88 protein-coding genes and 8 pseudogenes are annotated in these 94640 nt (G+C 63.0%); 42 read left to right on the top strand and 54 right to left on the bottom strand.

The window, feature by feature from the left end:
* Positions 1–202, bottom strand: a 202-nt coding sequence (locus GRZ55_RS21000) for a carboxyl transferase domain-containing protein (RefSeq protein ID WP_306785621.1), incomplete at its 3' end; no start/stop codon positions are given.
* Entirely contained in the window at positions 202–783 is a 582-nt protein-coding gene (locus GRZ55_RS20995; protein ID WP_169288902.1) for a biotin transporter BioY, read from the bottom strand. The genes GRZ55_RS21000 and GRZ55_RS20995, both read right to left, overlap by 1 nt.
* A 115-nt stretch (positions 784–898) precedes the next feature.
* On the opposite strand from GRZ55_RS20995, the gene GRZ55_RS20990 reads away from it, so the two are divergent.
* Both GRZ55_RS20990 and GRZ55_RS20985 read left to right on the top strand, forming a co-directional pair.
* Positions 899–2308 carry a short-chain fatty acyl-CoA regulator family protein gene (locus tag GRZ55_RS20990; protein WP_169288901.1) on the top strand — a complete coding sequence of 470 codons (1410 nt, stop codon included), beginning with the start codon at positions 899–901 and terminating at the stop codon, positions 2306–2308.
* A gap of 130 nt (positions 2309–2438) precedes the next feature.
* A pseudogene (locus GRZ55_RS20985) lies at positions 2439–2761 on the top strand (IS630 family transposase); the annotation flags it as partial.
* Positions 2762–3226: 465 nt separating this feature from the next.
* On the opposite strand, the pseudogene GRZ55_RS20980 reads toward GRZ55_RS20985, so the two are convergent.
* Positions 3227–3829 (bottom strand): annotated as a pseudogene (locus GRZ55_RS20980) (IS630 family transposase); the annotation flags it as partial.
* 69 nt (positions 3830–3898) lie between these two features.
* On the opposite strand from GRZ55_RS20980, the pseudogene GRZ55_RS20975 reads away from it, so the two are divergent.
* Positions 3899–4495 (top strand): annotated as a pseudogene (locus GRZ55_RS20975) (IS110 family transposase); the annotation flags it as partial.
* Positions 4496–4664: 169 nt separating this feature from the next.
* Here the strand turns inward: GRZ55_RS20975 and GRZ55_RS23520 are convergent.
* From GRZ55_RS23520 to GRZ55_RS20965, 3 genes and pseudogenes are all read right to left on the bottom strand, one after another.
* Complete coding sequence (locus tag GRZ55_RS23520) at positions 4665–5120, bottom strand: IS110 family transposase (protein WP_246734913.1); 456 nt, start codon at positions 5118–5120, stop codon at positions 4665–4667.
* A 15-nt stretch (positions 5121–5135) separates the two neighbouring features.
* A complete protein-coding gene (locus GRZ55_RS23515) occupies positions 5136–5828 on the bottom strand; it encodes an IS110 family transposase (protein ID WP_246734918.1) in 693 nt (230 codons plus the stop codon).
* Positions 5829–6054: 226 nt separating this feature from the next.
* Positions 6055–6492: pseudogene (locus GRZ55_RS20965) on the bottom strand (hypothetical protein); the annotation flags it as partial.
* Between the two features lie 140 nt (positions 6493–6632).
* Between GRZ55_RS20965 and GRZ55_RS20960 the strand changes: the two are divergent.
* Complete coding sequence (locus GRZ55_RS20960; RefSeq protein ID WP_246734912.1) at positions 6633–7265, top strand: NADPH-dependent FMN reductase; 633 nt, start codon at positions 6633–6635, stop codon at positions 7263–7265.
* Between the two features lie 9 nt (positions 7266–7274).
* Here GRZ55_RS20960 and GRZ55_RS20955 read toward each other — a convergent pair whose 3' ends face one another.
* The 6 genes from GRZ55_RS20955 to GRZ55_RS20930 form a co-directional block, all read right to left on the bottom strand.
* Positions 7275–8264 carry a fumarylacetoacetate hydrolase family protein gene (locus tag GRZ55_RS20955; protein WP_169288899.1) on the bottom strand — a complete coding sequence of 330 codons (990 nt, stop codon included), beginning with the start codon at positions 8262–8264 and terminating at the stop codon, positions 7275–7277.
* 28 nt (positions 8265–8292) lie between these two features.
* Positions 8293–9114 carry a cupin domain-containing protein gene (locus tag GRZ55_RS20950; RefSeq protein WP_169288898.1) on the bottom strand — a complete coding sequence of 274 codons (822 nt, stop codon included), beginning with the start codon at positions 9112–9114 and terminating at the stop codon, positions 8293–8295.
* 44 nt (positions 9115–9158) lie between these two features.
* Positions 9159–10316 (bottom strand): acyl-CoA dehydrogenase family protein, encoded by a 1158-nt coding sequence (locus GRZ55_RS20945; protein ID WP_169288897.1) that lies wholly within the window; start codon positions 10314–10316, stop codon positions 9159–9161.
* Between the two features lie 34 nt (positions 10317–10350).
* Positions 10351–12492 carry a 3-hydroxyacyl-CoA dehydrogenase NAD-binding domain-containing protein gene (locus tag GRZ55_RS20940; protein ID WP_210257457.1) on the bottom strand — a complete coding sequence of 714 codons (2142 nt, stop codon included), beginning with the start codon at positions 12490–12492 and terminating at the stop codon, positions 10351–10353.
* A 24-nt stretch (positions 12493–12516) separates the two neighbouring features.
* A complete protein-coding gene (locus GRZ55_RS20935; RefSeq protein ID WP_169288909.1) occupies positions 12517–13725 on the bottom strand; it encodes an acetyl-CoA C-acetyltransferase in 1209 nt (402 codons plus the stop codon).
* A gap of 135 nt (positions 13726–13860) precedes the next feature.
* Positions 13861–15534 (bottom strand): class I adenylate-forming enzyme family protein, encoded by a 1674-nt coding sequence (locus tag GRZ55_RS20930; RefSeq protein WP_169288896.1) that lies wholly within the window; start codon positions 15532–15534, stop codon positions 13861–13863.
* Positions 15535–15737: 203 nt separating this feature from the next.
* Between GRZ55_RS20930 and GRZ55_RS20925 the strand changes: the two genes are divergently transcribed.
* The 13 genes from GRZ55_RS20925 (at position 15738) to GRZ55_RS20865 (ending at position 29266) form a co-directional block, all read left to right on the top strand.
* Complete coding sequence (locus tag GRZ55_RS20925) at positions 15738–16529, top strand: SDR family NAD(P)-dependent oxidoreductase (RefSeq protein ID WP_169288895.1); 792 nt, start codon at positions 15738–15740, stop codon at positions 16527–16529.
* A gap of 34 nt (positions 16530–16563) precedes the next feature.
* Complete coding sequence (locus GRZ55_RS20920; RefSeq protein WP_368856658.1) at positions 16564–17631, top strand: CaiB/BaiF CoA transferase family protein; 1068 nt, start codon at positions 16564–16566, stop codon at positions 17629–17631.
* A gap of 45 nt (positions 17632–17676) precedes the next feature.
* Positions 17677–18924, top strand: coding sequence for a cytochrome P450 (locus tag GRZ55_RS20915; RefSeq protein ID WP_169288893.1), 1248 nt, complete (start codon positions 17677–17679; stop codon positions 18922–18924).
* A 9-nt stretch (positions 18925–18933) separates the two neighbouring features.
* Positions 18934–19305, top strand: coding sequence for a 2Fe-2S iron-sulfur cluster-binding protein (locus GRZ55_RS20910; RefSeq protein ID WP_368856657.1), 372 nt, complete (start codon positions 18934–18936; stop codon positions 19303–19305).
* A gap of 50 nt (positions 19306–19355) precedes the next feature.
* Positions 19356–20210 (top strand): IclR family transcriptional regulator, encoded by an 855-nt coding sequence (locus GRZ55_RS20905; RefSeq protein ID WP_169288892.1) that lies wholly within the window; start codon positions 19356–19358, stop codon positions 20208–20210.
* Positions 20211–20426: 216 nt separating this feature from the next.
* A complete protein-coding gene (locus GRZ55_RS20900) occupies positions 20427–21362 on the top strand; it encodes a dihydrodipicolinate synthase family protein (protein WP_169288891.1) in 936 nt (311 codons plus the stop codon).
* A 96-nt stretch (positions 21363–21458) separates the two neighbouring features.
* On the top strand, positions 21459–22649 hold the full coding sequence (locus GRZ55_RS20895) for an LLM class flavin-dependent oxidoreductase (protein ID WP_210257456.1): 1191 nt from the start codon (positions 21459–21461) through the stop codon (positions 22647–22649).
* A gap of 228 nt (positions 22650–22877) precedes the next feature.
* Positions 22878–24107, top strand: coding sequence for an ABC transporter substrate-binding protein (locus GRZ55_RS20890; RefSeq protein ID WP_169288890.1), 1230 nt, complete (start codon positions 22878–22880; stop codon positions 24105–24107).
* A 130-nt stretch (positions 24108–24237) separates the two neighbouring features.
* On the top strand, positions 24238–25137 hold the full coding sequence (locus tag GRZ55_RS20885) for a branched-chain amino acid ABC transporter permease (RefSeq protein WP_169288889.1): 900 nt from the start codon (positions 24238–24240) through the stop codon (positions 25135–25137).
* A 3-nt stretch (positions 25138–25140) separates the two neighbouring features.
* Entirely contained in the window at positions 25141–26103 is a 963-nt protein-coding gene (locus GRZ55_RS20880; RefSeq protein WP_169288888.1) for a branched-chain amino acid ABC transporter permease, read from the top strand.
* Positions 26100–26867 carry an ABC transporter ATP-binding protein gene (locus GRZ55_RS20875; RefSeq protein ID WP_169288887.1) on the top strand — a complete coding sequence of 256 codons (768 nt, stop codon included), beginning with the start codon at positions 26100–26102 and terminating at the stop codon, positions 26865–26867. Before GRZ55_RS20880 ends, GRZ55_RS20875 begins: the two co-directional genes overlap by 4 nt.
* On the top strand, positions 26854–27561 hold the full coding sequence (locus GRZ55_RS20870; RefSeq protein ID WP_169288886.1) for an ABC transporter ATP-binding protein: 708 nt from the start codon (positions 26854–26856) through the stop codon (positions 27559–27561). Before GRZ55_RS20875 ends, GRZ55_RS20870 begins: the two co-directional genes overlap by 14 nt.
* A 13-nt stretch (positions 27562–27574) precedes the next feature.
* Complete coding sequence (locus GRZ55_RS20865) at positions 27575–29266, top strand: AMP-binding protein (RefSeq protein ID WP_169288885.1); 1692 nt, start codon at positions 27575–27577, stop codon at positions 29264–29266.
* Between the two features lie 15 nt (positions 29267–29281).
* Here GRZ55_RS20865 and GRZ55_RS20860 read toward each other — a convergent pair whose 3' ends face one another.
* The 16 genes from GRZ55_RS20860 to GRZ55_RS20790 all read right to left on the bottom strand — a co-directional run bounded on the left by GRZ55_RS20860 (position 29282) and on the right by GRZ55_RS20790 (position 43787).
* Positions 29282–29626, bottom strand: coding sequence for a DUF4286 family protein (locus GRZ55_RS20860; RefSeq protein ID WP_169288884.1), 345 nt, complete (start codon positions 29624–29626; stop codon positions 29282–29284).
* 97 nt (positions 29627–29723) lie between these two features.
* The gene (locus GRZ55_RS20855) at positions 29724–30479 is read right to left on the bottom strand and encodes an SDR family NAD(P)-dependent oxidoreductase (RefSeq protein ID WP_169288883.1); all 756 of its coding nucleotides are present in this window, start codon (positions 30477–30479) and stop codon (positions 29724–29726) included.
* A 48-nt stretch (positions 30480–30527) separates the two neighbouring features.
* Positions 30528–32162 carry a class I adenylate-forming enzyme family protein gene (locus GRZ55_RS20850; protein WP_169288882.1) on the bottom strand — a complete coding sequence of 545 codons (1635 nt, stop codon included), beginning with the start codon at positions 32160–32162 and terminating at the stop codon, positions 30528–30530.
* An 89-nt stretch (positions 32163–32251) separates the two neighbouring features.
* Positions 32252–32425: an SDR family oxidoreductase gene (locus GRZ55_RS23645; RefSeq protein ID WP_256379826.1), complete on the bottom strand. Its 174-nt coding sequence runs from the start codon at positions 32423–32425 to the stop codon at positions 32252–32254.
* Positions 32426–32457: 32 nt separating this feature from the next.
* On the bottom strand, positions 32458–32625 hold the full coding sequence (locus GRZ55_RS23800; protein ID WP_210257455.1) for an SDR family oxidoreductase: 168 nt from the start codon (positions 32623–32625) through the stop codon (positions 32458–32460).
* A 199-nt stretch (positions 32626–32824) separates the two neighbouring features.
* Positions 32825–33922 (bottom strand): Gfo/Idh/MocA family protein, encoded by a 1098-nt coding sequence (locus GRZ55_RS20840; protein WP_169288881.1) that lies wholly within the window; start codon positions 33920–33922, stop codon positions 32825–32827.
* A 267-nt stretch (positions 33923–34189) separates the two neighbouring features.
* Entirely contained in the window at positions 34190–35758 is a 1569-nt protein-coding gene (locus GRZ55_RS20835; protein ID WP_169288880.1) for a GMC family oxidoreductase N-terminal domain-containing protein, read from the bottom strand.
* Positions 35755–37386: a GMC family oxidoreductase gene (locus GRZ55_RS20830; RefSeq protein WP_169288879.1), complete on the bottom strand. Its 1632-nt coding sequence runs from the start codon at positions 37384–37386 to the stop codon at positions 35755–35757. Before GRZ55_RS20830 ends, GRZ55_RS20835 begins: the two co-directional genes overlap by 4 nt.
* A gap of 23 nt (positions 37387–37409) precedes the next feature.
* Entirely contained in the window at positions 37410–37733 is a 324-nt protein-coding gene (locus GRZ55_RS20825) for a putative quinol monooxygenase (RefSeq protein ID WP_169288878.1), read from the bottom strand.
* A 30-nt stretch (positions 37734–37763) separates the two neighbouring features.
* Positions 37764–38192: a MaoC family dehydratase gene (locus GRZ55_RS20820; RefSeq protein WP_169288877.1), complete on the bottom strand. Its 429-nt coding sequence runs from the start codon at positions 38190–38192 to the stop codon at positions 37764–37766.
* Positions 38182–38628, bottom strand: a complete 447-nt coding sequence (locus GRZ55_RS20815; RefSeq protein ID WP_169288876.1) for a hotdog fold domain-containing protein — start codon at positions 38626–38628, stop codon at positions 38182–38184. The genes GRZ55_RS20820 and GRZ55_RS20815 overlap by 11 nt, the downstream gene beginning before the upstream one ends.
* A 20-nt stretch (positions 38629–38648) precedes the next feature.
* Positions 38649–39812, bottom strand: coding sequence for an acyl-CoA dehydrogenase family protein (locus GRZ55_RS20810; RefSeq protein WP_169288875.1), 1164 nt, complete (start codon positions 39810–39812; stop codon positions 38649–38651).
* 87 nt (positions 39813–39899) lie between these two features.
* On the bottom strand, positions 39900–40808 hold the full coding sequence (locus GRZ55_RS20805; protein WP_246734909.1) for an alpha/beta fold hydrolase: 909 nt from the start codon (positions 40806–40808) through the stop codon (positions 39900–39902).
* Positions 40783–41565, bottom strand: coding sequence for an SDR family oxidoreductase (locus GRZ55_RS20800; protein ID WP_169288873.1), 783 nt, complete (start codon positions 41563–41565; stop codon positions 40783–40785). The genes GRZ55_RS20805 and GRZ55_RS20800 overlap by 26 nt, the downstream gene beginning before the upstream one ends.
* Positions 41566–41592: 27 nt before the next feature.
* The gene (locus tag GRZ55_RS20795; RefSeq protein WP_169288872.1) at positions 41593–42591 is read right to left on the bottom strand and encodes a zinc-binding dehydrogenase; all 999 of its coding nucleotides are present in this window, start codon (positions 42589–42591) and stop codon (positions 41593–41595) included.
* 32 nt (positions 42592–42623) lie between these two features.
* Positions 42624–43787, bottom strand: a complete 1164-nt coding sequence (locus GRZ55_RS20790; protein WP_169288871.1) for an acyl-CoA dehydrogenase family protein — start codon at positions 43785–43787, stop codon at positions 42624–42626.
* Between the two features lie 229 nt (positions 43788–44016).
* Between GRZ55_RS20790 and GRZ55_RS20785 the strand changes: the two genes are divergently transcribed.
* Positions 44017–46734, top strand: a complete 2718-nt coding sequence (locus tag GRZ55_RS20785; RefSeq protein WP_169288870.1) for a LuxR C-terminal-related transcriptional regulator — start codon at positions 44017–44019, stop codon at positions 46732–46734.
* Between the two features lie 3 nt (positions 46735–46737).
* On the opposite strand, the gene GRZ55_RS20780 is transcribed toward GRZ55_RS20785, so the two are convergent.
* On the bottom strand, positions 46738–48723 hold the full coding sequence (locus tag GRZ55_RS20780; protein WP_169288869.1) for an FAD-dependent oxidoreductase: 1986 nt from the start codon (positions 48721–48723) through the stop codon (positions 46738–46740).
* Between the two features lie 140 nt (positions 48724–48863).
* Here GRZ55_RS20780 and GRZ55_RS20775 point away from each other — a divergent pair, with 140 nt between their 5' ends.
* Together GRZ55_RS20775 and GRZ55_RS20770 are read left to right on the top strand one after the other, a co-directional pair.
* Positions 48864–49631 (top strand): SDR family NAD(P)-dependent oxidoreductase, encoded by a 768-nt coding sequence (locus tag GRZ55_RS20775; protein ID WP_169288868.1) that lies wholly within the window; start codon positions 48864–48866, stop codon positions 49629–49631.
* Positions 49628–50704, top strand: coding sequence for an MBL fold metallo-hydrolase (locus tag GRZ55_RS20770; RefSeq protein WP_169288867.1), 1077 nt, complete (start codon positions 49628–49630; stop codon positions 50702–50704). Before GRZ55_RS20775 ends, GRZ55_RS20770 begins: the two co-directional genes overlap by 4 nt.
* A gap of 36 nt (positions 50705–50740) precedes the next feature.
* Here GRZ55_RS20770 and GRZ55_RS20765 read toward each other — a convergent pair whose 3' ends face one another.
* Positions 50741–51220: a VOC family protein gene (locus GRZ55_RS20765; RefSeq protein ID WP_169288866.1), complete on the bottom strand. Its 480-nt coding sequence runs from the start codon at positions 51218–51220 to the stop codon at positions 50741–50743.
* Positions 51221–51296: 76 nt separating this feature from the next.
* Positions 51297–52049 (bottom strand): SDR family NAD(P)-dependent oxidoreductase, encoded by a 753-nt coding sequence (locus GRZ55_RS20760; RefSeq protein ID WP_169288865.1) that lies wholly within the window; start codon positions 52047–52049, stop codon positions 51297–51299.
* A gap of 143 nt (positions 52050–52192) precedes the next feature.
* Between GRZ55_RS20760 and GRZ55_RS20755 the strand changes: the two genes are divergently transcribed.
* From GRZ55_RS20755 to GRZ55_RS20735, 5 genes and pseudogenes are all read left to right on the top strand, one after another.
* On the top strand, positions 52193–52969 hold the full coding sequence (locus tag GRZ55_RS20755) for an enoyl-CoA hydratase/isomerase family protein (protein ID WP_169288864.1): 777 nt from the start codon (positions 52193–52195) through the stop codon (positions 52967–52969).
* Positions 52970–53013: 44 nt separating this feature from the next.
* Positions 53014–53829: an aspartate/glutamate racemase family protein gene (locus GRZ55_RS20750; protein WP_169288863.1), complete on the top strand. Its 816-nt coding sequence runs from the start codon at positions 53014–53016 to the stop codon at positions 53827–53829.
* A 2-nt stretch (positions 53830–53831) separates the two neighbouring features.
* Positions 53832–54995: an acyl-CoA dehydrogenase family protein gene (locus GRZ55_RS20745; protein ID WP_169288862.1), complete on the top strand. Its 1164-nt coding sequence runs from the start codon at positions 53832–53834 to the stop codon at positions 54993–54995.
* A gap of 25 nt (positions 54996–55020) precedes the next feature.
* Positions 55021–56544 (top strand): long-chain-fatty-acid--CoA ligase, encoded by a 1524-nt coding sequence (locus GRZ55_RS20740; RefSeq protein ID WP_169288861.1) that lies wholly within the window; start codon positions 55021–55023, stop codon positions 56542–56544.
* 82 nt (positions 56545–56626) lie between these two features.
* Positions 56627–56776: pseudogene (locus GRZ55_RS20735) on the top strand (IS110 family transposase); the annotation flags it as partial.
* Between the two features lie 52 nt (positions 56777–56828).
* On the opposite strand, the gene GRZ55_RS20730 reads toward GRZ55_RS20735, so the two are convergent.
* The 4 genes from GRZ55_RS20730 to GRZ55_RS20715 are packed head-to-tail and all read right to left on the bottom strand — an operon-like array spanning position 56829 to position 61445.
* Positions 56829–57833 (bottom strand): phosphotransferase family protein, encoded by a 1005-nt coding sequence (locus GRZ55_RS20730; RefSeq protein ID WP_169288860.1) that lies wholly within the window; start codon positions 57831–57833, stop codon positions 56829–56831.
* On the bottom strand, positions 57830–59458 hold the full coding sequence (locus GRZ55_RS20725) for an AMP-binding protein (protein WP_169288859.1): 1629 nt from the start codon (positions 59456–59458) through the stop codon (positions 57830–57832). Before GRZ55_RS20725 ends, GRZ55_RS20730 begins: the two co-directional genes overlap by 4 nt.
* Positions 59459–59466: 8 nt before the next feature.
* Complete coding sequence (locus GRZ55_RS20720) at positions 59467–60672, bottom strand: acyl-CoA dehydrogenase family protein (protein WP_169288858.1); 1206 nt, start codon at positions 60670–60672, stop codon at positions 59467–59469.
* Positions 60673–60680: 8 nt separating this feature from the next.
* Positions 60681–61445, bottom strand: coding sequence for an SDR family NAD(P)-dependent oxidoreductase (locus tag GRZ55_RS20715; protein ID WP_169288857.1), 765 nt, complete (start codon positions 61443–61445; stop codon positions 60681–60683).
* A 168-nt stretch (positions 61446–61613) separates the two neighbouring features.
* Between GRZ55_RS20715 and GRZ55_RS20710 the strand changes: the two genes are divergently transcribed.
* Positions 61614–62321, top strand: coding sequence for a TetR/AcrR family transcriptional regulator (locus GRZ55_RS20710; protein ID WP_169288905.1), 708 nt, complete (start codon positions 61614–61616; stop codon positions 62319–62321).
* Positions 62322–62631: 310 nt separating this feature from the next.
* Here GRZ55_RS20710 and GRZ55_RS20705 read toward each other — a convergent pair whose 3' ends face one another.
* From GRZ55_RS20705 to GRZ55_RS20685, 5 genes and pseudogenes are all read right to left on the bottom strand, one after another.
* A complete protein-coding gene (locus GRZ55_RS20705) occupies positions 62632–62772 on the bottom strand; it encodes a hypothetical protein (protein WP_169288856.1) in 141 nt (46 codons plus the stop codon).
* A protein-coding gene (locus GRZ55_RS20700) for an IS5 family transposase (RefSeq protein ID WP_169288855.1) occupies positions 62773–63527 on the bottom strand; the annotation gives its coding sequence in 2 pieces (ribosomal slippage) (positions 62773–63197 and positions 63197–63527; 756 coding nt in all).
* Positions 63528–63577: 50 nt separating this feature from the next.
* Positions 63578–65437, bottom strand: a complete 1860-nt coding sequence (locus tag GRZ55_RS20695; RefSeq protein WP_169288854.1) for an acetoacetate--CoA ligase — start codon at positions 65435–65437, stop codon at positions 63578–63580.
* Between the two features lie 326 nt (positions 65438–65763).
* A pseudogene (locus tag GRZ55_RS23505) lies at positions 65764–66111 on the bottom strand (acetyl-CoA C-acyltransferase); the annotation flags it as partial.
* A 91-nt stretch (positions 66112–66202) separates the two neighbouring features.
* The gene (locus GRZ55_RS20685) at positions 66203–66949 is read right to left on the bottom strand and encodes an ABC transporter permease (RefSeq protein WP_169288852.1); all 747 of its coding nucleotides are present in this window, start codon (positions 66947–66949) and stop codon (positions 66203–66205) included.
* 195 nt (positions 66950–67144) lie between these two features.
* Between GRZ55_RS20685 and GRZ55_RS20680 the strand changes: the two genes are divergently transcribed.
* From GRZ55_RS20680 to GRZ55_RS20665, 4 genes are all read left to right on the top strand, one after another.
* Positions 67145–68758, top strand: coding sequence for a Mu transposase C-terminal domain-containing protein (locus tag GRZ55_RS20680; RefSeq protein WP_169288851.1), 1614 nt, complete (start codon positions 67145–67147; stop codon positions 68756–68758).
* A 12-nt stretch (positions 68759–68770) separates the two neighbouring features.
* The gene (locus tag GRZ55_RS20675) at positions 68771–69652 is read left to right on the top strand and encodes a TniB family NTP-binding protein (protein ID WP_169288850.1); all 882 of its coding nucleotides are present in this window, start codon (positions 68771–68773) and stop codon (positions 69650–69652) included.
* A complete protein-coding gene (locus tag GRZ55_RS20670; RefSeq protein ID WP_246734908.1) occupies positions 69649–70515 on the top strand; it encodes a TniQ family protein in 867 nt (288 codons plus the stop codon). Before GRZ55_RS20675 ends, GRZ55_RS20670 begins: the two co-directional genes overlap by 4 nt.
* A gap of 69 nt (positions 70516–70584) precedes the next feature.
* The gene (locus GRZ55_RS20665) at positions 70585–71247 is read left to right on the top strand and encodes a class I SAM-dependent methyltransferase (protein WP_169288849.1); all 663 of its coding nucleotides are present in this window, start codon (positions 70585–70587) and stop codon (positions 71245–71247) included.
* A gap of 81 nt (positions 71248–71328) precedes the next feature.
* On the opposite strand, the gene GRZ55_RS23260 is transcribed toward GRZ55_RS20665, so the two are convergent.
* From GRZ55_RS23260 to GRZ55_RS20655, 3 genes are all read right to left on the bottom strand, one after another.
* Entirely contained in the window at positions 71329–72153 is an 825-nt protein-coding gene (locus tag GRZ55_RS23260) for an MFS transporter (RefSeq protein ID WP_210257453.1), read from the bottom strand.
* An 83-nt stretch (positions 72154–72236) separates the two neighbouring features.
* Positions 72237–72704, bottom strand: coding sequence for an MFS transporter (locus tag GRZ55_RS23255; RefSeq protein WP_210257452.1), 468 nt, complete (start codon positions 72702–72704; stop codon positions 72237–72239).
* Complete coding sequence (locus tag GRZ55_RS20655; RefSeq protein ID WP_246734907.1) at positions 72701–73444, bottom strand: MBL fold metallo-hydrolase; 744 nt, start codon at positions 73442–73444, stop codon at positions 72701–72703. The genes GRZ55_RS23255 and GRZ55_RS20655 overlap by 4 nt, the downstream gene beginning before the upstream one ends.
* 96 nt (positions 73445–73540) lie before the next feature.
* Here GRZ55_RS20655 and GRZ55_RS20650 point away from each other — a divergent pair, with 96 nt between their 5' ends.
* Both GRZ55_RS20650 and GRZ55_RS20645 read left to right on the top strand, forming a co-directional pair.
* Entirely contained in the window at positions 73541–74212 is a 672-nt protein-coding gene (locus GRZ55_RS20650) for a metalloregulator ArsR/SmtB family transcription factor (protein WP_169288848.1), read from the top strand.
* Positions 74213–74383: 171 nt separating this feature from the next.
* Positions 74384–74611 carry a hypothetical protein gene (locus GRZ55_RS20645; protein WP_169288847.1) on the top strand — a complete coding sequence of 76 codons (228 nt, stop codon included), beginning with the start codon at positions 74384–74386 and terminating at the stop codon, positions 74609–74611.
* Positions 74612–74639: 28 nt separating this feature from the next.
* On the opposite strand, the gene GRZ55_RS20640 is transcribed toward GRZ55_RS20645, so the two are convergent.
* On the bottom strand, positions 74640–75053 hold the full coding sequence (locus tag GRZ55_RS20640) for a helix-turn-helix domain-containing protein (protein WP_169288846.1): 414 nt from the start codon (positions 75051–75053) through the stop codon (positions 74640–74642).
* A 75-nt stretch (positions 75054–75128) separates the two neighbouring features.
* Here GRZ55_RS20640 and GRZ55_RS20635 point away from each other — a divergent pair, with 75 nt between their 5' ends.
* The 5 genes and pseudogenes from GRZ55_RS20635 to GRZ55_RS20615 all read left to right on the top strand — a co-directional run bounded on the left by GRZ55_RS20635 (position 75129) and on the right by GRZ55_RS20615 (position 79562).
* Complete coding sequence (locus GRZ55_RS20635) at positions 75129–75509, top strand: mercuric transporter MerT family protein (protein ID WP_169288845.1); 381 nt, start codon at positions 75129–75131, stop codon at positions 75507–75509.
* A 29-nt stretch (positions 75510–75538) separates the two neighbouring features.
* Complete coding sequence (locus GRZ55_RS20630) at positions 75539–76114, top strand: FAD-dependent oxidoreductase (RefSeq protein WP_169288844.1); 576 nt, start codon at positions 75539–75541, stop codon at positions 76112–76114.
* 196 nt (positions 76115–76310) lie between these two features.
* Positions 76311–77789: pseudogene (gene istA, locus GRZ55_RS20625) on the top strand (IS21 family transposase).
* On the top strand, positions 77786–78595 hold the full coding sequence (istB, locus tag GRZ55_RS20620; RefSeq protein ID WP_169288843.1) for an IS21-like element helper ATPase IstB: 810 nt from the start codon (positions 77786–77788) through the stop codon (positions 78593–78595). Before istA ends, istB begins: the two are co-directional and overlap by 4 nt.
* A gap of 223 nt (positions 78596–78818) precedes the next feature.
* Positions 78819–79562: a Bax inhibitor-1/YccA family protein gene (locus GRZ55_RS20615; protein ID WP_169288842.1), complete on the top strand. Its 744-nt coding sequence runs from the start codon at positions 78819–78821 to the stop codon at positions 79560–79562.
* A 146-nt stretch (positions 79563–79708) separates the two neighbouring features.
* Here the strand turns inward: GRZ55_RS20615 and GRZ55_RS20610 are convergent, their stop codons facing one another.
* From GRZ55_RS20610 to GRZ55_RS20575, 8 genes are read right to left on the bottom strand one after another with little or no spacing between them, the layout of a single operon-like run.
* A complete protein-coding gene (locus GRZ55_RS20610; RefSeq protein ID WP_169288841.1) occupies positions 79709–81397 on the bottom strand; it encodes a complex I subunit 5 family protein in 1689 nt (562 codons plus the stop codon).
* Complete coding sequence (locus GRZ55_RS20605) at positions 81394–82872, bottom strand: complex I subunit 5 family protein (RefSeq protein ID WP_088411796.1); 1479 nt, start codon at positions 82870–82872, stop codon at positions 81394–81396. The genes GRZ55_RS20610 and GRZ55_RS20605 overlap by 4 nt, the downstream gene beginning before the upstream one ends.
* Positions 82869–84326 carry a complex I subunit 5 family protein gene (locus GRZ55_RS20600; RefSeq protein WP_089389411.1) on the bottom strand — a complete coding sequence of 486 codons (1458 nt, stop codon included), beginning with the start codon at positions 84324–84326 and terminating at the stop codon, positions 82869–82871. Before GRZ55_RS20600 ends, GRZ55_RS20605 begins: the two co-directional genes overlap by 4 nt.
* Complete coding sequence (locus GRZ55_RS20595; RefSeq protein ID WP_088411792.1) at positions 84323–84643, bottom strand: NADH-quinone oxidoreductase subunit K; 321 nt, start codon at positions 84641–84643, stop codon at positions 84323–84325. The genes GRZ55_RS20600 and GRZ55_RS20595 overlap by 4 nt, the downstream gene beginning before the upstream one ends.
* Before the next feature lie 7 nt (positions 84644–84650).
* Positions 84651–85595 (bottom strand): MnhB domain-containing protein, encoded by a 945-nt coding sequence (locus GRZ55_RS20590; RefSeq protein WP_088411790.1) that lies wholly within the window; start codon positions 85593–85595, stop codon positions 84651–84653.
* Positions 85592–85891 (bottom strand): monovalent cation/H(+) antiporter subunit G, encoded by a 300-nt coding sequence (locus tag GRZ55_RS20585; protein WP_088411788.1) that lies wholly within the window; start codon positions 85889–85891, stop codon positions 85592–85594. The genes GRZ55_RS20590 and GRZ55_RS20585 overlap by 4 nt, the downstream gene beginning before the upstream one ends.
* Entirely contained in the window at positions 85888–86175 is a 288-nt protein-coding gene (locus GRZ55_RS20580; RefSeq protein ID WP_198398661.1) for a monovalent cation/H+ antiporter complex subunit F, read from the bottom strand. The genes GRZ55_RS20585 and GRZ55_RS20580 overlap by 4 nt, the downstream gene beginning before the upstream one ends.
* Positions 86162–86674, bottom strand: coding sequence for a Na+/H+ antiporter subunit E (locus tag GRZ55_RS20575; RefSeq protein WP_088411786.1), 513 nt, complete (start codon positions 86672–86674; stop codon positions 86162–86164). The genes GRZ55_RS20580 and GRZ55_RS20575 overlap by 14 nt, the downstream gene beginning before the upstream one ends.
* 514 nt (positions 86675–87188) lie before the next feature.
* Here GRZ55_RS20575 and GRZ55_RS20570 point away from each other — a divergent pair.
* Genes GRZ55_RS20570 through GRZ55_RS20560 form a run of 3 tightly spaced genes read left to right on the top strand, consistent with a single transcriptional unit; the run spans position 87189 to position 91019 of the window.
* The gene (locus GRZ55_RS20570; protein ID WP_169288840.1) at positions 87189–88439 is read left to right on the top strand and encodes a DUF4010 domain-containing protein; all 1251 of its coding nucleotides are present in this window, start codon (positions 87189–87191) and stop codon (positions 88437–88439) included.
* Positions 88440–88487: 48 nt separating this feature from the next.
* Entirely contained in the window at positions 88488–89570 is a 1083-nt protein-coding gene (locus GRZ55_RS20565) for a patatin-like phospholipase family protein (RefSeq protein WP_169288839.1), read from the top strand.
* A 6-nt stretch (positions 89571–89576) separates the two neighbouring features.
* Positions 89577–91019 (top strand): GntP family permease, encoded by a 1443-nt coding sequence (locus tag GRZ55_RS20560; protein ID WP_130990764.1) that lies wholly within the window; start codon positions 89577–89579, stop codon positions 91017–91019.
* 844 nt (positions 91020–91863) lie between these two features.
* On the opposite strand, the gene GRZ55_RS20555 is transcribed toward GRZ55_RS20560, so the two are convergent.
* Entirely contained in the window at positions 91864–92013 is a 150-nt protein-coding gene (locus tag GRZ55_RS20555; RefSeq protein ID WP_169288838.1) for a hypothetical protein, read from the bottom strand.
* Positions 92014–92682 carry a hypothetical protein gene (locus GRZ55_RS23250; RefSeq protein WP_246734914.1) on the bottom strand — a complete coding sequence of 223 codons (669 nt, stop codon included), beginning with the start codon at positions 92680–92682 and terminating at the stop codon, positions 92014–92016. It abuts the gene before it with no gap.
* Between the two features lie 286 nt (positions 92683–92968).
* Here GRZ55_RS23250 and GRZ55_RS20545 point away from each other — a divergent pair, with 286 nt between their 5' ends.
* A complete protein-coding gene (locus tag GRZ55_RS20545) occupies positions 92969–93166 on the top strand; it encodes a hypothetical protein (protein WP_169288837.1) in 198 nt (65 codons plus the stop codon).
* A 116-nt stretch (positions 93167–93282) separates the two neighbouring features.
* Positions 93283–94494: pseudogene (locus tag GRZ55_RS20540) on the top strand (ISL3 family transposase); the annotation flags it as partial.
* Between the last annotated feature and the right edge of the window lie 146 nt (positions 94495–94640).

Below are 94640 nucleotides of genomic sequence, written 5' to 3'. Positions count from 1 at the left end.
TCTGTTCGGCCATTCCGAAATCCGTCGCCCGGTGGGCGACGAACATGTCGAATTCCTCGAAGGAGCCCTCGTCGAGGAGCACTTCGATGCGCTCGCGCGCGGTCAGCTTGCCCTTGGCGTGCTGGGCGGCGATCCGTTTTTCGCCGCCGCCCTGTCGGGCATGGTCCCGACGTTCGTCGAGTTGGACAAGTACCTCGAGCATCAGCGCGCCTCTCCGCCTTTGACCCACTTCCATACCGCAGGGAAGATTAGCGCGGCCAGCAAGGCCTTGACGACGTCGCCGAGCAGGAAGGGATAGAGGCCGGCGGCAAGCAGCGTCTCGCCATAGCCTGTGAAGAGGCCGAGCCAGGCAAGGCCCGGCAGGTAAACCACGCCGCCAGCGACCAGTGCGGCACCCATGGCAGTGACCGGGTTGCGGTCGAAACCGAAGCGGGCAAACAGGCCGGCGACGAAAGCGGCGAGCGCAAAGCCCAGAAGATAACCACCCGTCGGGCCCATCATGTAGGCAAAGCCGATGCCCTGCTGCGGGGTGCCGGCGAAGACAGGCAAGCCGCCCGCGCCCTGTGCGAGGTACAGGAGCACTGCCGCGGTGCCGCGCACGGGGCCGAGTGCCAGGCCAAGACCGATTGCGACCAGCGTCTGCATCGACATCGGCACGGGATAGAAGGGCACCTGCACCTTGGTCGCGATGATCATCAACAGGGAGCCTGCGAGAACCAGCAGCAGGTTCATCGCGAGTGTGCTGGAACGGCGCTTCGTGGAAATGGTGTCGAAAAGGGTCATTTTTGAACTCCATTGTCGCAGTTCTAAACCATGATCCGACGCTTGCGGTAAGATCTGTTTATGTGCAAAAGCAAAGATATAAACAATGTGAAATGCGAAGTGCGGAGTTGCAAATATGCCAGCCAAACTGTTCATTGGGCGCAAAGTCCGCGAGATTCGCGAGGGGGTCAAACTCACCCAAGCTGCCTTTGCCGAGCGATTGGGCGTATCCACCAGCTACCTGAACCAGATCGAAAACAACCAGCGCTCCACGTCAGCTGCAGTCCTGTTGGCTCTGGCCGAAAGATTTGCGGTTGATATCGCATCTATCGCCCAGAGCGATCATGATCGCGTACTTTCCGCACTCGTGGAGACGCTAGCAGACCCGGTTTTTGATGGGTACGCGCCAAATCTTCAGGAACTCAAGCTGGTGGCACAAAACGCGCCCGGCTTTGCAAAAGCGCTTCTCGATGTGCATCAGGCCTATAGTCGCAATGGTGAACAACTGGCCAGCCTGGACGACCGGCTGGGCGACTCTACCTCAAGGGGCGATCCCACCCCTTATGAGGAGGTAAGGGATTTCTTCCATTTCAGCGACAACTATGTCGATCTCCTCGACCGAAAAGCCGAAGAACTGGCAAGCCATCTGCGAATTCCCGATGCGGAAACAGGCACGGCTCTAACGACGCATCTAGCCAATCGAGGTGTTCGGACTATCCTGTTACACGAAAGCAGTCGTCTCCTGCGCCGCTATGACCCCGCATCCAGAACGCTCACCTTGAACGGATATGCCGCCCAAGCCACGCGCACTTTCCAAACTGCTTATCAATTGGCGGTGATCGAAGTCGAGCGTGAGGTAGAGTCGATCGTTGGGGCGGCTGGCTTCCGGACGAGGGAGGCAGCCGACATATGCCGGATCGGCCTGCGAAACTATTACGCAGGGGCACTGACACTGCCCTATGAGCGTTTTCGACAGGCGGCAAGGGAGCTTAGGCACGATCTCCACCTCCTATCGCTGCAGTTCGGCGCCAGTGTCGAACAGGTTGCCCACCGTCTCTCTACCCTCCAACAGCCCGGCAACAAGGGTACGCCGATTTTTTTTGCCCGCATGGATCATGCCGGCAACATTACCAAGCGGCACAGCGCCTCGAAGCTCCAGTTTGCTCGTTTTGGGGCCGCCTGCCCACTTTGGAATGTTCATCAGGCATTTGAACACCCCGGGCGAATATTAAGGCAGTTAGCTGAAACACCCGACGGTGCGCGATACCTGTGTATCGCGACCGAGGTGGTGAAAGTCGATGGCGGTTTTGCTGCCCCGCAGCGACGCTACGCCATCGCCTTAGGATGCGAGATCTCTTATGCTGGCGAATTTACATACTCCACAGGACTTGATGTCCGAAACAGGGGTTCTTTCCAGCCCATTGGAATATCTTGCCGCATCTGTGATCGATCCGATTGCGTTCAGCGCGCCGTACCACCGTTGCGTTATCGCCTAGAGGTCAATCATGAGGATCGAGACTTGATCCCATACCGTTTGGCGCACTGAATAGAGTGGATTAATCGGATCAAAAGAGTCCGAACTGGGATTCCCCTTGGCGAGCTGACGTGCGAGTCTGAGGTATGCGCAGCAACGTCTCCTCACTGTATCTCCCAACGATCGGCAGCGGTTGCGCGCGCGCCACGGCACGACGACGCTGTCTGCCGCCCTCAACGTGCTGGACGGCACGGTCATCGCGCAGAACATGCAGCGCCACCGCCATCAGGAGTTCATCCGCTTCCTCAACCGCATCGAGCGCGAGGTTCCGAGCGACAAGGCCATCCATGTCATCCTCGACAACTACGCCGCACACAAGAAGGACAAGGTCCGCGCCTGGCTCGCGCGCCATCCGCGCTGGACCTTCCACTTCACGCCAACCTCGTGCTCGTGGCTCAATGCCGTCGAGGGATTCTTCGCCAACTCACCCGGCGCATGCTCAAGCACGGCGTCTTCCACTCCGTTACCACATGTTTGCCTGAGATAGGGCGACCCGTCTCACAGGCGAATATGTGGTCTCGATGGGATAACGGCCCTCTGCCCCCGAGACCGACGTCTGTCGGTTGAGGCTGTCGTCCCTCACAATGAAGGTGTGAACGTCGTCATGGCCGACACCAGCGACGACGACCGGCACAGCCAAGGAATGCTTCCCAGCTAGTCCGCCAGCATGCGTATATGCCTGCGGATAGGGCCACCTTGTAGTCGGTGGTGCATCGACGAGGGATGATTCCGATGTCGACCTGATCACGGGACAGGCAGCGATAGCCTACCGGGACCCGTTGACCGTTGATGCAGCGGTCTCAGAGGAGACGCTACGCCTGTTGAGCCCGCTGGGAATCGAGGCCGCTCTGATGGCGCCCGCCTCACGCGACGCCGAGATCGCCGACACACGCCCGCGCGATAAGCGATCGGTACTAGAGCATTTTTCATTCAATCCGGCTCGTATCCTGCTGCAATGAAGAAGTTGCGGCACTCGTCGTCGGTGAACTGATTGATCGCCTGTTTTATGGCCTCCGACAGGTCCGGGATCGTTCTGGCTGCGGCTTTTCTGAGCAGCGCCTTGAGCTTTGAGAAGGCCATCTCAGGGATTGAAATCGGGCGAGTAGGGCGGCAAATAGTGCAACCGCGCGCCAGCCGCCTCGATCGCCTCACGCAAACCGGCGACCTTGTGGGCGGGCAGATTGTCCATCACGACGATGTCGCCAGGCGTCAGTTCGGGCACGAGTGCCTGATCGACATAGGCCAGGAATGCGTCGCCGTTCATTGGTCCGTCCAGCACCATGGGCGCGGTCAACCCCCGAGACGAAGTCCGGCTGTGAAGGTCGTGGTTTTCCAATGGCCATGGGGAACTGCCGCCCGGCATCGTTCTCCGCGGCGGCTTCGTCCGCGCAGCCTCGCCATTGTGGTCGTCGCCCCGGTTTCATCGATGAAGACAAGCTTCTCCGGATCAAGATCAGGCTGGCCCTCAAACCACGCCTCGCGCGCATCGGCTACGTCGTCGCGCTCCTGCTCGGCGGCATGCGCCGTCTTTTTGGAATGGCCCGCCCCCCCCGTCGGCTCCGAGTTATGGTGCCGGTGTGTTTGAGAGGAAGGAGCGAACCGATGACCATCGTGACCCTTGGAATTGATCTGGGCAAGAACCTGAACAGCGTCGTGGGCCTGAACTCGGAGGGGCAGGTCGTTCTGCGCCGCCGCGGCAGGGGAGCGACACTCGCGGACCTCGCGGGTAGTCTTCCACCCTGCACCGTTGCCATGGAGGCGTGCTGGGGTGCTCATCATGTCGGTCGTCTCTTTGCCGCGAAAGGGCATGATGTCTGGCTGATGTCGCCCGAATATGTCCGCCCTTACGTCCGAGCACAAAAGAACGACGACAACGATGCGGCGGGGATTGCAGAAGCAGCGACACGGCCGACCATGCGCTTCGTCGAGTTGAAGAGCCAGGATCGGCTCGACCTGCAGACCCTGCATCGAGCCCGCTCTCGTCTGGTGGCAGCGCGGAGGACGCTCTTGAACCAGCTTCGGGCAATACTGCTCGAGCGTGGACAAACCTTCCGGCAAGGGCGGAAGGTTTTCGAACGGGAAATCGATCCGTTCCTTGCCGAACCGCCTTCGGACCTTTCGCCCCGCGTCCTGATGCTCATCGACGAGATGCGAAGCGAGTGGCGATCACTTGACGAGCGGATCGATGCCTTCGATCGAGCGGCCTCGTCCAGCAGCGTGTCGAGCTGGTCGCGGATTGCCGTGAGTTTCAGCCGATTGAGCGTGGCGATTAGCACGTCGTGATCCACAGTCGTCATCACCAGCCTACTCCGACAACCGCCTCGTAATCCGCAAGCGGCCGCAGCAGGGCGGGGGGACTCCCCACCGTTTAACAAGAGGTTTTCTGGGTAGCCAGGGAAGGGTTGAAGGTGGTTCCGGCTTTCAGCAGGGCACAAGCGACGTTGAGGAGGCGGTCGGCGACGGATCGCAGTGCACGACCGTGGCTGTGACCTCGACTTCGAAGGGCGGCGTACTTCAAACGGCTGCTAAGGTCGTGCTGAATGGAGACGCGCGCCCAATGGTACATGGCGTTGGCGAGCCGGTCGTGGCAGGCCTGTTTTCTGACGACGATGCAACTCCTGCCCGACCGCTTGGTGACCGGCGCGACTCCTGTCAAACTGCGTAAGGTGGCGTAGTCACGTCGCTGCAGGGCAGCGAAAGCTTCTGCAAGCAGCGTGGCGAGGACGATCCTTCCCACTCCCGGCAAGGATGCGAAGATCTCCACGTCATGCTGCTTTGTCTGTCCCGGCTCAGCCTCCTCGGTGGGGATGAGGCGGGCGGTCAAGGCATCGAGCTGATGCTAGGCTTGCTTGAGCTGCCGGTTCACCAGGCGGATGCGCGCAATGAGCATGTCGACGTGGGCGCTGGCGGCCTCGGTCGTCCCAGCGGCGACCTCAACGGGTGGTTTGCGCAGCACGGCGAGCACATGGGCGGCATCGAAGCGGCGGATGGGATGGCGCTTGAGCAGCGCCGGAAAGTAGCGCCAGAGCTGCTCGCGCATGCGGTTTGTCAACCGGTTGCGCTCGGCCCCGAGACCCTCGGCAAGGCGTGACCACTCGGGCAATTCGATGACGACGGGAACGGCGGCCGCGAGCGGCCGGAAGCACCGCGGATCGGTGCGCATGGCCGAGGCCATCACTTCGGCGTCGCGGCTGTCGTCCTTGGCGCCGGCAAGGGTGAAGCGGTCGCGGAAGCGATCCATTTGTTTCGGATTGATGGCGTGCACCGTGAAGCCGCGCTCGATCAGCGTTTCGACCACGGGGCCATGCGGCACCTCGATCGCGACCTGGATCTGGCCCGCCTCGAGCGCACCGCTGTTCGCCGTCAACCAGGCCGCCACCTCGGCGAGGCCCACGCCGCCGTGCCTGAAGACCCTTTCGCCGATTTTTCGGCCATCACCGTCCGTGAGGAACACATGATGGCTCTGCGACGCCCAGTCGACGCCGGCATACCATTGTTTCTGATCGGTCATTCCCTCTCTCCGTTCGAGCATGCGCGCCACCGCGATCCTCGCCGATCCCTGTATTGGCGCTCGGATAAAGCTCTACAGATCCGGCGCGGACTCCCCACGGGGCATCGATCACGGCCAATCCGACGGGGCACGCGTCCCCCCCAGGTGGTCGGGCCACAGGGGGCGATTGGTCGCTCCCGACGTATCGGCTCGGTTCGGGAAAGCTACGCCGATTCGGGCCGTCGCCCGTGGGTCACGCTACGTTCCGCTACGCTTCACTTCGCGCGACCCACGTCGTGCATCCAGAAGCCGCCGGGAAAAGGTATAGGGGCGGAAGCTCGAGGGGCGCCGCGGCCCGCACCGGCCCCTCGGCTCCGGCCACGCCGACAAAATGCGCCCGGTCCACGATCCGTTGCCGCCGACCCCGGCACACGGGATGATCGCCCACGACCCCGCCAGTACCACGACCTGAACGCTCTCGCCGATCAGGCGCCAGGGCACCGAGTTGCTGTTCGTGTCGAGGTCGATCGCGCAGTTGGCCTGGACCTTGCGCACCAGATCCCGCAGCTGCCCGAACGGCGCCCGGCCCGCGGCGTGAAGCCCCAGTGCCGGCCGAAGGCAGCAGGCGCGAATTGAACCTGATCTCGCGCATCACCGCGTCATGATGCTCGACCAACGCCTTCGCATTATCCAAAAGCATGGTCAGTCTGGTGGAACTGATCCGATCACCAAATGTCCCCGGCATTGCATAGGCAATAGTGTTCGAGCCAATTGGGGCACGATTTACCCCGAAGCATTTCTCCGTACTGTAGCGTGAGATCGATCAATATTCTGGGAGAAAACAGGATGCTCATGGAGAACCCCAACCGATCCGTAGGCTTTTTCGGACCCGCGAACGAGAATCGCTTGCCCCTGATAGTCGGGGTTGGTGGAACCACGAGGGAAGAATCCTCATCCGAGCGCGCGCTACGCAGGACGCTTTCGTTCGCTAAGACCCATGGCGCGAGAACGGTGGCGGTAACGGGTTCCGCGCTACCGGATTCCATCTACGATCCCGTGAAGAGTGAGCGCTGCCCGAAGGCGTTTAGCCTGATCGAGCTACTTCGCTCCGCTGACGGCGTGATCTTTTCGTCTCCAGCTTATCATGGGTCGATTTCCGGCTTTCTCAAAAACGCACTCGATTATATCGAAGACATGCGGGACGACGACCAACCCTATCTGGAAGGAAGAGCAGTAGGACTGATCTGCTGCGCTATGGGCTGGCAGGCAGGCGGAGCTACCTTGGGCGCAATGCGGTCGATCACCCATTCGCTGCGCGGCTGGCCGACGCCGATTGGGGTTCTCATCAACTCGGCTGCGACGGGTTTTGGAGCGGACGACAGATGCCTGGACGAGGCCATCGACCAGCAACTCCGTATCATGGCCGGACAGATCGTGGAGTTCGCCTTCGCAAGGAACTCGGCGAGGCGGTACGGCTGACCGCCAAACTCAAGAACGACGGCTGCAAACGACCGCTTGCTCGATAACGCCGAAAATCGACACGCCATCTTCATGGAACGCCTCGATACGCACCTTGTCGCCATGCTTGAGGAAAGGCGTCGTCGGAACACCGCCTGACAGTATTTCGAGCGCACGTTTTTCAAGGATGCAGGACGTGCCCCTCGATTCGTCGCGATTGGCGACGGTGCCGACGCCGATGATCGAGCCCGCTTCAATCTCGCGGGTACGCGCGAGATGGCTGATGAGGTCGCGGAAATCGAACGAAGCATCGGTCGCTCCGTCGGGCTGCCCGAGCAGTGTTCCGTTGACCCGGCTGACAACCGGCCGCGAGAGCATCGCGCCCGCCCAGGCTTCTCCCAGCGTTCCCGGGGAAACTGCGACCGGTGAAAAGGCGTTCGCCGGCTTGCACTGAAGAACACCGAGACCCTTGGCCATTTCTGCCGGCTGAAGGGCGCGTAGCGACACGTCGTTAACCAGCAGCACGAGCTTGATGTGTGCGGCGGCGGAATCCCTTCCCACGCCCATCGGAACGTCGTCAGTGATGACGCATATGCCCGCTTCAAGATCGATATCCCAAGCTTCGTCGTGAACGATGATCGAATCGCGCGGCCCGACGAAACTGTCAGAAGCGCCCTGATACATGGCCGGCTCCTCATAGAGCGTGGCAGGCAGATAACGGTTGGTTGCTCGCCTGCATCGCTCGAGATGCGCTAGGTAGACGCTTCCTTCGGACCATTGATAGGCCCTGGGTAAGGGTGAATGCGCCAGCCGCTGATCGAAGGAAAAAGCATCTTCCCTGCCGCCTCCCTCAAGCTCGGCATAAAGAGTTTCGAGCATCGGTGCACAGCGTGTCCAGTCATCCAGCGCGGCCTGCAGAGTGGGAGCGATGCCGGTAGCCCGCACTGCGGCAGAAAGATCGCGGTTGACGACGACGAGCGCGCCGTCGCGCCCGCCCTCCTTCAGGCTTGCAAGCTTCAACGCTGCGCCACCGAACTTCGCAGACCGGTCATGCGGGGGGAGGCGATGCTGGAATCGTATCGTAGTCGGCTGGCAGGCAAAGCTCGATCACCGAATAGTCGGAAGAAAACGATGACACGTTATGGAGCATGCCAGCGCCGATGCACATGGCGTCTCCCGCGCCAATGGGGATTATATCACGCGTCACCGCGGAGATTTCTCCGTTCCCGGTCAGCACGTAGAAAAGTTGCCCCATCGAATGGTAGTGCCAGCCCGTGCCCCCGGCCGGCGCCGCTCCGTCGACCTTGACAAGGTGAATGTGGATGCGGCCGTTCGTCTGGCCCTGCGATCCCAGATCACGATACCGCATGAAGCTGCGCGGCCCCTTTCCCGTCTGGTAGTTGCCGGGGGTTTCGCGATTGATTCCCAAGTCGTTGCCGACGGGTGCATCGAACTGGAAGATCGAAGAGAAATCTCCCGGTCCGAGCGCGCTTTCGAAATTTGGAACGCGGATGTCCATCGCCTCAAAATCATCGGCGAATCGAAAGTTCCGCGCCCTTTCCAGAAGCGGCAAGTGGATCGCATCGAATTTCGAGAGGGTTGCGGTTCGCCCATCCTCGACGTCGAACGTCAGGGTACCAGAAAGCAGGAAGAGCATCCTGAACACGCTGTCGTCCGTGTCGGGCCACTGCTCGATCGGTGCCCCATCGGGCGACCGCAAGTTGCGCGCTCCGATCTCTCCACCGGAAGCTTTGCCAAGGCCTAGATCCCGGGACTGGAGGGCGCCGGCGTCCTTCCAGACCGCATCCCTGAGCGGTGAGAAGTCGAACGCCACCAGTGGCGCTTCATAAGGACTGGGTGTGGACTTCATGATCTCTCCTCCCAAGATATCAGGCCAGCGAAGGCGCGTGCCCCTCAGTTCATCTTCCGCTCATCGAGACCAAGCTTGCGGCCGATGATCTCCTTCATGATCTCCGAGGAACCCGCGAAGATGCGCGACACCCTCGCATCGGTGAACATGCGCGATATGCGATACTCGCTCATGTACCCCGCGCCGCCGTGGAGCTGGACGCATTCGTCCATCACGCGGTTCTCCAGTTCGGAGGCGAGGTACTTGGCCGCCGCTGCCGTGTCGCCGCTCAGATCCTTGCGGTTGTGCAGCAGCACGCACTGATCGACGAACGTTTGCATCGCGTCCAGCTTGGCCCGCATGTCGGCCATCACGAAGCGCGAATTCTGGAACTTGCCTATAGCCCGGCCGAAGGCGCGCCGTTCTTTGACGAACTCCAGCGTTATATCGAACGCGGTCTGTGCCGAGGCCATCGAACTGATAGCCGCAACCAGGCGCTCACCGGCCAGAAAACTGGTTAGGTACTGGAAACCTTTGAGTGGATCGCCGAGCACGTTTTCCTTGGAGACGACCACGTCGTTGAAGAAAAGCTCGGACGTGTCCTGCGCCTCCAGCCCCATTTTTTTCAGGCGCTTTCCGCGCTGGAAACCGGCCATGCCGGCTTCCACGACGAACAGGCCGATGCGATGGCTTTCCGTGGCCGAGGTACGCGCAGCAACGATGACGAGGTCGGAAATCTGTCCGTTTGAAATGTAGGTCTTCGAGCCGTTGAGCAGCCAGTGGCTGCCCTTGTCGACCGCCGTCGAGCGCATCGCCGCAAGATCACTGCCGCAGCCGGGTTCGGTGAGCGCGATGGCAAGGATCGTGTCGCCGCTGATGCAGCCGGGTAGCCAGCGCTGCTTCTGCTCCTCGGTCCCCAGCCCTCCGATATAGGGCGCGACTAGACCGGAATGGAGGTGGATGTAAAAGCCGAGGTCGCCGTGGCGGGAATTCTCCTCCGACACAATCTGCTCGTAGCGGAAATCGTCCGCGCCCGCGCCGCCATAGGCCGGATCAGCCCACATGAGAAGCAATCCCAGATCGCCCGCCTTCTTGTAGGCCGAGCGATCGACGAAACCCTGCTCGCGCCACTTCTCCGCATGCGGACCGATCTCCCTCTGGAAGAATCGCCGGACGGTATCCCGGAACTGTTCGTGCTCCGGCTCGAAAATCAGACGTTCCATGGGCTGCTCCGTCCAGCGTTGGTGGTTGGGCGGGTCAGGAATAGAAACCGCTGCCGGCGGCCGCCTTCTGCCGTAGCCAATCGGAGGGCAGGAAACGGGCTCCGAACCGTTGGGCGAGGCTGTCGCATTCGGCAACGAACTCGGGCAGGCCCACGGTGTCGATAAGCGAGATCGTTCCACCCGCATAGGTCGGGAAGCCCCAGCCGAGGACCGACCCCAGATCGCCGTCCACCGGGTCGGCGAGCACGCCCTCTTCGAGACAGCGGGCCGTTTCGAGCGCTTGGATGTAGAGAATGCGTTTCTTGACCTCTTCGACATCAGGCTGCTCCGCCGCAGCCGGGAAGGCGTCCTTCAGGCCCGTCCAGAGATGCTTTCTGCCGCCTTCGGGATAATCGTAGAAGCCGCCGCCGCCCTTGCGGCCCGGACGCCTGAACTCGTCGAGCATCCGCCGCATCACGTCGTAGGATACGGGAAGCTTGTAGGCGGTGCCCATTTCGGCCTCCGCCTGCTTCGCGATCCTCATCGGCAACTCGATCGTCACCTCGTCGGTGACGGCGAGCGGGCCGACCGGCATGCCCGCCTGCTTCGCCGCGTTCTCGATCAGCGCCGGAGCCACCCCTTCCTGGAGCAGCGCCATACCTTCGTGGATGAAGGTCTGGAACACGCGGCTGGTATAAAAACCGCGGCTGTCATTGACCACAATCGGTGTCTTGCGGATCTGACCGACGAAGTCGAGCGCGCGCGCCAGCGTCGCCTCGCTGGTCTTCTTGCCCAAAATGACCTCGACCAGCGGCATTCGGTCGACGGGCGAGAAGAAATGCAGGCCGATGAAGTCGGCCGGCCGTTCGAAGGCTTCGGCGAGTCCCGAAATCGGCAGCGTGGAGGTATTGCTCGCGAACGGGGTTGCCGCCGGGATGACTGCCGCGGCCCTCGCGGTCACGTCGGCCTTGATCGCGGTGTCTTCGAACACCGCCTCGATCACCAGGTCGACGCCGGCCATGTCGGCGTAATCGACGGTCGGGCTGATGCGAGCCAGAACCGCATCGGCCTGCGCTTGGGTGCGGCGCTTGCGTTCGACGTCCCTGCTCAGCAGGGATGCGGAATAGGCCTTTCCCTTTTCCGCCTGCTCCATGGTGGCGTCGAGCAGGATCACGTCGATGCCCCCTGCTGCCGCGACGTGGGCGATACCTGCGCCCATCATGCCCGCACCGAGCACGCCGAGCGTCTTGACCGGCGATTTGGGAATGCCGGCCGGGCGTCGTGACAGGCGGTCAGCCTTGCCCTTGTTCAGGAAGGTTGTTCGGATGATGTTGCGTGCAACTGGCCCCGAAAGCAACCGGGCGAAATGCTTGCCCTCGATGCGCAGGCCCGCGTCGAAGGGCAGTTGAATACCCTCGAAGACGGATGAGACGATTGCGATCGGCGCGGGATAGTTATGCAAGGTTTTAGCGGACGCAGCCGGCCCCGCCATGGTGAAATGCTGGGCGAGTTTCAAGTTAAGAAGGCCGAGCGCCTCCGGCGGCTTGTACCCCTTTCTGTCCCATTCGCGCAGCGGATCAGGATTGCCGCGCAGCCAGCGGCGCGCGGCCTCCAGAAGATCAGCGGCGGGAACGACTTCGTCGACGATGCCGCGCGCCAGTGCCTCGGCCGGCGGAACGCTTTCGCCGCCGAGCAGCATGGACAGTGCTCTTTCGACACCGACCATGCGCGGCAGGCGCTGCGTTCCGCCGGATCCCGGGAGGAGCCCGACATTGACCTCCGGAAGGCCGACGACAGCCTTGGGATCATCGACAATGACGCGGTAATGGCACGACAGGACCAACTCGCAACCGCCGCCCAATGCGAGACCATTGATCGCCGCCACGAACGGCTTGCCGCAGGTTTCCATGCGCCGGTGCATGTCGGAAGGGGCCTGTCGGAAGGCAAGTGCGTCCTTGACCGTCATGCCCTTGTCGAAGGCCGCGCCAAGAAACTTCAGGTCGGCGCCGGCCATGAAGGCGGGTTTCGCCGAAGTAACGATGGTGCCCTTGATCGCGTCGTCGGCAGCGATCATCTCGATGGCTTCGGCAAACTCGGAGATGAACTCCGGCGAGACGAGATTCATGGACTCGTCGGCGTTGTCGAGCGTGAGGACGGCGATGCCGTCCGCCTCGATGTCGAGCTTGATGTGCTTCATGTCCTGTCCCGTCGGTTCCGCGCTTCAGACGCGTTCGATGATGGTCGCGGTGCCGAGTCCGTTGCCGGCGCACAGCGTGATAAGGGCGGTGTTGAGGTCGCGCCGCTCGAGTTCGTCGAGCACGGTGCCGAGGATCATCGCGCCGGTTGCGCCCAGCGGATGCCCCATGGCGATCGCGCCGCCATTGACGTTGACGATCTCCGGATCGAGGTCGAGCGCGCGCATGAAGCGCAGCACGACGGAGGCAAAAGCCTCATTGATCTCGAACAGGTCGATGTCGGCCTTGGTCATGCCCGCCCGCTTGAGCGCTTTATTGGCTACGTCGGCGGGCGCGGTGAGCATGATGGTCGGCTCGCTGCCGATCGAGGAGAAGGCGCGGAAGCGCGCGCGCGGCTTTAAGCCCGACGCCTTGCCGAAATCGTCATTACCGACGAGTACGGCGGCTGCTCCGTCGACGATACCGCTCGAATTGCCGCCCGTATGGACATGATTGACGGCCTCGATCTGCGGATAGCGCATCTGGGCGATCGTATCGAAGCCACCCTTTTCACCGAGCGCCGTAAAGGCGGGCTTCAGACCCGCAAGTTGCTCGAAGGTGGTGTTTGGACGCATGTACTCGTCATGGTCCAGCAGCACGTCACCGATCACGTCCTTGATCGGGACGATGGCGTTTGCGAACCGCTTGCCCTGCCATGCCGCGGCCGCCCTGCGCTGGCTTTCGAGCGCGTAGTTGTCGACGTCGGCGCGCGAATAGCCGTCGAGCGTGGCGATCATGTCTGCGCCGATGCCCTGGGGAGCGAAGTAACTGTGATAGCTAACCCACGGGTCGGCTGACCACGCCCCACTGTCGGCACCGATATAGGTGCGCGACATGCATTCCACGCCACCACCGACCGCTGCGTCCGACTGGCCAGCCATGATGTGAGCCGCGGCGGTGTTGACTGCTTCGAGCGCGGAGGCGCAAAAGCGGTGCATCTGGACGCCGGCCACGCTTTCGTCGTAGCCGGCGACGAGCACCGCCGATCGGGCGATGTTGCCGCCCTGCTCGCCAACGGGCTGCGCGCAGCCCAGCACCACATCATCGAGCAAGGTGGTATCGAGCTCACTGCGGTCGGAAATCGCCTTGAGCACCTGCGACGCCAGCTGCACCGCGGTCACCTCGTGAAGTGCGCCATCGGCGCGACCCTTTCCCCGGGGCGAGCGGACATGATCGTAGATGTATGCCTCGCGCACTGAGAACTCCTTTCGGGACAAAAGCGGAATCGCTTCATCGTCATTGTCTTGGGTGCCGTCGCGGGGCGGAATCCGCACCTATCAAAAGAAAGGGGATTGCAGACGCGGACGCCCCTCCCGACGGCGGCTGCATAATCAGGCGATGCCCGCCTCCCGCGGCAAGGGGGGCAGAAGCTCCTTGAGCTTGAACTTCTGGATCTTGGTCGCCGACATCGGCCATTCCGTCACGAAGATGACTTCGCGCGGAATCTTGTAACGTGCGATCTTGCCGGTGCAGAAGTCTATCAACTCGCTGTCGCTGACGGCTTGTTCCGGCTCCAGCTCAATGAAGGCGACTGGCGTTTCGCCCAAGCGGTCGTCGGGCCTGCCTACCACTTGCACGTTCCTCACGGCCGGGTGCGCGCTGAGGAACGATTCGATCTCGGCGGCCGCGACATTTTCACCGCCGATACGCAGCATGTCCTTCAGGCGGCCGAGAAACCACAGATAGCCGTCCCCGTCGATGCGGCCATGATCACCCGTACGCACCCAACCGTCGGGGAGGATCGTTCCGGCGGTTTCGATCGCATCCTTGTAGTAACCGTTGAAAGCGCCGCCACCGCGGAAGTGGATCTCGCCGGCGGCACCGTCATCCAGCACCGCGCCCGTCTCGACATCACATATGCGTACCTCGATGCCGGCAAGCGGCTTGCCGGCGACCGTCAAGCGGACATCGTTGGCTGCATCGAAAGGGGCAAGCGTGATGAGACCGGCCGCCTCCGACATGCCATAGAGATTGAGGGCCGGCGCATTGTTGGGCAGCAGGGCCTGCAATTGCCGTGTCGTACCGAGGGGACCGATCACCACCAGAGCCCGCACGAAATCAAAGCGGGCCTTGTCGAAGCGCGGCGAGCCCAGAACCGGCGCGGCGAGCAGGTGGAAGCCGGGATACAGGATGTCGATGCGATGCCGCTCAATCATGTCGAGCGTCGCTTCGGGATCGAAATGCGGGGCGCTGGCGATCGCCGCGCCATGCGCCATGAGGCCGGTGGTCAGACCCATCCCGCCTGAATGGAAGAAAGGCATCGGCACCCACACCTTCTCGCCGCGGCGCAGGCCCACAGTGCGCGCGAAGATCGACCAGCTCCGCTGAAAGGAGACGTGGCTCATCATGCAGGCCTTCGGCATCGAGGTCGTGCCGGAGGTGTAATACATCACCGCAGTATCCTCCGGGCGTTGCCAAGCGCGGGCGGCGGCAAGCGCTCCCGAGTCGACACCGCGGCCAAGAGCAACGATATCGTCGACAGACGTGACGGCCTTCCAGTTCCTGTCACCAAACAGAATGATACGCTCGAGAAGCGGCGCTTCATTCAGTCTCAGCCGCTCGCTCGCATTCGCATCCGCAAGTTGCGGAAAGGTCTGCGTCAGCACCTCTGCGAAATTCACCGCGTCGTCGAAGCGGCTGGTGGTGATCAGGAACCGCGCGTCGCTGTGGCCGATCACATGGCGCAGTTCGTGGCTCTTGTAGCGCGCATTTGGAAGAACGCTGACGCCGCCAGCCATTTGCACAGCGAAATGCGCGATCATGTAGTCGAGACAGTTCGGCATCAGGATGGCGACATGGTCGCGCGGCTTCAGCCCGGTGGCGATCAACCCTTTCGCCAGTGACTCCGCCTTATCGTGCAGTTGCCGGAAGGTAGCGCTCTCGTCGGGGAAGATCGCGAAGACGAAATCGGGCATGTCGGCGGCCCGCGAGACCAGAAGGCCGGCCAGCGTATCCTCCCTGACCGGCACATAGGCCGGCGCATCTACCGAATGATGAGCTGTCATGCATTCCTCTCCCTGACAGCTCGATGCAACCTCCCTGCCCCGTCGCGGAACCGAATCGACCGCCGGCGCCGGCGCGGGAGCGCTACTGCCTTCGCCTTTCTAGAAAGGGATGTCGGCTCCAAAACCTATCGCCCGGTAGGTGACGTTGAGGCCCTGCCCTACAAATCTGCCATGCGAACCCGGGAACGTTGGGAGGTCGGCGCTTGAGAACGATTATTACAGGTGCGGCAAGCGGTATCGGGCGCGCAACCGCCCTGCAGTTCGCAACCAAGACGATGACGGACGAGAGCCCCGCGATGCTGCTGGTTGACCGCGACGCTGCCGGGTTGAGCAGCATCGCGGCCGAAGCCTCGTCCGGCGGAGCCACTGTTCACACCTTCGTCGGCGACCTTGCCGACCCTATGGTACCCGCACGGATCGTGACCGAGGCAGTGGCAAGGCTCGGCGGCCTCGACGTCCTGATAAGCAATGCCGGCGTCATCCACATGAAGCCGCTGGTCGATCTGGACGCAGACCAGTTCGACTGGATGATGAACATCAACGCCAGGGCGACGCTGCTGCTCGGCCGGGCCGCCCACCCGCATCTCAAGGCTTCGAAAGGCGCGATCGTGGCGACCGCGTCGAGCGCCGCCGAAAATCCAGCTGTTCCGCTCGGAGCCTACAGCACGAGCAAGGCGGCGCTGGTCATGTTGATCCGGCAGATGGCTGCCGAGTGGGGGCCGGACGGCATTCGCTGCAACTGTGTTTCGCCTGGTCCGACCCATACGGCAATGACGAAGGCGTCCTACGACGATTCCGAGGCGCGCGAACGGCGCGGCCGCGAGATCCCGCTCGGCCGCGTCGGCCAGCCGGAAGACCTCGCACGCGCCATCCATTTCCTTGCCGGCCCGGGCGCTGCCTTCATCAGCGGCGTTAACCTGCTGGTCGACGGCGGGTTGAGCGCCACGCTCGGCAACTCGAAGAACAGCGCGGCCAACACGATCGCGCAACAATAGGGACTGGACCAGCCAAATGGGACCACTGAGCGGCGTGCGCATCATCGAATTCGACGCGATCGGCCCGGTGCCGCTCTGCGCGATGCTGCTCGCCGACATGGGCGCCGATATCCTACGCATCGTGCGCGCCGGGGGCCAGGCCGCCTATGAGGATGCGGGCGAAGCCATTCTTCACCGCGGACGCGTGAGCGTGGAACTCAACCTCAAGGATGCCGGAGACCGGGAGGCCGCGCTGCGGCTGGTCGAGAAGGCCGACATCCTTATCGAAGGATTCCGGCCCGCTGTCATGGAACGCCTCGGCCTCGGTCCGGACGTCTGCCTGGCGCGCGCGCCGGCACTGGTCTACGGCCGCATGACCGGATGGGGGCAGTCCGGCGAACTCGCGCAACGGGCAGGGCATGACATCAACTACATTGCGATAGCCGGCGCACTGGGGGCGATCGGTGAAAAGAATCGTACGCCGGTCCTGCCGCTCAACCTGGTGGGAGACTATGGCGGCGGCGCTATGTTCCTGGCCATGGGTGTGCTCGCCGCCCTGACCGAAGCAAGACAATCGGGAAAGGGGCAGGTTGTGGATGTCGCGATGACCGAGGGCGTCGCGCTGCTGATGAGCATGTTCCATGCGCTGCGCCAGACCGGCGCATGGAGCGAGGAACGCCAGTCCAACCTGCTCGACGGTGGAACACCGTACTACAGGTGCTATGCCTGCGCCGATGGCAGGTTCGTCGCGGTAGGCGCTCTGGAACCCCAATTCTACGCGCAGTTGCTCGACGGTCTCGGCCTCGACAGCGCCAGTTTCCCGCAAGCCGACAGAAGCCGCTGGGACGCCATGCAAACGGCTTTCCAGCAACGCTTCCTGACCAAAACCCGTGACGAGTGGGGCGCGATCTTCGCGGACCGGGACGCCTGCGTTTCGCCGGTACTGACCATGGCGGAAGCCGTCGAGCATCCTCACAACCGCTCGCGCGCGAGCTTCGTGGTCCGCGAAGGCTTCACCCACCCCGCCCCCGCTCCCCGCTTCAGCCGGACCGTCACGGAAATCCGCAACTCGGCGACGGATACGGCTGCTGCGGTCCATGCCAGATGGACGCAAGGCAACTGACCGGCTGGCGACGGGAAGCCTACCAATGATGAGGAGGAGGAGAACATGCTCGATTCCAAGCTTTCCGCCAGTATCGGCCAGCCGTTCTCGATCAAGAATGTCGAGGATATCGAACCGTGGGAATACTACGAGGCGCTTCGTGGCGACGGGCCGATTGTCTGGGATACGCAGATGAATGCATGGGCGGTCCTCGGCTTCGAGGAATGCGCCTTCATCGAAATGAACGAGGACCGGTTCCGCAACCCGTACCAAACCGTTCCTCCCGTCGTCGTCGAGATCAAGGGCGGCGGACGCAACATCACGCTCCTGAGCGGCGAGGAACATATGCGTATGCGCCGCTTCTTCCTCAAGCTGATGACACCGCCACTCGTGGAGGGCTACCGCAACAACCAGGTTGCACCCACCATCAACATGCTGATGAAGCGTATACTCGCCAAGGGCACCGGCAAGGCTGATCTGACCGCCGAGTTTGGCGACCAGATTCCGCCGCGCGTCATCGCCGCGCTTCTAGGCATGCCGTGGGAAGACGATGCGATGGTGGCGCGCATCCTTCATCTCCACGAGGAGATCATGGAGGTTATCGGCTCCGGCTTCGCCACTGAAGATATCCGTCAGAAGGGGTTGCGCGTGTCCAAGGACATCAATGACATGCTATTGCCCTATATCCGCGACCGGAAAGCCAACCCGCGCGACGATTTCATCAGCCGCGTCTGGACGGAGGCGCCGTCGGAATTCGGCGATGACCTGACGGAAGAGGACGTGGTGGCGATCTGCCGCGAACTGTTCCTTGGCGGCGCCGACACGACGGTGCACGGAATCGCCAACATCCTCTATCTGGTGCTGACCAATGCCGATATCCGAGCCGCGGTGGAAGCGGATCGCAAGACCGCCCTTTCGTCCGCGGTCGAGGAATCGATGCGGCTCTACGGTTCGGTCATGTACCGCTTCCGGGTGGCGAACGACGACTGCACTATCGCCGGAACCGAGGTTAAGAGGGATCAGCGACTCATCCTGCTTCATTCGGCGGCCAACCGCGACCCTGGCAAATATGCGTGCCCGCATGCGGCGGATCTGGCGCGCAAGCCGGCGGCGGACCATTTGGCCTTCAACAAGGGGCCGCGCTCCTGCGTCGGGATGGGATTGGCGCGTGCCGAGATGCGCGATGCGGTGAGCGCCGTTCTCGACAACCTGTCGAATGTGCGCCTCGATCCGGAAGCAGAGCAGCCGGGCTTCAAGAGCCTGTTCATGCGCTCCTGGCGGCCGCTGAACGTTGTCTTCGATGTCGCCCGATAGATCCCAGCGGTGGCGATCTTCGTCGTCGCACCGCATTTCGCAGGAAAGGGGGCGAGGAGTTCCGTGCATATAGTCGTGTTCGATCAGGAAGGCGTTCGCCACGAGATCGCAGGCGGTTCCGCATCGTCGGTGATGGAGATGATCCGGGACCATGGATTGTCGATCGCCGCCCAGTGCGGCGGCAGCGCGGCATGCGCCACATGCCATGTCTATGTCGATCCGGAGTGGTTCGGGCGCTTGCCGCCGATGGGCGAGGACGAGGACGCGATGATTGAACTCGCGGTCGATATAAAGCCGGTGTCGCGCCTGTCCTGTCAGTTAAAGCCGGACGCCTTGCTGGATGGCCTCGTCCTGACCCTGGCGCCCGGCACGGAGTTCTGAATTTCCGGCAGCGCCGGTCACTCGGGACCCGCCCGCTCTGGAGGAAGGAATTGTCTCACAGACCTGTCAAATCCGCTTTGAGGGTGCTGGAGGTGCTGCGGCTCTTCTCCGAGCAAAAGCGCGCGCTGACGCAGCTGGAGATCCTTCGGCATCTCGACATACCACAATCCAGCACGAACTTCCTGCTGCGCACCATGATCGAAGCAGGTTACGTGACCTACGATCCGAAGACCCGCCTCTATTTCCCGACGCCGGAGGTGCTCCATCTGGGCAAATGGTTGGAGGGGTTCGGCTATGACTTTTTCTACGAGGAAAGTATCATCACCGATCTTCTGGAAGATATCGGCGTGCGCACGGGCGAAACGGTGTCGATCGCGTCCCGAAATGACATCTTCGTCCATTTCCACCGCACGAAGCGGCGGAACCTTCCCGTCGAGATGCATGTCGAGGAAGGCTCCGTCCTTCCGCTGACCTATTCCAGCTACGGTCGAATGCTCCTGAGCAGGCAGCCTTTCAAGCAGATCGACAGGGTCTGCCGTTTGATCCGCGCGCGCGAGAACAATCTCTCGCGGCGGTTCGATGTGGAGGTGGAGATCGCATCTGTCACCGCCATCCAGGACCATCATTTTCACTATTCGCGCAACCCTCTCCTCCCAAGCGCGGGAAGCGTGGCGATCATCCTTCCCGTCACCATCGCCGGACGGGCGGTTGCCGTGGGCGTCGGTGGGCCGGCACAGCGGATCGAGGAGAGCCTGCCGGCGATCGTCGAAATTCTCGATACCATGATCGCAAGATATTGCGACGCGCTGACAGCCACCTTCGGGAGCGGCCAAGGGCGGTCGTCAACCGCGAGCGCGACCCGGCGCGAGGATGGCGGCAATATCGGATCGCATATGCGATTGTGAGCGCTCGCCGTCATCGACGCCTGTTTTCGGATTGCAAACGGCGGAAGGTGGCTCATTGTTTTTGCACGATCCGCCACGCCTCTACACCCGATCACGCTGCTCAGCGCGATTTCCAGCACAGAGGCCCCAGACCGCCAACAGACCGGGAGCAACGTAATGCAATATGCAAGATCCGATGCGAAGGCATGGGTTCGCGACAATCTGCGCGGCTATTCCGTGACCACGACCACCGCGCTCAAGCCGGACCTCGAGATAGACTTCGACGGTATCAAGGCCAATACCGAACGCTATATGAACCTTCCCGGCGTGCAGGGCCTCTACGTCGGATCGCTGTACCAGGAATTCTGGACGCAGACCCTTGAGGAGCGAAAGGCCGTCACCGAGACCATCCTCGAAACCGTGAACGGGCGTGTGCCGGTCATCGTCAATATTTCCCATACCTCCTACAAGGATTCGATCGACCTCGCGCGTCACGCGCAGGCGAGCGGCGCCGACCTCATCATGTGCTGGCCGCCCTACTACGGGCCACGCTCAGACGACGGCGTACTGGACTATTACAAAAAGCTGGCGGACGCAGTGGATATCGGCATTGCGACCTATACGACGACGCTCCATGAGTTGGGGTTCTACATACGTCCCGAACTGATGGCCCGGATCGCCGAGATCGACACTGTAGTCGCGGCCAAGGAGGCCTCTCTGTCGCTTGACAAGTATTCGGCGATGGTTCTCGCCGTTGGCGACAAGCTGGCGATAAGCGCTCCGCTTGAAGAGTATTACTTCTTCGGCAAGGCGGCATTCCCCGAGCGAACGCCGCGCTTCATCATCGGCTCGTCACGCCCGCTCTACATGCAGACCCAAGAAAAGCCCAACTGCGTTCATTTCTGGGAAGCGGTCGAAAGCAACGATCTGGAAGCCGCCAGGCAGGCCCTGACGAAGATCCTCAAGGTCGCCAATGAACTGCACAGCCGCTACCTGGCCAAGGGCGTCCATCACCTTACGCTGATGAAATACATCTCGACGCTGTTCGGCTTCGCCGGCGGCCCGGTCCGCCCGCCTCTGACGCCTCCGACGGAAGAGGAAAAGGCGCACGCGGTGGCCGTGCTGCGCGAGAATGGCCTGCTCGGCGATAAACGACTGGCGGCGGCCGAATAGCGAGACTTCGCCCCGCGCGCGATCCCGGCGATCGTGCCGCCATACCGGCGGGCGGGAGAAACTTGCCTCCCTTCACGGACAATTTCAGGAGCTATCATGACTGTTCGCTGGCCCATGCGTTTCGGATCGTTCATCTCGCCGATCCACTCACCCGACGAGAACCCCAATCTGGCGATCCATCAGGACATCGCGCTGATCCAGCATATGGATGCTCTCGGCTACGACGAGGTCTGGATGGGAGAGCATCATTCGACCGGTTGGGAGTATGTCGGCTCGCCCGAGGTCTTCCTCTCCTATGCTGCCGCCCGGACGAACCGTATCAAGCTCGGAACCGGCGTCGTGTCGCTGCCCTACCACAGTCCATACCACGTCGCGGAGCGCGTGACGCTGCTCGATCATCTCAGCCGGGGGCGCCTGATCTTCGGTGTGGGGCCGGGCGCGCTCGCCTACGACGCCTACCAGTTCGGGCTCAGATCCGACGAGCTGCGCCCGCGCATGGAAGAGAGCCTGGACATCATCCTGGCCCTTCTGCGCGGCGAGCGGGTGACGCGCAGGACGGACTGGTTTGACCTGCGTGATGCGAAAATCCAGCTCCGCCCCTACAGCCAGCCCGGCTTCGAAATCGCGGTCACCTGCACCACATCGCCGGCCGGCCCGAAGCTGGCCGGCCGGCACGGCATCTCCATGCTGTCCCTGAACGCCACGCAGGTAGCGGGCATGTCGACGCTCGGGAACAACTGGGAAGTGGCGGAAGAGCAGGCTGCCAAGCACGGAACCAGCGTCGATCGCCGCAACTGGCGGCTTGTCGGGCCGATGCACATCGCGGAGACGGAAGAACAGGCACGGCGAGACGTACGCCATGGCCTGCCGAAATGGATTTATTACAACACCAAGGTGGGAACGCTGGGTCTAGTACCTGAATCCGCCAGCACGTCGGATCATTATGTCGACGCGCTGAAGGAAAACGCCTTTGCCGTAATCGGCACCCCCGCAGATGCGATTGCCCAGATCGAGCGGCTGTGGGATCTGTCGGGCGGCTTCGGCGCGTTTCTGTTCTGGGCGCACGACTGGGCCAACACCGAAGCGACCAGGCGCTCCTACGAGCTTTTCGCGAAATATGTGGCGCCGGCATTCCAGGGACGCATCGAAAGCCTGCGGGAATCGGAAGAGCATGCGCTGCGGCATCGCGCAGAGCTGGCCCCGCAGGCCGCTGCGGCCCGGCTCAAAGCGACCGAGGCCTATGCCGCCGAGAAAGCGAACGAAAACCAGCGCCGTGTCGGAAATTGACATCGCCGCCCAGAAAAAATGCCACGAGCAGAGAACCGTCGCCGGTTTCACTACCTATCCAAAGACAGTATCCGCTTTGCATCATCGCCTAATATGAAGAACGCGTCGTGGTGCCTCATCGTGGAAGAAGAGCCTAGTGGTCCCTCACTGCATGGAACCACATTCCGAATTTGCATTGCAGCATCCGCATCGTGCCACAGACAAACCAGATCGGGAGGAGTCTATCTTATGGGAATCATCAGCCAGACAATTCGAGCAGTTGGCGGCTTTGCCATCGCAGCCGTCATGGCAGGGCCAGCCGCCGCACAGACGACGACGGGCGTTACGGACGACGAAATTCTGATCGGCATCTTCGCGCCGCTGTCGGGCGCGCTGACCGCTTACGGCACCGATCCGACGAACGCCGCGCGGGCCTGGTTCAACGACGTCAACGAAAAGGGTGGCATTCACGGACGCCAGATCCGCTACATCGTCGAAGACGACAAATGCACACCGGCCGAGGCCGGCGCCATCGCGCGCAAATTCATCAATGTCGACCGCGTGTTCGCTATGCTGGGCGGTTCCTGCTCCGGCGCCACCGTTTCCATCCAGGAACTGGTCAACCAGGAACAGATCCCGCATTTCATGCTGAACGCTTCGGGCGATGCGGGTGTCTATCCGCCGACCAAGTATCAGTTCGGAGCTGCGCCTGGAACGCAGCGCGCCACCCTTGCCGCCGTCATGAGCTACGCCATCGACGATCTGGGCGCCAAGACCGTCGGTGTCCTCGGGCCGGAAGATGAAATGGGCACAGCCGCCCTCAGAATGATCCACGCGGTCGCCGAGAAGCGCGGTGTCGAGGTCGTTGCTAACGAGATCGTTCCAAACAACGCGACCGACGTTACCGTGCCCGTCCTCAACGTCCAGTCGGCCAACCCTGACGTCATCATCCTGACGACCTACGCGCCGCCCACGACTCTGGTGATGAAGAAGATCGTCGAGTTCGGATTGGTGGACAAGCCGATCATCTCGGCCATCCAGGGCGTTTCGTCGACCGACGCATTCCTTGCAAGCCTCGACGGCGATACGACTGGCCTCAAGAACTTCTACTACGCGCATCCGCTCGTCGGCGAAACGATGGACGATCCCGGTCTCAAGCCGTTCAAGGATCTGATGGTCAAGCATTTCCCGGATCGGCCCAATCCCGGCATCATGGGAGCCTACGGCTTTCCGCACGCTATGGCGATCGTCCATGCGCTTGAGGCGGCCGGACCCGGCCTGACCAGGGAAAAATTCATGGAGGCGATCGAAAAGACCAATTTCGAGTCCGGCGTGATGGCAGCTCCCACCGTGTTCAACCCCGAGCGTCGCGACTCACTGCGCGGTCAGGTGATCGTCAAGTTCGACGGCGAAACGGTCACGCATGCCGGCGGCCCGTACCTCTGGGACGAAATCGTCGATCCGTCCTATTTCGATTGATGCAAGGCGGTTGACGGCTTTCACAAAAAAGGGGCCGAAACATACGTCCGGCCCCTTTTTTGGAGTAAGGAACGCCGCCTATCCGCTGTCAGCGGTTCGGTAACTCGAAAGCAATTTTTTTGGGGGCCACATGTCCACTACCTTGGCGCTCGTCATAATCAGCGGGATCGCGACTGGTGCGATCTACTCGCTCATCGCGCTGTCGATCGTGATCGTATACAAGGCATCGGACGCGGTAAATTTCGCCGCAGGCGAATTCACGATGGTCGGCGCATATATCGCGCTCTTCTTCATCGTCTCGGCGTCCCTGCCCTACTACCTCATCTTTCCGATCGTCGCGGCCGCAACTTTCATTCTTGGCGGGGCTTTCGAACGCCTCGTCGTGGTACCGATCACGAACCGCACGAAGGGTCGGGAGAATCCCCTCATACCGATCGTCATCGCAACTTTCGGTCTGTCCCTGATGCTGACCGGTTTCGTCCGGGTATTTCCCTACACGGAGGAAGTGCGTTCGCTGCCACCTCTCATCCGAGGAGCGCCGATCTTCGTCGGCGGTGTACCCATCTTGCTCACCGACATCGCCATCGTAGTCGTCGCCGTCACCGCCATTCTCGGCTTCTGGCTGTTCTTCAGCTACACAATGCTGGGCAAAGCCCTTCAGGCCTCCAGCCAGAATCCCAGGACGGCTGCCCTGTCAGGCATTCCCGTCGCGAAGATGCGCATGATCGTCTGGGCGATAGCGGGACTGATGGCCGGCGTCTCCGGCATGCTCGTCGGGCCCAAGCTCGCGCTGACCCCCAATCTCGGCGGCATCATCATGATTGCGATCGCGGCTGCGGTGATCGGCGGCTTCAGCAATCTGCCAGGCTCCATTCTCGGAGGCTTCATCGTCGGCGTCGTTCAAAACCTGATTGGCTATTTCTTTGGTTCCACGACGATCGCTGTGGCGCCCTTCCTGATCATCATGGTCGTACTCCTGTTCCGCCCGCAGGGTCTATTCGGCGGTCCAGTGCATGTGAAGAAGGTATGACGAATGTACGGATCACTCACCCGATATGAACTGGCGTGGCCGCTCGTCGTCGTCGCGGCGGCCGTTCTCTTCCCGCCATATCTCAACAACTATCTATTGTTCGTGGGCAGCATCCTCCTCGTCTACGCGGTGCTTGCCCTGGGCCTCGATCTGATCATGGGCCATGCCGGCCAGTTCGCGCTCAGCCACGTCGCGTTCTACGGCATCGGCGCCTACGTGACCGCCATCCTGCAATCGCGCTACGGCGTGCCGTTCCCCATCGGTCTGGTTGCGGCCATCGTCGTCTCGGCCGCCCTGGCCGCAGCGATCGCGGTTGCCTCCGTGCGGCTGCGCCACATCTATCTCGGCCTGGCGACCGTCGCGTTCGCAGCGGCCACCCACTGGGTGTTCGAGCACTGGAGAAACCTCACCGGCGGCGTCGACGGCATGCGCCTGCCGCCGGCCGACTTCATGTTCTTCAGGGCGGTCGGGGACGCGGCCAATTTCCGGGTTCTGGCTGTGATGTTCGCGCTGATCTTGCTGGCGACCTTTCTTCTCGTTCGCTCCAAGCTTGGCCGCTCGATGGCCGCGATCCGCGACAGCGAGCATGTGGCGGCGGTGTCGGGGATCAGCGTCGCGCGCACGAAAATGTGGGTGTTCATGATTTCAAGCGCCTATGCAAGCGTGGCCGGCTCCATGCTGTTCGTGTTCAATTCCTTCATCAGCCCCATAGACTTCACCTTCGCGCCCGCCGTGCTGCTGCTGACCATGCTGGTGGTCGGCGGAATGGGCTCCATTCCCGGTGTGATCGTCGGCGCGTTTCTCCTCGGCATACTGCCGGAAGTGCTGCGAACGGTGCTGCGCAACTACCTCGTCTGGCAGGAGTTCGTCTACGGTCTGATCCTGGTGCTTTCCATCACGCTCATGCCGCAGGGCGTGGCCGGCCTGTTCAAGAAGCTGACCGCCAAGCGCAGGGAGGCGAAATGAGTCTGCTCACTCTCGACAATGTCACCATCAAGTTCGGCGGCCTTACCGCACTCAACGACTTTTCGATGAGCATCGAGCCGGGAACGATCCATGCTCTCATCGGCCCGAACGGCGCCGGCAAGTCCACAGCCTTCAACGCCATCTCGCGCGTCTACCGGCTGACGAGCGGCAACGTTTCTTTCGACGGGCAGCGCATCTCCGAGCTGCCGGCCTACAAGCTCGCGGGCATGGGCATATCACGGACCTTCCAGAACATCGAACTGTGCGGCCGCATGACCGTGCTGGAGAACGTCCTTCTGGGAATGAGCACGCGTATTCCCAACTACAATCCGTTCATCTTCAGCCGGAAGCGAGCGGCGGCCGAAGCGGATGCCGTCAGAAACGCCGAGGAGCTTCTGGAACGGATCGGATTGCTGCCCTTCCGCGACATCAAGGCTAACGAACTCGATTTCGGGCGGCAGAAATTGCTCGACATCTCGCGCGCGCTCGCAGCCAAGCCGCGCATGTTGCTGCTGGATGAGCCTGCGGCCGGCCTGCGCAACCGGGAGATTTCCGCGCTAGACGCATTGCTGACCGAGCTTCGGGACCGGGAAGGCATAACCATCCTGCTCGTGGAGCACGTCATGCAACTTGTCATGGCGATCGCCGACAAGATCACCGTGCTCAATTTCGGCACCAAGATCGCGGAAGGGCTTCCCGAAGACGTTCGCCGCGATCCGAAGGTCATCGAAGCTTATCTGGGAACCGGCTATGCTGAAGCTTGAGGGAATATCGGCCAGCTATGGCGCCGTCCAGGCGCTTGAGGGCGTATCGCTCGAAGTGGAGGCAGGCAAGATCGCCTGCCTGCTGGGAGCCAACGGAGCCGGAAAGTCGAGCACGCTGAACTGCATCTCCGGTGTGGTGCCGATCCGCTCTGGCGCGATCTGGTTCGACGGTCAGCGGATCGACGGCCGGAGCATCGAGCAGATCGTACGGCATGGCATCGCCCAGGTTCCGGAGGGCCGCGAAATCTATCCGGAAATGAGCGTCGCGGACAATCTGGTGCTCGGCGCGTGGATCCATCGCCGCGACACAAAACAAGTGCGTAACGACATTGCCAGGGTCTACGAGATATTTCCCCGGCTCAAGGAGCGCGAACAGCAGCATGCAGGCACGCTTTCGGGGGGAGAGCAGCAGATGCTGATGATCGGCAGGGCGCTCATGTCGCGTCCCCGGCTGCTTTTGATGGACGAACCGAGTCTGGGACTGTCGCCGGTACTGGTCGAAAAGCTGTTTGAAGTCATCGAGCATCTCAACCAGACGGGGCTGACCATCCTGCTGGTCGAGCAGAACGCGCAACTCGCCCTCAAGACCAGCGAGTACGGCTACATCCTGGAAAACGGCGAAATGGCCTTTCACGGACCATCGGGCGAGCTTCGGTCGAACGAAAAGGTTCGCGAAGCCTATCTCGGCACCTGATCGGGAGAGCGCGATGCCCGTCGAATGGCGACCGATCGCTTCCCGGCGTGGCTCCGACGCGTCGGGGCACCAGGTCGGCGCGACGCTCGCCGAGGCTCGGCGCCGCTGGCCGGATTCGCCGGCGTTGATCATGAGCGGACGCAGCGCAACTCATGACGAGATCTGGCGTCAGTCCGAAACCTGCGCCAAGGCGCTGATCGCGCACGGGATCGGGCCGCACGAAAATGTCGGCATCTACCTTCCCAATTCGTGGGAATATGTGATCCTCTTCAATGCTGTGACGATGATCGGCGCGTGTGCGGTGGCGCTCAACGCGCGGTTCCGCGAGCACGAGCTTTCCTATGCCGTGCGCAAGGCCGATCTTTGTGCGCTTTTTACCTCGACGCAAGGCGATGGGAATTTCGACGGTCGCAAGGTGCTGTTGCGCGCCTTTCCGGAGATTTTGGCGGCGAAAGACCTCGCCGACCTGCACCCATCCGACGCGCCGACACTGAAAAGCGTCTTTCTGACCGAGGCGGCGGATGACGAAACCCGACCATCGTGGAAGGAATTCCTCGGGAAGGCGTCCGCGGTCCCTCAGGCGGAATTCGACCGCATGTTCGAGGCGGTTTCGCCCGAGGACGATTGCCTGATCATGTTCAGCTCGGGCACCACCGCCGACCCCAAGGCCTGCCGGCTGTCCCATCGCGCCCTCACCCTAAGCGGCGAGGGCATGGCGCGCCGTTTCCATCTTTCCTCGCAAGATCGTTTCTGGGACCCCCTGCCCTTCTTCCACATGTCGACGATGCTGCCGCTGGCGGCATGCCGCTCGGTCGGCGCGTGCTTCATCGGCGTTTCGCGGTTCGAGGCCGGAGCAGCGCTTGAGGAGATCGAACGAACGCGAGCGACGATCGCCTATCCGGCCTTCTCGACGATCACCACGGCGATGATGGCGCATCCCGACTTCGCCGCGCGCGACCTGTCGGTCCTGCGCCTCGTCCTCAATGTCGGCCCGCCAGATCTGCTGCGAAAGTTCCAGGCGGCGTTTCCACGGGCCGTGCAGGTCTCCTGCTACGGGCTCACCGAATGCGGCGGCCTCTCCTGCTATAACGAGCTGGACGAGACGCTGGAGCAGCGCGTGACCACCAGCGGCCGTCCGATCGACGGAGTGGAGGCACGCATCGCCGACCTGGCGACCGGCGGCACCTCAGCGGAGGGCGGCACAGGCGAGATCCAGCTTCGCGGAACCACGCTCTTCAGCGGCTATTATGGCGACGAGGCGCGAACGCGCGAGGCGATGACAGCCGATGGCTGGCTGCGCACCGGAGACATCGGCACGATCGACGCAGACGGCAGGGTCCGCTACGTCGGCCGCTTCAAGGACATGTTGCGCATCGGGGGCGAGAACGTCGCAGCCGCCGAGATCGAATCCTTCCTGACAACTCACCCCGCGATCAGGCTCGCACAAGTCGTCGGCGTGCCGGACGGCAGGCTGGACGAGGTTGCGGCCGCGTTCGTGGAACTGGAGAACGGAGCCGCGCTGACGGAGATCGACGTCGCGCGATTCTGCGCCCACAGGATCGCAAGCTACAAGATCCCACGCTACGTGCGCTTCGTGCACGAATGGCCGATGAGCGCCACGAAAATCCAGAAGTTCCGCCTGCGCGAAAATTTCGCCCCCGATCGCATGATCGACGTGTCCGCCCTTCTCAAGGCCGGGCGCTGAAGGCCTTGCCGTCGCTCAGGATCGCTCCACACGCTCGGTGATCGGGTGGAAGAAATAGGCCTCGCGGTGCGGATCCATCGCGTCCGAACGCGGCATCATCTGCGTCCCGATCCACTCCTTGAGCGGCGTGATGACTTTGTCGAGATCGTCGGTCTCGATCTCGTAGATCGCAGCGTACTTCCACGGAAAGGGCGGATCGAGTCGCTGCTTGTCGCTCAGCGCGAAACGCTGCGCGGCGACAACGCCGGGAACGCTCAGAACGTCCTTGAGGTGCTGGTTGTCGTACCAGTCGTTGTACTCGTCGTCTCTGCCCTCGACCGCGTTGGTGTAGACAATGAAGACATGTTTCTGCATGGGCATTTTCACGTTCTCCTATGTCAGGCTGGGGGCGATCGTATTGCGTCGGCCACCGGCATCGGGTGCCTGGCATGCTCGGCGCCTTTGGTAATGCGTGTCATCAAACACGCAGCGCCGCATCAATGCGGATCGTCTCTCCGTTGATGTAGCGGTTCTCGACGACGTAGCAGACGAGGTCGGCGAATTCCGCCGGATCGCCGAAACGCTTCGGAAACTGGACCTTTTCCAGATGCGACGCCTTGGCCTCTTCGGGAAGGTTACGCAGGAGGTCGGTGTACATCAGCCCGGGCGCGATCGAAATGACGCGGATGCGGCTCGGCGCAAGCTCGCGGGCTAGCGACAGCGTCAGCGAGGCGACGCCGCCTTTGCTCGCGGCATAGGCCATGCCCCCCGCCCCGCCATCGAAGGCGCGGATGGACGACACGTTGACGATGACGCCGCATTCCCGGTCGTCGCCGGCGGCATCGTTTGCGACCATCCGCTCGGCGGCCTGCGCCAGCACGGCGAAGGTTCCGTTGAGGTTGATGTCGACGACCTTTCGGAAGGCGGCGAGGGAATGCACGCCCTGCGGTCCCACGAGCGGCGCGCTGAAGAAGATACCGGCGCAATTCACGCAGATGTCGACGCGGCCGAAGCGCCCGGCGACCTTGCCCACCGCAGCGGCTACGGCCTCTTCGTCGGTCACGTCGGTCCGCACGAACAGGATTTCGTCGTCTTTAGCCAGCTCGGGCGAAAGCTGCTCTGCGATGTCGAGGATTCCCACGCGAGCACCCCGCTCGCGCAGCGCCCTGACCGCGGCGAGCCCGAGCCCGGCCGATCCTCCGGTGACGATCGCGACGCTTCCTCGAATGTCCATGGCCGTCCTCCTTGCGCCGGGCGCGCCCGGCCTCTATGCGCACCATTGTCAGCCCAAGCCGAGTTCATCGATCAGGGACTGCCGGAGCTTGTATTTCTCGATCTTGGTCGCCGACATCGGCCAATCGGTCACGAAGCGGACATGCCGGGGTATCTTGAAGCGTGCGATTTGTCCGTCGCAATGGGAGAGCACACCCTGCTCGCCTAGTTCAGCCCCCTCGACAAGCTCCACGAACGCGCCCGCAACTTCGCCATAACGTTCATCGGGGATACCGACGACCTGCGCGAGCTTGATCGCGGGATGGGTAGCCAGGAAGGACTCGACCTCCAGTGCGGACACGTTCTCGCCCCCGACCTTCATCTGGTCTTTCAGCCTGCCGAGATATTTCAGAAGCCCCTGTGCGTTCACCGCACCGTAGTCGCCGGTGTGGAAGTAACCCTGGGCGTTGAACGCCTGCCGGGTGAGTTCCGAGTTGTTCAGATAGCCACCGAACAGACCGGGGCCGCGTACGGCGATCTCTCCCGGTTCTCCGGGAGTGACTTCCTCCCGGGTTTCAGGGTCGACGATGATGGCCGACCAGCCCGGCAGGAAGTGGCCGACGGTCGTCGTCCGCTCCTCCAGCGTATCGGTGGGCCAGTTGTAGGTGACGATCCCCGTCGTCTCGGTCATGCCGAAGGCGCTGAGAAGAAGGGCCTTCGGGAAGGCCGCCTGGAGACGGAGCTGGATTTCCGCCGGACCGACGTCGAATACATATCTGACCGCATCGAAAGACGTCTTCGGGAAGCGGGCGTGGCCTATGATCGGAAGCGCGATGGTCGGAAAGAGCGGGTATAGGACTGTCGGCTTCTCGCGCTCGAACTGGTCGAACGCCTTCTCCACGTCGAACCAGGTCATGCCGACGAACTTGCCGCCGACGGCGAGGCACACCGACATGAACAGCAGACCGCCGATATGGAACATCGGCAGCGGGCACCACCAGCCGTCCTCCTCGCCAATGGGGAACAGGTCGGCGACCAGCCTGGCAGTCACGACCAGGCACCGGTTGGGCATTATGCAGCCCTTTGGCCTCGCCGTGGTGCCCGAGGTGTACATGATGAGCTGGGTGTCCTCGCTCCCCGGTTCATCCTGCGGACCGGGCGCGGCGAAGCGGGAGGCGGCCTCGCGCAGCGTAACCGCGTTGATCATGGAGGCGGGAGCGCCGTCGCCAAGATGCACCACCGCCGAGAGCCGCGGGAAGCCGCCAAGCTGCAGGTTCCATGGGTCGCCGGCATCCTTCAGGCCCGGCAGAGCGGAGAACAGCAGGTCCTTGAAATTGGTATGGGCGTCGATCGCGCCTGTCGTGAAGACCGCCTTGACGCCGCTGTCGGTCAAAATATGGGCCGTCTCGAACGCCTTGAAGCGCGTATTCATCGGAACGACGGCGACACCGATCAGCGCGGCGCCGAGGAACAGCTCGATGAAATCCACGGAGTTGGGCATCAACAGGCCAACCGCGTCGCCCCTTTCAAGTCCGAGCGCCTTGAGTTCGCGCGCGCGCCAGACGGCCCGGTTCAGGAGTTCGCGATAGCTGATCGCGTTTTCGTCGATCACGATGGCGATCCCGTCCGGATGCCGTTGCGCCGTTTCCCGCAGCATGGCTGCATAGCTGATCGCGCCGGTTTCGACGGCGGGTAGTGCATGCATCGCTTTCATCTCCTGCGCGATCACGACACGGTTCAGGCATGCACCTACGGCCGCGGCTGCCGGGCGGCACCTGCCGCCGGATAGGGTGATCAGGTCGCCACCGTCCGGGCGCCGTCGATGACGAGGTCATGGCCGTTGAGATAGGACGTCTCGTCGGACAGCAGGAACACTGTGGCACGCCCGCTCTCTTCCGGCGTGCCGAGCCGCCGGCATAGTTGAGGCTGAGCAAATGCTGCTCGAGTTCTGGATAGGCGGCGGTGCAGGCGACGACCATGCCGGCCTTGACAGATCCCGGCTAAAACGTACTGCAGCGGATGCCCATGCGGTCGAAATCCGTGGCGACGGCCCTCGTCATGCTGTTGAAACCGCTCTTCGAGATGACGTATGGGAAATGGCGCGACCTGACCCGCGACGCCTCGATGGAGGAGACGTTGACGATAGAGCCGCCACCGGTCTCAAGCATGACTGGGTATGACGGCCACGCTCCACAGACAGGGCGCGCAGATTCAGCGTCATCGCCGCGCCCCAGAGTTCGTCCGTCGTCTCCAGTATGCCGGCCTCGTCCACCCGCGCCGCATTGTTGACGAGCCCGTCGATTCGGCCGAAAGCCGAGCGCGCCCGTTCCCTCACTTGGCAGCGCGCAGCCGGCAACTCCTCGCCGTTCAGTTTCCCAGGACAACACGGCGCCCCTCGGCATGCGATAGTTCGATCGCGTCCAGCGTCCGGTGAAGCGCGATGGCGTCGGCGAAGCCGGGGGACGCAGCCGCGCCGGAGACGATAACCCCATGGAGCGCGCGATAGGCCTTCGCGACGTTTAGCGGCGCTCCGGATCGTATCCCCGGAGGAACCGGAAGATAGGAACGCGGAATCTCGATATCCTCGAAAGTGCCCGGCGATGTCGTCCCTTGTAGCCTGAGATCCGCCATCTGGATGCCGCGCCCGCCAGCCTCGGTAGAAATCACCAGATCGCCTTTCGAGCCGCTTATCTCGAGCCGCACGCCCCCACCGATGGGCGACGCGCCCTGCAGGCGGACGCCGACGACCGCGCCCGTTCTCAGAATCGCGCCGATGACCGCCTGATCCCATGAAGGGCGCTCGAATTGCCGTTCGACGCCGTCATCGCCAACGCGGGCCAGCGTCGCCGAAACCGACATGAAATCGCCGAGCAGGTGACACAATACGTCGATCGAGTGGCCGCCCGGAATGCTCAGGAAATGAGCGCCGCTGTCGCGGTCCAGGAGGTAGGCCGACCCCTCACGCCCGCTAAACATCCAAGGGACCGAGTGGACGAGGTTCGCCGCCTTGACGTCGCCGATCCGGCCCCGCGCGATCAGATCGCGGGCGTGCTCGATGGCGGGCGCGCGGCGCGCCTGAAGGCCGACCATATGCACCACGCCGGCGCTTTGCGCGGCGGCTAGCATTTCCTGCGCCTCCACGGTGGTCCGTCCGAGCGGCCATTCGCAATAGACATGCTTGCCAGCCGCCAGCGCAGCGGAAACCACCTCGCCGTGAGCGGGAACCCGGACGGCAACAGTCACGATGTCGACGTCCGGGTGCTCGGCAAGGGCGCGCGCGTCGGCGAATGCATGCCGTATCCCGAACCGGCGCGCGCTCTCCGTCGCGGTTTCCATATGCGCGGTGCTGATGGCCGTGACTTCGAACAGACCGTCCAGCGCCGCGAGGGCGGGGAGGTGGGCCGCCGTTCCCCAGCTTCCCGTGGGACTCGCGCCCACCACACCGACGCGCAGCTTCCTGGTCAAGACGAAATCTCCATGTACATGCCCGGCACCTCACCAGCGGTCCTGGCGTCGGCTCCCGTGAGATCCTTCACATCGGGCGTCACCGCCTGCCCGGCGGGAAAGCGGGTCAGATAAGCGCTCCTGCAATTGGAGCCCTCGTGGCGTTTTCTCCCGCTATCGGTCCCACGACCTCACTTTCGTCAACTCGGCTAGGCACCCGACAGGAGATAGTTCGGCTTGAACGCACGCATTATTGCGGATGCAATGTCTTTTTTTCCAGGCGCTTCCTCAGCTTGCCGCGATCATTTCCGCCGCCCGCAACGCCATCGCCATGGCGGGAGCGTTAGTGTTGCCGGAGACGAGACGCGGCATGATCGAAATGTCCACCACGCGCAACCCTTCGACACCCCGCACTCTCGTGCGCGTGTCAACGACCGACCCCGCGTCGGACCCCATACGGCAGGTTCCCGCCGCGTGGAATCCGGCTCCGCCGAACAGGTGGAACGCGTCGATGATCTCGTCGTCCGTGCCGACAGCCGGGCCGGGCCACGTCTCCACGGGTTCGAAGGCTTCGAGCGCCGGTTGCGCGAACAGCGCCCGGATGAAGCGGACGGTCGCGACCGATATGGCCCGATCCGCCTCCTCTGCCAGGTAATTGGGGTCGATAACCGGCAGTGCATCGGGGTTGGACGAGCTCAGCGTCAGCGAGCCAGCGCTTTCAGGCCGCATCGGATAGCCGCCGCAAAGCGCGCCCTCGTGCCGTTCGAGCTTCAGCTTCAGGGTCGATTTGTCGAGAGATATGGGGGCGAAGCCGATCTGCGCATCCGGCCTCGTCCCGCCGGGCAGGACGCGCACGAACCCGCCCACCTCGAAAGCCGCGTGGGCGAGCGGCCCGCTCCGCACCAGATAGTAGCGCAGCGCGCTGGCGATCATTCTCCAGCCTGAAAAGGCGGGGTTGTCGCTGCCGCGAGACACGGCGAACTGAAGCGAAAGCAGCCGGTGTTCGCGCAGGTTGAGCCCCACCTCGGGCGAGTCGGCGACCACGTCCAGCCCGAACGCCTGCAACTGGCGGGCGGGTCCGATGCCCGAGAGCATCAAGAGCTTCGGGGAATTGATCGTGCCCGCGGAAAGGATGATCTCCCTGCCCCTTTGCACGAAGCCGCGCCCGTCGCGGCCGCGCAACTCCACGCCGACAGCCCGGCGGCCGTCGAAGACGACGCGCAGGACATCCGTGTGGGTGAGGATGTCGAGATTGTGCCGTTTCCGCGCCTTTTCGAGGAATGCGACCGCCGCGCTCTGCCGCCGCCCGCGAAATATGGTGCGCGGCTGGTAGCCGACGCCCGCGCCGTTCAGCGCGTTGAGGTCGCCGCAGGGCGGCACGCCGAGGCCCGCGGCCGCGCCGATCACCGCGTCGCACAGCGGCTTGGCGGCGGGATGAGGCGTCACGGCGAGCGGCCCGTTCCCGCCGCCGGGTCCGCCTTCCATCGCCTCGAAACAGCGGGCCATGTCGGCCCATCCCCAGCCGTCGCAGCCCAACGCCTCCCACTCGTCGAAATCGTCCGGCAGGCCGCGCACATAGACCGAGCCGTTGACGGCGCTGGAGCCCCCCAGCCCGCGCCCCCTCAGCCAATGCTCGGAGCGGTTGCCACCTCCTGTTGGCAGCGCCTTGTAGATCCAGTTGTAGGCGGGATCGCCATTGATGCGGCCGAATCCGCGCGGCATGGTGACAAAGGGGTGACGATTCTCGCCGCCGCTTTCCACCAGAAGAACCCGGCTGGAGGGCTTCGCGGACAGCCGCTCGGCAAGAACGCAACCGGCCGAACCCGCGCCCACGATGATGAAGTCGTATTCTCTCACGCCGCTTTCCCCGCCCCGCGGCGCGCGTCGGCGATCAGCATGTCGGCCCCCTTCTCGGCGATCATCATCGTCGCCGCCCAAGTGTTGCCGGATGGCATCGTCGGCATGATCGAAGAGTCGATTACAGAAAGCCCCTCAATGCCCCGCACCCGAAGCCTCTCGTCGAGCACCGCCATGCGATCGCCCTCCGGCCCCATTGTCGCCGTCCCGACGAGATGGTTGGAGGAGTTCCCCTCCGCGCGTACGAAATCGAGCAGTTCGTCGTCGGTCCGAACGTCGGGGCCGGGAAAGGTCTCGGCCTCGATGTGAGGACACATGGCGGGGCTTGCCAGAAGGGCGCGCGCCGCACGCAGGGCGGCCAGCGTGACCTTTCGGTCGTAGTCGTGCGAAAAATAGTTCGGCTGGGTGAACGGGTTCTCGCGGAAATCGGCGCCGGCGATGCGTACCGCACCCGTGCTGCGCGGACGCATCGTCCAGACGCCGCAGGTCACGCCCGGAAACGCGTCGAGCTTGCCGATGTAACCGCGCCGGTAGCTCGCCGGGGTGAAGACCAGCGCATAGTCGGGATCGGCGAGCGACGCGTCGCTCTTCCAGAACACATGGAGGAGGGCGGGGCTGACGCTCAATATGCTCGGCTGGCCCAGCATCCATTTCGCGCCTTCGGCAGCAAGCTTCCAGCCCCTTTCGCGGCCGTTCACGCTGCCCTTGCCGTGCCGCGCCCTTGCAACGAGCCTCGGGCTGTAGTGGTCGCGCAGATTCTCTCCGACGCCTGGCAGATCCTGCCGGACATCGATGCCGTGGCTTCTCAGCAGGTCGGCGGGGCCGATTCCGGAAAGCTGGAGCAGCTTCGGCGTGTTGATGGCCCCCGCCGATACGACCACGCCGAGCCGGGCATCGGCTCGACGCGGAACGGATTCGCCTTCGCGGAAATAGGAAACCCCCATCGCGCGCCTGCCGTCGAACAGGATTTCGCTGACCTGACAGCGCGTAGCCACCGATACCGCGAACCGACGGGCCGCGGGGCGCAGGAAGGCGTCGGCGGTGCTGACCCGGCGCCCTCGAAAGATGGCGCTCTGATAGCTGCCGACGCCGGCCTGCTTTTCCCCATTATGGTCGGAGTTGAACGGAATACCGCTTTCGATCGCCGCCTGAACGAAGGCGTCGCTGATCGGGCTCGGCCACACCGGCGTCGTGACCGGAAGCCGGCCTTCACGACCGCGGAACGCATCGTCGCCGGGGCCGATACGGCGCTCGGTCCGCTTGAAGAAGGGCAGCACGTCGCCGTAGGCCCAGCCGCGATTGCCCAGCACTTCCCAGCCGTCATAATCGGCCGCTTGGCCGCGATTGTAGATCAGCCCGTTGACGGAGCTGGAACCACCGAGCGTGCGACCCTGGACAACGTGGATCGCGCGGCCATTGGTCCCCTCGGATGGCGCATGCGCCATCTGCCACGTCAAGCGTGGATCGAAGAGCGTCTTCATGAAGCCGGCAGGAATCTTGATATAGGGGTTCCTATCGGGTGGCCCCGCCTCGACCACGAGCACATTGTAGCCAGCCTCGCCAAGCCGATAGGCGACGATTGACCCCGCCGCGCCGGCGCCGACGACGATGTAGTCGAACGAATCCAAGGCTTCCGTACTCCGCCGGCCGCTCACCCGCCACGCGGGGCCGGTGCGCGGATCCTGACCTTTTCGACGTCGCCGCCGAAGGCCTTGACCTGAGAGATCTTCGCCACATCACCGAGCACCGACGTGAAGCGCAGCGAATGCCCGGCGTCGATATGGTCTTCCATCGCCGCGAGCGTCTCCCACATCTCGCAGAGGTGGAAGCGATCGGGATCGGCAAGATCGCGCGCATAGGTGTAGACGATGCATCCGGATTCGCGACGTGTCTCCGCCATCATGTCGGCCATTGCCGCGGCTAGCAGGTCGCGCTGCCCCGGAAGCGCGTCGATCGTCATCGAGACGAAAATCATCGGTGTCCTCCCCGCCTCATGCCCTCGCCTTCAGCCCAGCGCATCGAAAACGGCGGCCGGCAATTCCACGACCGCCGTTCCTGTGATGACAATGTCGCGCTCCTCGGCTTTCAGCGTGAAATCGCAGGCGACGCGGACTGTATCGCCGCTCCGCGCGACTGTCGTCACCGTCGCGCCGGCTTCCAGCGCGTCCCCCTCATAGACATTGTCCACGAAGCGGTTCGAAATGGATTCGATGAAGCCGCCCGGCAGGGCCGCTTGCAGCATGTTGATGATGTAGCTGAGATTGATCGGCCCCTGGTTGATGAGCCGGTCGCCCAGCCCCTTGGCGCGCACGACCTCGCGGTCGAGATGGATGGGGTTGGGGTCCTCGAGGATCGGCGCCCAGGCCTTCATGGTCTCCGGGCTGACGAAATCCACCTTCAGCGGCGGCAGCGACATTCCCGGCTCAATTGCCATCTTCGTGCCCCCTGGGAAGTATCCAGCTGTTGGTGACGGAGCAGGCGCGCGTGCCGTCGGGCAGATCGAGGTGGAGCTGGTACTCGACCAGATCCATGATTCCGAGCTTGCGGCTCCGCTTGCGGGTCAGGCCGAGGATGCGGCCGCGCACCCGGTAGGGCTCGCCCGTCATCAGCGGCCGGAAATATGTGACGTCGCACGTGCCCATCATCGGGCCGTCCTCCACATCGAAATTGCAAAGCGCACACAGGCCGGCCACGGTCTCGCCCATGCCGACCTGCGTGGCGATATAGAAATAGACCGGGTGGGCCTTGCCGCCGGCATCGGGCTCCACACCGAGCGAATGGCAGAGCGTCCGATTCTGCTCCGCCGAGATCACATAGTTCGCGCCGTCGAGGCTGTGTCCGACGACGTCGGGAAGTTCGGGTATGGTCATGGTCGGTCGGATTTCCCCTGTCAGAACGAGCGTGGAAGGCCGAGCGACTCGGCGATCGAATTGCGGACCATTTCGTTGGAGATCGGCGTGATGCGCAGGATGCGGTGATCACGCCAGTAGCGCTGCATGTCGGTCTCGGCCGAATATCCCATGCCGCCGAGTATCTGGATGCCGAGGTCGGCCGCTTTCACGGCATATTCGGAAGCGATCATCTTGAGCATGTTGGCCTGCGTGCCGCATTCCTGGCCGGTCGACTGGAGCCAGGCCGTGTAGTGCAACATGAGTTCCACCTGCATCCGCCATGTGGCGATGTCGGCGACATAATGCTGCAATGCCTGGAACCTGCCGATCGGCTGGCCGAACGCCTTGCGCTGCTTCATGTAATCCAGCGCGTCCTCAAGCACGCCGTCAATGGCGCCGAGGCATTGCGCGGCGACCATTATGCGCTCGTTGTTGAGCGTCGGCAAAAGCATGTACCAAGCGCGCCCCGGCTCGCCCAGCACCAGGTCGTCCGGCACGAAGACGTTGTCGAAATGCACGGTGCTCGATCCGATCGAACGCATGCCGAGCTTGGAAAGGGTGGTGTTGGTGATGCCTTCGGACTTCGCCGGAACGAAGAACAGGGTCAGGCCGTGATGGCGCTTCTCGACATTCCTGTCGGTGCGGGCGAGCAGCAGGATGTAGTCGGCGACATGGGAAGCCGAGGACCACATCTTCTCGCCCGAAACAAGCCAGCCGCCTTCCGTGCGCGTCGCGGTGGTGCGCATCGCACCCAGGACGTCGGTTCCGCCGCCAGGCTCGGTGAAGCCGATCGACACCCGGCAGTCTCCGGCCGCGATCTCGGGCAGGAAACGCCGCTTCTGTTCCTCGCTGCCATAGACGCCGATCGACTTGGCTCCAGCGAAGGAGGTCAGGCCCCAGACCCAGAGCAGCCCACCGACCGATCTCGCCACTTCGCGGGCAAAGATCATCTGGGTGAGCACGTCGCCGCCTTGCCCCCCATACTCCTCGTCGATGCCGATTCCGAAGAAGCCCGCTTCCCTGAACTTGTCCCAGAGGACGAAGGGATACTCCTTCTCTTTCGCCTCAAGCTCCCGTGAAAGGCTCTTGGGCACTTCGGCGTCCACCCAGCGGCGAACCATGTCGCGGAATGCGATCTGCTCTTCGGAAAAGCTGAAGTCCATTGGGTTCCCTGTCGGTGTTTCTTCCCGTGCATACAGAGAGGCCGCTGCCTCTTTTTGCCGTGCTCATTCCTTGCGGCGCGCGCAAAGTCAGGCCGCCTCCTCGTGGCGTTTCAGGAAATCGATCGTTGCGTCGCAGAACACCTCCAGGCGCTGCGTCTTCATCAGATGCCCGCCGCCGACGATGTCGAAGACTTCGGTGGTTGGGAGAGTGTGCCGGAAATCGGCAACGCAATCGTCGGTCACGAGGTCGCTGAGCGTGCCGCGCACGAGCAATGTCGGCATTGTCAGGCTCGCGGCGGCAGCCGAAAGCCTTTCCTCGATGGCGTCGGGGGAAAGGTACCTGTCCAGCGCCGCCTTCGGGTCCCATCGCCAGTAAATTCGCCCGTCTGCTCCGGTACGTATGGAGTGGCTGAGTCTGAAATAGTTGTGCCCGATCTCCCTCTCGGCATAGGTCTCAAGGGTGCGGGTAGCTTCCTCGATCGAGTCGAAGCCTACCATGCTGGCGCGAAGAAAATTGCTGACCCGCTCCAAGCCGGCCGCGTTCATGCGCGGCGTCGAATCGACCAGGACCAGCGATCTGATGCTTTCCGCGCCGAGCGCCGCGGCGGTCTGCAATGCGACCCTCCCACCAAGCGAGGCCCCGACGATACTCGGGCGTGAAGGCATGGCTCGAACGATCGCCGTCAGGTCGCGCGTATGCGCCTCCAACGAGTAGTCGCCATCCTCGGCCCAATCGCTTTCGCCATGGCCGCGAAGGTCGAGCGAGACGACGGAAAAGCCGGCGGCCGCCATTCTCTGCAGGGCGCTACGCCAAGAACGCCTGCTCTGTCCGCCTCCGTGGACGAAGATAACGCGAGGGCGCCACGGATCGCCCGCGATATCGGTCGCCAGACGAAGTCCCTCCGGCGTGGTAAAATGAGCGGAAACGATCGGCGGCACGTCAGGTAACTCCGGGTGCGGCGGCGGTGTTTTAGCGGCAGCCAAGCATGCCTCCATCGACTGAAAGCTGCGTTCCCGTCACATAAGCGCCCGCCTTGGAGGCGAGAAAGATGCACGCGCCGGCGATGTCCGCAGCCGAGCCCAGCCGGCCCAACGGAACCCGCTCGATCAGTTCGGAGAGCTTCTCCTCCTCGGCCCTGATGTGAGACGTCATCTGTGTGGGGAAGTAACCGGGCAACAGCGCGTTGACAGTGATGCTGTCGCTAGCCAGATCGGCGGCCAAGACCTTCGACAGATGATGGATCGCCGCCTTGCTGGCCGCATAGGAATAGGCGGAAAGGCGCTCGGCGGCGGCTCCAGCGACCGAACCGATATTTATGATGCGCGCCGGATCATCCGCATTTGCCGCGTTGCGAAGAGCCGGCAGCAACTCGCGGACCAGCGTAAAGGGTGTCTGCACGTTGACGGCCAGCACGCCGGGCCAAGCCTTGTCGGGGAAGCTCTCGAGCGGTGCGCCCCAAGTGCGGCCCGCGTTGTTGACGAGGATATGCACCTTGGGCTCGCGCTCGCTCACGACGCGGGCAAGGTCTGCGGCCGCTTCCGGTGTGGAAAGGTCCGCGGTGAGACCGATGCACCGGCCGCGGCCGCGAGCGAACATCTGCTCCGCTGCGCCTTCCGCATCCGCCTGCTTGCGGGAGGTAATGTAGACCGTCGCGCCCGCGTCGACCAGCCCCTCGGCGATCATCCGGCCCAGGCCATTCGCCCCGCCGGTGACAACCGCTACCTTGCCGCTTATGTCGAAGAGATCAGTCACGTCTTGATACCGTTTGCCTGTCATCCCTCAAAGGGTGATGACGATCTTGCCGAAATGGTTGCTTTCCAGAAGGTCGAAGGCCTCTCCAGCGTTCGCGATCGTAACTGTCCGATCGATCACCGGTTTGATCTGCTTGTCGCCTACGAAATCCAGCATACCCCTGAAATCGTCGAGGTTGCCCATCGCCGTCCCGAAGACAGTCGCATGGCGCAGGAACAGCTCCGGCGCGTTGAGAGTGAATTGGGGGCCTCGCGTCGATCCGTAGATGACGACCTTGGCGCCGAAGCTGAGCGCGCGCGCGTAGCTGCCATAGGCGGCGGCCGGCGCGCCGTCGATCACCACGTCGAACCCGCCCGCCGTCTTGCGCGCAGCCTTGCCCCAATCCTCGTCGCGATAGTTGAAGCCGCCCGCCGCCCCGAGTTCGGCCGCCTTCGCCAGATTGGACTCGTCGCCGCTGGTGACGTAGACTTCGGCATTCAGCGCCACGCAGAATTTAAGGGCGAACATGGCCACGCCGCCGCCGATGCCCGTTATGAGCACCTTGTCGCCCGGCTTGACCCGTGCCTTGACGGTCACCGCGCGCCATGCCGTCAACGCAGCGGTCGGTAGCGCTGCTGCCTGCTCGAAGCTCAGGGACGCCGGCTTCTCGAAGACGTTCTCCGCCGGAACGCAAATGAAATCGGCGATCGTGCCTGGGACCGGCATGCCGAGCAGGCAGAAATCCTTGGACGGAAAGTCTGGGCTGTCACCCCAGTTGAGCGCCGGATAGAGCACGACCTCCTTGCCGACGAGCCCGCCATCCACGCCCTCGCCTACCGCATCCACCACTCCGGCACCGTCGGCACCGAGGATGCATGGAAGGTTCATGCCGGGGTATTGGCCCCGGCTGATCCACAACTCGCGGTGATTCAGCGAGGCGGCACGGATTGCGACGCGAACCTCGCCCGTCTTCGGCGAAGGTGTCGGCTCCTCCTGCACAACGACGCTTTGCGGCCCCTTGGCCTCGTTCAGAACCAATGCTTTCATCGTTCCACGCCGCCTTCCTTAAAACCGTGAACTCAGAACGAGCGGGGCAGCCCCAGCCGCTCTGCTATTCCGTTGCGCGCCATCTCGTTGGTGATCGGTCCGATCTGCCACAGCCTGGCATCGCGCCAGTAACGCTGCATATCGGTCTCGGCCGAGTAGCCCATGCCGCCGAGAATCTGGATGCCGAGGTCCGCCGCCTTGACGGCGCTGTCGGAGGCGAAGACCTTGAGCATGCTGGATTCCATTCCACATTCCTTGCCGGCCGACTGAAGGCTTGCGGTGTAGAACAGCATCAGTTCGACCTGCTGACGCCATGTGGCGATGTCGGCGACATAATGTTGGAGCACCTGGAACTGGCCGATCGGCTTGCCGAACGCCTTGCGCTGCTTCATGTAGTCGAGCGCATCTTCAAGCACGCCGTCGATGACCCCTGCGCAGAAGGCTGCGACCATGATCCGCTCGTTGTTGAGCGTCGGCAGCAGCATGTACCAGGCACGGCCCGGCTCTCCGAGCACATCCGCGTCGGACACGAAGACCTCGTCGAAGTTCACCGTGCAGGAGCCGATCGAGCGCATGCCGAGCTTCGGCAGTGGGGTGATCTTGATCCCCTTCTGCGTGGCGGGAACGAAGAACAGCGATACGCCGTGGTGCTGCTTCTCGACGTTCTTGTCGGTGCGGGCGAGCACGAGGAGATAATCGGCGACATGGGAGGAAGAAGACCATATCTTCTCGCCCGACAGGATCCAACCGCCGTCTCCCCGCACCGCATTGGTCCTAAGCGCGCCCAGCACGTCGGTTCCGCCGCCTGGTTCCGTGAAGGCGATCGCCGCGCGCAGTTCGCCCCTGGCGATCGGCGGCAGGAAGCGTTGCTTCTGTTCTTCCGAGCCGTAGATTCCTATCGATTTGCCGCCGGCAAAGGAGGTGATGCCCCAGATCCAGGCCAGGCCGCCGAGCGAACGGGCCAATTCGCGGGCCAACGTCATCTGCATGATGACGTCGCCGCCCTGTCCGCCATATTTCTCGTCGATGCCGATGCCGTGGAACCCAGCCTCGGTGAACTTGTCCCAGAGGGCGAAGGGATAATTGTGCTCGTCGCGCTCGAGTTCGCGCGACCAGCTCTTGGGCACCTCGGCGTCAACCCACCGCCGCACCGTCTCTCGGAAGGACCGCACCTCTTCGGAAAGCTCGAAATCCATGGTCACCTGCCTTGTTTCGCACGCACCCTCATGGAAAGATTTTCTCCCAGCACCTATCTCGCGATAGGATGCCGTCGATTTGTTATCGCATATGCAATGAGTGGATGGAGAGTGATCGCAGCATGGCCGCCGGTGGGCGTTTCATATACGCTGTCGGCCAGCAGCTATAGGGACGAGCCGGCTCGGGAGGAGTGGGAGCAGATCGTCCGCATATGGGTGAGGAGAAATCATGAAGGTCGTGAGGACGGCGCTGCTGCCGCCGCGCATCGAAACCGGAGTTGTTGCGAGACCCCGTCTTTTGGAGCATCTAGGCAAGTCGGCTCAGGTCAGGCTCACGCTTGTCCAGGCACCTGCCGGATTCGGCAAGAGCACGATCCTTCTGCAATGGCACGGCGACCTCGCGGCGCGCGGTGAACTGGTCGCGTGGCTGGCCCTTGACGGTTATGCGACCGACATCATGGGCCAGATCCTCTCGGCGCTGTCGGAGAACATTGCCGAGTTCCGCGACCGTCTTGCCCACCATTTTTCGACGGAGGCGTTCGTCACGACCGACGCTGAACTCGGCGCGGCGATCGAGTGCCTGTCACGGATCGAGAAGTCCATCCATCTCCTCATCGACGACGTCCACATGCTGCCGACAGAAAACATGCATGTGCTGGGCCGTTTCATCGAGCGCCTGCCCTCGAACGTGACCATCACGCTGGCCACGCGCGAAACCCCGGAACTGCCGCTTGCGCGCCTGCGCGCCCACGGGCTGCTGAACGAGATCGGCATGAGCGATCTGCGTTTCACAATCGAGGAAACGAGAAACCTGCTTGCCGCAGCAAACCAGGCGGACCTGCCCGACACCGACGTCGAAAGCCTTGTCGTGCGAACGGAAGGATGGGCCGCTGGGTTGAAGCTCGCCAATCTGGCGATGCTGCGGGAGCCCGACCGTGCCCAGTTGATCGCGTCCTTCAGTGGCAGCAAGAGCATCATCGCGGATTTCTTCTCCGAGGATGTGTTCGGCTCCCAACCGCCTGATCTGCAGGAATTCCTGCTGAACACCTGCCTGCTCGAACGCATGAGCATTGACCTGTGCGACGCGGTCACGGGAAGGACCAATAGCCGCGAGCTTCTGGCCCGCATCGAGGCGGCGGGGCTTTTCCTCGTCAGGCTCGACAACGAACAGGTCTGGTACAGGTATCACGGCCTGTTCTCCGGCTTCTTGTCGCGCCGGCTCGCCGACATCGACCGCAATGCAGCCGCGCGCATCCACCTGCGCGCAAGCCGGTGGTTCTTCGAGAACGGGCAGGTGATCGAAGCGCTCGATCACGCGGTCAAGTCCGGGGATCAATCCTGGTTCGCGACCATCCTCGAGGAAACTTGCGAGAATCTCGTCTACAACGGCAAGCTGACATTCGTCGTGCGGCAGGCGGAGATGCTTGATCGCACGATCCTGATCCGTCATCCGCAGATCTTGCTGTCCGTCGCATGGCTGCGCATCCGCAACCTGCGTTGTGAGGAAGCGCGCGAGGCGATCGCACTCGCTACAGCGCGCATAGAGGAGATGCAGGCCGAAGGACTGAGCGAGGAACGCTTCCACCACCTCTCGCTCTTGTTGAACCACCGCCGGATGATGCTCGCGGCCGCAGAAGACGATTTCGCGATCGTCGAGGATCTGAGCAACATGCTGCTGCGCGAGATGGGCGAGAGCAAGCCCTATATCACCTGCACGCTTTACGGCCAGATGCTGCGGGCCCAGCGCGAGCAATTCAAATATGCCCAACTCGAAAAGCTGGAAGCCAAGGCCCGCGCCGTCCTCGACAAGTCGGGCTACAAATTCGCCTTCGTCGCGCTGCAGGCGATCGTCGGACCGACCCTGTTCTCCATGGGCCGAAGCGATGCCGCCGTCCGCGCGCTCCAGCACGGGATCGACCAGGCAGTGAGCTTCGCGGGGACGGGCTCCGGCCTGGCGGCGCTGCCCGCGCTGCCTCTCGCCGAACTCGCTTACGAGCGCAACGATCTGGACACGGCTGCGCAACTCGTCAAAGACTACCTGCCGGTCGCGCGTGAGTTCGGCTTCATCGACGAGCTCATGTCCGGCTATCTGGTGGCGCCGAAGCTGCATTTCGCGCGCGGTGAGATGGGCGCGGCGTTCCGAGCGCTCGACGACGCCAAATCCGTCGCGCTCGAGCTCGGCCTCGACCGGCTGGCAACGGGCGTGCTCGCCGAGCGGATCAGGCTGCTGCTGCGCACCGGCCACACCGAACGGGCGCTGGAACTGGCCCGCTCGAGCGCCATACCGATGGACGCCCGCAGCGTCAGCCCGCAGATCGCAAGCACCACGCGCGACGACATAGTCGCCATAACCTGGGTGCGTCTGGCCATCAGCCGGGGCGACATCGCCGACGCTCTGGTCGTGGCGCAGCGCTGGAAGCAGTTCTGCGCGCACCGTGGCGCCGTCCGTCATCTCGTCCGCTGGAACCTGCTTCTTGCCCAGCTCTTGCTCATGAACGGCGATCTGAGGGCCGCCCAACGCACCCTCCGGGAGGCTCTGGTCGCTTCGGCGGAAGGCGGCAGCGTGCGCGCCTTCCTCGACGAAGGGGTAATGATCCATGAGCTTCTGGTCGAATCCTACGGCAGCGGATTGATGACGAAGCATCCTGCCGATCTCTTCGCCTACGACCTGCTCTCGGCATTCGAGAGCAAATCGAAGGGCCGGCTGGCGGACGATGCCGACCAGCACGCCGACGAGCAGGTCGGCATCGACGGCAAGATGACCGGGCGTGAACTGGAAATCCTCACCTTCGTCGCGTCGGGCCTGCGCAACCGGGAGATCGGCGACAGGCTCGGCCTCACCGAAGGCTCGGTCAAGTGGTACATGCAGCGCATCTACGACAAGGTCGGCACGCGCCGGCGTTCGGTCGCCGTCGAAAGGGCGCGCCAGTTCGGCCTGCTGGACTGAGCGTCAGGTCAGAGAGCGGAGCAAGTTTCCACCAACGAAGCCCCGCACTGCCCCATGAGCTGAATGCACCGCGTCCCCGATCCGCGCGATATGGTTCGCGTCGCCGATTACCGTCACCTCAACCCCCGCCTGCTCGAGCGGCTTGGCAAGCGCGGCGCCCGTCCGGCGGCCCTGGGCGATGACCAGCGCGGAAGCGTCCAGCCTCGAATTGCGTCCATCTCTGCGCCGGACGATGATCACATTCCCGCGAAGCGCCTCGATCATGGCATTGTCGAGGATGATGATCTGGTCATTGGCGAAAAGACGCTTGACGAGATGCTTGCGGTACATCGCCTCCGCCGACCGCGCGAGCTGGCGCGCGTCCGAGCGGGTCACGATCACGACGCTATGGCCTTTGGCGGCAAGATATTCGGCCGTTTCGCAGCCGGTCTCCCCGCCACCATAGACGACGACCGGCAGGCTGGCTTCGGCATCGATAAAAACATCGCCCGCCAGGAGATCGTATGCGTTTATCACGGTGGCGGTGTCGGCCCCTTCAATTTCCATGCCCAGCGGTTGCGCGCCCGTAGCGATGACCGCCACGGCGGGCTCGCATGCCAGCAGCGTCTGCACGTCGGCCGCATGCCCGAGATGGATCGATATCCCGCTTCTCGCAATCTCGGCCTCGAGGTAGTCGCGATACCAGAACAGCTTCTCCTTGAGTGGCGGCCTTGCGGAAACCGTCAGCCCGCCGCCCAGCCGCTCCCGCGCTTCGAAGAGATGGACCTGATATCCTGAAAGGTCGAGATCGAGCGCCGCCGCCATGCCGCCCGGGCCGCCGCCGACCACCACGGCGACGCGGCCCTGCCCGCTCTCCGGCAATGGCGGGGCCAGCTCGTTGCCGGTGCGCGGGCTTTCCGCGCAGCCGATCGGCTGGTGCTCCACCACGCGGGTGAAGCACCAGTTGCAATTGGTGCAGGCGCGTATCCTGTTCTCCTCGCCGCCGATGGCCTTCCGCACCCATGCGGCGTCGGCGAGCAACGGTCGCCCGAGGCAGATGAGATCCGCGTCGCCTCTTGCCAGCGCATCCTCGGCAGTACCAGGCCAGCGCACCGGGCCGATGCCGACGACCGGTGCGCCAGCGGCCGCGCGGATGCGGCGGCTGTCCTCGAAGCGCCATCCTTCCGGCATCGACATCGGATCGACCGCAAGGTCAAGGCTCCCCGCAAGAGTGCCCGTGGAGACGTCGAGGCAATCCGCCCCGGCAGCGACCAGGCGCGGTGCAATCCGCTCCATGTCCTCCACCGTCAGCCCGCCCGGAAGATGTTCGGCGGACGAGAGGCGGTAGAGAAGGGGCCGATCCGGCCCGATCGCATTCTTGACGCGCCGCACCACGCTTTCGGCGAAACGCAGGCGGCGCTCGAAGTCGCCGCCCCATGCGTCATCCCGCCGGTTGGCCAGCGGCGACAGGAAGGCCATCGGCAGGTAGCCGTGCGCACCGTGGATTTCGATCGCCTCGTATCCCGCCTCCAGCGCCAGCGCGGCCGCGCGGCCGAAACTGTCGATGATCTCCTCGATCTCGCCATGCGTCAGCGCGCGAGCCGTCGGGGTGACGCCGTCGCGCTTCGACACCTCGGCGGTGGGGCCGCCCGGCAACCCGTCGACGGTGCGGCGGTCGACATGGCGGCCGGCCGCGTGGAGCTGCAACGCCACCCGGCTGCCCGCGCGCCTGATCGCGGCTGCCAGCCGCCCATGGCTGGCGAGGGTGTCGCGGCCATCCAGGACAAGCTGGTTCAGCTCCGCTCGGCCGAAGCGGCGGTTGACGCAGGTGAACTCCACGATGACCAGCCCGACCCCACCCTCGGCGCGTTCGCGATAGAAGGCGACCTGTCCCGGGCTCACGGATCCATCCGCGTTGCCCAGCCCGCTCGACATCGGGGACATGACGGTGCGGTTGGGTATCTCCAGCCCGGCAAGCCTGAACGGGCTTGCGAGGAGATCGTATGGCATCGGCGATGTCCCTGCTAACGATTGCCTCATACTTCACTGCTCGATCACGGAACGAAACCTGTCGACCGATAGGAGACGTAAGGGTGCGCTTGCGCGCAAGCTGGCGATGAGCCGCATACGGCGGGAAAGGAAGCGACGGGATGGCGAGAAACGACAGATCGGATGGAGCGGCTTTCGTGGTCGGCGGCAGCGGCGGCCTCGGAACGGCGATCTGCCGCGCGCTTGCCAACGAATTCGAGGCCGTGTTCTTCACCTATCGTTCCAATCGCCAAGCAGCAGAAGCGCTGGCAAGCGAGCTTGTCCGCACCGCCAGGACCGGCTTCGCGCCGTTGGACATCACCGATAGCGCATCTGTCTCGGGGGCGCTCGCGGCAGCCACGGAGACGTTCGGCACGGTCCCGGCCGTCATCCTTGCCTCGGGCGCTCACATTGCCCAGCCATACGTGTCGCAGATCGGCGAGAGCCAGTGGCTCGACGTCATCCAGACGGAACTGCTCGGCTTCACGCGGCTCGTCGCCGCGGCGCTGCCCGTCTTCCGCCGTCAGGAAGGCGGGGCATTCGTCAGCCTCACCAGCGTCGCAACGCGCAGCTACCCGCCCGGCGACGCGCTGTCATCCGTTCCGAAGGCGGGGATCGAAGCGCTGAGCCGTGCCGTCGCCAAGGAGGAAGGACGCTACGGCATCCGCGCCAACTGCGTCGCTCCGGGCATCATCGACGCCGGGCTCGGAGAAGCGTTCCTGAAGGAACTCCACTCACCCCAGATATGGGAAGGCCAGCGCAAGCGCATTGCCCTGCAACGCTTCGGCAAGGCCGAGGAGGTCGCCGAGGTGGTGACCTTCCTGGCGACCGAAAAGTCACGCTACGTCACCGGGCAGACCATTCTCGCCGACGGCGGATTCCACCTTTGAACTCTCGCAGGACGACCGGAGGCGAAACCGGCAGGCCAGGCGCGCAGGACTGCTTCAACATTTCGCAACCCGCCTTCGGAACGGTTGCGCAGATCGCGCCCGGACTGCTCTGGACGCGCCTCCCCCTGCCGATGAAGGTTGGCCACACCAATGTTTATCTGCTCGCCGACGCGGACGGTTGGGCGATCATCGATACGGGGTATGGCGACGCGCGGTCCATCGACACGTGGCGGCGCCTTCTCGATGGTCCCTTGATGGGACAGCGGATTACCAGGGTGATCGTCACCCACGCCCATATCGACCATATCGGCGCGGCGGGCTGGCTATGCCGGACCCTTGGCGCGCCTTTGCATATGAGCCAGGTGGAATACCTGACCTGCCAGATCGACCTTCTCGATCCGGGGCGGTACGGCAGGGACGAATATCAGGCGTTCCTGCGCAGCCACGGTGTCGGCAGCGAGGCGGCCGTCTCGATCGCCGGCCTTCTGGCAGCCTATGGCGATGGATTGACGGGGCTGCCGGAAACGTTCGTCTCGCTCAATGCCGGCGACATCCTCGAACTGGGCGACCGCAGGCTCAAAATCCTGCTCGGGCCGGGACACTCTCCTGCCCAGCTGATGCTGCATTGCCCGGAGGAGGGATGGCTGATCTCCGCCGACCAGATTCTGGGCGGCATACAGCCACTACTCGTGCTCCCGCCGACCGAGCCGGACGGGAATCCCTATGAGCTTTTCCTGCGCTCGATGGACGAACTCGCGGGGGATGTCGATCCAGACGCACTCGTGCTGCCGGGGCACTATCTGCCGTTCTTCGGCCTAGCCGACCGCATCGCCTTGCAGCGGGAACATCACCATTCGCGTTGCGAGATAATGGTGGAAGCATGCTGCGAACAGCCCCGTTCGGCGGCCGAACTCACACAATCTCTTTTCCCCGGCCCGCTCAACCATCGCCAGTTGAACCATGCCATCGGCGAGGTCATACCCTACGCCAACTGGCTCGTGACGCAGAGACGGATGCATTGGCTCGACCACAATGCCGACGGCGTGAGACGGCTGTCCTGCGCGAGGCGTTAGCCCCACGCCGGACGCGACTGCCTCCGAAAGCGCGCCTCAGGTTTCCGAGGCGGGATACCATTTGCCGTCGTCGCGGGTTTCGTAGGGCTTGGCCACCTCGACGAGAACGCCGTGCGCGCTCTTGCCCGACACCCAGCCCCATTCCTGCCACGGCATGTTCGGGTCGCTGGAGATGCCGCCGAGCGTCTCGACCCCGCTTTCCTTCAGCTTTTCAAGCGACCCCGGGACATCCTTCGTCGTAAGGCAGATGTGATGGACGTGCTCGCCATGCTTCTGCAGGCGTCGCCAGAGCGGCGTGTCCGGACCGGGTTCGATCATCTGGATTTCCGCGCCGTGATCGGAGACGAAGGTCGCCCAGCGCATGCGGTCCTCGCCGCCCTCGAACTCATCATAGCGCACGAGGCGCTTTTCCAGTTGCCTGGGATCGAGCACGCCGAGGATTTTGGTCCAGTCCTCGACGGCCTTATCGAGATCGTGAACCAGGAGACAGACATGGGCGAAAGGGCCGCTTGGCATGGGGAATTCCTTCTCGTGATGATTGGGCGTGACGGTAAGGCGACCGTGGTCGCATTCACCTATCGCAGGGTAGGGACTACACCGGACCGATGGTCAGCCCACCGCAGACATAGAGGGTCTGGCCCGTGACGTAGCCCGCGTCACTGGAGGCGAGAAAGCGGATGCAAGCCGCGACTTCCTCGGCCTCGCCCGCACGCCCCATGGGAACATGATCGATTGCCTGCTGTCGGTAGTCGTCGGGCACCGTGAGGAATATACCAGTCCCGATAAGTCCGGGCGCGACGCAATTGACCGTCACGCCGGACTTGGCAAGCTCGAAGGCGGCCGTTCGGGACAGTGCTTCGATCGCACCTTTGGCCGCTGCGTAGCTGGCTCCGCCGAACGTGCCGCGTGCGGCAGTCGAGCTCGTGTTGACGACGCGGCCATAGCCGCGCTTGCGCATGCTCGGCAGAAAGACGCGCATGGAGTTGAGCGTGCTGTTCAGATGCGTCGCCATGGTCAAGGAAAAATCCTCGTCCTTGACCTTCACCAGGATGTCGTTGCGGACGACACCTGCCAGGTTGACAAGGACATCGACCAAGCCGTGCCGTACCTCGATCCGCTCGCGCAACGCATCGACAGCCGCACGATCGGTGGCGTCGCAGGCTTCGGCATCCGCAGACAGGCCGGCGCCGCGTATTTCGGTCGCGACAGCCTCCGATCTCTCGCTGGAAAGATCGACGACGATGACGTGCTGTCCTGCAAGCGCAAGCGAGCGGCAGGTGGCGCTACCGATGCCGCCGGCGCCGCCCATTACGACCGAGACACGCCTCGCGCTGCCCTCTGTCATCTGTTCCTCCCGGCGCCGACTGGTTAATTGCAGCAAACATGGCCGCAAGGCTATGGCTGTTCACCTACCGCTCGTCAGGTGTTCAAGGACGCAGGCGATGCCAGCTTCTGCCGCGAGGAACGATGGTGGAGGGGCAGGCATTCATGCCGGAATTCATTCAAACCGAGATCGACGACAGCATATGCGTGCTGACGATCGACAATCCGCCGGTCAATGCCTTTCATCCAGAGGTCGGCGAGCAACTGATCGTCGCCTTTGACCGCCTTGCACGGCATTCGCCGGCGTTGCGCGCGGTCATCGTTACCGGTGCGGGCAAATATTTCATGGCCGGCGGCGACATCAAGTTCTTCCAGACGCTCGACCACGTAACGGCGCCTCATTATGCGCGCCGCATCCAAATCATCCAGGAATCGATCCTGCATTTCCACTGCCCGGTAATCGCCGCGATCAATGGCAGCGCCCTCGGGGGTGGCACCGAGCTGATCATGGCCTGCGATATCAGGATTGCATCGGAGGATGCGCTGTTCGGCCAGCCGGAAGTCGCGCTCGGCATCATCCCGGGAGCCGGCGGCACGCAGAACCTTCCGCGACTCGTGCCGATCGGAACCGCCAAGCGGCTGTTGTTCACCGGGGATCGAATTCCCGCGCTCGAAGCGTTCTCGATCGGTCTCATCGACCAGGTCGTTCCGGCAGCTGAGGTCATGGACGCGGCAAAGGCGCTCGCGACTCGGATCGCCAGAAATGCCCCCCTTGCCGTCGCAGCGGCGAAGAAAGCGGTCAATCTCGGCCTAGAACTCGGGCTTTCGGAGGCATTGCGCCTAGAGACCGCACTCTTCGCAGAACTCTTTCGTTCTAGCGACGCGGAGGAAGGCGTGTCAGCCTTCATCGAGAAGCGCACGGCGAATTTCGCGGGGAAGTAACCTTGCGCTCTGTCAACGCACCGCCCACACGACGGAAAGCCCACATGAAGATTTGCGTCATCCACGTCAACTGCGAAGAGCTTTCTGAAAAATATACCAAGGTCATCTCGACGAATTTCGACCGCGTGAAGCGTGCTGATACCGAGATTGTCCACAAATATGTCGCTCATCTCCGCAGGGCGACCGATACCGTCTTCGCCCTTCCGATACTTCTCAACAAGATCGATGTCGTGCAACGGATCGTCGAGGCCGAGGCGGAAGGCGCCGACGGCGTGATGGTCGCATGTTCCGGCGATCCTGGTGTCATCGAGGGTCGCACACTGGTCGATTTCCCGGTGGTCGGGCCGATGGAGGCTGGACTTCATCTCGCCGCGACCTACGGCAAGAAAATCGGCATCGTTACGACGGCCGACCCATCCTGGTCGGAATATTGCGGCACGATCGCCGAGACCTGCGGCCTTGCTGGACGGATCGCGGGCGTCGAACGGATCAGCATCCCGTCGGCGAAGGCGTTTACCGAGGGCTTCGAAACGCCGGGGCCGGTGCGGGAAGCAATCATTTTGGCGGCAAGAAAGCTCATCGCTGATGGCGCCAACACTATCGTACTCGGCAGTGCCGGCCTCAGTGTCATGGCATCAGCGACTGATCTCGCCGAGGTTCCCGGCACGGGCATCCCCGTGTTCGACGTACTTTCCGTCGGTCTCAAGATGACGGAACTCAAGATCGACCTGCAGCGTGCATTCCACGTTCCCTCGGCCAGCCGTATCGGCATGTACGAGCGCCTCGAGGATGCCGACCGAGGCCGCATCGCGCGGCTCTTCGCGTTGCCATGGGCTCCACCCAGGCCGGCGAGGCCGTGACAATGCAGGATCTTTTCACCGAAGACGAACAGATGTTGCAGGAGAGCGTCCGCCGGTTCATGCGAGCCGAGGTCGAACCGCTCGTGCCGCAGATGCAGGCTGAAGGGGAACCGCCGCGATCGCTTCTGAAGCGAATGGGCGATCTTGGATTTCTCGGCACCTGCTTCGACGGAGCCTATGGTGGCAGCGGTGCATCACTCGCCACCCAAGCAATCGTCAGTGAGGAGACCGCGCGCGTGGATGCGGGTTTCGACCTCGTGCTCTTTGCGGACATCATGCTGTTCGCGCGTGCGATCGCCAAACACGGGACCGAGGCCCAGAAGCAGAAATATCTCGTACCTGTGCTGTCGGGCGACAGGATCGGCGCAATGGGCATTACCGAACCGGGTGGTGGATCTGATGCGCTCGGCATCGTGACACGCGGTAGACAGGAGAATGGCGGCTGGTTGGTCAAGGGTGCCAAGACCTTCGTCACCAATGCGCCGACAGCTGATTTTTTTCTCATCATCGCCCGCACCAGCGACGAAGAGAGCCGAATCGACGGCGGGACATGGTTCATTCTCGATCGTGGTATGGAGGGGCTCGCGACGGGCAAGCCGTTCAATAAGATGGGAATGCGCTCGTCCCCGACCGGCGAGATCTTCCTCGAAGACGTGCGTGTGGGTGAAGAGCAAGTGCTTGGTCAAGTCGGGCGCGGCTTCCACATGCTGATGGATTCACTCGATGTCGAGCGCGTGATGGTGGGCGCCTCCACCATCGGCATTGCACAGGCGTGCCTCGACGAGGCGGCGGCTTATGCTCAAGAGCGTCGAGTATTCGGCAAGGCGATCCGCGAATACCAGCTGATCCAGGAAAAGATTGCCAACATGGCAACCGGCATCGAGATGTCGCGGACCATGCTCTACCGCCTGCTACGCGCCGTCGAACGGGGCGAGAAGGTGACCCGCGAGGCCGCCATCCTCAAATACTATTCATCCAGGATGTTGACCGAGGTTTCGGCCGAAACCGTCCAGATCTGGGGTGGCGCGGGCCAGCTCGAAGACAACAAAACTGCAAGGCTCTACCGCGACGGCAAGCACCACGAGATCGGGGCGGGGACCAACGAGATCATGAAGGTGCTGATCGCCAAGGAGACGTTCAAGGAGATGGGATACGGGCGGAAGTGATCATCTCGGCTGCGGGGAGGGCAGGATGGAGACTATCTACGATACACTGTTCGACAATCCGGCCATTTTACCGAGCCGGGAATGCCTGGCCTTCAAGAATCGGCGATTCAGCTTCGCCGATGTGAGGGGTCGGGCAACGCGATTGGCCAACGCGCTGACCGCCCTTGGCGTTGTGAAGGGAGATCGCGTCGTCGTTCTGCTCCACAATTGCAACGAATTCGTCGAGGCATTCTATGCGATCACGTCGATCGGTGCCTTGATCGTGCCCCTGAACTGGCGGCTTCACCCGAACGAGCACATCGCGCTGATGAAGGATTGCCTGCCCAAGGCGATTATCTCTGAGCGTGAATTCATCGATTTACTCGCAAGGGCGACGCGCGAAATAGGGTCGCTGGACACCGTGATCACCACCAGCCTGCCGAAGGGCGGGGCAAACCTGAATTATGAAGAGCTGGTGTCATCCGCGAGCGAGGCCCCGCTTTCGCGTGCTGTCGTGGGCTCCAACGAGGCCAGCATCATCTACACGAGCGGCACGACCGGGTTGCCCAAGGGGGCGGTCCTCACCCATGCCAATTATCTGGCCGATCATGACAATGTCGGAAGCTTCGCGGAACTCGATGCTGGAAGCGTCAATCTCCAGACCAGCCCGCTCTATCACGCCGCCAGCATGCATACCTTCATGCATGTCACATTCGGCGGCAGGACCGTCATGACGCCGAAATTCGAGGCGGACGAGGCGCTCTCGCTGATTGAACGGGAGAAGGTCACCTATATGTTCGGCGTGCCGACGGTGATTTATGCGCTTCTCGATCATCCCGATATCGGAAAATTCGACCTCGGATCGCTCAAGACGTTTTCCTATGGCGCGGCGCCGATGAGCGAGGCTCGCTTCCAGGAGGCGGTCAGGGTTTTCGGCTACATCTTCATCCACGCTTACGGCATGACCGAATCGAGTTCGCACTGCTCGCTGCTCGGTAAGGAGGAGCACAAGTATCTGACCGGATCTGTCGGTCGAGGCCTGAAGCATAGCCAGGTCAAGATCGTTGACAGCGCCGGAAAAGACGCGCCCGCAGGCGAGATTGGGGAGATGGTGATCTCCGGTGCGCAGGTCATGTCGCGCTACTGGAACCGCCCTGATGCCACCGCCGAGGCGCTGATTGATGGCTGGCTTCACAGCGGCGATCTCGGTATGGCGGACGCAGAGGGCTTTCTCTACGTGAAAGACCGCAAGCGCGACATGATCATCTCGGGCGGCGTCAATCTCTATCCCCGAGAAATGGAGGAAGTGATAGCCGGGCACCCTGCTGTCGCCGAAGTTGCCGTCTATGGCGTGCCTGATGAAAAGTGGGGCGAGGCTATCGCGGCGAGCGTGGTACTCAGAAGCGGACGATCGGCGAGTGCCGAGGAGATTCGCGAATTCGTCGGCGGCCACTTGGCAAGATTCAAGATTCCCCGCGTCGTCACCTTTGCCGGCGAGTTGCCCAAGAACCCTTCGGGCAAGGTGCTCAAGCGCGTGCTTCAAGAGAACTATCAATTATCTAGGACCTGAGCGCGGGTAGTTGGTGGGCGTCGTTGAAGGCAATGAGCGACCGGACCTATCGGCCCATCGTCGCCCTGCTTGCGCTGACGATTTCGGCAATGCCCGGTTGCGCCGACCCTTGTGGATCGCCGGCCAATTCGCCATCCGCCAGCGCGAGAACGGCTTCCGGCACACGTTTGAACGCTACATCGCGAGAGACCGCCACAATCGCCTGCGCCCCTCCCGCACGGCGGGGTCGGCTTCCGGATGAGCGGAGATGCTGCCCGTCCGACCGAGAATGATGAGGTGGAATGTCACCCTTGTATGGCTTCTTCCGCCCTTTTGGCGAAGCGTTCGGCAAGCGGCGCGAGCCTGCCCGCATCTGCGGCCGCTGCGTTTCCCGCGCGGGCGCGATCGACGATTCCGACGAATATCACCGCGAATCGGAACAGGGCGAAGGCTATGTGGAAGACGGTCAGGTCGTTGGTCGGTATGGCGGAGCGGTAATAGGCTTCGACGAAGCTCCGGTCGTCGGGAAGGCCGAGCGTCGGCAGATCGAGGCCGAGGATTCCGCCATACTCGTCGGGCGATGTTCGCCATGGCATGCAGCAGAAACCCAGATCGGCCAGCGGATGACCCAGCGTGGAAAGCTCCCAGTCGAGCACCGCCACCACCTCGGGCCTGGTCGGATGGAAAAGCATGTTGCCAAGGCGGAAATCGCCATGGGCGATGGCGACACGGCCGTCATCGGCGGGCTGGTTCTCCTGCAGCCAGCCGACGACGCGGTCGAGCGCGGGGATACGCGGCGACGGCGATTCGTCGTACTGACGCGACCAGCGGGCGATCTGGCGCTCGAAATAGTTGCCCGGTCTACCGAAATCGCCCAGACCAACCTCCACCGGGTCGACCGCGTGCAACCTCGCCATGACGTCTGCCATTGCGAAATAGATCGGTGCCCGCTGCGCGGGATCGACCCCGGCCAGCGAGGCGTCGTGGAAAACGCGGCCTTCCAGCCGTTCCATCAGGTAGAACGGAGTACCGACGACGCAATCGTCGTCGCAAAAGAGCACGGTCCGCGGTACGGGCACACCAGTTCCTTCCAGCGCCTTCATCACGCGGAACTCGCGGTCGACCGCATGGGCGCCCAGCAGAATCTCCCCTGCCGGCTTCTTGCGCAGCACCAAACGGCGGCTGCCATGATCGACGAAGAAGGTCGGATTGGACTGCCCGCCGCCGACGCGCTCGATATGCAGCGTCGCGCGTTCGAATTGCTCGTTGAGGAACTCGCCGAGTCTGTCCGGCGAAAACTCCAGGATCATAACCGGCTCGCTCCCGTATCAGGGCTGCGCGCCTGCTCGCGCAGCACGAATTTCTGGATCTTGCCGGTAGCCGTCTTGGGCAGTTCGATGAACCGGAACTGGCTTGGCACCTTGTAGCCGGCGAGATGCTCGCGGCAATAGGCACGCAGTTCTTCCGGTGTCGCCGTCGCGCCATCGCGCAGTTCCAGGAACGCGACGGGCGTCTCTCCCCATTTGTCATGCGGCGCCGCCACCACAGCCGCCAGCAGAACGGCCGGGTGGCCGTGCAGAACGCTTTCGACCTCAAGGCTGGAAACGTTCTCGCCGCCCGAGATTATGATGTCCTTGGAACGGTCGCGAATCTCGATGTTGCCGTCTGGGTGCCGCACCGCGAGGTCGCCGGTGTGGAACACGCCCCCCTCAAACGCCTTCTCGGTCGTCTCCGCGTCCTGGTAGTAGCCGGCCATCAGCGTGTTGCCGGCAAGCACGATCTCGCCCAAGGACGCACCGTCCATCGGCACGTCCGCACCCGTCTCGTCAACGACACGCACCCGGTTCGCTGTGACATGACGCACGCCCTGTTGGGCGAGTTCGACAGCAATCCGTTCCGGTGGCAATGTGCGTTCCTCGTCGGTCAGTTCACGCAGGGTCGAAGGACCATAGGACTCCGTCAGCCCGTAAAGATGGGTAAGGTCGAAGCCGAGCACGTCGAGTTGGGCGATGAGCGTATTGGTCGGCGCCGCACCGCCCGTCGCCACCATGATCCTGCGCGACGGGTTGCGGCTCTCGCGTGCTGGATGGTTCAACATCATGTACAGCACGACCGGCGCGCAGGCGAGATGAGTCACACCGTGTGCCTCTATCGCCGGGAAGATCAACGCCGGATCGGGTCCGTCGAGACAGACATGCAAGCCTCCGGCAGCCGTTACCGCCCAGGTGTGACACCAGCCATTGCAATGGAACATCGGCAGCGTCCACAGATAGACGGATCGCGTGGTCAACCCCAAAGCCAGAACATTGCCGAGCGCGTTGAGATAGGCTCCGCGGTGCGTATACATCACACCTTTCGGACGCCCGGTCGTGCCGGAGGTGTAGTTGATGCATATCGGCTGCCACTCGTCGACGATGGCGGACAGATCGAGGCGCGCCGCAGCGCCGTCGTCGCTCAGGAGATCGAGCGCGGATGTCAGGCCGTCTGGGGACGGAGCGGCGGGATCGACAAGCCGGTAGACCGGAACATCAACTTGCGCTGCGGCCGCAAGCGCGACTTCCCCGCACGTCCCGTCGACGATGAACAGGCGGCTCTGCGAATGCGCCAGTATGTAGCGCACCGTATCCTGATCAAGCCGCGTATTGATCGTATTCAGCACGGCGCCGAGCATCGGTACGGCGTAGTGCGCGGCGAGCATCTCGGCCCGGTTCGAGGCCATGACAGAAACGACATCGCCCGAATCCACGCCTTGTGCTGCCAGAAAGCTGGCGAAACGGGTCACCATTCGCGCGAAGGCGGAATAGGTCCAGGAACGGCCATTCCAGACGACGGCCGACCGGTCAGGATAGATTTCGGCCGTTCTAACCAGAAGCTCGACCGGCGTCAGGGGCACATGGTTCGCGGCCCTTGGCCGAAGGTGAGGTTCAAGACGCATGGTCCCGCCTACTCCGCGACGGCCCAACGCCAAAAGGTGTTTCCTTCGGCTTCGAGGTTGCGGTTGAGCACCATCTTGTGCACCTCGTCCGCGCCGTCCACCAGCCGAGCCTGGCGCGCGTACCGGTAGATCCATTCAAGCACGGTGTCCTTGGAATAGCCGCGCGCGCCGCTGATCTGGATGGCCGTGTCGGCAGCCTGATGCAAAAGGTTGGCGACATGCACCTTGGCCATCGACACCTCCTTGCGCGCGAAGGAGCCCTGGTCGAGCGCCCATGCCGCCTTCATCACCAGGAGCCGCCCGATCTCGATCTTCATCGCGAGGTCGCCGAGCATCATCTGGATGGATTCGCGCCTGGACAGCCTTTCGCCGAATGCGAAGCGCTCCGCCGCGTAGATGCGTGCGATCTCGACGCAGCGCTTCGACAGGCCTAGCCAGCGCATGCAGTGCGTCAGCCGTGCCGGGCCGAGGCGCATCTGGGTCAGCTTCAAGCCGTCGCCCTCGTTCAGAAGGACTTCCTCGACCGGGATTTCGAGACCGTCGAAGATCAGCTCGCAGTGGCCGCCATGCTCCTCCGGCCCCATGATCCCGATACGCCGGTCGATGCGCCAGCCCGGCTGGTCGCGGTCGAACAGGAACGCGGTCAGGCCCTTGCGGGGATCGTCCGACGTGCGTGCGAGCAGGATGAAGTGCCGTGCCTCCTCCGCGCCGGTGATGAACCATTTCCGTCCGCGGATCATGTAGCGGTCGCCCTGCCGCGTGGCGGTCGTAAGCATCATCGAGGGGTCCGAGCCGCCGCCGGGATGCGGCTCCGTCATCACGAAGGACGAACGCACTTTGCCGTCCACGATGGGCTTCAGCCAGCGCTCTTTCTGGGCGGGCGTGGCCGCCATCTCCAGCACCATCATGTTGCCGTCGTCGGGAGCGGCCGAATTGAAGACGACCGGACCGAAGATCGAGCGGTTCATCGCCTCGTAGCAAACCGCCATGCCCATGCGGCCGAGCCCCTGCCCTCCGCTCTCCGGCTTGAGCTGCAGGCACCAGAGGCCCTCGGCCCTCGCCTGCGCCCGCAATTCGTCCGCGAGATCGAGCCTGATGTTGTCGTGCGCGTCATAGCTTGCCCGCTCCGCCTCGAGCGGCAGCAGGCGATCCTCCACGAAGCGCTCGATGCGGGCGCGATAGTCTTCGATGCGTGGCGATACGGTGAAATCCATGTCTGTCCTCAAAGCGATGAAACGAGGTGGCCGCCGTCTGCGGCGAGGGTCGCGCCGGTGATGTAACTGCCGGCTTCGGAGGCGAAGAGCAGGAGCGCGCCGTCGAGTTCCTCCGGCTTGCCGAGCCGGCGCTGCGGAATGCGCTTGACGAGCACCTGCCCCGCCTCGCTCGCGAAGAAGTCGCGGTTGATGTCGGTCTCGATATAACCCGGACAGAGCGCGTTGACGCGGATGCCGTGGCGCGCCCATTCGAGCGCCAGCGTCTTCGTCAGGTGCACGAGCCCGGCCTTCGAGGCCGCGTAAGCGGCGAGATTGCCGGCAGGCCTCAGGCCGGTGATCGAGGCGATGTTGACGATCGAACCGCTTTTGCCAGCGGCCCGCAGCTTTCTCGCGACCGCCTGCGACACGAGGAACGCCCCCTTGAGGTTGGTGTCCACCACGCGGTCCCATGTCGCGGCCTCCATCTCCAGCGCCGGCTGGTTGTCGGCGACGCCCGCGTTGTTGACGACGATGTCCGGTGCAGATTCTAGCGCAGCGAAGGCCGACGTGACGGACACGGCGTCGGTCACGTCGAGCGAGATTGCGCGCGCCTTTCCACCATTGCCCTGGATTTCCGCACAGGCCACGTCCAGCGCCTCGCGCCGCCGTGCCGCGAGGACGACACTCGCGCCCTTCGATGCCAGAAGCCGGGCGAAGTGCAGCCCCAGCCCCGACGATGCACCGGTTACGATAGCGGTCTTGCCGTCGAGGATATCTGTCACCGTTCCTCTCATAAAAAAATCGAGCGCTCGCTCAATTTTATGGATGCTTTCCCGCCTTGGAGTCAACTGCTATCAGTGGATTTTACAATGCGGACGGCGGATTCTCGCATGGACGGGATAGAAGGAAGACATGGGTACAGGCCGGGTGGGCGGAGCAGGTACGGGGAACGGCGCGTGAAGATGAAGGCCGCGCTCGCGGACAAGGGCGACTTCTCGATGGAGGGCCTGTGCCGGTCCATCCTGGAGCGGCACCGCGACACGATCCGCGTCCGAAAGCCGCACATCGCCGTGGCCAAACTCGCGCGCATCATCGAAACCATCCTGACACTGTCCAACCGGCAGGGTTTCCACGCCACCTCGCTGCGCGAGATTTCGGCTGCGTCGGGCGTCAGCATGGGCGGGCTCTATTCCTATTTCGACAGCAAGGACACGCTGCTCCTGATGATCCTCGGCCAGGTGTCGGCGGCGACCACCAGCGTCCTGGAAAACGCGCCGGAGGATGTCGCCATAGATCCGGTACTACACCTGCGCTGGCTGATCGAAACCCATGTCGCATTGACCGAGGCGATGCTGCCATGGTTCGTCTTCGCTTTCCTCGAGGCGAAATCCTTTCCGCCCGCGGGCCGCCGGGCGGCGGTGGAAAGCGAGGAGGCGACGGAAGCGATTTTTCGTGGAGCCATCGAACGCGGCGCTCGGCAGGGCTGCTTCTCGGTCGAGGACCCGGCCTTCGCCGCCGCTCTTCTGAAGCCGCTGCTTCAGGACTGGTACGTCAAGCGCGCGAAGTGGCGGCGAAGGGGCATTACCGCCGACGGCTACGCGACACGGGTCCAGACGTTCGTGGAAAAGGCGCTCGGGGCGAGAGCGGACCACTCGCCCGTCGCCATATAGCGACACCATTTCTTCGCATGATGCCGCGCCCAGTCCTGTCGGGTTGGACGACCCGGCAGTATTCTCTCATCTTGAAGCGGGTTGAATATGCAGCGGAACATCTCTTCACTGTCTTCGCAGTCGTGGAAGCCGTGCTTGCGAATCTTGATCGTTGTGACAGGCGAGCGGTGCGGGTAGGTCGGTCGTGCCGCAGCAGGTAATCCATGAACCGCCACGAAGCGACGATATCGTTGAAGTTGTTGGGCCTGAGTCCGTGAAAGGACGATACGGTCCCGCGCCGAAGCCATACCGACATAAGTCAGCATGGTCGTTACATCAGCACTGCCAAGTCCCTGAACAGTTCTAGCGCTTCCGGATTTGCCAGTGCCTCCTTGTTCTTGACCTCGCGGCCGTGGACCACATCGCGCACGACAAGTTCGGTGATCTTACCTGACTTAGGGTTGAGACTCATTCAGACCCAGAACGCGACGAGGGTTGCGAGCGCGACGGCCGAGAGGAAGTTGCGGGCGAGCTTGTCGTAACGGGTGGCGACGCGCCGGAAGTCCTTCAGCCTGCAGAAGGCTGCCTCGATGCGCCAGCGCCCCTTGTAGCGGACCTCGTCGTAGTCGATCGACACCTTCCGGTTCGAGCGCCCGGGGATGACGACATCGGCACCTTCGGTGTGCAAGCGTTTGCGCAGCGCGTTGGCGTCGTAGCCCTTGTCGGCGATCAGGCAGCGCACCCGACCGGCCGCGTCCAATAGCGGGCCGGCCACGGTGATGTCGGCGACGTTGCCAGCCGTCAGCATCAGAATGGCCGGCCGGCCGAGAAGGTCTGTCACTGCATGGATCTTGGTGGTCTGGCCGCCGCGCGAGGGTCCGATGGCCTGCGCCTTCGCCCCCCTTTTCCGCCATGGGCGGAGCGATGCGCCTTCACGTAGCTGGAGTCGATCGAAGCCGACAACGCAAGCACGCCCTTGGCGACGAGAGCATCCAGGATACGGCTCCAGAGCTGCCGGCGGGACCAGCGGTTGAAGCGGTTGTAGATCGTCGTGGACGGACCGTATTCGGCCGGGCAGTCCTGCCAGCGACAGCCTGTCTTCAGCACGTGCAGGATGCCGCTGATCACTCGGCGATCATCGACCCTGCGCGCGCCCGGCTGGTTCCTCGGAAGGTGCGGCTCGATCACCGCCCACGCCTGATCGTCCAGCCAGAAGAGCCTGCTCATCATCGCCTCCAGTGCAAACAACTGCAGGGAATCTGATTTGCTACGGACCTTCAATAGCCTGATTGGGTTTCGACCCTAGTCCGCGGAATGTCGGAAACCGCGACAATCTTCGCCGGAACATGACGCGGGCTCGCGCCGGCGCGGATCCTCGACCTGATCGCCTGTTCCAATGCTTCGTCGAGCAAGAAGCCTTCAGCCAGTCTGACGAACAGTACGGCCCTGACGTCGCCTTCCCATTCCTGGCCGATGCACAGGGCTTCGAGGATTTCCGGCATCTGCTCGACCTGATTGTATATCTCGGCGGTGCCGATGCGCACGCCGCCGGGATTGAGCGTGGTGTCGGAGCGACCGTGGATGATCATCCCGCCATGCTCGGTCCACTCGGCAAAGTCACCATGGCACCAGACATTGTCGAAGCGCTCGAAGTAAGCGGCGCGATATTTGGCACCGTCCGGGTCGTTCCAGAACATCACTGGCATGGACGGGAAGGCGCGCGTGCAAACGAGTTCGCCCTTCTGGCCGACGATGCTTTCGCCGTTGTCGTTCCAGACATCGGTCGCCATGCCCAGCCCTGGCCCTTGGATTTCTCCACTCCAGACAGGCCTGGTCGGAACGGTCGTCACGAAACAGGATACGATGTCCGTTCCGCCGGACACCGAGCCAAGATGGACATCCGCCTTGATGCCTTCATAGACGAACCGAAAGCCGTCGGGCGCCAACGGTGATCCTGTCGAGAGGATCGAGGCCACGCCGGACAGATCGTGTGTATCGATCGGTCTCAGACCGGCCTTACGGACCGAGTCGATGAACTTCGCAGAGGTGCCGAGATAGGTCATCCTTTCCGCCTGGGCAAAATCGAAGATGACGTTGCCATCGGGATGAAAGGGCGAGCCGTCATAGAGCATTAGGGTCGCGCCGGAGGCTAGGTTCGACACAAGCCAGTTCCACATCATCCAGCCGCAGGTGGTGAACCAGAAGAAGCGCTCTCCCGGCCGGACGCCGGTGTGCAGACGCTGCTCCTTGAGATGCTGGATCAGCGTGCCGCCTGCCGAATGCACGATGCATTTCGGAATGCCGGTCGTGCCCGAGGAAAACAGGATGTAAAGCGGGTGACCGAACGGCAATCGCGTCACGACGACGTCCCTCGCCTCGAAAGGCTCGATCGCCCCATCCAACGTCACCGCACCGCGTGTGGCCGCGGCCACGTGCGCCGCCCCGCCCAGATAGTCGACGACGATCGTACGCCTGACCGACGGCAGCCGCTCCGCGATCGCAGCGACCTTGGCAGCGACGTCGATCTTCTTTCCCGCATACCAATAGCCGTCCGGTGCAAACAGAACCACCGGCTCGATCTGCCCGAAGCGATCGAGCACACCCTGCTCGCCGAAGTCGGGCGAACAGCACGACCAGACCGCGCCGAGCGACGTCGCGGCGAGCATGGCAGCCACGGTCTCCGGAATGTTGGGCATCATCGCCACCACACGATCCCCGGCGGTCACCCCTTCGGCAAGCAGGAACTGTTGCAGCCGCGAGACGAGGTCTGACAATTCGTCCCAAGAAAGCCGACGGCTGACCTTGTCCTCGCCACGGAAGATCAGCGCCTCCTCACCGCCGCGCGCCCTGCCGCCAGCGAGCAGATTCTCGGCAAAATTGAGCCGGGCTTCAGGGAAGAAGCGTGCTCCCCGCATCCGGTCGCCATTTTCAAGGACAGACTGGCCTTTCTCGCCGATGATACCGCACCAATCCCAGATCAGGGACCAGAAGGCCTCCCGGTCCTCGATCGACCAGGCGTGCAGCGCGTCATAGTCAGGCAGGGGCCGGCCCGACATATTCTCCGCTGCCGCCATGAACGCCACCATCGACGTCGCGGCGATGCGATCGGAAGAAGGGGTCCAAAGTGGTTGGTTCATGGAGACCTCCGGTCATCCTGCGAAGCAGCGGGGGCGCGGACCTCGTTGCGGGCCAGCACCTCTCTGGCTCGGGCGGCAAAGCGAGCAGCCAGTTGCCTGCCCTCTGCGGCATTCGCAGCGGCGGCATTGCCGGCGCGGGCACGGTCGGCAATGCCGATGAAGATAACGGCGAAACGGAACAGCGCGAAGGCGACGTGGAATGGTGTCAGCCTTGGCGTCGGTATCGCCGAAGCGAGGTAGCGAGCGACGAAGTCCCGCTCTTCCGGAAGCCTGAGACGCGCGCGGCCCAGCCGCAGTATGCCGCCATACTCTTCGAGCGCCGTACGATGCCCGTTCTGCAAGAGGCTGATCGATTCCAGCCCGCCCGCGATGCCCGCCACCACGCCGTCGTTGCGGCTGGCGTTGGCAAGCAGTGCCATTGACTGAAGGACCGAGGAGCATTGCCGGTCGATGGTCGTGCCCGCCACCGTTACGGGCGGCCCCGGCGTCAAAAGCGCCCGACGCGCGACGTTGAGGCCGGTCGCGCCCTCCTGCATCGCGCAGCCCATCGCCAAGTCCTCCATTTCGCCGCCGGTTCGGCCGGATCGCCTCAGCGCATACTCGATGGCGTGACCGCCGCGATAGGCCTTGCCGATCGGCGTGCGGACGGTGGAGGCGATGATGGCGTCGAGCATAAGGAACCTGAAAATTACCCTTGTCGTCAGGCAGAATACTGGATTGTCGCGCCGGGGCTCCGGAGCAAAAACAGGCCAGAAGAGGCAACTGTTAGGGGTTCGCTGTCGTACCCGCTGTTTTCCAACGCAGGGAGCGGCGTGTCACGATGTCCACGAGGGCATCGATCACCAGCGCGATAACCAGAACACCGGCGATTGCGGCGAAAGTGCCGTGGGCGGCGAACTGTTCCGCGTTCTTGGCAAGGAGAAAGCCGAGCCCCTCGTTCGAGGCGAGCATCTCGGCCACGACGACGCCGACCAGCGCGTATGGAACCGAAATCTTCAAGCCAGCCACGACCCAAGTCAGCGCGGACGGCATGATGACCCGTCGCGCAAGCTGCCATCTGTTGGCGCCCATGATGCGTACTGCGGCGATCAGCTCGTTGCTGACCTCACGAACGCCGAAGAAGGTGTTGTAGTAGACGAGGAAGAACACGATCGTCGCTGTGAAGACGACGCGGAACTCCATGCCCAGACCGAACCACAGCAGGAATAGCGGAGCCAGGGCTAGGCGCGGCAGAGTGTAGAGCGCAGTGATCACCGGCTGCAGCACCTCGCCGACACGCGGCAGGGAACCGGTGATGTATCCCGCGACCATCCCCGTCGATGCGCCGAGCGCGAATCCCATTACGGTTGCCTGGAGCGTCACCCACAAATGATGGGTGTAGGTGCCGTCGAGCAGCCATTTCCATATGGTCGCTCCGATGAGGCTCGGCTTGCTGATGAACAGCGCCGGAACCCAGCGATCGGCTGCGAACTCCCAAAGAGCCAGCAGCGCCGCGATCAGGAAAACCTGCATCACAAGGTTCTCGAATCGCCGCCGAACTGCCGTGATGTGACTTTCCATTTAATTCTGCGCGGGCCACACCAATGATTTCAGTTGTTTGGGCGGGCATTTAATTTGATAATAGGCAGCTAATTTGATAAACTGGTTTGGCTTTGTGCACTTAATGTGAGAAACAGTTTCTCGATGTTTTTCACATTGTGAGCCTTCATGAGCCACCTTTTCCCCGACCAGATCGATGATGCGCTTTGGGATGAAGCGTGCCGACGGGCGGATGCGATCCGCGGTTTTCTGAAACGCCATCCCAGCCGTAGAGGTGCCGGAGCGGTTGCGGAACTCGCAACGGAACTCGGCCTTAGCCAGGCAACGGCCTATCGCCTGATCAAGCTGTTTCGCAGCGGCGGGACGGTACTGTCCCTGGTGGATCGCAAGCGAGGAAGGCCAGAGGGGCATCGTACGCTGGACGGGGAACGGGAGGAGATCATCCGTGCGGCGATCAAGGCGCACTACCTGAACCAGAACCGCCCGACTGTTTCGCAGCTGGTTCGCGACATACACACGAACTGCATCTTGGCAGGTCTCAACCCACCCCATCGCCGTACGATATTGGTCCGGGTCAGGGATATCGACCTAAAGAAGCGCGCAAAGCGGCGCGGAGAACAGAAGATCGTCAAGGCAACGACACCGGTTCCCGGGTCATTCGAGGTCGAGCGTCCCCTGGACGTAGTTCAGATCGACCATACCAAGGCCGATATCTTTGTCGTCGACGAGGAGACCCGGAAGCCGATCGGCCGGCCGTGGCTTACCTTGGCGATGGACATCTGCAGCCGGATGGTGACCGGCTTCTATCTCACGATGGATGCGCCATCCAGGCTGTCGACCAGCCTGTGTCTGTTGCATTCCGTCTTCGATAAATCAGCATGGCTGCGGGAGCGTGAGATCGCAGAGCCTTGGCCCGTCGCGGGACTGCCAGGAATGTTGCATGTCGACAATGGTCCAGATTTCCGCAGCCGGGCCTTCAAGAGAGGATGCCAGGACGCCGGCATCGCGATCGAATGGCGACCACCCGGCCAGCCACGCTTCGGCGGCCATATCGAGCGTTTGATCGGCACACAGATGGGGAAGCTGCACCTGTTGCCTGGAACAACTTTCAGCAACGAGCAGGAGCTCGGTGACTACAATTCGAAGCGGCACGCGGCACTGACACTGCGGGAGCTCGAGCGGTACATCGCCCTCGACATTGTCGGCTCATATCATCAGTCGATCCACAGCAGCCTTGGCCGGCCGCCCATTGCGGTCTGGCGGGAACAGGAAGGTGACATCCCGCTTCGGCTGCCACAGGATCGGCTTCGCTTCTGGCTCAACTTCCTCCCCGAGCACGAGCGAACCTTACGGCCGACCGGCATTCATCTGTTCAGCTTGCGCTATTGGTCGGCAGCACTCAGCGCCGATGTCGGGGGTGCGGACCGGCGACTGCTTGTCAAATACGATCCGCGTGACATGTCGCGCATCTTCGTTCGACGGCCATCGGGAAACTTCGTGGAAGCCCGCTATGCCGATGTGACATTGCCTTCGATCACTCTACACGAGGCGGTGACCGCCCGTCGCACCTTGCTGGCAAAAGGCCACCGTGAAGTCGACACTCGTGCAATTGTCCGCACCGCGATGGCGCAGCGCGAACTGGTCGACACGGCAACCAGAAAGACGGCGGCGCGGCGCGGCACGGCCGGCGCGTCGAAATCGAAGGTGGATGATCGCGGATGGGGCTCGCTCCGCGGTGTTGATTCCAGCAAACCTGTACCCTTTGTCGAGGATGCAGATTGAGCTGGAGTGAATATGAACGATGATATCTCGCACCTGACCGTCGGCGCCGCAGCGCTGCTTGCTGAAACGGACGAGCGGCGCATTCGCGCAATACGGTCGCGTCGTTGGGTGCTCTACCCGCGCGCCAAGCAGGCCCTCAATCGGCTGAGCCGACTCCTCGAGCATCCACGGGGCACGCGCATGCCCTCGGTCGCGATCTATGGCGACAGCGGCATGGGCAAGACCATGATCATGAAGCGGTTTCGGGATGAGCATCCGCCGAGCTTCAATCCTCTGACGGGCAGTTTGAAGACGCCGGTCCTGGCCATGGAAATGACCAGCAGGCCGGGCGAGCGGCGCTTCTACGCCGAACTACTCACGCTACTTGGTGCCCCACAGCGGCCACGCGCCGACATCGCCCAGATGGAGCAGGCCGCATTGCGGATCATGGAAGCGATCGGCGTGCAGGTACTGGTCATCGACGAGGTGCACAACATCCTCGCCGGAACCTATCGTGAGCAGCGCATCGTTCTGAATACGCTGCGCTTCCTCAGCAACCGTCTGCATATCTCGCTGGTCTGTTTCGGCGTCAACGAGGCGCGGGAGGCCATAAGCGGCGACGTTCAGCTTGCCCGAAGGTTCGAGCAGCTGACCTTGAGCCGGTGGGCCGCCAACGAGCAGTTCGAGACACTGGTGGCGTCGATCCTGCGCAATATGCCGCTGCGCCGGCCTTCGGTCCTTACGCCGAAATCGCTGCGCCGGAGCCTGCAGATCACCGAGGGGATCACCGCCAACATCTTCCACATGATCAACAGCCTCGCCGTCGAAGCCGTCGAGAGCGGCCGCGAGCACATCACGGACGAGATGGTTGAGAATTGGCAGCCGGAGTTCGACGCCGAGGCGGCATTCGCATGATGAAGGAGGGTGTACAACGGCGAATGCCGGTGGTCTTGCCGCGCCATACAGACGAACTCCTGTCGTCCTGGATCACCCGACATGCCGCCTTTTATAATGTCCCGCCACTCATCATGCTGCAGCATTGCTTGCCGGAAGTCAGCTCGCTACGCGCCGCTGATCTCCAACTCACCTGTGGTCAGGAGATCCGCCTGGCCAACATGTTCGCCACCGAGCGAGACGCGGTGCGGCGAATGACCTTCACGAATGTTGCGCAATCCTCGCACCGGCTCATCGCCGCGCGGCCGACGCAGGTCTGTTCGAGCTGCAGCCTGGGGCATATGGAACCGGAATCGATCCTGCGAAGCCAGCTTCTGGGGTGGCGAATTACGTGCCCTTTGTGCGGAGACCCACTCCGAGATGCCGAATGTTGCGAACCGCCCTCCCCTTTCGAGCAATATCGCAGTACCGCTCTGCGGGGCGAGAAGCTCCTCGACGATGAAGCCGAGCTCGGTACCGGCACCTGGACATCGCGGGCCGAGATTGCCCGGCTCCTGCTGATGCGACGTGTGCCGAGACCCTTCCCTCGTGAGCACGACCTCTGGCGCTTTCGGGTCCTTGGCGCGATCGTCCCCGATTTCGACCATGTGGTCGCCGGGCAACAGGAAAATCTGCCCTCGCCTGCAAGACCAATCCTGCCGCTGCACCTGCGGCCGGCACAGCTGGCAGGCGTTGCCATCATCGAGCGTGGCGGACCGGAGATGCTCCGAATGCTGAGTGGTCACATGATGGGTGAGAACAAGACCCGGTTCACTCACGCCACCGAGAATTTGATAGCCCACGCTCCTAAGCCGCAGGCCTCTTTACAGATGCACCTAATTTGAGAATGAGCTCGTCGAAATTCTCAAATTAAGTGCTTCGTTCGACCCAAGCCGGCGCATTCTTGCGTTTAAGTGGCAAGCGACACCGAAGGCCATGTGCTCGGCATCGACTGCTGCGATGCCTTTCTCGAATACGGCCGGCGCGATGCCGCGGCCAACGGCGTCACGAATGTCGAATTCTTCGATGCCGATGTTCAGACCTATCCCTTCCGGCCCGAATTCGACTTCTGCTTCTCGCGCTTCGGCACGCAGTTCTTCGAGAGCCCCGTGGCGGCTTTGCGCAACATGCGCACAGCGCTGAAGCCGGGCGGCACCATGACGATGATCGTGTGGCGCGACATCGCCGACAATCCGTGGCTTGGCCTGCCGAAGTCGATCATCGCGGAGTTCCTGCCCCCGCCGGCCGAGGATGCCCGTTCCTGCGGGCCGGGTCCTTTCTCGATGGCCGATTCCGGCGTCGTCATCAAGCAGCTCGAGATCGCCGGCTACGAGGGCATCGAGTTCGAGCGCATCGACGCGCCGCTACTGGTGGGCCGCGATCCAGATGAGGCGGTCGAATTCCAACTGGCCATCGGGCCGGCGGGCGAAGTCTTCCGGGAAGCCGGGGAACTCGCCGAGCAGCGGCGCGGCGAGATCGTTGACGCGCTCAAGCAGGAGCTGGCCCGCCATGAGACCTCGGAAGGCATCGTGCTCGGTTCCAGCTCCTGGACGGCGACAGCCCGAAATCCGCGATGACTTCATCCATGGGATCAAGAGGCACTCTCCAAGCCAGGGTGCCTCTTGGGACCTTTGACGACAACCCAAACTCAAATCCAATCAATCCAGGCTCGAGCCCTCTCGCCTATGTGTGCTCTGCTCCAAAGCCGCATGAAGCGCCTGTTGCGGGTTGAGCCTCGGATGCGTCTCCTCGCTCCAGAAAAACAGCAGCGCGCCGGAGAGGAACATGGAGATGGCGACGAACCAGAAGGCGGCCTCGAGCATGCCGGTGAAATGCGCCGCGATTCCCAGCCCCAGAGCGCCGATCCCGTATCCGAGGTCGCGCCAGAAGCGGTAGATGCCGATTGCCGATCCGCGCCAGGCGGGCGGCGTTATGTCAGCCACGGCAGCCGACAGGTTCGGATACAGCAGAGCCATGCCAAAGCCAGCCACGCCGGCCGAGAACGACCACCAAAGCAGGCCTTCGCCGAGCATGGTCAATACCGTACCCGCACCGCAGATCCACATGCCCAGAACGTTCGGCCAGAACCGCCCGACGTGATCCGACAGCCGCCCCGTGAAAAGCTGCGAACCGCCCCAGACAAAGCCATAGACACCGACCACCCAGCCGATATTGGGCAGGCTCACCCCTTTCGAATACAGGAAAACGGGAAACATGACCCAGACCAGCGCATCAACGAACTTTTCAACCAGTCCGGCCTGGCTGATCGCTGCCAGCCGCCGATCGCGCCAGGACATGAGCGCGAAGACCTCCCAGGTGCCGGGGGCCTCTCCAGCCTTCGCATAACGCGGTCGCAGGGCACCGACGGCCTGCGGCTTCCGGTGATTCTCCGCTTCCAGCTGTGCCCATGGCAGCGTGTCGCGCACCCAGATCTGAGTGAGCACCAGCGCCAGGCCGATTGTCACGATGCCGAAGACGAGCAACCCCTCTCGCGGTCCAATCAGAGCAGCCGCGTAGGCCGTGATCAAACCCGCCAGCGCTACGCCGACATAGCCGGAGAACTCGTTCAGCCCAGCGTGAGCCCACGCTGATCGGGACGGGTAATGTCGAGTTTGGCGGTCTGCGTCATCGACCAGGCAAGGCCCTGATTGACGCCCAGAAGGACCGTGGCCGCGACGATCCAGCTCCAGCTCGTCGCGAAATAGATCATGAAGGGAATCGGGATCGCCGAAATCCATCCCAGAAGGAGCACCTGCTTTCGTCCGATCCTTTCCGACAGCCGGCCCGCGACGAAGTTGAGCACTCCCTTGACGACGCCGAAGGCGACCACGAAGGCGGTCAGCAGCATGAAGGAACCGCGCGCCACGCCGAACTCTTCCTCGGCGAGCGCTGGGACCACTGTGCGCATCATGCCAATGGCAAAGCCCACAAGCAGGACCTGGATGAGCTGATGCGTGAACTGTTCGAGGTTCTCTCGGATGCCGTGAGAGAGAGCGGCATCCGAAGGCCCCCTGAAATCGCCGCCGCTGCTCATGCCTGTTCCGCCGCCCTTCCGGAATTGATTGCGCGAATCCTTGCTGCTTCGGGCGGCGGCGGCGGAATGTCGGCCGTCATGGCGCGCACAAAGGCGTTTTCGTCATCGATGCCCAGCGCCTTGTTGTTTCGCTTCTCGAAGCCGATGGTCGATGTCGGCTTGCCGCTCAGGCCGCGTCCGCAGACCGACCCGGAGAAGGCGCCCGGCAGGATTTCCAGATGGTCGGGCAATGTCTTCAGGGCCTGCGCGCTGCGAAACAGAGCGCGCGCGCCGTCCTCCGCGCTTGTGGCAAGCTCGGTGCGCCCGAGATCGCCGACCATGAGGGTGTGCCCGGTCAGAATGAACCAGGGCTCCTGTGAACGGGTGCGGTCGGTCACCACCAGCGATATGTGCTCCGGCGTGTGACCGGGTGTGTGCAGGATCTCCGCCTCGACATTGCCGAGTTGCAACACGTCGCCTTGACGAACCTTCTTGAACGGGAGGTCGGCGTCCGCGTCCGCGAACATCACGTACTCGCCTCCAGTCGCCTGGGCCAGTTCGCGGCCGCTGGAGATGTGGTCGGCATGGAGATGCGTGTCGATTACGTAGAGTATCCGCATCTCGGTCGCTTCGGCTGCTTTCAGATAGGGCGCGATGTGGCCCACCGGATCAACGACCGCGCCTGCCGACTTGCCGCCGCAGCCGAACAGGTAGGATGCGGCAACGGGTTCGGTATGGAGAAACTGGCGCAATATCATCATATGGCTCCCCGTTGATGCAGTTCCGAGGATTGACTTCTGCAGTCCATGGCATCATTCTTTAATGCCGTTGAATGAACTAATGATGGATTTGCCTTGATGTCAAGTGAGAGCCCCAAGCGTGCGCTGCTCGAACAGTTCGCCCTCGTCGCGAGGACCCTGGGGCATCCCGACAGGCTGGAGATTCTGGAACAGCTCGGACAGGGTGCGTGCAGTGTCGAAGCGCTGGCGCAAAAGGCGAAACTGACTGTGGCGACGACCTCTCAACACTTGCAGATCATGCGCCGGGGAGGGCTCGTTGCGGCTCGGCGGGACGGCAAGTTCGTCATCTATCGTGTGTCGGATGACAGCGTGGTCGAGGCCTTTACGGCATTCCGGAAGGTGGCGGAAAGGAACCTTGCCGAGGTGGACCGCATCGTTGCGGCATATTTCGCTGAGCGCGATGCGTTGGAGCCGGTCAGCCGTGAAGAACTGTTGGCACGCACCCGTGAAGGCACGGTCACCGTACTCGATGTGCGCCCGCCGGACGAGTTCGCCACAGCCCATCTGCCGGGTGCCGTCAACATACCGCTGGCAGAACTGGAAAACCGGCTAGTCGATCTCGATCCCGTGACGGAGATCGTTGCCTACTGTCGCGGCCCGTGGTGCGTGCTCTCCTTCGAAGCCGTAGCCACGCTGCGCAAACGTGGATTCAAGGTTAGGCGGCTCGAAGACGGCCTGCCCGAGTGGAGGGCCGCTGGCCTTCCGTTGGAGGAAGAACGCTCTGGCTGAGCGCCATGGCTCGATAAATGCATCGAACAATCACGACAACGTGAATATGGAGGCGACCGCCTGTAGGTCGTTAGTCTGGATTGGAGGAGGCCCTCGGGTTGAACGAAATTGTGATTGGACCTTGCAGCCGCTGGAAAGCGCACAGTTGCGTTTGACCGGGAGGTGCCAACCATGAACCCGAACACCAAGGAACTGGAGCGGGAAATTCTCCGCGCGTTCAAATGTGCGTGCCGACAGAATCGGCCAGACATCGCAGAATTCATGCTGGCCGCACTGGAACAGCTCGATCAGGAGCAATCGGAGACGCTCTCTCCTTCGCCTCGCAGGGCATTGCTCGACGCATTTCTTGAAATCGCAAATCAGAAAGTTGGCACCAAAGACGCAGGGTCTGTTCAATAGTTTGGGCTCGGCGTTCCCACGACCGAATTCAAGAAGCCAACGCGTCCAGAAGCGGGCATTCCGGAACCTCGTCGCCCGAACATTGCGCAGCAGTCGCCGCCAACACCTTTTCGATCCGGCGCAGGTCGGCGATCTTGGCGCGCACATCGGCCAGATGCCGTTCGGTCCGCTCCTTCACCTCGGCGCAGGTTTGGGTGCTACCGTCGACGAGTTGGAGCAGGCCACGGATCTGTTCGATGGCAAAGCCAAGCTCACGGACGCGCAAAATGAAGCGCAGCCGGTAGACATGGCCGTCGTCATAGATGCGATAGCCTGAGGCGGTGCGCGGCGGATGAGGCATCGTGCCGATCTTCTCATAGTATCGGATGGTTTCGAGATTGCAGCCCGTGACCTGGGCAAGTTCAGCACGCTGCAACCATTTCCCGGAAACGTGATCTGCCATTGGTTCGAAACCGATTGAGCCTGTAGCCACTACAGACTGTAGCCTGCTTTTGAGCGAAATTCGAGGGTCGAGCGCATGAGCAATGCCGATATCAAAACAGCACCGCCTATCGCGGCGGCTGTATCGGAGGATCGCAAGAAGAATCTCTTCGCGGCTGGAGGTGTGATCGGGGCACTCCTCGCCTCAGCCTGCTGCATCGCGCCGCTCGTGCTTTTGACGGTAGGCATATCCGGAGCCGGGATCAGCATCCTAACGGCGCTCGAACCCTACAGGCCCATTTTTGCCAGCATTGCGCTCGTCTTCATCGGGCTTGGTTTCCGGCAGGTCTATTTCAAGGCGAGGCCGGCCTGTGTGGATGGCACCTATTGCGCAAAGCCGGAATCCGCCCGCATCACCAAGGCCGCTCTCTGGCTGGCAACCCTGCTGGTCATGTTTGCGCTGACGATCAACTGGTGAGCGCCACTGTTCTATTAGGAGAAGTCGACATGAAACGATCCATCATCATCGGTGCGAGTGCGTTGGCTCTGGCCGCTGCCAGCGTCTTGTCCGCGATTGCCGTCTCGCCGCTTGCCCGCATGGCCGGTATTCCCTATCTGACGAGCACCACGGCGCTTGAACTCGAAGCATTGCCGCGCTCGCTGATGGTGATCGGCGGCGGCTATATCGGCTGTGAACTGGCGCAAATGTTCGCGCGCGCCGGGGCGGCTGTGACCCTCGTGACCCGCCGCCGCCTGCTGCCTGAAGCCGAGTTGGAAGTCTCGGCGGCACTCACTGGCTATCTCCAGGATGAGGGTATCGCCATAAAGATCGGCCTTGCCTATCGCGGAATCGTGCGGACGGATGACGGTGTGGAGCTTGCGATCGCCATAGACGGCGAGGAGCAGACGATCGGCGCCGAGCAGGTTCTCGTTACCACCGGGCGGTCGCCAAATACGAAGGATCTCGGCCTAGGCGAGGCGGGGGTCACTCTGGCCGCCAATGGCGGCATTGTGGTCGATGAGCGAATGCGCACCACCAGGCCCGGCGTTTACGCGGCGGGTGCAGCGCGACGATCAACGTGAGAGGGCAGCGTCAATCAAGGTGAGAACGCCGCTGGATGGGAACGCAGGGAGGGCGTAGCCCGACCGGAGTTTCCGTCCAGCGGCGGCGGCCCGTTTTGAGGGTCTTTCTGGTGCTCGTGGCCGGCCGGGTATGCCGGTGGTTTTTCCGATTCGGAGGAACCGCCTCGTGCCTGGCCGCCACCTAACCGATCACCAGATGAGGCTCTACATGAAGTTCCGACAGACCCATTCGACAGCCGTCGCCGCCGCGAAGGCGTCGATCAGCGTGGCGACCGCATATCGGATCGAGAAGGATCCACGGTTGCCGTCCCAGAAGAAGCCGGTTCGTGGCCGTCGCCGACCCGATCCGCTCGAGAGCATTTTCGACGCCGAGATCGTGCCGCTGCTCAAGGCCGCGCCAGGTATCAGGCCAGTGGCGATCTTCGAGGAGATGATGCGGCGGCATCCCCAATTGGGGGCATTCGCCGGACACTGGAACGTCGCATTCGATCATGGCGGGCCATTCACGGCGAAGAGCAAGAGGTGATCTTCCGGCAGACCCACGAACCCGGCCGCCTCGGCCTGTCGGACTTCACCGACATGAACGCCAGCGGCGTCACCATCGCCGGTGCGCCGCTCGATCATCGGCTTTATCACTTTCGCCTCGCCTATTCCGGCTTTGAGCATGCCCATGTCGTGCTCGGCGGCGAGAGTTTCRTGGCCCTGGCGGAAGGCTTGCAGAATGCCCTGTGGTTGCTCGGGGGTTCCCCGCGAACATCGCTCGGACAGCCTGTCGGCAGCCTTCCGCAATCTCGACAGTGACGCGCGCGAGGACCTGACRCGCCGCTACGGCGAACTGTGCGGGCACTATGGCATGAGGCCGACGCGCAACAATGCAGGCGTTGCCCATGAGAACGGCGCCATCGAAGGCCCGCACGGTCATCTCAAGCGGGCGATCGAGGACGCGCTGCTGATGCGGGGCTCACGCGAGTTCGACGATCTGGGCCTTTACCGCCGCTTCGTCGACGAGATCGTCAGCCGCATRAACGCGCGCAACGCCAAGCGCATCGATATCGAGCGTGCCGATCTCAAGGAGCTGCCAGCCCGGCGCACCGCCGATTACGAAGAGGTCGCCGTGCGCGTGACCTCGGCCGGCGGYTTCACGCTGCGCAAGGTGTTCTACACCGTTCCTTCGCGCCTGATCGGCCATCGCCTGCGCGTGCGGCTTCACGATGATCGGCTGGACGTCTTCATTGGCGGCACGCATCTCATGACACTGCCACGCGGCCGAGCCTCCTCATCAGGCAAACATGACCAGGTCGTCAATTACCGTCATGTGATCCATTCCCTGCGGCGCAAGCCGATGGCGCTTCTGAACCTCGTCTATCGCGACCAGCTGTTTCCACGAGAGGCATATCGGCGAACCTTCGAACTCCTTCTCGAGCGGCTGGCTGAGCGCCAAGCCTGCCGCATCATGGTCGAGCTTTTGGGCCTTGCCCATGAGCGAAGCTGCGAGAGCGAACTGGCCGCACATCTCTCAGCATGCCTCGAGGCCCGGCAGCTGCCCGACATGACCATCCTGCGGGCGCGCTTTGCACCCGACCCCGCGGCGCTGCCCAACGTCGTCGTCCATCTCGCATCGCTCAAGGCCTACGAAGCCCTGATCGACACCGCAGCCAGGGGAGACGCGGCATGAAGGACAAGATGATCGATGCCGCCAGGCTCAGCCTGCTGCTCAACGAGCTGCGTCTGCCCGCCACCAAGATGATGTGGCCGCAGTTCGCCGAGCAGGCGGACAAGGAAGGCTGGCCCGCCGCGCGCTTCCTTGCCGCGCTGGTCGAACACGAACTGGCAGAGCGAGACCGCCGCCGCATCGAGCGCCATCTCGCCGAAGCCCGCCTGCTGCCGGGAAAGACGCTCGACACCTTTGAGTTCGACGCCGTGCCGATGATCTCCAAGGCTCAGGTCATGGCRATCGTCGCCGGCGACAGCTGGCTCGAGAAAGGCGCAAACCTCCTGCTGTTCGGCCCGCCCGGTGGCGGCAAGAGCCATCTCGCCTCCGCCATCGGGCTCGCACTCATCGAGAGCGGATACCGGGTGCTGTTCACCCGCACCACCGACCTCGTTCAGAAGCTGCAGCAGGCGCGTCGCGACCTGCTGCTGGAGAGCGCGCTCGCCAAGCTCGACAAGTTCCATCTGCTCATCCTCGACGATCTCGCATACGTCACCAAGGATCAGGCTGAGACCAGCGTGTTGTTCGAGCTCATCAGCGCCCGCTACGAGCAACGCTCCATGCTCATCACGGCCAATCAGCCATTCGGCGCCTGGGAGAAGATATTCCCCGATCCCGCCATGACGCTCGCAGCAGTGGATCGCCTCGTCCACCMCGCCACCATCTTCGAGATGAATGTCGAAAGCTTCCGGCGGCGCGAGGCGGTCAAGAGGAAGGGGCCGGGTCGACCCGCCTCATTCGCCACACCCGCCAACATCGCCACCGATTGACGCTCCGCGACAATCAAACCGAGAGGAAGGACTTGCGCGCGGCAAACAACCCCGCAATCATCACCACCGCCGCGCCACCGGATTCTCATCCAGATTGACGCGCGCTTCTCACTCAGATTGTCGCGCTACACCTTGCTTGTAAAGACCCTACCTGCAGAGCATATCTCATGCAGCGGGCGGTTCGTTTTGGATCTGCCGCATTTGGACGAATTGGAACCTTTGTATGGCACAGTATGAATCCGTTCGCAGCCGCAACACGGTTGGCGTCCGGACAGCCGAGGTAGACCAAGGCCTGCGCGCCCACATGAACAGGGTCTACGGGTTGATGTCTGTCGCCATGCTGCTTACCGGCGGCGTCGCTTGGGCTGTGGGCACCGCCCCGTCTTTAATGGCGATCTTCCGCGACCCGGTGACGATGCAGCCGAACATCCTCGGCTGGGCGGTGATGTTCGCGCCGCTGATCATGGTGTTTGCTTTTGCCGGCATGATCAACCGGATGTCGGCCGCGACCGCCCAGCTGGTGTTCTACAGCTTTGCCGCGGTCATGGGCCTGTCGATCAGCTGGATTTTCGCCGTCTTCACCGGCGTCTCAATCGCGCAGACCTTCCTTGTGACCGCCGTCGCCTTCGCCGGGCTCAGCCTTTACGGCTACACGACCAAAAAGGATCTGTCCGGTCTCGGCACGTTCCTGATGATGGGTGTGATCGGTCTGATCGTGGCCATGGTCATCAACATCTTCCTGCAGTCGCCGGCGATGATGTTCGCGATCTCGATCATCGGCGTCCTCATCTTTGCCGCACTCACCGCCTACGACACTCAGGCAATCAAGAACGAATACGTTGCGCATGCCGCCCAAGGCGACCAGGAGTGGCTGCAGAAGTCGGCAATCATGGGCGCGCTGCGCCTATACCTCGACTTCATCAACATGTTCATGTTCCTGCTGCAGTTCCTCGGTCGACGCGAGTGACTTGAGGACGTTGCAAAAAGCGTCTGGCAGAAAAAGCCTGACAATACGAAACTAAAAGCAAACTACTTGCTGCTGCCAAAGACTCGGTGGGCTGGTGGACATCTCCGCTGAACGGCGATCGCTGACTAGTTTCGCACGCGGCGCCGTCAGGTAAGCGCAGCGAACAGGCCCAGCGCAATCAGTATAACGGCGGCCGACGTGGCCGCACGATCGTTGATCAGCCGTTCCAGACGCTCAAGCCCCTCGGCGATCTCCGCCAAGAGCTGCCCGTTTTCGCCCGGCCTCTCCGATCGGCCCGCCAATGCGGCTGCCCGGGCAACGGCGGCTGCCCTCGCGCTGAGCCGGGCTGCCGGGCCGAGCAGGTCGCCTTCGGCCAGCGACGGGGCGCGCAGTCCGGTTCCCAACGCGGCGATGACGAGAACTGCCGCGAGCCCAAGGGGCCAGGCGCTGATGCCGAGCGCCAACAGGTCAATCGCCTCGTAGGGCGCATTGCCCGTTGCCCGGGCATAGAGTGACCACGGCAGGCCAAGCGCGGCGGCTGACAGCGCTACCAGCGGCACGACCATGAGACCGGGCGGGCCGCTAGATTTTGCAGGCGCGGGAAGGGTGAAAAAGTAGCGCACCAGCAACAGCCCTGAGGTCAGCGCCGAGAGGCCGATTAACGTCGCGCCAAAGTCGCCTGCGGGACCCTTGATCGCCGATTTCACAAGCGCGCCGGCGGTTAGCGGCAACCCGGCCACCGACAAGGCGGCCATTGCCAGTGCCGCGATCACCAAGCCCCGCGCCACGCCCCGAGCCTTGCCGACCACGCCGACGCCCAGGAACAGCGCCCCCTTGGCCAGCCCGTGATGCAGCGCATAAAGCGCTACCGCCGGCAGAACCGAAGCCGCCGGCAGGCCCGCCGCCAGCGCCGCGCCCATCACGCCCATCAGAAGCCCCATCTGGCTGACTGTTGAATAGGCCAGCACCGTCTTTGGATTGCCCTGCATCGCCCCGTAGAGCGCCGCCGTGAAGAGCCCGCCGAACCCCGCAAGAGCCAGCAGCGTTCCACTGATCGGCCAGGCGCTGCCCCAAGGCAGAAATGTGACCAGCCCGAAGATGCCCGCCTTCACGATGGCGCCAGACAGCACCGCCGAGGCCGGGACCGGCGCCGCCGGATGTGCCACCGGAAGCCAGACATGCAGCGGGACCAATCCCGCCTTGATGCCGAAACCCGCAATCAGCAACCACAGCACCAGCGGGTCGGCCCCCGGGTCGGCGAGCCTGTCGCGAACCCCCTCTATGAGGATCGTTCCCCCTGCCGCATGGGCGATCATCATGAAACCGGCCAGCAGCGCGGTTTCGCCGACAACTGCAAGGATGATGTAGACCACGCCGGCCCTCATCGACGCGGGTTTGCGATCGTGGATCACAAGCGGATAGGCGGCCAGCGACACCAGCGCGAAGGACACGTAGAAGGTCGCCAGATCCGCTGCCAGAAACACACCCAGGTTTCCAGCGAGTACCAGCATCCAGAACAGGGCAAAGGTTTGCGCGCGGGAATCGCCGCGCATGTACCGCAGGGCATAAACCCCAGCCCAGAACCACAGCAGCGCGGCGCCGCCCAGAAACAGCACCCCCGTTTCGGTCAGTCGGAGTCCGCCATCGAGCAGTACCCCAGGCACGCTCAGGGTCTGGTCTCGCGGCGCCAGGAACACGGCGGCGAGTGCCGGGAGCGGCCCAAGCGGCAGCGCCAAAAGCATCCTCGGCCCCAGCTTCGGCAGCAGGCACAGAAAGGCGAGAAAGAGTGGCCAGAGGATCACGACCAACAGAAGAAGGCTGGGTGCGATTGTCATTTCAGATAGCCACTCTCGGCGATCAGCTCGGCCCATCTCAGCGGGCTGAACGGAAAAGTCGCAAAGGCTCCGGCCGCCAATGTTATCAGGGCGGTCACCGCGGCGGGGAGGACCAGCATCCTGTTCCATGCGCCGTCCAGTTCGCGTACCGGCGCCAGCTCCTTCGATGGCGGAAGCAGCCAGGCGCGGTAGAGCAGCGGCAGGAAGTAGAGCGCATTCAGAAGTGACGATCCCGCCAGAACGGCGATGACCCAACTCGCCTCGGACTGCAGCCCTCCCATCCCCAGGTACCATTTCGAGATGAAACCTGCGGTCGGCGGAATGCCGATCATGCCGAGCGCGCCGATGCTGAAGGCTGCCATTGTCACCGGCATCGCCCGCCCGGCACCGTCGAGATCCGCCACCAACTTGATCCCCATCCGGTTGTCCAGCGCCCCTGCGCACATGAAAAGAGTGATCTTCATGATCCCCTGATGCACCAGATGCACCAGCCCGCCGATGATCGCGAAGGGGCCGATCAGGCTGGCCCCGAGAATGATGTAGCTGACCTGGCTGACCGTCGAATAGGCCAGCCGCTTCTTGATGTCGGTCTGCATCACGGCGCGGAACGAGCCATAGAGGATGGTCGCTCCGGCCCACAAGGCAAGCGGCGTGCCGAGGCCAAGCTCCGATACCGTATCGATTCCGTAAACGTCGTAGATCATCCTCAGGATCCCGAACGCGCCGGCCTTGACCACGGCCACGGCGTGGAGCAGCGCGCTCACCGGAGCGGGCGCGGCCATCGCCTCGGGCAACCATACGTGGAACGGGATGAGCGCCGCCTTCACGCCGAGCCCGCCGATGCAAAGGATGAAGATCAGCGTGAGTTCCAGCCGCGGGATCCCGGTCAGATCAGGCGGTGCCGTGAACTCGATCGTGCCGACGAGCGACTTCAGCCAGACGATGCCCGCCAGAAAGGCGGCGCTGCCTGCCAGCGTATAGATCAGGTAGATGCGCCCCGCGCGGAGGGACTTCTCGTCACCCTTGTGGACGACCAGCGGCCACGTCGCCAAGGTCAGGAGTTCATAGAAGAGGAAGAAGGTGATCGCCGTGCCAGAAATGGCCACTCCGGTCGCCGATAGGACACAGAGGTTGAAGAATCCGAAGAAGCGCCCCAAGTGCGGTCCGCGCTTGAAATAGGCGATCGCATAGACGGTGGTTATCAGCCACAGGAAGGCAGAGAGAGTGACAAACAGCAATGAAAGTGAATCCGGCCGGAGGATGAATTCGTGTCCCGGCAGGAATTCGTAGCGCCATTCCGTGATCGTGCCCTCGCGTGCTGCCAGCAGCAAGGCGCCCACGAGCGCCAGCTTGCTCAGGGCGAAGCCGATGTTGATCGCGTCGCGCCAGACCGCGAGGCGGTCCGGCAGGGCAAAGCTGATCAGCGCCGGAACGATTGTCAGCGAGACCAGCAGCAGGGGTAAAAGACTGTTCACGGGACCTCCCCAACCGCAGCCGCCGGAGGCCCTGCCTGGGACACCCCTGCAGAGATATCGACCATCGCTTGTCCGGCGAACCCCAGCGACACTGCCAGAAGCCCCAGCGCCAGCGGAGCGGCGGTTTGCAACGTGTCCTTTGCCTCGGTAACCGGTGTGTCTCTGCCGGCGAAGGTCCTGGATAGCGGATTGAACAGGTAGACTGCGGCCATCAACCCGCCAACGAGCAGGATGGCGGCCTGGAACACGGCGCCTTGCTCCAGCGCAGCCTCGAGCAGGAGGAACTTCGCTATGAAGCCGGCCGAGGGCGGCAGGCCCATCAATGATATCGCGGCCAGCCCGAAGGCAGCCACCGTCAGCGGCATTACCCGCACAAGGCCACTAAGGTCCTCCAAGCGGTGGCCGTTCACCGCCTTGAGCATAAGCCCGGCCGCGAGGAACATCGCAGCCTTCGCAAGCATGTGGGCTATCGCATGGATTGTCATTCCGGCCCAAGCCCGGTCGGACCCTGCCGCTGTCACGACAAGCGGAAAAGCCAGCAGCAGATAGCCGATCTGCGCCACGGTCGAATAGGCCACGAGGGCTTTCAGGGTTTCCTGCCGGATCGCCTGGATCGAGCCGTAAAGTACCGCCAGCGCACCGAGCCAGCCAAGCACATCGAGTGCCGCAGGGGCTACGATGGCCGGGAAGGCCTCGAACCAAAGGCGCAGCAGGATCACGAATCCTACCTTGACGACAATCGCGGAGAGCAGGGCGCTGGCGGGTGCGGGTGCTGCGGCATGGGCTGGCGGCAGCCAGCCGTGCAGCGGAAAGACCGCCGCCTTGATCAGCAGTCCCGCCGTCATCACCGCCAGTGCGACCTTGGTCGCAAGGTCCGGCCTCGCTGTCCCGGCCAGCAGTGTGATGTCCACTGTCGCGTAATTGGCAAACAGAAGCGCGACGCCTAGCAGGTAGGCCAGCGATCCGACCAGCGCGACCACGAAGTACTGCAGCGCGGCGCGCAGCGAGCCCATCGCCGCCATCGCCACCGCGGCAAGGCTGACCATTTCCAGCGCGACATAAAGATTGAAGAGATCGGTGGTCAGGAATCCAGCATTTGCTCCGCCCCACAACAGGTAGAAGAGCGGCCAGAAGGCATAGCCGTGGGCGGTCTCCGACCCGCTCGGCCCGGGCGCGAATTCGCGCAGCGCGTACAGTCCAATGATCGAAGCGCAGGCTGACGTGGCTGCCACCAAAAGCTGTGCCACCCCATCCGCACGCAACAGGATTCCCAGCGGCAGGTTCCAGTCACCCACTATATGGGCGGTACCCTCTGGCAGTAGCAGCAGCCACACCGTCAGACCCGCCATGACCGGAATTGCCGCCAGTAGCAATAAGCGTCCCCGGCTCCCAAGCAGCACCGCCGCGATCATCAGAGCGAGGGGCACTGCGACAAGCAAGTCAAGCGGGCTCATGCACTGTCGCCGGTCGCTTCGACCGCCGCGGTGTCATCTCGTGCCCGCTCCTCCTCGGCCACGCGCACAACCAACGCAGCACCGAAAGCGGTGAGCGCCACCGCGACGACGATGCCGGTGATGACCAGCGCCTGCGGGAACGGATCGGTCGAAGCGGTGCCGCGCCCGAGTCCACCGAGGATCAGGAAGATACCGGCACCAACCACATTGACGGCCAGAAGCTGACGCAACGGATGACGCAGGGTCACGATGCCGTAGAGGCCGAGCCCCACCAATGCCGCCCCTGTTAGCGGGTAAAGATGCATTAACGTTGGCATGCAGTAGTCAGCTCCTATGATCCGGCGCTACCGACCGACCCGCCAGTAGCAGCGCGAGGGTCGCGCCGATCGACAGCGCAAGGCTGTACTCGATCGCGACGATCATGGCCTTCGCGAAGCCTGGCGGATAGAACAGGAATCGGCCCAGTGCGATTCCCGCCAGGCCGATGATGAGAAAGACCCCCGGGCCAAGCACAAGCACCGCGCGGAGAATGCTGTTGTCGGCCCGCGGCCATGCGACCGCTCCGCCGATCGCGGCGATGATCAGACCGCCGGCAAGCACGGTTCCGGCCTGAAACGCTCCACCCGGAAAGTCCGACCCGGCCCAGACCAGATAGGCCGCCATCACCAGCGCCAAGGGCAAGAGCAACCGTCCGAAGGCCTGAGCGACGCTTCCCCCCCCGCTTTCCGCCAGGTTCAGTGACGCGGGCGGGCGCGGCCATGCATTTCCCGGGGCGAGCGACCAGACTGCGACAAGCGCGCCCAGCAGGACGAATGTTTCCAGCAATGTGTCATAGGCCCGGAAGGCCAGAAGCACGCCAGTCACCGGGTTCTCGATGCCAAGCTCCGGCAGCAGCGCGGCGATTGGCCCGCCCAAGTCGTCTGCGGGCGCGACACTCAGGACCGCGGACCCAACCAGCGCCGTCAAACCAGTGCAGGCCAACACCGCGCCGGCACGTAGCCAGCCGGGCGTCTCGGCGCTGACCAGATCGTCACCAAGCGCCATCAGCCGTTGCCGCGTCAGTATCAGCAAAACTCCGGTGATGCCCGCGCCGATGGCGATCTCTGCCATGGCGACATTGACTGCGTTCATAGCCAGCCATGCCAGTCCGAGCAGATTGCCGAAAACGATGAAAAAAACGATTGCCGCCAGCGCGTTGTGCGTGAGAAGCGCTGCGGCTGCAGTACCGACGATCATCAGGCAGAGGATGAGGTCGAATGCCAGCGTCATCGGTCCGTGCCCCGCTCGGCCGCAGTCTTCGCGCGGCGCGCCATCAGTTGTGCGGTCGCTCCGGCGGCCATGAGCGCGAACAGCCAGACGGCGGCGATCTTGAAAGCGACAGCCACCGAACCCCAGTGCAACGCGGCGGCAAGCGCCACGAAGCCCAGACCGACGTTGTCGGCCTTGGTAAGCGCGTGCAGCCTTAACTCGGCATCTTGAAACCTGAGCAGCCCCAACGATCCGGCCGCATAGAAAAAGACACCGATGTAAAGAAGCGCAGGGACCAGGTAATCGGCCAATGTCATGGCTTTGGGTCTCCGGGCTCGTCCGCATCACTCTGGCCGTCCCGCACAAAAGCGAGAATTGCCACCGAGGCCAGCACTGTGCCAACCAAGGCCGCATCCAGCATCGAAGCGTCGTCCCTGGCCGCGCCCAGCGTCAGCGCCACGCCGACCCCGCTGGTCGCGACGAGTTGCGCTGCCATTACGTGGTCGATCGCCCGTGGCCCGAACCAGGCACGAAAAAGCGCCAGCGCCAGCGTGAGCAGAAGAACGACGGCGGCGACCATGAAATGGTCAGCTGCGTCCACGATTTTCTCCTGCGTAGCGAGGGGTAACGACAGGCATACCAAACAAGCGTAGCACGCGGCGTTCTTCTGCCTGAAGGCTGCGCAGGTTGAAATCTTCGGTGTCAAGCATGTGAACCTCCAACGCGCCATTGCGGATCCCTGCGGCCAATGAGCCAGGCAGAACGCTGACGACCCCGCCAAGGACGGCATTCACCTCAGCGATATTCGTCAAGAGCGGCACCCGGCGCCAGCCGGGCCGGACGGGCAGACGTGGGTCGAGCACTCGCCGCGCGACGTCCAGACCACCTAAGAAGCCGCGGAGCAGGAGGTGCGGCACGTACAGGACCGCCCACCACAGCCGAATCCCCGGTTGTGTCGCCGGGTAAAGCGCAAGGCTGATTGAGGTTGTCAGCAGGACCGCTGGCGCCCCGTAGTACAGCGCATCCATTGCGCCCCCTGTCAGCGCTAGCCAGAACGTTGAGAAGGCCACGAGGCGCACTGATGTCGCAAGCATTTTCATGCTCTAATCCCCACTATCTCATCTAACTGGCTCACGGCCGCCAAATCATGATGCGTGGATTTTGTTTACTGTAGTTGTTGGCCGAATGATAGGGCTTACTGGTGCCCCAGGCGTTCCATCCCGGATGAGGACATAGACTCTCGCTGGATTGCCCTGTTCAAGGCAAAATCGATCCTGCGGGGGGTGCGGCGGACAAGAAGGAAGACAATCCATTGGACTGTTTCCCCACCAAACGGACGAGGGCTGGGAATGCTGATCTCGCTTCACGAGCAGGGGACGACCACGCCGAAGATCCGGGCCGCGATCCGGGCGAGCGACAAGCCAGCCTCGCTGGTGACCGAGCCGCGTCACCCAGATTCAGCCATAGCTCGAAATCCGTTGCGATACGGCACTGCGCAAAGCACAAGGTGGGCCTGACTGCAACGGCAGCCGCCAAACCGCCTACTGTCCGGTCATTCGTTCGTTGGATGCAACAAAGAATGGTAAAATAGTCTTGGAAACCTCTCAAGTGTTATTGCTGCTCGAGGCCTTGGGCATCGGCCTTTTGATCGGGATCGAACGCGAGCGGAATGCGGGAACGACCGGAGGCCCCGCCCAGGCAGGGGTGCGCACCTTTGCGCTCGCCTCGCTGACCGGGGCGCTGAGTCAGATTGCCGGTGGATGGCCGATGCTCGCCGTCGCCGTCGCCGTCATCGGCGGCCTGCGCATGGTGACGCATCTGTCTCAGCCGGATCGTCAGGCGGGCCTGACGACCAGCCTTGCGCTGCTGATCGTGGTCGTGCTGGGCGCACTGTCGATCGAGCACACGTTCCTCGCGGCGGCATCCGGGGTTCTGGTCGCGGCGCTCCTGGCCGCGCGCACAGTGCTGCGCGAGTTCAGTCGCTCGGTGCTAAACGACTTCGAGATCCGCGACGGCCTCATCCTCGGCGTCTCGGCGCTACTGATCCTGCCGATCCTGCCCAACGAAGGCTTGGGTCCGGGCGGGGCGATCAATCCGCAAAACCTGTTCGTGATCGTCATTCTCGTCATGGCGATCGGCGCTGTCGGCCACGTCTGCACGCGGGTCTTCGGTTCACGGCTGGGGCTGCCGCTGAGCGGTTTCCTCTCGGGGTTCGTGTCGAGCACCGCCACCGTGGCGGCCATGTTGAAGAAGGTGCAGGATCGGCCGTTCGAGGCCTATCCCGCTGCTGCTGGTGTCACGTTCTCCTCGGTTTCGTCGCTCGCGCAAACCGGCATCGTACTGCTGTTCCTCAGCCCCTCGATGTTCACACTTGCAGCCCCGATCCTGATCATCCCTTCGGGCGTGGCCTTCCTCTATGGGATCCTGCTTGCACGCATCGGATCGCGCGGCGGCGGCGCAGAGCCCGATAGGCTCGAACTTCCCAGCCGGATTTTCAGCGTCCAGGGCGCATTGAGCTTTGCGACGATCGTGGCGACGGTCATCGTCGTCTCCGCTGTCCTGAACGACCGTTTCGGAAGCGAGGCCGTCCTGGTGTCGGCGGCGCTCGCGGGGCTGGTGAGCACGGGATCCGCTGCCGTTGCGCTTGCCTCGCTTGTTGTTGCCGGGCAGTTGCCGGCATCCGAGGCGGTCGTGCCGCTGGCAGCAGCGATCAGCGTGAATGCCGGTGTGCGGATCGTCCTGGCCCTTCGCGGAGGGGCGACGGCGTTCGGCTGGGCGGTTGCCACCGGCCTCCTGTTGACCGCCGCCGCTGTCTGGGCGGGGTGGTGGTTTGCAGCCGCCATCCGCATCATGATGGCGGCCTGAGAGTCGTGCCGCGGCGTAGACGCGGGAAGCGCATGTGTGGAGGGCGATATGGTCCAGCAACAGCCCAAAAAGACGATCGATCTGGCGCTTCAGGGCGGCGGGTCCCACGGGGCGCTGACTTGGGGTGTGCTCGACCGCATCCTGGAAGACGAACGGCTGGAGATCGCCGGCATCAGCGGGACCAGCGCTGGGGCAATGAATGCCGTGGTGCTTGCGCAAGGATTTCAAGAGCGTGGCCGGGAGGGAGCGCGCGAGGCGCTCGCCGCCTTCTGGCGGGCCGTGAGCGTTGCAGCGCGCTTTTCGCCGGTGCAGCGCAGCTGGTGGAACAGGCTCACCGGCAACTTCAACCTCGACAAGTCGCCCGGCTACCAATTCTTCGACAACCTGTCACGGCAGTTCTCTCCCTATGAGCTCAATCCGCTCGACATCAATCCGTTGCGCGACCTCGTAGCCAGCACGGTCGACTTCGATCGGGTCAATGCCTGCGCGATGCCGAAGATCTTTGTCACCGCTACCAATGTGCGCACCGGCCAGGCGCGCGTCTTTACCCAGCCGCATCTGTCGGTGGAAACGATCATGGCCTCGGCCTGTCTGCCATCGGTGTACCAGGCGGTGGAGATCGATGGCGAAGCCTATTGGGACGGTGGCTATATCGGCAATCCAGCGCTTCACCCCCTAGTCGACGAGACCGACTGTCGTGACATGGTGATCGTCCAGATCAATCCTATGACTCGCAGCAAACTGCCGCGAACGGGGCGTGAGATCCTCAACCGGGTGAACGAGATCAGCTTCAATTCCAGCCTCATAAAGGACCTTCGGGCGATCCAGCTGCTGCACAAACTTATTGAGGCGGAGGGGCTTGAGACGGAACGCTACCGCGACATGCGGGTCCATCTGATCCATGCTGATGAGGAGCTGCAGGACCTGGACGCCTCCAGCAAGCTCAACGCCGAATGGACATTCCTCAGCCACCTGCAACAGCGCGGCCGGGGTTGGGCGCACCATTGGCTAGAGGCGAACTTTGGTGACCTCGGCGTGCGCTCCACGTTCGACCTCGACGCGCTGTTCGTCGACTCGCTGCGGCCGATGCAGAGGCCCAACAAGTCGAGCGCCAACCGGTCAGCGGAGTAGTCGCAAATGTATGGCATCCTGGTCGTCGTTGCTGCGCTCGGCGGGCTCATGTATCTCGCTTACCGTGGCGTCACCTTGCTGATCCTGGCGCCGGGTCTCGCCCTGCTCACCGTGCTCGCCTCGTTTGAACGGCCGCTGCTTGCCAGTTACACTCAGATCTTCATGGTGGCGACGGGTGATTTCATCGTCCAGTACTTCCCGGTCTTCCTGCTCGGGGCCATCTTCGGCAAGCTGATGGAGGATACCGGCAGTGCCGAGGTTCTGGCCAACGCCACGATCCGGAGGCTTGGCAGCGACCGCGCCATATTGGCGGTGGTGCTGTCATGCGCGGCGATGACCTATGGCGGGGTATCGCTGTTCGTGGTCGCGTTCGCCGTGTTTCCGATCGCTGCAGCAGTCTTTCGCCGCGCCAATCTCCCCAAGCGGCTGATACCGGGCACCATCGCTCTTGGCGCCTTCACCTTCACCATGACCGCGCTGCCCGGCACGCCGGCGATCCAGAACGCGATCCCGATGCCTTATTTCGGCACGTCGCCCTTTGCCGCGCCGGGGCTCGGCATCCTGACGGCGTTGATTATGTTTGCGCTTGGCCAACTGTGGTTGGAGCGACGGGCGCGGGCCACCTCCGAAGGCTACGGCGACCACCCCGACGCTGAACGGCGCACTGACAGGGCCTTGCGCGAGCGCGCCGCGGGCGAAGGCTTCGACATTGGCGAACTCCCGGCCGGGGCGCGTCCGGCCGCGCCGCCGGCCCTCATGTTGGCGGCACTGCCGCTCGTCACGGTGATCGCCATCAACCTCACCTTTACCGCCCTCGTCATCCCGGCCATGGACACCGACTATCTTGCCGCGCCCGAATATGGCTCGGTGACCATCGATGCGGTGCGCGGCATCTGGTCCATAATCGCCGCGCTGGTCATTTCAATCGTGCTCATGATCGCCGTGAACTGGTCGCGCCTACCGAGGCTGACCGCCTCGCTGGATGCCGGGGCCCACGCCTCGCTGCTGCCGATCTTCAATACCGCGAGCCTTGTCGGGTTCGGCTCCGTCATCGCCTCGCTGTCGGCCTTCGCGCTGATCCGTGATTCGGTGATCGGGATCGGCGGCGACAATCCCCTGATCTCGCTGGCGATCTCGGTCAACCTTCTGGCCGGGATGACCGGCTCGGCGTCCGGAGGCATGAGCATCGCGCTCACCACGCTCGGCGGCGTCTATCTGGAGATGGCCCAGGCCGCGGGTATCTCGCCGGAGCTGATGCACCGGGTGACCGCGGTGGCCACCGGCGGGCTCGACGCATTGCCCCATAACGGTGCCGTCATCACGCTTCTAGCAATCTGCGGCCTGACGCACCGCGAGGCCTATCTTGATGTCGCCGTCGTCGCCGTGGCCGTCCCGATCCTCGCGCTGATCGTGCTGATCACCCTGGGAACGTTGCTGGGGAGTTTCTGAAATATGCCAACCAGTCGGCCCAGCCTGGAAAGATATCCCGCTGGCAGCCGGTGGCGCGCGTGCAAGCAGACCTGTGTGCATCGTCATCCGCGTGGAGAGGCAACTCGCCAGAGAAGGTTCGACCCCAGGCCCGTCCCCTCCTCCGCGCCAGACACGAGAACGGTAGCGAACCTCCGGTCGCTTCAATCCTCCCCCGACCTTCGACGGCAAGGCCCGCCCATCGTCCACGGCCGCACTGGAGCGCCTCCCGATCCTCATCTTCGTCGTAGCACCGACGTCGGCATGCCGGAGACGATCACCCGCCGGCGCAACGTGACCGTTCTCGTCAACGGGCGATCCAGGATTCCACGCGCGCAACCCGGCCGTAAGGTGTCGATGCCGAGAACGGAGAGGCCACCGTCCTGATCCTGCCGCTGGCACTGTGGCCGGTCATCATCATGCCTCGCGCACCCGAGCGGGGGCTTCATCATCGAAATGGCCATCACCGCCGGTCTTGACGTTAGCGATTGAAGCCGAATGGCGGAAACGCGCCCTCGGCGTGGTTCCGGCGCAGCCGAAAGCGCGGTCCGAAGGGCAACGCCCAGCCTCTACACATCAGCGCCCGATGCGTTTGCCGGGTGTGCTGCCGAAGCGGGCCTTCGCGTTAACACGACCAGCGATGCAATCGCCGGCGTGCAGAAGGAGAGCCGATCCAGCCGCTTCCGCGCAAACAAGAGTGTAGCTGGCGGAATCGCTCGTGAAGTCTGGGGCGAGCGCTGCATGCGTTAGGCGGAGCTGCTCGGTCAGGGTCTCCGTAGTTGCATCCGCTCCGGTCACGAACGAGTCGATGAGACGGCGCGAATTCCTAAGCAAACAGTTCGCTGGTCGCGCCGCGCGTCGACCCGTCGAGCACGATTGCCAGAAATGAATCGCCACGAATGCCGATGCCGGCATGGTCGCGGTTGTCAGCCGTTCTGGTGCCCTGCTGGCAATCCCACCGGACGTCGAAGGGCATTCAGTCAGCACCCGACCGGGTGAGCGCCAATAGTCGCTCGTAGACAATGTCGGCACGGCCCGCGGGCCCCCGGATGTTGCCCTCGAGGAAGTGATCGAAGCTCTGGTCCTCGAGCAGATCAGTTATCTGTTCGGCAATATAGGTTCGGATGTCGATCTCAGCCTCGGCGACTTCCTGGACAAGCGCCTCTCTGCCGTCGGCCAGTAGGAGAATGTCTTCGGCGTCCCGGCTGCCGATCAGATCCCCACCACCCCGCCCACGATATGCCTCGAGCTTGGTGGCGACAAACAATGGTGGCGTGAGGTGGCGAATGGGGAGCGAATCTTCCAGTTCCGTCTGGACGGCGGTCTCGATACCCTTGCCATACGACCGGTTGCTGAAGCCGAGGATCTTTTCATCGTCCGGCATGAAGTCGACTTTGAGCTCGCCAAGCTTCATGCGGCAAATGACGTTGTCTTCGGCCGATTCAGTAAAGCCGCGCTTGCGCAACTGATCCAGCAGTTCTGCCCACTCGGCAAATCCCGCAAGGTCGACGATCAGGTCGACGTCGTCCGTGGCCCTGACCCCTTCGAGCGTGATGGGATCGGTGATGTAGAGCGCTGTTGTACAACTCGACGACGGAACGCCCACGGGACCGGTTTTGAGCGCAAGCTTCTTTACCCATGGCATCCCTGGACTGGACGGCAAGTCTCTATCCACGAGGTGATCGAGAAGAAGAATGCAGCGTTTTTCCGCTGCACCCTTTCCGGACAGTCGTTGCATCGTTGGCTGGAGATTCCGGCGTGGATGTTCGACCGGGTGGTCAGCGCGAGCTGGCGCATCACGGATGCTCCGCACGTCGATCTTGCTGCGCTTGGTACCCTGGCGACCCTTCTCCAGGACACCCGTACCCCATCGCAATCTCAGGAGATGGGCGCAGCATTGGGCTCTCATGACGCGAATCGGGGAGATGTCCATGCCGCGCAAGCCCACGACATACCAGTTCGATCTGTTCTCCAAGCCGAACGACGCCGACACGATGCAGACGCCGCAATGGCAGACGCTGCCCGTCGAGACGCGTCGATCCGTGACGACGCTGATGGTAAGCCTGATCCTCGATCACGTCGAAGACGAGCGCTCTCCCGGAGAGAGGGAGGCGCGTCATGATGCATGAGAAGATCAGGCCGCATCATCTGGAGCGGAAGGCAATTGTCGATTTACATTTCAAAGGGTTCTTCCTCACTTTGTGTGGTTAACAGGTTGTAGGCATCGCATTTGCTACCTGCGGGGATGCGCACGAAATCGAAATGGTCACCCGGCCCAGGGGTCAATGTTCTGGGCATCTCACTCCAAAACGACGGCAAATGGGCCGTTTCCGCGGTCGCGAAGCCAGTCGGAACGTGTCCGGATTGCTGTATGCGAAGTCGTCATCGGCACGGTTGGCGCAAGCGCACTCTTCAAGACCTTTCGGTTCAGGGGCAGGTGGTGAACGTTCAGCTCACCCTGAGCCGGTGGCAATGCAGACACCGGGAATGTCAGCGGCGAACCTTCACTGACCGATTGCCTGATATCGCTGCACCCTACACGCGGCGTACCGCTCGGATGGCCGCGATTGTAGACTTGGTGGGTTACAGCATGGGTGGCCGCCCCGCGGAACATCTGATGGGTCGCCTTGGTATGCCTGTCAGCGATGACACGATCCTTCGCCAGATCAAACGAAGAGCTTCGGTCTCAATTCAGGATGCAGTGAGAGTCGTTGGCATCGATGATTGGAGTTGGCGTCGCTCCACACGATACGGCACGATCATGGTCGATCTCGAGCGTCGTGCAGTCGTTGATATTCTGGACGACCGCAGCGTTGCGAGCGCGAAAGCATGGCTGCAAGCACGTCCCTCTATTGAGGTCGTCAGTCGAGATCGTTGCGGTCTCTATGCCCAGGCTTCTCGAGAGGGCGCGCCGCAGGCCCGCCAGGTGGCGGATCGCTTTCATCTGGTTCAGAATCTCAGGGCGGCTATCAAGGAACAGATGAGCCTTTGCGGCCATGCCAACGTCAGACCGATACTGTCAGAAGACGCCATTGCCAGCACCACGGCTCAACACCGCCGTGCGCGCCTTGCCCATCGGCAGTCGCGCCAGGAAATATTCGAGATGCTGCATGCTCTACGCCAGCAGGGTCTCACCTACAGTGAGATTGCTAGACGCACGGGATTTGAGCGTCGGAGCGTCACCAACTGGCTAACATCAAGTGCACCCAGGGACAGAAATCGAGCGGCATTGAATCCGACATCCCCTTTGTATTTCGAAGCGTTCCTGGCTGAGTGCTGGAAGGATGGAAACCGCCTTGGGCGTCATCTTTTCCATGACCTCAAGAACCGGGGCTATACTGGAAGCCGTTCGAACCTGGAACGACTTTTGCAGGTGTGGCGACAAGCCGAAAACGTCCGCTCCGAGGTGACGCTGCCCGAGGTAAAGGTTTCAGAGCCTGTCCGTGATCCTGACACGTAACCCTTCGGCGTAGGACGCCTTGTGCGGTTGGAAGGCGGCCAAGAGATTGTGCGTATGGATATGCATACTCACACTCACACTCACGAAGTGTCCCGGCTGGAGGTCGTCGACACTGGTCGCCGCCGTCGATGGACGGATGAAGC

This window comes from Chelativorans sp. ZYF759, assembly GCF_012911015.1.
GTDB lineage: Bacteria > Pseudomonadota > Alphaproteobacteria > Rhizobiales > Rhizobiaceae > ZYF759.
Note: the sequence above shows the minus strand (reverse complement) of the source record. Positions and strands in the feature narration are given on the sequence as shown.

What these genes read in the sequence shown, in the direction of transcription:
- GRZ55_RS20720 (WP_169288858.1), bottom strand. Translation starts at nt 60,672, where the DNA reads ATGGATTTCACCGTATCGCCACGCATCGAAGACTATCGCGCCCGCATC.
- GRZ55_RS20885 (WP_169288889.1), top strand. Translation starts at nt 24,238, where the DNA reads ATGTCCACTACCTTGGCGCTCGTCATAATCAGCGGGATCGCGACTGGT.
- GRZ55_RS20865 (WP_169288885.1), top strand. Translation starts at nt 27,575, where the DNA reads ATGCCCGTCGAATGGCGACCGATCGCTTCCCGGCGTGGCTCCGACGCG.
- GRZ55_RS20565 (WP_169288839.1), top strand. Translation starts at nt 88,488, where the DNA reads ATGGTCCAGCAACAGCCCAAAAAGACGATCGATCTGGCGCTTCAGGGC.
- GRZ55_RS20600 (WP_089389411.1), bottom strand. Translation starts at nt 84,326, where the DNA reads ATGAGCCCGCTTGACTTGCTTGTCGCAGTGCCCCTCGCTCTGATGATC.
- GRZ55_RS20575 (WP_088411786.1), bottom strand. Translation starts at nt 86,674, where the DNA reads ATGAAAATGCTTGCGACATCAGTGCGCCTCGTGGCCTTCTCAACGTTC.
- GRZ55_RS20795 (WP_169288872.1), bottom strand. Translation starts at nt 42,591, where the DNA reads ATGAAAGCATTGGTTCTGAACGAGGCCAAGGGGCCGCAAAGCGTCGTT.
- GRZ55_RS20675 (WP_169288850.1), top strand. Translation starts at nt 68,771, where the DNA reads ATGAACGATGATATCTCGCACCTGACCGTCGGCGCCGCAGCGCTGCTT.
- GRZ55_RS23800 (WP_210257455.1), bottom strand. Translation starts at nt 32,625, where the DNA reads ATGCTTGAGACCGGTGGCGGCTCTATCGTCAACGTCTCCTCCATCGAG.
- GRZ55_RS23515 (WP_246734918.1), bottom strand. Translation starts at nt 5,828, where the DNA reads ATGCTCGAACGGAGAGAGGGAATGACCGATCAGAAACAATGGTATGCC.
- GRZ55_RS20635 (WP_169288845.1), top strand. Translation starts at nt 75,129, where the DNA reads ATGAGCAATGCCGATATCAAAACAGCACCGCCTATCGCGGCGGCTGTA.
- GRZ55_RS20995 (WP_169288902.1), bottom strand. Translation starts at nt 783, where the DNA reads ATGACCCTTTTCGACACCATTTCCACGAAGCGCCGTTCCAGCACACTC.
- GRZ55_RS20585 (WP_088411788.1), bottom strand. Translation starts at nt 85,891, where the DNA reads ATGACATTGGCCGATTACCTGGTCCCTGCGCTTCTTTACATCGGTGTC.
- GRZ55_RS20755 (WP_169288864.1), top strand. Translation starts at nt 52,193, where the DNA reads ATGCCGGAATTCATTCAAACCGAGATCGACGACAGCATATGCGTGCTG.
- GRZ55_RS23250 (WP_246734914.1), bottom strand. Translation starts at nt 92,682, where the DNA reads ATGCCATGGGTAAAGAAGCTTGCGCTCAAAACCGGTCCCGTGGGCGTT.
- GRZ55_RS23255 (WP_210257452.1), bottom strand. Translation starts at nt 72,704, where the DNA reads ATGAGCAGCGGCGGCGATTTCAGGGGGCCTTCGGATGCCGCTCTCTCT.
- GRZ55_RS20890 (WP_169288890.1), top strand. Translation starts at nt 22,878, where the DNA reads ATGGGAATCATCAGCCAGACAATTCGAGCAGTTGGCGGCTTTGCCATC.
- GRZ55_RS20860 (WP_169288884.1), bottom strand. Translation starts at nt 29,626, where the DNA reads ATGCCCATGCAGAAACATGTCTTCATTGTCTACACCAACGCGGTCGAG.
- GRZ55_RS20875 (WP_169288887.1), top strand. Translation starts at nt 26,100, where the DNA reads ATGAGTCTGCTCACTCTCGACAATGTCACCATCAAGTTCGGCGGCCTT.
- GRZ55_RS20930 (WP_169288896.1), bottom strand. Translation starts at nt 15,534, where the DNA reads ATGACAGCTCATCATTCGGTAGATGCGCCGGCCTATGTGCCGGTCAGG.
- GRZ55_RS20825 (WP_169288878.1), bottom strand. Translation starts at nt 37,733, where the DNA reads ATGATTTTCGTCTCGATGACGATCGACGCGCTTCCGGGGCAGCGCGAC.
- GRZ55_RS20680 (WP_169288851.1), top strand. Translation starts at nt 67,145, where the DNA reads ATGAGCCACCTTTTCCCCGACCAGATCGATGATGCGCTTTGGGATGAA.
- GRZ55_RS20760 (WP_169288865.1), bottom strand. Translation starts at nt 52,049, where the DNA reads ATGACAGAGGGCAGCGCGAGGCGTGTCTCGGTCGTAATGGGCGGCGCC.
- GRZ55_RS20715 (WP_169288857.1), bottom strand. Translation starts at nt 61,445, where the DNA reads ATGAGAGGAACGGTGACAGATATCCTCGACGGCAAGACCGCTATCGTA.
- GRZ55_RS20790 (WP_169288871.1), bottom strand. Translation starts at nt 43,787, where the DNA reads ATGGATTTCGAGCTTTCCGAAGAGGTGCGGTCCTTCCGAGAGACGGTG.
- GRZ55_RS20695 (WP_169288854.1), bottom strand. Translation starts at nt 65,437, where the DNA reads ATGAACCAACCACTTTGGACCCCTTCTTCCGATCGCATCGCCGCGACG.
- GRZ55_RS20545 (WP_169288837.1), top strand. Translation starts at nt 92,969, where the DNA reads ATGCCGCGCAAGCCCACGACATACCAGTTCGATCTGTTCTCCAAGCCG.
- GRZ55_RS20960 (WP_246734912.1), top strand. Translation starts at nt 6,633, where the DNA reads ATGCTCATGGAGAACCCCAACCGATCCGTAGGCTTTTTCGGACCCGCG.
- GRZ55_RS20610 (WP_169288841.1), bottom strand. Translation starts at nt 81,397, where the DNA reads ATGACAATCGCACCCAGCCTTCTTCTGTTGGTCGTGATCCTCTGGCCA.
- GRZ55_RS20685 (WP_169288852.1), bottom strand. Translation starts at nt 66,949, where the DNA reads ATGCAGGTTTTCCTGATCGCGGCGCTGCTGGCTCTTTGGGAGTTCGCA.
- GRZ55_RS20710 (WP_169288905.1), top strand. Translation starts at nt 61,614, where the DNA reads ATGAAGGCCGCGCTCGCGGACAAGGGCGACTTCTCGATGGAGGGCCTG.
- GRZ55_RS20945 (WP_169288897.1), bottom strand. Translation starts at nt 10,316, where the DNA reads ATGGAACGTCTGATTTTCGAGCCGGAGCACGAACAGTTCCGGGATACC.
- GRZ55_RS20725 (WP_169288859.1), bottom strand. Translation starts at nt 59,458, where the DNA reads ATGCGTCTTGAACCTCACCTTCGGCCAAGGGCCGCGAACCATGTGCCC.
- GRZ55_RS20740 (WP_169288861.1), top strand. Translation starts at nt 55,021, where the DNA reads ATGGAGACTATCTACGATACACTGTTCGACAATCCGGCCATTTTACCG.
- GRZ55_RS20895 (WP_210257456.1), top strand. Translation starts at nt 21,459, where the DNA reads ATGACTGTTCGCTGGCCCATGCGTTTCGGATCGTTCATCTCGCCGATC.
- GRZ55_RS20810 (WP_169288875.1), bottom strand. Translation starts at nt 39,812, where the DNA reads ATGGACTTCAGCTTTTCCGAAGAGCAGATCGCATTCCGCGACATGGTT.
- GRZ55_RS20655 (WP_246734907.1), bottom strand. Translation starts at nt 73,444, where the DNA reads ATGATGATATTGCGCCAGTTTCTCCATACCGAACCCGTTGCCGCATCC.
- GRZ55_RS20555 (WP_169288838.1), bottom strand. Translation starts at nt 92,013, where the DNA reads ATGCCCTTCGACGTCCGGTGGGATTGCCAGCAGGGCACCAGAACGGCT.
- GRZ55_RS20750 (WP_169288863.1), top strand. Translation starts at nt 53,014, where the DNA reads ATGAAGATTTGCGTCATCCACGTCAACTGCGAAGAGCTTTCTGAAAAA.
- GRZ55_RS20880 (WP_169288888.1), top strand. Translation starts at nt 25,141, where the DNA reads ATGTACGGATCACTCACCCGATATGAACTGGCGTGGCCGCTCGTCGTC.
- GRZ55_RS20820 (WP_169288877.1), bottom strand. Translation starts at nt 38,192, where the DNA reads ATGGCAATTGAGCCGGGAATGTCGCTGCCGCCGCTGAAGGTGGATTTC.
- GRZ55_RS20645 (WP_169288847.1), top strand. Translation starts at nt 74,384, where the DNA reads ATGAACCCGAACACCAAGGAACTGGAGCGGGAAATTCTCCGCGCGTTC.
- GRZ55_RS20730 (WP_169288860.1), bottom strand. Translation starts at nt 57,833, where the DNA reads ATGATCCTGGAGTTTTCGCCGGACAGACTCGGCGAGTTCCTCAACGAG.
- GRZ55_RS20615 (WP_169288842.1), top strand. Translation starts at nt 78,819, where the DNA reads ATGGCACAGTATGAATCCGTTCGCAGCCGCAACACGGTTGGCGTCCGG.
- GRZ55_RS20815 (WP_169288876.1), bottom strand. Translation starts at nt 38,628, where the DNA reads ATGACCATACCCGAACTTCCCGACGTCGTCGGACACAGCCTCGACGGC.
- GRZ55_RS20775 (WP_169288868.1), top strand. Translation starts at nt 48,864, where the DNA reads ATGGCGAGAAACGACAGATCGGATGGAGCGGCTTTCGTGGTCGGCGGC.
- GRZ55_RS20870 (WP_169288886.1), top strand. Translation starts at nt 26,854, where the DNA reads ATGCTGAAGCTTGAGGGAATATCGGCCAGCTATGGCGCCGTCCAGGCG.
- GRZ55_RS20950 (WP_169288898.1), bottom strand. Translation starts at nt 9,114, where the DNA reads ATGAAGTCCACACCCAGTCCTTATGAAGCGCCACTGGTGGCGTTCGAC.
- GRZ55_RS20670 (WP_246734908.1), top strand. Translation starts at nt 69,649, where the DNA reads ATGATGAAGGAGGGTGTACAACGGCGAATGCCGGTGGTCTTGCCGCGC.
- GRZ55_RS20560 (WP_130990764.1), top strand. Translation starts at nt 89,577, where the DNA reads ATGTATGGCATCCTGGTCGTCGTTGCTGCGCTCGGCGGGCTCATGTAT.
- GRZ55_RS20595 (WP_088411792.1), bottom strand. Translation starts at nt 84,643, where the DNA reads ATGCCAACGTTAATGCATCTTTACCCGCTAACAGGGGCGGCATTGGTG.
- GRZ55_RS20850 (WP_169288882.1), bottom strand. Translation starts at nt 32,162, where the DNA reads ATGCATGCACTACCCGCCGTCGAAACCGGCGCGATCAGCTATGCAGCC.
- GRZ55_RS20705 (WP_169288856.1), bottom strand. Translation starts at nt 62,772, where the DNA reads ATGAGTCTCAACCCTAAGTCAGGTAAGATCACCGAACTTGTCGTGCGC.
- GRZ55_RS20785 (WP_169288870.1), top strand. Translation starts at nt 44,017, where the DNA reads ATGAAGGTCGTGAGGACGGCGCTGCTGCCGCCGCGCATCGAAACCGGA.
- GRZ55_RS20940 (WP_210257457.1), bottom strand. Translation starts at nt 12,492, where the DNA reads ATGAAGCACATCAAGCTCGACATCGAGGCGGACGGCATCGCCGTCCTC.
- GRZ55_RS20650 (WP_169288848.1), top strand. Translation starts at nt 73,541, where the DNA reads ATGTCAAGTGAGAGCCCCAAGCGTGCGCTGCTCGAACAGTTCGCCCTC.
- GRZ55_RS20640 (WP_169288846.1), bottom strand. Translation starts at nt 75,053, where the DNA reads ATGGCAGATCACGTTTCCGGGAAATGGTTGCAGCGTGCTGAACTTGCC.
- GRZ55_RS20780 (WP_169288869.1), bottom strand. Translation starts at nt 48,723, where the DNA reads ATGCCATACGATCTCCTCGCAAGCCCGTTCAGGCTTGCCGGGCTGGAG.
- GRZ55_RS20990 (WP_169288901.1), top strand. Translation starts at nt 899, where the DNA reads ATGCCAGCCAAACTGTTCATTGGGCGCAAAGTCCGCGAGATTCGCGAG.
- GRZ55_RS20745 (WP_169288862.1), top strand. Translation starts at nt 53,832, where the DNA reads ATGCAGGATCTTTTCACCGAAGACGAACAGATGTTGCAGGAGAGCGTC.
- GRZ55_RS20855 (WP_169288883.1), bottom strand. Translation starts at nt 30,479, where the DNA reads ATGGACATTCGAGGAAGCGTCGCGATCGTCACCGGAGGATCGGCCGGG.
- GRZ55_RS20765 (WP_169288866.1), bottom strand. Translation starts at nt 51,220, where the DNA reads ATGCCAAGCGGCCCTTTCGCCCATGTCTGTCTCCTGGTTCACGATCTC.
- GRZ55_RS20915 (WP_169288893.1), top strand. Translation starts at nt 17,677, where the DNA reads ATGCTCGATTCCAAGCTTTCCGCCAGTATCGGCCAGCCGTTCTCGATC.
- GRZ55_RS20805 (WP_246734909.1), bottom strand. Translation starts at nt 40,808, where the DNA reads ATGGAGGCATGCTTGGCTGCCGCTAAAACACCGCCGCCGCACCCGGAG.
- GRZ55_RS20630 (WP_169288844.1), top strand. Translation starts at nt 75,539, where the DNA reads ATGAAACGATCCATCATCATCGGTGCGAGTGCGTTGGCTCTGGCCGCT.
- GRZ55_RS20590 (WP_088411790.1), bottom strand. Translation starts at nt 85,595, where the DNA reads ATGACGCTGGCATTCGACCTCATCCTCTGCCTGATGATCGTCGGTACT.